General features: G+C 67.6%; 86 protein-coding genes, 1 pseudogene and 1 riboswitch. Of the genes and pseudogenes, 42 read left to right on the forward strand and 45 right to left on the reverse strand.

The features are described 5' to 3' along the window. The coding region (locus tag Q0C57_RS13790) for a hypothetical protein (protein ID WP_296577009.1) at positions 1-390 on the reverse strand (390 nt) is incomplete at its 3' end. 10 nt (positions 391-400) lie between these two features. Beyond that, entirely contained in the window at positions 401-1,189 is a 789-nt protein-coding gene (gene purC, locus Q0C57_RS13795) for a phosphoribosylaminoimidazolesuccinocarboxamide synthase (protein ID WP_296577010.1), read from the reverse strand. 329 nt (positions 1,190-1,518) lie between these two features. Between purC and Q0C57_RS13800 the strand changes: the two genes are divergently transcribed. After that, the gene (locus Q0C57_RS13800) at positions 1,519-1,839 is read left to right on the forward strand and encodes a DUF1476 domain-containing protein (protein ID WP_296577011.1); all 321 of its coding nucleotides are present in this window, start codon (positions 1,519-1,521) and stop codon (positions 1,837-1,839) included. 187 nt (positions 1,840-2,026) lie between these two features. Continuing rightward, positions 2,027-2,989, forward strand: coding sequence for a DMT family transporter (locus Q0C57_RS13805; protein WP_296577012.1), 963 nt, complete (start codon positions 2,027-2,029; stop codon positions 2,987-2,989). Between the two features lie 3 nt (positions 2,990-2,992). Here the strand turns inward: Q0C57_RS13805 and Q0C57_RS13810 are convergent, their stop codons facing one another. Then, positions 2,993-4,186 carry a TrmH family RNA methyltransferase gene (locus Q0C57_RS13810; protein WP_296577013.1) on the reverse strand — a complete coding sequence of 398 codons (1,194 nt, stop codon included), beginning with the start codon at positions 4,184-4,186 and terminating at the stop codon, positions 2,993-2,995. Positions 4,187-4,313: 127 nt separating this feature from the next. Here Q0C57_RS13810 and Q0C57_RS13815 point away from each other — a divergent pair, with 127 nt between their 5' ends. After that, on the forward strand, positions 4,314-5,594 hold the full coding sequence (locus Q0C57_RS13815) for an MFS transporter (RefSeq protein ID WP_296577014.1): 1,281 nt from the start codon (positions 4,314-4,316) through the stop codon (positions 5,592-5,594). 4 nt (positions 5,595-5,598) lie between these two features. Here Q0C57_RS13815 and Q0C57_RS13820 read toward each other — a convergent pair whose 3' ends face one another. Next, complete coding sequence (locus tag Q0C57_RS13820; RefSeq protein WP_296577015.1) at positions 5,599-6,786, reverse strand: nitrate/nitrite transporter; 1,188 nt, start codon at positions 6,784-6,786, stop codon at positions 5,599-5,601. A 301-nt stretch (positions 6,787-7,087) separates the two neighbouring features. On the opposite strand from Q0C57_RS13820, the gene Q0C57_RS13825 reads away from it, so the two are divergent. Next, positions 7,088-8,308, forward strand: coding sequence for an NADP-dependent isocitrate dehydrogenase (locus Q0C57_RS13825; protein ID WP_296577016.1), 1,221 nt, complete (start codon positions 7,088-7,090; stop codon positions 8,306-8,308). Between the two features lie 114 nt (positions 8,309-8,422). On the opposite strand, the gene Q0C57_RS13830 is transcribed toward Q0C57_RS13825, so the two are convergent. Further along, the gene (locus tag Q0C57_RS13830; RefSeq protein ID WP_296577017.1) at positions 8,423-8,761 is read right to left on the reverse strand and encodes a hypothetical protein; all 339 of its coding nucleotides are present in this window, start codon (positions 8,759-8,761) and stop codon (positions 8,423-8,425) included. Between the two features lie 158 nt (positions 8,762-8,919). On the opposite strand from Q0C57_RS13830, the gene Q0C57_RS13835 reads away from it, so the two are divergent. Continuing rightward, positions 8,920-9,363, forward strand: a complete 444-nt coding sequence (locus Q0C57_RS13835; RefSeq protein WP_296577018.1) for a GNAT family N-acetyltransferase — start codon at positions 8,920-8,922, stop codon at positions 9,361-9,363. Positions 9,364-9,375: 12 nt separating this feature from the next. On the opposite strand, the gene Q0C57_RS13840 is transcribed toward Q0C57_RS13835, so the two are convergent. From Q0C57_RS13840 to recA, 3 genes are all read right to left on the reverse strand, one after another. Beyond that, a complete protein-coding gene (locus Q0C57_RS13840) occupies positions 9,376-10,539 on the reverse strand; it encodes a cyclic nucleotide-gated ion channel (RefSeq protein ID WP_296577019.1) in 1,164 nt (387 codons plus the stop codon). Between the two features lie 83 nt (positions 10,540-10,622). Beyond that, positions 10,623-13,280 (reverse strand): alanine--tRNA ligase, encoded by a 2,658-nt coding sequence (alaS, locus tag Q0C57_RS13845; RefSeq protein ID WP_296577020.1) that lies wholly within the window; start codon positions 13,278-13,280, stop codon positions 10,623-10,625. 288 nt (positions 13,281-13,568) lie between these two features. Beyond that, on the reverse strand, positions 13,569-14,648 hold the full coding sequence (recA, locus tag Q0C57_RS13850; RefSeq protein WP_296577021.1) for a recombinase RecA: 1,080 nt from the start codon (positions 14,646-14,648) through the stop codon (positions 13,569-13,571). 277 nt (positions 14,649-14,925) lie between these two features. Here recA and Q0C57_RS13855 point away from each other — a divergent pair, with 277 nt between their 5' ends. Together Q0C57_RS13855 and Q0C57_RS13860 are read left to right on the forward strand one after the other, a co-directional pair. After that, entirely contained in the window at positions 14,926-16,554 is a 1,629-nt protein-coding gene (locus tag Q0C57_RS13855; protein WP_296577022.1) for a fumarate hydratase, read from the forward strand. A 119-nt stretch (positions 16,555-16,673) separates the two neighbouring features. After that, positions 16,674-17,138: a hypothetical protein gene (locus tag Q0C57_RS13860; RefSeq protein WP_296577023.1), complete on the forward strand. Its 465-nt coding sequence runs from the start codon at positions 16,674-16,676 to the stop codon at positions 17,136-17,138. Between the two features lie 6 nt (positions 17,139-17,144). On the opposite strand, the gene Q0C57_RS13865 is transcribed toward Q0C57_RS13860, so the two are convergent. The 8 genes from Q0C57_RS13865 to flgB form a co-directional block, all read right to left on the reverse strand. Further along, positions 17,145-19,271 (reverse strand): DUF294 nucleotidyltransferase-like domain-containing protein, encoded by a 2,127-nt coding sequence (locus tag Q0C57_RS13865; RefSeq protein ID WP_296577024.1) that lies wholly within the window; start codon positions 19,269-19,271, stop codon positions 17,145-17,147. 36 nt (positions 19,272-19,307) lie between these two features. After that, positions 19,308-22,016, reverse strand: a complete 2,709-nt coding sequence (gene cckA, locus Q0C57_RS13870) for a cell cycle histidine kinase CckA (protein WP_296577089.1) — start codon at positions 22,014-22,016, stop codon at positions 19,308-19,310. Positions 22,017-22,149: 133 nt separating this feature from the next. Continuing rightward, positions 22,150-23,217: a flagellar biosynthesis protein FlhB gene (gene flhB, locus Q0C57_RS13875; RefSeq protein WP_296577025.1), complete on the reverse strand. Its 1,068-nt coding sequence runs from the start codon at positions 23,215-23,217 to the stop codon at positions 22,150-22,152. 3 nt (positions 23,218-23,220) lie between these two features. Next, positions 23,221-23,961: a flagellar biosynthetic protein FliR gene (fliR, locus tag Q0C57_RS13880; RefSeq protein ID WP_296577090.1), complete on the reverse strand. Its 741-nt coding sequence runs from the start codon at positions 23,959-23,961 to the stop codon at positions 23,221-23,223. A gap of 93 nt (positions 23,962-24,054) precedes the next feature. Next, positions 24,055-24,321, reverse strand: coding sequence for a flagellar biosynthesis protein FliQ (fliQ, locus tag Q0C57_RS13885; protein WP_296577026.1), 267 nt, complete (start codon positions 24,319-24,321; stop codon positions 24,055-24,057). Positions 24,322-24,330: 9 nt separating this feature from the next. Beyond that, positions 24,331-24,639, reverse strand: a complete 309-nt coding sequence (gene fliE / locus Q0C57_RS13890; protein WP_296577027.1) for a flagellar hook-basal body complex protein FliE — start codon at positions 24,637-24,639, stop codon at positions 24,331-24,333. A 4-nt stretch (positions 24,640-24,643) separates the two neighbouring features. Next, complete coding sequence (gene flgC / locus Q0C57_RS13895; RefSeq protein WP_296577091.1) at positions 24,644-25,054, reverse strand: flagellar basal body rod protein FlgC; 411 nt, start codon at positions 25,052-25,054, stop codon at positions 24,644-24,646. A gap of 17 nt (positions 25,055-25,071) precedes the next feature. Beyond that, a complete protein-coding gene (flgB, locus tag Q0C57_RS13900) occupies positions 25,072-25,497 on the reverse strand; it encodes a flagellar basal body rod protein FlgB (protein WP_296577028.1) in 426 nt (141 codons plus the stop codon). Between the two features lie 211 nt (positions 25,498-25,708). Here flgB and Q0C57_RS13905 point away from each other — a divergent pair, with 211 nt between their 5' ends. Both Q0C57_RS13905 and fliP read left to right on the forward strand, forming a co-directional pair. Then, positions 25,709-26,635, forward strand: a complete 927-nt coding sequence (locus Q0C57_RS13905) for a flagellar biosynthetic protein FliO (RefSeq protein ID WP_296577029.1) — start codon at positions 25,709-25,711, stop codon at positions 26,633-26,635. Positions 26,636-26,974: 339 nt separating this feature from the next. After that, positions 26,975-27,724, forward strand: a complete 750-nt coding sequence (fliP, locus tag Q0C57_RS13910; protein WP_296577030.1) for a flagellar type III secretion system pore protein FliP — start codon at positions 26,975-26,977, stop codon at positions 27,722-27,724. Between the two features lie 22 nt (positions 27,725-27,746). Here the strand turns inward: fliP and Q0C57_RS13915 are convergent, their stop codons facing one another. The 5 genes from Q0C57_RS13915 to fliL form a co-directional block, all read right to left on the reverse strand. Next, positions 27,747-31,334, reverse strand: coding sequence for a hypothetical protein (locus Q0C57_RS13915; RefSeq protein ID WP_296577031.1), 3,588 nt, complete (start codon positions 31,332-31,334; stop codon positions 27,747-27,749). Between the two features lie 103 nt (positions 31,335-31,437). Further along, complete coding sequence (locus Q0C57_RS13920) at positions 31,438-32,172, reverse strand: flagellar protein FlbB (protein WP_296577032.1); 735 nt, start codon at positions 32,170-32,172, stop codon at positions 31,438-31,440. Positions 32,173-32,182: 10 nt separating this feature from the next. After that, entirely contained in the window at positions 32,183-32,668 is a 486-nt protein-coding gene (locus Q0C57_RS13925; protein WP_296577033.1) for a DUF6468 domain-containing protein, read from the reverse strand. Continuing rightward, on the reverse strand, positions 32,668-33,825 hold the full coding sequence (gene fliM / locus Q0C57_RS13930) for a flagellar motor switch protein FliM (RefSeq protein WP_296577034.1): 1,158 nt from the start codon (positions 33,823-33,825) through the stop codon (positions 32,668-32,670). Before fliM ends, Q0C57_RS13925 begins: the two co-directional genes overlap by 1 nt. A gap of 10 nt (positions 33,826-33,835) precedes the next feature. After that, positions 33,836-34,492, reverse strand: a complete 657-nt coding sequence (gene fliL / locus Q0C57_RS13935; protein WP_366937830.1) for a flagellar basal body-associated protein FliL — start codon at positions 34,490-34,492, stop codon at positions 33,836-33,838. Between the two features lie 174 nt (positions 34,493-34,666). On the opposite strand from fliL, the gene flgF reads away from it, so the two are divergent. The 5 genes from flgF to Q0C57_RS13960 all read left to right on the forward strand — a co-directional run bounded on the left by flgF (position 34,667) and on the right by Q0C57_RS13960 (position 38,767). Next, entirely contained in the window at positions 34,667-35,416 is a 750-nt protein-coding gene (flgF, locus tag Q0C57_RS13940; RefSeq protein WP_296577035.1) for a flagellar basal-body rod protein FlgF, read from the forward strand. A 12-nt stretch (positions 35,417-35,428) separates the two neighbouring features. Then, the gene (gene flgG / locus Q0C57_RS13945) at positions 35,429-36,217 is read left to right on the forward strand and encodes a flagellar basal-body rod protein FlgG (protein ID WP_296577036.1); all 789 of its coding nucleotides are present in this window, start codon (positions 35,429-35,431) and stop codon (positions 36,215-36,217) included. A gap of 8 nt (positions 36,218-36,225) precedes the next feature. Beyond that, the gene (flgA, locus tag Q0C57_RS13950) at positions 36,226-37,221 is read left to right on the forward strand and encodes a flagellar basal body P-ring formation chaperone FlgA (protein WP_296577037.1); all 996 of its coding nucleotides are present in this window, start codon (positions 36,226-36,228) and stop codon (positions 37,219-37,221) included. A 50-nt stretch (positions 37,222-37,271) separates the two neighbouring features. Continuing rightward, positions 37,272-38,006 carry a flagellar basal body L-ring protein FlgH gene (flgH, locus tag Q0C57_RS13955; RefSeq protein ID WP_296577038.1) on the forward strand — a complete coding sequence of 245 codons (735 nt, stop codon included), beginning with the start codon at positions 37,272-37,274 and terminating at the stop codon, positions 38,004-38,006. A gap of 296 nt (positions 38,007-38,302) precedes the next feature. Then, a complete protein-coding gene (locus Q0C57_RS13960; protein WP_296577039.1) occupies positions 38,303-38,767 on the forward strand; it encodes a hypothetical protein in 465 nt (154 codons plus the stop codon). Positions 38,768-38,780: 13 nt separating this feature from the next. Here Q0C57_RS13960 and Q0C57_RS13965 read toward each other — a convergent pair whose 3' ends face one another. From Q0C57_RS13965 to Q0C57_RS13975, 3 genes are all read right to left on the reverse strand, one after another. Then, positions 38,781-38,987 carry a hypothetical protein gene (locus Q0C57_RS13965; RefSeq protein WP_296577040.1) on the reverse strand — a complete coding sequence of 69 codons (207 nt, stop codon included), beginning with the start codon at positions 38,985-38,987 and terminating at the stop codon, positions 38,781-38,783. A 167-nt stretch (positions 38,988-39,154) separates the two neighbouring features. Next, positions 39,155-39,571, reverse strand: coding sequence for an RNA polymerase-binding protein DksA (gene dksA, locus Q0C57_RS13970; protein WP_296577041.1), 417 nt, complete (start codon positions 39,569-39,571; stop codon positions 39,155-39,157). Between the two features lie 198 nt (positions 39,572-39,769). After that, positions 39,770-40,204, reverse strand: coding sequence for a flagellar assembly protein FliX (locus Q0C57_RS13975; protein ID WP_296577042.1), 435 nt, complete (start codon positions 40,202-40,204; stop codon positions 39,770-39,772). 236 nt (positions 40,205-40,440) lie between these two features. On the opposite strand from Q0C57_RS13975, the gene Q0C57_RS13980 reads away from it, so the two are divergent. The 4 genes from Q0C57_RS13980 to Q0C57_RS13995 all read left to right on the forward strand — a co-directional run bounded on the left by Q0C57_RS13980 (position 40,441) and on the right by Q0C57_RS13995 (position 42,944). Then, complete coding sequence (locus tag Q0C57_RS13980; protein ID WP_296577043.1) at positions 40,441-41,541, forward strand: flagellar basal body P-ring protein FlgI; 1,101 nt, start codon at positions 40,441-40,443, stop codon at positions 41,539-41,541. Next, a complete protein-coding gene (locus tag Q0C57_RS13985; protein WP_296577044.1) occupies positions 41,541-41,870 on the forward strand; it encodes a rod-binding protein in 330 nt (109 codons plus the stop codon). Before Q0C57_RS13980 ends, Q0C57_RS13985 begins: the two co-directional genes overlap by 1 nt. A 3-nt stretch (positions 41,871-41,873) precedes the next feature. Then, positions 41,874-42,353, forward strand: a complete 480-nt coding sequence (locus Q0C57_RS13990; protein ID WP_296577045.1) for a hypothetical protein — start codon at positions 41,874-41,876, stop codon at positions 42,351-42,353. Between the two features lie 153 nt (positions 42,354-42,506). Further along, positions 42,507-42,944, forward strand: coding sequence for a flagellar protein FlaG (locus Q0C57_RS13995; RefSeq protein WP_296577046.1), 438 nt, complete (start codon positions 42,507-42,509; stop codon positions 42,942-42,944). Positions 42,945-43,010: 66 nt separating this feature from the next. Here the strand turns inward: Q0C57_RS13995 and Q0C57_RS14000 are convergent, their stop codons facing one another. Both Q0C57_RS14000 and fumC read right to left on the reverse strand, forming a co-directional pair. Next, positions 43,011-43,874 carry a DMT family transporter gene (locus Q0C57_RS14000; RefSeq protein WP_296577047.1) on the reverse strand — a complete coding sequence of 288 codons (864 nt, stop codon included), beginning with the start codon at positions 43,872-43,874 and terminating at the stop codon, positions 43,011-43,013. Positions 43,875-43,968: 94 nt separating this feature from the next. Then, entirely contained in the window at positions 43,969-45,360 is a 1,392-nt protein-coding gene (fumC, locus tag Q0C57_RS14005; protein ID WP_296577048.1) for a class II fumarate hydratase, read from the reverse strand. A gap of 323 nt (positions 45,361-45,683) precedes the next feature. Between fumC and Q0C57_RS14010 the strand changes: the two genes are divergently transcribed. The 3 genes from Q0C57_RS14010 (at position 45,684) to flaF (ending at position 47,781) form a co-directional block, all read left to right on the forward strand. Further along, positions 45,684-46,904: a flagellin gene (locus tag Q0C57_RS14010; protein ID WP_296577049.1), complete on the forward strand. Its 1,221-nt coding sequence runs from the start codon at positions 45,684-45,686 to the stop codon at positions 46,902-46,904. A 129-nt stretch (positions 46,905-47,033) separates the two neighbouring features. Beyond that, positions 47,034-47,447, forward strand: a complete 414-nt coding sequence (gene flbT / locus Q0C57_RS14015) for a flagellar biosynthesis repressor FlbT (protein WP_296577050.1) — start codon at positions 47,034-47,036, stop codon at positions 47,445-47,447. After that, positions 47,410-47,781: a flagellar biosynthesis regulator FlaF gene (gene flaF / locus Q0C57_RS14020; protein ID WP_296577051.1), complete on the forward strand. Its 372-nt coding sequence runs from the start codon at positions 47,410-47,412 to the stop codon at positions 47,779-47,781. The genes flbT and flaF overlap by 38 nt, the downstream gene beginning before the upstream one ends. A gap of 87 nt (positions 47,782-47,868) precedes the next feature. Here the strand turns inward: flaF and Q0C57_RS14025 are convergent, their stop codons facing one another. Genes Q0C57_RS14025 through Q0C57_RS14035 form a run of 3 tightly spaced genes read right to left on the reverse strand, consistent with a single transcriptional unit; the run spans position 47,869 to position 52,741 of the window. Next, positions 47,869-49,452, reverse strand: a complete 1,584-nt coding sequence (locus Q0C57_RS14025) for a hypothetical protein (RefSeq protein ID WP_296577052.1) — start codon at positions 49,450-49,452, stop codon at positions 47,869-47,871. A gap of 8 nt (positions 49,453-49,460) precedes the next feature. Next, positions 49,461-51,353: a flagellar hook-associated protein FlgK gene (gene flgK, locus Q0C57_RS14030; protein ID WP_296577053.1), complete on the reverse strand. Its 1,893-nt coding sequence runs from the start codon at positions 51,351-51,353 to the stop codon at positions 49,461-49,463. Between the two features lie 35 nt (positions 51,354-51,388). After that, a complete protein-coding gene (locus Q0C57_RS14035) occupies positions 51,389-52,741 on the reverse strand; it encodes a flagellar hook protein FlgE (RefSeq protein WP_296577054.1) in 1,353 nt (450 codons plus the stop codon). 285 nt (positions 52,742-53,026) lie between these two features. Between Q0C57_RS14035 and Q0C57_RS14040 the strand changes: the two genes are divergently transcribed. The 6 genes from Q0C57_RS14040 to Q0C57_RS14065 all read left to right on the forward strand — a co-directional run bounded on the left by Q0C57_RS14040 (position 53,027) and on the right by Q0C57_RS14065 (position 57,873). After that, positions 53,027-53,875, forward strand: coding sequence for a MoxR family ATPase (locus Q0C57_RS14040; RefSeq protein ID WP_296577055.1), 849 nt, complete (start codon positions 53,027-53,029; stop codon positions 53,873-53,875). Between the two features lie 50 nt (positions 53,876-53,925). Continuing rightward, positions 53,926-54,480: a hypothetical protein gene (locus tag Q0C57_RS14045; RefSeq protein ID WP_296577056.1), complete on the forward strand. Its 555-nt coding sequence runs from the start codon at positions 53,926-53,928 to the stop codon at positions 54,478-54,480. 9 nt (positions 54,481-54,489) lie between these two features. Further along, a complete protein-coding gene (locus Q0C57_RS14050) occupies positions 54,490-54,759 on the forward strand; it encodes a hypothetical protein (protein ID WP_296577057.1) in 270 nt (89 codons plus the stop codon). 53 nt (positions 54,760-54,812) lie between these two features. Continuing rightward, the gene (locus tag Q0C57_RS14055; protein ID WP_296577058.1) at positions 54,813-55,988 is read left to right on the forward strand and encodes a VWA domain-containing protein; all 1,176 of its coding nucleotides are present in this window, start codon (positions 54,813-54,815) and stop codon (positions 55,986-55,988) included. 117 nt (positions 55,989-56,105) lie between these two features. After that, positions 56,106-56,951 carry a fumarylacetoacetate hydrolase family protein gene (locus tag Q0C57_RS14060; protein ID WP_296577059.1) on the forward strand — a complete coding sequence of 282 codons (846 nt, stop codon included), beginning with the start codon at positions 56,106-56,108 and terminating at the stop codon, positions 56,949-56,951. A gap of 64 nt (positions 56,952-57,015) precedes the next feature. Beyond that, positions 57,016-57,873: a DMT family transporter gene (locus Q0C57_RS14065; RefSeq protein WP_296577060.1), complete on the forward strand. Its 858-nt coding sequence runs from the start codon at positions 57,016-57,018 to the stop codon at positions 57,871-57,873. A 114-nt stretch (positions 57,874-57,987) separates the two neighbouring features. Here Q0C57_RS14065 and Q0C57_RS14070 read toward each other — a convergent pair whose 3' ends face one another. From Q0C57_RS14070 to thiM, 4 genes are all read right to left on the reverse strand, one after another. Then, positions 57,988-58,602: an XRE family transcriptional regulator gene (locus Q0C57_RS14070; protein WP_296577093.1), complete on the reverse strand. Its 615-nt coding sequence runs from the start codon at positions 58,600-58,602 to the stop codon at positions 57,988-57,990. Positions 58,603-58,718: 116 nt separating this feature from the next. Then, positions 58,719-59,789 carry a TRAP transporter substrate-binding protein gene (locus tag Q0C57_RS14075; protein WP_296577061.1) on the reverse strand — a complete coding sequence of 357 codons (1,071 nt, stop codon included), beginning with the start codon at positions 59,787-59,789 and terminating at the stop codon, positions 58,719-58,721. A gap of 1 nt (position 59,790) precedes the next feature. After that, positions 59,791-60,588, reverse strand: a complete 798-nt coding sequence (gene thiD / locus Q0C57_RS14080) for a bifunctional hydroxymethylpyrimidine kinase/phosphomethylpyrimidine kinase (RefSeq protein ID WP_296577062.1) — start codon at positions 60,586-60,588, stop codon at positions 59,791-59,793. Continuing rightward, positions 60,585-61,391: a hydroxyethylthiazole kinase gene (gene thiM / locus Q0C57_RS14085; RefSeq protein ID WP_296577063.1), complete on the reverse strand. Its 807-nt coding sequence runs from the start codon at positions 61,389-61,391 to the stop codon at positions 60,585-60,587. The genes thiD and thiM overlap by 4 nt, the downstream gene beginning before the upstream one ends. Beyond that, a riboswitch (TPP riboswitch) is annotated at positions 61,380-61,482 on the reverse strand. It overlaps the preceding gene by 12 nt. A gap of 103 nt (positions 61,483-61,585) precedes the next feature. Between thiM and Q0C57_RS14090 the strand changes: the two genes are divergently transcribed. Beyond that, positions 61,586-61,822: an Lrp/AsnC ligand binding domain-containing protein gene (locus Q0C57_RS14090; RefSeq protein WP_296577064.1), complete on the forward strand. Its 237-nt coding sequence runs from the start codon at positions 61,586-61,588 to the stop codon at positions 61,820-61,822. Positions 61,823-61,831: 9 nt separating this feature from the next. Here the strand turns inward: Q0C57_RS14090 and Q0C57_RS14095 are convergent, their stop codons facing one another. Then, complete coding sequence (locus Q0C57_RS14095; protein WP_296577065.1) at positions 61,832-62,119, reverse strand: hypothetical protein; 288 nt, start codon at positions 62,117-62,119, stop codon at positions 61,832-61,834. 154 nt (positions 62,120-62,273) lie between these two features. Here Q0C57_RS14095 and Q0C57_RS14100 point away from each other — a divergent pair, with 154 nt between their 5' ends. The 3 genes from Q0C57_RS14100 to Q0C57_RS14110 all read left to right on the forward strand — a co-directional run bounded on the left by Q0C57_RS14100 (position 62,274) and on the right by Q0C57_RS14110 (position 66,236). Continuing rightward, a complete protein-coding gene (locus tag Q0C57_RS14100; RefSeq protein WP_296577066.1) occupies positions 62,274-64,583 on the forward strand; it encodes a xanthine dehydrogenase family protein molybdopterin-binding subunit in 2,310 nt (769 codons plus the stop codon). Between the two features lie 223 nt (positions 64,584-64,806). Next, on the forward strand, positions 64,807-65,247 hold the full coding sequence (locus Q0C57_RS14105) for a cytochrome c (protein ID WP_296577067.1): 441 nt from the start codon (positions 64,807-64,809) through the stop codon (positions 65,245-65,247). Between the two features lie 68 nt (positions 65,248-65,315). Further along, positions 65,316-66,236 (forward strand): cytochrome c, encoded by a 921-nt coding sequence (locus Q0C57_RS14110; RefSeq protein WP_296577068.1) that lies wholly within the window; start codon positions 65,316-65,318, stop codon positions 66,234-66,236. Positions 66,237-66,410: 174 nt separating this feature from the next. Here the strand turns inward: Q0C57_RS14110 and Q0C57_RS14115 are convergent, their stop codons facing one another. Beyond that, positions 66,411-66,812: a DoxX family protein gene (locus Q0C57_RS14115; RefSeq protein ID WP_296577069.1), complete on the reverse strand. Its 402-nt coding sequence runs from the start codon at positions 66,810-66,812 to the stop codon at positions 66,411-66,413. A gap of 252 nt (positions 66,813-67,064) precedes the next feature. Here Q0C57_RS14115 and Q0C57_RS14120 point away from each other — a divergent pair, with 252 nt between their 5' ends. After that, on the forward strand, positions 67,065-68,024 hold the full coding sequence (locus Q0C57_RS14120; protein ID WP_296577070.1) for a DMT family transporter: 960 nt from the start codon (positions 67,065-67,067) through the stop codon (positions 68,022-68,024). A gap of 17 nt (positions 68,025-68,041) precedes the next feature. On the opposite strand, the gene murJ is transcribed toward Q0C57_RS14120, so the two are convergent. Then, complete coding sequence (gene murJ / locus Q0C57_RS14125; protein ID WP_296577071.1) at positions 68,042-69,583, reverse strand: murein biosynthesis integral membrane protein MurJ; 1,542 nt, start codon at positions 69,581-69,583, stop codon at positions 68,042-68,044. Positions 69,584-69,733: 150 nt separating this feature from the next. Continuing rightward, positions 69,734-70,456, reverse strand: a complete 723-nt coding sequence (locus Q0C57_RS14130) for a transaldolase (RefSeq protein ID WP_296577072.1) — start codon at positions 70,454-70,456, stop codon at positions 69,734-69,736. Between the two features lie 136 nt (positions 70,457-70,592). On the opposite strand from Q0C57_RS14130, the gene Q0C57_RS14135 reads away from it, so the two are divergent. The 3 genes from Q0C57_RS14135 (at position 70,593) to Q0C57_RS14145 (ending at position 72,792) form a co-directional block, all read left to right on the forward strand. Beyond that, entirely contained in the window at positions 70,593-71,108 is a 516-nt protein-coding gene (locus Q0C57_RS14135; protein WP_296577073.1) for a hypothetical protein, read from the forward strand. Between the two features lie 113 nt (positions 71,109-71,221). Next, on the forward strand, positions 71,222-71,686 hold the full coding sequence (locus Q0C57_RS14140) for a YccF domain-containing protein (protein ID WP_296577074.1): 465 nt from the start codon (positions 71,222-71,224) through the stop codon (positions 71,684-71,686). Positions 71,687-71,802: 116 nt separating this feature from the next. After that, entirely contained in the window at positions 71,803-72,792 is a 990-nt protein-coding gene (locus Q0C57_RS14145) for a Gfo/Idh/MocA family oxidoreductase (protein WP_296577075.1), read from the forward strand. 65 nt (positions 72,793-72,857) lie between these two features. Here Q0C57_RS14145 and Q0C57_RS14150 read toward each other — a convergent pair whose 3' ends face one another. The 4 genes from Q0C57_RS14150 to Q0C57_RS14165 all read right to left on the reverse strand — a co-directional run bounded on the left by Q0C57_RS14150 (position 72,858) and on the right by Q0C57_RS14165 (position 75,653). Then, positions 72,858-73,388 (reverse strand): hypothetical protein, encoded by a 531-nt coding sequence (locus Q0C57_RS14150; protein WP_296577076.1) that lies wholly within the window; start codon positions 73,386-73,388, stop codon positions 72,858-72,860. 46 nt (positions 73,389-73,434) lie between these two features. Next, complete coding sequence (locus Q0C57_RS14155) at positions 73,435-73,878, reverse strand: STY0301 family protein (protein ID WP_296577077.1); 444 nt, start codon at positions 73,876-73,878, stop codon at positions 73,435-73,437. A 101-nt stretch (positions 73,879-73,979) separates the two neighbouring features. Continuing rightward, positions 73,980-74,315: a hypothetical protein gene (locus tag Q0C57_RS14160; protein WP_296577078.1), complete on the reverse strand. Its 336-nt coding sequence runs from the start codon at positions 74,313-74,315 to the stop codon at positions 73,980-73,982. A gap of 276 nt (positions 74,316-74,591) precedes the next feature. Continuing rightward, complete coding sequence (locus tag Q0C57_RS14165; RefSeq protein ID WP_296577079.1) at positions 74,592-75,653, reverse strand: helix-turn-helix domain-containing protein; 1,062 nt, start codon at positions 75,651-75,653, stop codon at positions 74,592-74,594. Positions 75,654-75,891: 238 nt separating this feature from the next. Here Q0C57_RS14165 and Q0C57_RS14170 point away from each other — a divergent pair, with 238 nt between their 5' ends. The 4 genes from Q0C57_RS14170 to Q0C57_RS14185 all read left to right on the forward strand — a co-directional run bounded on the left by Q0C57_RS14170 (position 75,892) and on the right by Q0C57_RS14185 (position 81,670). Continuing rightward, positions 75,892-76,917 (forward strand): aldo/keto reductase, encoded by a 1,026-nt coding sequence (locus Q0C57_RS14170; protein ID WP_296577080.1) that lies wholly within the window; start codon positions 75,892-75,894, stop codon positions 76,915-76,917. A gap of 105 nt (positions 76,918-77,022) precedes the next feature. Continuing rightward, the gene (locus Q0C57_RS14175) at positions 77,023-78,384 is read left to right on the forward strand and encodes a UDP-glucose/GDP-mannose dehydrogenase family protein (RefSeq protein WP_296577081.1); all 1,362 of its coding nucleotides are present in this window, start codon (positions 77,023-77,025) and stop codon (positions 78,382-78,384) included. Positions 78,385-78,481: 97 nt separating this feature from the next. Next, positions 78,482-79,477 carry a UDP-glucose 4-epimerase GalE gene (galE, locus tag Q0C57_RS14180; protein WP_296577082.1) on the forward strand — a complete coding sequence of 332 codons (996 nt, stop codon included), beginning with the start codon at positions 78,482-78,484 and terminating at the stop codon, positions 79,475-79,477. A 279-nt stretch (positions 79,478-79,756) separates the two neighbouring features. Then, on the forward strand, positions 79,757-81,670 hold the full coding sequence (locus tag Q0C57_RS14185; RefSeq protein ID WP_296577083.1) for an SDR family NAD(P)-dependent oxidoreductase: 1,914 nt from the start codon (positions 79,757-79,759) through the stop codon (positions 81,668-81,670). Here the strand turns inward: Q0C57_RS14185 and Q0C57_RS14190 are convergent. After that, positions 81,667-82,872 carry a glycosyltransferase gene (locus Q0C57_RS14190; RefSeq protein ID WP_296577084.1) on the reverse strand — a complete coding sequence of 402 codons (1,206 nt, stop codon included), beginning with the start codon at positions 82,870-82,872 and terminating at the stop codon, positions 81,667-81,669. The genes Q0C57_RS14185 and Q0C57_RS14190 overlap by 4 nt on opposite strands. Positions 82,873-82,977: 105 nt before the next feature. On the opposite strand from Q0C57_RS14190, the gene Q0C57_RS14195 reads away from it, so the two are divergent. The 3 genes and pseudogenes from Q0C57_RS14195 to Q0C57_RS14205 all read left to right on the forward strand — a co-directional run bounded on the left by Q0C57_RS14195 (position 82,978) and on the right by Q0C57_RS14205 (position 86,176). Next, positions 82,978-83,313, forward strand: coding sequence for a hypothetical protein (locus Q0C57_RS14195; RefSeq protein WP_296577085.1), 336 nt, complete (start codon positions 82,978-82,980; stop codon positions 83,311-83,313). A gap of 306 nt (positions 83,314-83,619) precedes the next feature. Beyond that, positions 83,620-84,962, forward strand: a pseudogene (locus Q0C57_RS14200) (IS1380 family transposase). A 381-nt stretch (positions 84,963-85,343) separates the two neighbouring features. Continuing rightward, positions 85,344-86,176 (forward strand): IS5 family transposase gene (locus Q0C57_RS14205; RefSeq protein ID WP_296577094.1). Its coding sequence is split into 2 segments (ribosomal slippage): positions 85,344-85,878 and positions 85,878-86,176, totalling 834 coding nucleotides; the frame shifts between segments, so codons are not numbered across the junction. Here the strand turns inward: Q0C57_RS14205 and Q0C57_RS14210 are convergent. From Q0C57_RS14210 to Q0C57_RS14220, 3 genes are all read right to left on the reverse strand, one after another. Next, a complete protein-coding gene (locus Q0C57_RS14210; RefSeq protein ID WP_296577086.1) occupies positions 86,139-87,125 on the reverse strand; it encodes an NAD-dependent epimerase/dehydratase family protein in 987 nt (328 codons plus the stop codon). The genes Q0C57_RS14205 and Q0C57_RS14210 overlap by 38 nt on opposite strands. Continuing rightward, complete coding sequence (locus Q0C57_RS14215) at positions 87,122-88,144, reverse strand: glycosyl transferase (RefSeq protein ID WP_296577087.1); 1,023 nt, start codon at positions 88,142-88,144, stop codon at positions 87,122-87,124. Before Q0C57_RS14215 ends, Q0C57_RS14210 begins: the two co-directional genes overlap by 4 nt. Positions 88,145-88,625: 481 nt before the next feature. After that, entirely contained in the window at positions 88,626-89,774 is a 1,149-nt protein-coding gene (locus Q0C57_RS14220; RefSeq protein ID WP_296577088.1) for a DegT/DnrJ/EryC1/StrS aminotransferase family protein, read from the reverse strand. Between the last annotated feature and the right edge of the window lie 283 nt (positions 89,775-90,057).

The raw sequence follows: 90,057 nt of genomic DNA on the forward strand, positions 1-90,057 counted from the left end.
GCGGTTGCCCTCGGCGAGTCGCGTCACCAGCCCGGCCGGCTGGCGCAGGTTGCGCATCAGCGTCCGCGCCTCGGCGCCGCGCGCCTCGATCACCGCCACGGCGATGCGTTCGGGACAGGCCGCCGCCGGGCAGGCGCCGACCGAGACGGGCGTCACGGTATCGCGGGTGATCCAGGCGCCGGTGGGCACGAAGACCCAGGGATTGTCGGCATCGCGCGCGGCGATGTCCGGGCGCGTCGTCACCCCCTCCACCGCCACGGGCACATAGGCGCAGGAGGCGAGGACGACGGTGGCGAAGACGGCGAGGAAGCCGGCGCGGAGCAGGACGAAGGTCTCACCGGCGGCAGCCGCCGGTGCATCGAGGGTCGGCCTGCGCGCAAGAAGGCGCATGGCGCAGCGGTCACTGCACCAGGACGGGACCGGTCGGGCGCTCGTTCTCGCCCATCACGCCCAGCCGGCGCGCCACTTCCGTATAGGCCTCGATCAGGCCGCCGAGATCCTTGCGGAAGCGGTCCTTGTCCATCTTGTCGTTCGACTTGATGTCCCAGAGCCGGCACGAATCGGGAGAGATCTCGTCAGCGACGACGATGCGCATGACATCGTTCTCCCACAGGCGGCCGCATTCCAGCTTGAAGTCGATCAGGCGGATGCCGGCGCCCAGGAACAGGCCCGAGAGGAAGTCGTTGACGCGGATCGCCAGGGCGATGATGTCGTCGATCTCCTGCGGAGTCGCCCAGCCGAAGGCTGTGATATGCTCCTCGGACACCAGCGGATCGTTCAACGCGTCGTTCTTGTAGTAGAATTCAATGATCGAGCGCGGCAGCTGCGTGCCCTCGTCGATGCCGAGGCGCGTCGACAGCGATCCCGCCGCGACGTTGCGCACCACCACCTCAAGCGGGATGATCTCGACCTCGCGGATGAGCTGCTCGCGCATGTTCAGCCGACGGATGAAATGCGTCGGCACGCCGATGTCGTTCAGCTTCGAGAAGATATACTCGGAGATGCGATTGTTAAGCACGCCCTTGCCGTCGATCACCTCATGCTTCTTGGCATTGAAGGCGGTCGCGTCGTCCTTGAAGTGCTGGATCAGGGTTCCCGGCTCGGGGCCTTCGTAGAGAACCTTGGCCTTGCCTTCGTAGATGCGGCGACGGCGGCTCATGGGGATATACCGTGTCTTGAGGAAGTCCATCTTTCACCAGGTGTCCGGTTTGCCGGTCTCCGGCGACGGGGCAGACGGACGATCGACGCGCACCAATCAGAATCGGGCGCGCTGAGCCCTTGCCCGCTGGGCCTTCCTATCCGATCGTTCGCGATTGCACAATGAAGTCGGTCGAAGCTGGCCAAGGTCGACCCGGCATCGGCGCGCGCTGCCCTGCGTGAAAACGCGTGGTGCGACGCCTTTGCTCTCGCCAAGGTGGGGAGGGCGCGCCTATATGCAAGCCTGAGCGGGGCCATGCCCCTTCCCGGCGGGTCCGACGATCCGCTAGAGATGACGGACCCGAGCCCGAGGATACGCCCATGAGCACCTTCGACAAACGTCAGGAAGGTTTCGAGAAGAAATTCGCCCATGACGAGGAACTGCGTTTCAAGGCCACGGCCCGGCGCAACAAGCTCCTCGGCCTGTGGGTCGCCGAGAAGATCGGCAAGACCGGCGAGGACGCCGAGGCCTATGCCAAGAGCGTCGTCATGGCCGATTTCGAGGAAGCCGGCGACGACGACGTGTTCCGGAAGGTGAAGGCCGACCTCGATGCCGCCGGCTCCGACCAGTCCGACCACCAGATCCGCCGCACCATGGACGAGCTGATGGCCACGGCCATTGCCCAGATCCAGGCGAGTTGAAGCGCCGGCAACCACCTGTTCGACCAGAGGCCCCTGGACGATGTTCAGGGGCCGTTGACGTTGTCGACGGCGCTGTCCGCGTCACGGCGGCGTGCTGGGCGGCGGCACCCCGCAGGCGCGCCGCAGCCCTGTGTGCGAAGCCCTTGCCGACGGCCGCGGGCCGGTCCATTGCAGCCTGACTCGCTGCATGCGCTTCGCCCCGGTTGGTGTCATGGCCCTCGATGAGCCGGCGGCAAGACCGCTCCCGTCCCCCTCCCCGTCCTCCTCCCCGGCCGCCGGCCGCGGCCGGCTGATCGGCTTTGCCTGCGGCGCCGGGGCGGCGCTGATCTGGGGTATCCAGGCCGTCGTTTCCCGGCAGTCGGTCGCTGACGGCCTCGGCCCGGTCGATGTCACGGTGCTGCGTTTCGTCACCGCCGCCGTGGCTCTCCTGCCTTTTGCCCTGATGCGGCTGAAGCCCTTTCCCGTCGGGCGTCTCGGCTGGCGGAAGGCCCTGATCCTGACCTTCTTCGCCGGCGCCCCCTTCTCCACCGTGCTGGTCGGCGGCTCGACCTTCGCCCCCGCCCTGCACACCGCGGTGATCGCGCCGAGCCTCATCCCCGTGGTCACCGCCCTCCTCGCCTATGCGGTGATGGGCGAGAAGAGCCCACTCGGCCGCATCGTCGGCCTGGCGCTCATCGTCACCGGCATCGGCCTGTTTGCCGGTCAGGGGCTGTTCCAAGGCGGCCAGGAGGGTGCCTGGCGCGGCGACCTGCTCTTCGTGCTGGCCTCCACCATGTGGGCCATCTTCGGCCTGCTGGCAAAGCGCTGGGGGGCCGACGCTTTCGACCTCACCATCTCGCTGTCCATCCTGTCGCTCGCCGTCCTGCCGCTGCTGGCTTTTGTCGTGCCGCTGAAACTCGCCGGCGCCAGCCTATCCGCCATTGCCCTGCAGGCCGGCTACCAGGGCCTGCTGGTCGGCGTCGCTTCCGTGTTTCTCTATGCCAGCGCCAACCAGACGCTCGGGGCGGCGCGCGCCTCGCTCTTCCTGCCTTTGGTGCCCGCCATTACGGCGGTGGCGAGCGCCATCCTGCTCGGCGAATGGCCCTCGGCGCTGGAACTGGTCGGCATGGTCATCGTCATGGCCGGCATGACCATCGCCATGCGCGCCTGACGGTCAGGCCGCGCCGCCCGCCAGTAGCACCTCGAGCCGGTCGAGCGCCGCAGGCGGATCAGCCTCCACGCCGCGTGCCTCCATGACGATGATGCGGTAGCCGCGCGCGGCGAGCCAGGCGCGCTTCTCGGTCCGCCGCTCGGCCGCCTCGTCCCCTTGCGTATGCGGATCGAAATCGATGACGACGCGCAGGTCGAAGGAGACGAGATCGGCCACGTGCGGGCCGATCGGCACGGCGCGCTTGAAGCCGCGGCCGGCGAAACGGCGGTCCTTGACCATCACCTCCCACAGCGCCTTCTCGGCCTCGGTCGGGTTGCGGCGGATGAGGCGGGAAATGCCGCGGATCGGCGCCGTGCCGCCGCTCAGGCCCTTGGTCGAATCGGCGAGGAAATTGCGCAGCGCCTCGGCGCCGTCCGGCGTCAGGGTGGCGCCGCGCGCCGGGCCCTTGGCACCCTCGCCGAGCGCCGTGACGACACCGTGCAGCGTCGCCACGTCCTGCTGGGTCGGCTGCATGCGCTGGAAGATGTTGCGCAGGTTGATGACCATGCCCTCGCGCTTTTCCGGCGGGCGGAAGAACTCGACCCGGTCCAGCGCCTTCTCCAGCGAGGCGAAAAAGGCCAGCATCTGCGACTTGGTGGCGGGCTCGGAGCGCTCCTCCCCCTGATGCGGCAGCACCGCGCCATGGGCCTGGGAGAACCATTCGTAGCCGAGCACCAGCACCGCCTGAGCAAGGTTCAGCGACGAGAAGGCCGGGTTCACCGGATAGGTCAGGATGGCATTGGCCAGCGCCACCTCGCCGGCGAGCAGGCCGTTCCGCTCGCGGCCGAAGACGACGCCCACCGCCTCCCCCGCCGCAACCCGCGTCACCAGCCCTGCCACGGCCTCCCGCGGTCCGACGACCGGCTTGACCTGGTCATGGCCCCGCGCCGTGGCGGCATAGGTATAGGTCAGTTCGGCGATCGCCTCCTCGAGGGTCGCATAGACCTCCGCCTCGTCGAGGACGCGGTTCGCCCCCGAGGCCGCCGGATAGGCCCGCGCCTGGGGCCAGCCGTCACGGGGCGCCACCAGCCTGAGCCGCGACAGCCCGAAATTCGCCATGGCGCGCGCCGTCGTGCCGATATTCTCGGCCATCTGTGGCTCGACCAGGATGACGACGGGGCTGCCCGTCAGGGGGGCGGTGGGAGAGGAAAGCGTCATGGGCTCTGCGGCTGGCCTGCGAAGCGGCGCCTATACCGGCAAATGACCTTGGAGGGAATTGGCCCCGACGTCGCGAGGGGCCATGATGGCGCCACGCCGCGGCGAGGCCGCGCGGGAGGATGAGAGCATGCGCCTGCCCCTCTACTATGGCTGGGTCATCGTCGCGGTGACCTTTGTCACCATGGGGATCGGGGTCAATGCCCGCACCGCATTCTCGCTGTTTTACGCCCCCATCATCGACGAGTTCGGCTGGGACCGCGGCCTCACCGCCGGCGCCTTCTCCTTCGGCTTCCTGGCTTCGGCGGCGCTCTCGCCCCTGATGGGCAAGCTGATGGACCGCACGGGTCCGCGCACCGTGATGGAGCTCGGCGTCGTGCTGATGGGCGCCGGCCTGCTCCTCGCCCCACTCACCACCCAACCCTGGCACCTCTATCTCACCATCGGCGTCCTCGTCGGCGCGGGTTCGGTCTGCCTTGGCTATTCCGGCCAGTCGCTGTTCCTGCCCAACTGGTTCGTCCGCAACCGGGGCCTCGCCGTCGGCATCGCCTTCGCCGGCGTCGGGATCGGCTCGGTGACGCTGCTGCCCTGGGTCCAGACCATGATCGACGGCGCCGGCTGGCGGCAGGCGAGCATGGCGATGGGCCTCTTGATCCTTGTCGTCCTCGCCCCGCTCAACCTGCTGCTGCGCAAGCGCCCGCAGGACATGGGCCTCGAACCCGACGGCGACGCGACGCCGCTGCCCAATGCGGAACCGCCGCGCTCCAACGTCGTCGACGCGGCCTGGGCCGCCACCGACTGGACGCTGCGCCGCGCCCTCGCGACGGCGCGGTTCTGGTGGCTGGCACTCGGCTATTTCGGCGCGCTCTATGCCTGGTACGCGGTGCAGGTGCACCAGACCAAATATCTGGTCGAGATCGGCTTCGGCTCCACCGCCGCCGCCTGGGCCCTCGGCTTCGTCAGCCTGCTCGGCATTCCCGGCGGCATCGCGCTCGGCGCCCTCTCCGACCGCATCGGCCGCGAATGGATCTGGTCGATGTCGGTCGGCGGCTTCGCCCTCTGCTTCATCGCCCTCATCGCGCTGGAGAAAAACCCCTCCTTCCTCCTTGTCTACGCCATGGTCGCCGTCCAGGGCTTCCTGGGCTATGGCCTTACCTCGATCCTCGGGGCGGTGGTCGCCGAGATTTTCCAGGGGCGGCATTTCGGCACGATCTTCGGCACCCTGATGTTCGTGGCCCTCTCCGGCGGCGCAGCCGGGCCCTATGTCACCGGCCTGATCCACGACCTCACCGACAGCTACCGCCTGGCCTTCATGATCGGCATCGCCATGAGCCTTGTCTCCGCCGCCGCTATCTGGCTCGCCGCCCCGCGCCGGGTGCGCGTGGTGGCGGGGCGGATGAAGCCTGCGTGAGGGATCAGCGCCGCGCGCTCGCCGGCGTTAGCGCATAGACGACCGTCGCGGCCAGCAGCACCGCCGCCAGCACCGCGTGCATGCGGGCGAAGGCGGCGGCCTCGCCCAGGCCCTCGGTGCGGCCGAGGTCGATGAGCCAGCCCGAGCCCGTCTGCACCAGCGCTGCGCCGCCGATGAAGAGGAAGTTCATCAGCGTCATGCCGCGCCCGACCAGGTGGTCGGGGAAGAAGGGACGCATATGCGCCATCAGGATCGTATAGCTGAAGCCGCAGAAGCCGATGGCGACGAAGGCGAGCGCGGCCCAGAACGCCGTCTGCACGCCCGAGATGGCGAGCGCGGCGAGAATGCCGACGAGGGCAAGATTGCCGAGGAGGGCGATCGCCTTGGCGAAGCCCCAGCGGCTCTCGATCCAGCCGAACAGGAAGGCGCTGGCCGTCATGGCCAGCGCCATGAACAGCGCCACGTCGCCCTGCGCCAGAGCATCGAGCCCGACGACCTTTTCGAGGTAGGGCGCCACCCACAGGCCGCGCAGCGTCACGGTGATGGCATAGCTGAAGATGACGATGGGCACGAAGGCCCAGATGACGCGGCTGGCGACGATCTGGCCGATGCCGGCAAAAATGCCGCCGTCCGCTTGACGGGCGAGCTGCGGCGGGTCCTTGAGGAACAGCACTGCCATGACGAAGGCGAGCACATAGAGCCCGCCGAGCCCCATCATCGCCTGGCGCCAGCCCCAGGCCTCGGCGGCATAGGCGAGCGGCGTCGTGCCGATGAGATTGCCGATGGAGCCGAAGCCGAGCAGGAGCGAGGCGAGGAAGCCGAAGCGGTGCGGCGCATTCACCCGGGCGAAGACATAGAGCGCCCCCATGAACACCGGCGAGCAGCCGACCCCGATCAGCCCCATGGCGAGGGCCCCGACCACGGCATTGGGCGCGAAGGGAAACAGGGCGACCCCGATGCCGCCCACCGCCATCAGCGGCAGCACAGTGCGCCGCGGCCCCAGCGCGTCGAGCGCCCATCCCACCGGAAACTGCATCAGCGCGAAGACGATGAACCAGGCTGAACTCATCGCCGCGAGTTCGGTCGCGCCGATCTGCATGTCGCCCATGATCTTCGTCGCCAGCACCGAGAGGAACGAGCGGAAGAAGATCGAGAGGATGTAGGCGAGGAGAAGGGCGGCGAAGGTCTGCATCGGCGTCCGCGTCGGAAGGCTCGGCAGCGGGAGCTGGTGCCGGGCGCGGCGATGCTCTTAGCCGATCCGGAAGCAGGCGGTCAGCAGCTTTTGCGGGGGGCTGTCATCTGCGCAGTGGTGCCGGAGGAGGCCATGGCCCGCCGGCTTTGCCCGCGCTTGTCCGACCTTCTTCTCCCTTACCCCCCGCCCACGCCTCTGCTATGAGGCGCGCGCCAGTCGCGGGGGCCCGGGCTCACAGAGCGCATGTCCGGTGCACCGAGACTGAGTCCCCTCTGCTCCAGCGCTCTCAAACAGGCCGACCATGTCGAAGATCAAGGTCGCGGGAACCGTCGTCGAACTCGACGGCGACGAGATGACCCGCATCATCTGGGACCTCATCAAGAAGAAGCTCATCCACCCCTATCTGGATGTGAATCTCGAATATTACGACCTCGGCGTGGAGCACCGCGACGCCACCAACGACCAGGTGACGATCGATTCGGCCAACGCCATCAAGAAGCACGGCGTCGGCGTCAAATGCGCCACCATCACCCCCGACGAGGGCCGCGTGAAGGAATTCGGCCTGAAGGAAATGTGGAAGAGCCCGAACGGCACCATCCGCAATATCCTCGGCGGCGTCATCTTCCGCGAGCCGATCATCTGCAAGAACGTGCCGCGCCTCGTCCCCGGCTGGACCCAGCCGATCGTCGTCGGCCGCCACGCCTTCGGCGACCAGTATCGCGCTACCGACTTCAAGTTCCCCACCGCCGGCACCCTGACCATCAAGTTCGTCGGCGACGACGGCAAGGTCATCGAGCGCGAGGTCTTCAAGGCCCCAGGCTCGGGCGTCGCCATGGCCATGTACAACCTCGACGAATCGATCAGGGATTTCGCCCGCGCCTCCTTCAACTATGGCCTGGCCCGCGGCTATCCGGTCTATCTGTCGACCAAGAACACCATCCTGAAGCAGTATGACGGCCGCTTCATGGAGATTTTCCAGGCCATCTTCGACGCCGAGTTCAAGGCCGAGTTCGACAAGAAGAAGATCCATTACGAGCACCGCCTGATCGACGACATGGTCGCCTCGGCGCTCAAGTGGTCCGGCGGCTATGTCTGGGCCTGCAAGAACTATGACGGCGACGTGCAGTCCGACATCGTCGCCCAGGGCTTCGGCTCGCTGGGACTGATGACCTCGGTGCTGCTGACGCCCGACGGCAAGACCGTCGAGGCCGAGGCCGCCCATGGCACCGTGACGCGCCACTACCGCGAACACCAGAAGGGCAAGGAGACCTCGACCAACTCGATCGCCTCCATCTTCGCCTGGTCGCGCGGTCTCGCCCATCGCGCCAAGCTGGACGACAACGCCCAGCTGAAGCGCTTCGCCGAGGAGCTGGAGAAGGTCTGCATCGACACTGTCGAGGCGGGCTACATGACCAAGGATCTCGCCCTGCTCATCGGCGCCGACCAGAAGTGGCTCTCCACCACCGGCTTCCTCGACAAGGTCTCGGAGAACCTCTCCACCGCCATGGGCAAGTGGAGCTGACGCACGGTTCATCCGCAGCAACGACAGAGCCGTCCGGAGCGATCCGGGCGGCTTTTTCCTGGCCGGAACGGAACAGGCCGATGCGGCCCTGCAGGCGCGACGCCGCTGATGGCCTCAGGCGAAGAAGTCGAAATTCCCGCCGAGCCCGCCGCCGTTGAGGGCCTTGGTCGTCGCCTCGTCGGCCTTCGAGGGCGTGTCCCTCGCCCAGGCGGCTCGCGCCATGGCGATGGTCATCGAGGCCTCGATCCCCTCATTGGTCGCCGCGAAGAGGCTGTCGGCATTGCCGGTATCGATGCCGAAGATGGAGAGCGCGGCATTGGTGGAGGGATCGACGCCGAAAATCTGGCTGGTCATGGCTGACGAGTTCGCCAGCCCCTGCGCCGCGCCGAAGCTGCGGCTGGTGCGGAACGACTGCATCGTGTCCCAGGCGCTCGGGCCCAGACTGGAGACCATGTCGGAAATCCTTTCCTCGACTCCATCATCGCCGCGGAGCCTTAACATTGCGTTGCCGCCCGCGGCCGGACCGATCACCGGCCGTGATGGCGGCGATGACGAAAGCGCTCTGGACTGGCGCCCGCGGCGCGCCACACTGGCGGGCCAAGGAGGAACCCATGAGTCTGACCACCCGCGAACTGACGCCCACCGACCGCGCCGCCTGGGAACCGCTCTGGCGCGGCTACCAGGCCTTCTACAAGGTCGACATTCCCGCCGGCGTGACCGATGTCACCTGGGCCCGTTTCCACGACCCGAAGGAGCCCATGTGGGCCTATGGCGCCTTCCAGGGCGAGCGCATGGTCGGCATCGTCCATGCCGTGCTGCACCGCTCCTGCTGGACCGCGGAGGACTATTGCTACCTGCAGGACCTCTTCGTCGATCCGGCAGTGCGGGGCAGCGGCGCCGGCCGCGCCCTCATCGAGAAGGTCTACGCCATCGCCAGGGAGAAGGGCGCCGGCCGTGTCCACTGGCTCACCCACGAGACCAACGACGCCGCCATGCTGCTCTACGACCGCATCGCCGACAGATCCGGCTTCATCCAGTACCGCAAGATCTTCTGACCCGGCAGCGCCTCAGGCTCCCCGGTCATCTCCCGCGATCCGGGTCTCGGCCACCGCCGCAATGACCAGACCGATGGCCGGTCGCGTCGTCATCAGATGGTGCAGTTCCTCGGCATCGAGGGCCAGCACCTTGACCCGGCTGGTCGCCCTGACCGTCACGTCCATCGGCGTGCCGTGAAGGACCGCCGCCTCGCCGAAGCAGCGGCCGGCGCCGAGGGTGTGGTGCATCTCGCCCGCCTGCACCTCCACCTCGCCCTCGGCGATGACGAACATGGCATGGGCCGGCTGGCCGGCCCGGCAGATCAGCGCGCCGGGCTCATAGGTGGCGCTGGTCACCGCCCGCATCACCTCGGCGACGGAGGCGGCATCCAGCCCGGCGAAGAGCGGCACGCTCGAAACCATGCTCCAGGTGACGACGAAATCGCGGCGCTGGATCTCGCGGGCGAAAGCCGTGGCGATGATGCCGACCGGCAGGGCCAGCATGACGATGCCGAGCACCGCTGTGACGCCGGCGATGAGCTTGCCGGCCGGCGTCACCGGAAAGACGTCGCCATAGCCGACCGTCGTCAGGGTGATGACCGCCCACCACAGGGCGTCCGGGATGGTGGCGAACTTGTCCGGCTGCGCCTCCTGCTCGGCAATCCGCATCGTGGCGGCCACGATTACCAGGGCGCCGAGAAAAATCAGCAGCGAGGCGCCGAGCGCCCGGCGCTCGCTCCACAAGGCATCAACGAGGCTGGCGAAACCCGGCGAATAGCGCGCGAGTTTGAAGAAGCGGACCAGCCTGAGAAGCAGCAGGAAGCGCAGGTCGAGATCGAAGATGAGGCCGAGATAGAATGGCACGATGGCCAGCATGTCGATGACCATGCCGGGCGAAAGCGCCGCGCGCAGACGCGCGCGCAACGGGGAAAGGCCCCGATAGGGCGGATGCTCGGGCGCCGCCCACAGGCGCGCCAGATATTCCGCCGTGAAGGCGGCGACCGACGCGACCTCGAGAACCCGGAACTGCCACCCATAGGCACTGGCCACCGCGGGCAGCGATTCCAGCACCACCGCCGCGACATTGACGATGACCAGCGCGATCAGCGACCCGTGGACGACGTCGGCGAAGGCCGAGCCGGCAAGACCCTTGTCGAGCAGTTCATAGACCCGTCGTCGCAGCCCCGCCGCCGCCATGATCCCCCCGTCGCCGGACCGACACCGCGACACCTTGCCGCGCCGGGGCCCGGCGCGTCAAACCGGGCCGGTGCGACAGCGTCTCAGGCCGCGGCGAGCGCGGCCTCGATGGCGGCGAGCGCCGCCTCGGCCTGGTGACCGTCCGGACCGCCGGCCTGGGCCATATCGGGACGGCCGCCGCCGCCCTTGCCGCCTAGCGCCTCGGAGCCGATCTTGACCAGATCGACGGCATTGACCTTGCCGGCGAGGTCCGCGGTGACCCCGACGACGATGCCGGCCTTGCCGTCCGCGGAGACACCGACAATGGCGACGACGCCCGAGCCGATCTGGGTCTTTCCGGCATCGGCGAGGCCCTTCAGGTCCTTCATCTCGATGCCGGAGACGCTTTTGGCCATGAGCCTGAGGCTGCCGACCGTCTTCACCGGATCGGCGCCGGCGGCGCCGCCGCCCATGGCCAGCTTCTTCTTCGCCTCGGCGAGTTCGCGCTCCAGCCGGCGACGGTCCTCGACCAGGGCCTCGACCCGGGCTTCGACATCGGCGACGGAGGTCTTGACGAGGCCGGCGACCGCTTCCAGCCGCCGCGCCTGTTCGGCGAGGTGGCGCCGCGCCGCATCGCCGGTCATCGCCTCGAGCCGGCGCACGCCGGCGGCGACGGCCCCCTCGCCCACCACGGTGACGAGGCCAATATCGCCGGTGCGCGCCACATGGGTGCCGCCGCAGAGCTCGACCGACCAGCCGGAGGCGGTCGACCCGGCCGGCGCCGGCCCGATGGAGACCACGCGCACCTCGTCGCCATATTTCTCGCCGAACAGCGCGCGAGCGCCGGAGGCGATGGCATCCTCCTGGCCCATCAGCCGGGTGACCACCGGCGCATTGGCGAGCAGCACGCGGTTGGCAATGTCCTCGACACGGGCGAGGTCCTCGTCCGCGATGGGCTTGGGATGGGAGAAGTCGAAGCGCAGCCGGTCGGGCGCGACCAGTGAGCCCTTCTGCGCCACATGGTCGCCGAGGACCTGGCGCAGCGCCTCGTGCAAGAGATGGGTGGCCGAATGATTGGCGCGGATGGCCGCGCGGCGCGCGTGGTCGACGTCGAGCTGAACCGCCTGGCCGACGGCGAGCCGCCCTTCCGTCACCGTCACGGCATGGACGAAGAGATCGCCGAGCTTCTTCTGCGTGTCGGTGACGGAGGCCTTCACCCCCTCGCCGCTCATCACCCCGCGATCGCCCTGCTGGCCGCCGGATTCGCCGTAGAACGGTGTCTGGTTGAGGACGACGAGACCGCTCTCGCCGGGGGCAAGGCCCGCCACCTCGGCACCATCGCGGAGGATGGCGAGGACCTGGCCTTCCGCCGTCTCGGTGTCATAGCCCAGGAACTCCGTGGCGCCGGTCTTCTCCTTGACCGCGAACCAGACCGTGTCGGTGGCCGCCTCGCCAGACCCGGCCCAGGCGGCGCGCGCCTTCTGCTTCTGCAGCTGCATCGCCGCCTCGAAGGCGGCGGTGTCGACGGCGATGCCGCGCGGCCGCAGCGCATCCTGGGTGAGATCCAGCGGGAAGCCGTAGGTGTCGTAAAGGGTGAAGGCGGTCTCGCCTGAGAAGGTGGCGCCGTCGCCGAGGCCGGCCGATTCGGTATCGAGGATCGACAGGCCCCGCTCCAGCGTCTTGCGGAAGCGGGTTTCCTCGAGGCGCAGCGTCTCGCCGATCAGGCTCTCGGCACGCACCAGTTCGGGATAGGCCTGGCCCATCTCGCGCACCAGGACCGGCACCAGCTTGTGCATCAGCGGCTCCTTGGCGCCGAGCAGCGAGGCGTGGCGCATGGCGCGGCGCATGATGCGGCGGACGACATAGCCACGGCCCTCGTTGGAGGGCAGCACGCCGTCGGCGACGAGGAAGGAGGCGGCGCGCAGATGGTCGGCGATGACGCGGTGCGAGACCTTGTGGGCACCGTCCGGCGCGACGCCGGTCTCCACGGCGCTGGCCCCGATCAGGGCGCGCATGAGGTCGATCTCGTAATTGTCATGGGTGCCCTGGAGCACGGCGGAGATGCGCTCGAGGCCCATGCCCGTGTCGATGGAGGGGCGCGGCAGATGGGTGCGGATGCCGCCGGCCTGTTCCTCATATTGCATGAACACGAGGTTCCAGATCTCGATGAACCGGTCGCCGTCCTGCTCGGCCGAGCCGGGCGGGCCGCCCCAGATCTGGTCGCCGTGGTCGTAGAAGATCTCCGAACAGGGGCCGCAGGGCCCGGTATCGCCCATGCGCCAGAAATTGTCCGAGGTCGGGATGCGGATGATCTTGGAATCCGGCAGGCCGGCGATCTTCTTCCACAGGTCATAGGCCTCCTGGTCCTCGGAAAAGACCGTGACGAGGAGGCGCGACACCGGCAGCTCGTATTCCCTGGTGATCAGCGTCCAGGCATGGGCGATGGCCTGTTCCTTGAAATAGTCGCCGAAGGAGAAATTGCCGAGCATCTCGAAGAAGGTGTGGTGGCGCGCCGTATAGCCGACATTGTCGAGGTCGTTGTGCTTGCCGCCGGCACGGACACATTTCTGCGCCGTCGTCGCCGTCGTGTAGGGCCGCTTCTCGACGCCGGTGAAGACGTTCTTGAACTGGACCATGCCGGAATTGGCGAACATCAGCGTCGGATCGTTGCGCGGCACGAGCGGCGAACTCTCCACCACGGCATGGCCGTTCTTGGCGAAGAAATCGAGGAAGGTCTTGCGGATCTGGTTGACGCCGGTCATGGCCCGAACTGAGAGGTTGCGGCCGGGCCCGGGACGAGCGCGGCCTGAAATGGGGTCGGCGCGTGTTCTAGACCATTTTTGGCCGGAGGAAACCGGTTTCGATGGCACTCCCCTGTCCGTGACGCCGGAAGGGCCTGGCGGCGGCGCCCGGCCCCGCTCCGGCGGTGCGGGAAAAGCTCCGGCCTCCCCGCAGCACGGGGGGCCCGGACCCCGCGCGAATCCACCCCTTGGACGCACGAAAGGCCGGGAGAACCCGGCCTTCGCGAGAGCGGGACAGGCGCGAAGGACTCAGTCCGGGCTGTCGACATCGCCGTCCGGATCGACCTCGCCGAGGATCTTCTCGGCGATCAGGCCGGCATTCTGACGGATCGCCGCCTCGATCTTGCCGGCCATGTCGGGGTTCTGCTTGAGGAAGGTCTTGGCATTCTCGCGGCCCTGGCCGAGGCGCTGGCTGTCATAGGAGAACCAGGCGCCCGACTTCTCCACCACCCCGGCCTTGACGCCGAGATCGATGAGCTCGCCCATCTTGGAGACGCCCTCGCCATACATGATGTCGAACTCGACCTGCTTGAAGGGCGGCGCCAGCTTGTTCTTCACCACCTTCACGCGGGTCTGGTTGCCGACCACCTCCTCGCGGTCCTTGATCGCGCCGATGCGGCGGATGTCGAGGCGCATCGAGGCGTAGAACTTGAGGGCATTGCCGCCCGTGGTCACTTCCGGCGAGCCGTACATGACGCCGATCTTCATGCGGATCTGGTTGATGAAGATCACCATGGTCTTCGACTTGGAGATCGAGGCGGTCAGCTTGCGCAGCGCCTGGCTCATCAGGCGGGCCTGCATGCCCGGCTGGTTGTCGCCCATCTCGCCCTCGAGTTCGGCGCGCGGCGTCAGCGCCGCAACCGAATCGACCACCACCACGTCGATGGCGCCCGACCGCACCAGCGTGTCACAGATCTCCAGCGCCTGCTCGCCGGCATCGGGCTGGGAGATCAGAAGGTCGTCCAGATTGACGCCGAGCTTGCGGGCATAGACCGGATCGAGCGCATGTTCGGCATCGATGAAGGCGCAGACCCCCCCCGTCTTCTGCGCCTCGGCGATCGTGTGCAGCGCCAGCGTGGTCTTGCCGGAGGATTCAGGGCCATAGATCTCGACCACGCGGCCGCGCGGCATGCCACCGATGCCGAGCGCGATATCGAGACCGAGCGAGCCGGTCGAGATCGCCTCGATCTCGATCAGCTTCTCGTTCTTGCCGAGCCGCATGATGGAGCCCTTGCCGAAAGCGCGCTCGATCTGGGAGAGAGCGGCGTCCAGCGCCTTGGTCTTGTCCATGGATGAACCTTCGACGAGTCGCAGTGCGGCCTGACTCATGGCGGTAGCTCCCCTGTGCTGGCAAGGCCTGATGGCCGAAACCTCACTTAAATCGACCGTACACGGTTTGTTCCAGCTCGCAAGTTCTTTTTTTGTTCTCACCACCCCTGCTGACACGATCCGGCACCGGGGCCCTGCCCTTCGCCCGGCGCGCTTCGCCCCACCCGGGGCCTGCCCTACGTTGGAACGCCTTCAAACTGGCGCGGCGATGGCTTAAGGGATTGGCCTCACCTCGGCCGGGACGCCCAATCCCGGCCTCATCGACGGGACCGCCCTGATGAACGCACCGCTGGCTGCCGGCGCCTATTCGCTCTTCCCCCTGGCCAAGGACGAGACGGTCTATCGCAAGCTGACCGGCGAGGGCGTCCGGGTCGAGACCGTTCTGGGCAAGGACGTGGTGGTGGTGGACCGCGAGGCGATCCGCCTGCTGTCCGAACAGGCCTTCATCGACATCAACCACCTCCTGCGTCCCGGCCACCTCGCCCAGTTGCGCCGCATCCTCGACGATCCGGAATCCACGGCCAATGACCGGTTCGTCGCCTATGACCTCCTGAAGAACGCCAATATCGCCGCCGGCGGCGTGCTGCCCATGTGCCAGGACACCGGCACCGCCATCATCATGGGCAAGAAGGGCCGGCTGGTCTGGACCGAGGGCGAGGACGAGGCAGCCCTCGGCCAGGGCGTGCTCGACGCCTATGCCAAGAAGAACCTGCGCTATTCGCAGGTCGCCCCGCTGTCGATGTTCGAGGAGACCAACACCCGCAACAACCTGCCGGCACAGATCGAGCTCTATGCCGAGGGTGAGGACGCCTACAAGTTCCTGTTCATGGCCAAGGGCGGCGGCTCGGCCAACAAGAGCTTCCTGTTCCAGGCGCCGCCCTCCATCCTCACCCATGACCGGATGATCAAGTTCCTGCACGAGAAGATCCTGACGCTGGGCACGGCCGCCTGCCCGCCCTACCACCTCGCCATCGTCATCGGCGGCCTCTCCGCCGAGCACACGATGAAGACCGCCAAGCTCGCCTCCGCCCGCTACCTCGACGGCCTGCCGCAGCAGGGCTCGGAATTCGCCCATGCCTTCCGCGATGTCGCCATGGAGGCCGAGATCCACAAGCTGACCCAGGCCATGGGGGTCGGCGCCCAGTTCGGCGGCAAGTATTTCTGCCACGACGTGCGCGTCATCCGCATGCCGCGCCACGGCGCCTCGCTGCCCATCGCCATTGCCGTGTCCTGCTCGGCCGACCGCCAGGCCCTCGGCAAGATCACCCGCGACGGCGTCTTCCTCGAGGAGCTGGAGCACCATCCGGCCCAGTACCTGCCGGAAATCGACGAGAGCGCCCTCGGCGGCGGCGTCGTCAAGATCGACCTGACCAGGCCGATGTCCGACATCCTGGAGACCCTGTCGAAGCACCCGATCAAGACCCGCGTCTCGCTCACCGGACCGATGATCGTCGCCCGCGACGCCGCCCATGCCAAGATCCGCGAGCGGCTCGACCGCGGCGAGCCCATGCCGGACTATTTCAAGAACCACCCGGTCTATTATGCCGGCCCGGCCAAGACCCCGGCAGGCTATGCCTCCGGCTCCTTCGGCCCGACCACGGCCGGCCGCATGGACGGCTTCGTCGACCAGTTCCAGGCCGCCGGAGGCTCCATGGTCATGCTCGCCAAGGGCAACCGCTCCCGCGAGGTCCGCGAGGCCTGCGCCAAGCATGGCGGCTTCTATCTCGGCTCCATCGGGGGACCTGCCGCCCGCCTCGCCCAGGACTGCATCAGGAAGGTCGAGGTGCTGGAATATCCCGAGCTCGGCATGGAGGCGATCTGGAAGATCGAGGTCGAAGACTTCCCCGCCTTCATCGTCGTCGACGACAAGGGCAACGACTTCTTCAAGGAGCTCAATCTCGGGTGAGGCATTGAGCAGGTCAGAGGGGCCCGGGCTGTTTCTGAGCGGAAACATGGCGTTCCCCGGCTGAAATCCCGGGGAAACGGGTGCGGCGCATCTGTGTCGCCAACACGGAGCCCCTCGCCATGCGCAGCCCGCACGTCACCGTCGCCTCCTCCCGCACCACCGGCGCCGATGCCCATACGCTCGCCCTGATCGCCTCCTCCCTGGTGGCGGCCACCGCCATCGCCTTCCTCGCCATGGTGATCACCGCCTGGCCGGCCAAGGCTGGCGGCATGGGCGAGGCGCCGGGCCGGCTGGCGCTTGCCGCGGCGGGCCCGGCGATGGCCGGCCAGGATACCGGGCGCTGCGAGGCGGACCTCGTCCTCACCGATATCCGCCTGCGCCAGGCCACCGAGCGGCTCGCCGCCACCCGCACGGCGCCGGTGCCGCAGCGCTGCACGGTCTTTCGCAGCCATGTCGGGGTGATGCAGGCGGCGGCCGACGTCTTCCGCCGCTGCACCCACGGTCGCCATCGCCAGGAGAATGTCGGGCAGATGCAGGGCTCGATCGCCGACTGGAACGAGATCATCGCCCGCAACTGCCGCTGACGCCCCTCACGCCGAGAACAGCAGGTCCTTCACCGTGTCGCCGACATGGGCAAGGTCGCCTAGCGCTGCCTTCAGGCGCGCTTGGCCGACCCGACCGAGAATGGCGGGATCGACGCGGTTGCCCGGCGGGCGGCCGGCGGCGAGATCGGCCACCTGCTGGCGCAGGATGGCGTCCACCAGCACGCCATGGGCTTCCATCCAGCGCGTCAGGTCCTCCGCCGCGCCGATCTGCCGGTCGCGCAGCGCCTCCAGCCGCTCGCGGGTCGAGCGCAACCGGATGTCGTGGCGCAGGGCGAGGCAGCGCGCCGCCGCCACCACCGGGAACAGGCCGCCCATCTTCAGGTCCACCCGCCCCTCGCTGAGCCTGATACCGCCGAACAGCGTCAGCGGAGGGCGGTGCTCGCCGATCTGTTCGGCCAGCAGCTTGGCCAGCAGCGGTGCCCGGTGCGCCGCCTCATAGGCTTCGTCGAAGAGCGTCGCGGCCAGCGCCATGTCGCCGTGGACGGCGCGGAAGTCGAAGACGATGTCGACCGCCAGCAGGTCCTCGGGCCGTGTCTTGGCGATCCAGCCGGCGATGCGCGCCCGCCAGTCGTCGATCGAGCCGCGGAAGCCGGGATTGCGGGCCATCACACCGCCCTTGCAATAGGCAACGCCGGCCGCGTCCAGCATATCGGCGAGATGCTCGCCGAACCGGGCGAACCAAGCATCGGCGGCTTCCGGGTCGTCGGGAACGGCGGTGACCACCGCATTGTCCTGGTCGGCGGCCAGCAGGCTCTCGCCGCGCCCCACCGAGCCCAGCACCAGCACCGCATAGGCAACCGGCGGCGGACCGGCGCCCTCGGCCAGCATCATCGCCTCGGCCTCGCGGGCGGCGGTCGCCGTCAGCGCCCCGATCTCGTGGCTGACCACGGCGGCGATGGCGGTGGCTGAGACCTCCTCCTTGATCAGCCGGCGGGCAACCTCCGGCATCCGGGCGAAGGCGGCGGCGAGCGCCGGTGCGCCCTTCGCGGCGGCGATCGCATCGCCCAGCATCAGGGCGTCGCTCGCCCGCATCCGCAACAGGTCGCGGGCCGACAGGGCGCCGACGATCCGGCCGCCCTCGTCGGTCACCGCCAGGTGGCGCACCTTCAGCCGGTCCATGCGGCCGATGGCGCGATAGACGAAATCCATCGCCGCGACGCTCTCCAGCGGCCGCGACGCAAAATCCGCGACCGGCCGTTCCAGCGCCGCAGCGCCGCCGCCTGTCACCGCCCGCATGACGTCGCGCTCGGTGACGATGCCGGCCTCCGCCGCCAAGGGCCGGTCGGCGCCGGCGACGAAGACCGAGGAGACGCGCCGGTCCATCATGGTGCGCGCCGCCTCCGCCACGGTCGTCTCCGGCGGCACCACCAGCGGCGGCTGGCCCATGACGTCACCGACGCGGTGGCGGAACGGATAGGAATCGATCCGCGCCAGCGCCCCCTCCTCGACGGAGCGCGGCGTCAGCGCCTGCGGCTCGACCCAGCCGGCGCGGGCGAAGCCGTCCAGCGCCCCGGTCAGTTGCCGGCAGGCGGCATGGGCCTCGCCGACGGTGCGGATGCCCTTCTCCTTGAGGACCGGAACCAGTCCAACGAAGATGGCGCCGGCGCTTTCCGCATCGCCCACCGCATCGTGCCGACCGGCGCTCTCCAGCGTCACGCCGAGCCGGCTGGCGAGGATTTCCAGTGAATAGCCGGCGAGCGAGGGAAAGCAGAGCTCACCGAGCAGGCGCGTGCAGAGCGCCGGAGGCGGTTCGAAGGACAGCCCGGCGCGCTGGCATTCCCCACGGAACAGGGCGAGATCGTAGCCGATCGTGTGGCCGATCACCGGCCGGCCCTGCCGGAAGGCCTCGAAGGCCGCGAAGGCGTCGGCGAAGGTGGCGGCGCCGGCCACGTCGGTATCGCCGATGCCGTGGATCGCGGTGGCGGAGGCCGGGATCGGTTCGCCGGGATCGACCAGGCGCTCGAAGCGCTCCTCACGGACGATCCGCCCCTCGCTGAGGGCGACGGCGCCGATCTGCACGATGCGCGCCTTGGCCGGGTCGAGCCCGGTCGTTTCCGTGTCGACGACGACGGCATCAAGGGCGATCAGCGGCTGGACGGAACGGGCCGACATGGGATCAGCCTAGTCCCGGCCGTCCAAACCCGCCAGTCAGCCTTTCGCCTGTTCCTTCACCGCCTCAATGAGCTGTTTCAGCGAGAAGGGCTTGGGCAGGAAGGCGAAGGCCTGGCCTTCCGGCAGGTCGTTCTTGAAGGCCTCCTCGGCATAGCCGGAGACGAAGATCACCTTGATGCCGGGATTGGTCTTGCGCAGCTCGCCAAGCAGGGTCGGGCCGTTCATCTCGGGCATGACGACGTCCGAAACGACGAGGTCCACCGTGCCGCCATGTTCCGCCATCACCTCCAGCGCCTCGACGCCGGAACCGGCTTCCAGAACCGTATAGCCGCGCGAGGCGAGGGCCCGGGAAGCGAAGGCGCGCACCGCCTCCTCGTCCTCGACCAGCAGGATGGTGCCGGCACCCGTGTCGTCCCGCGGCGGAATTGCAGTGGGGGTCGGCGGAGCGACCTCCACCGACGCGGGCGGAGCGGCAACCTGAGCGTCCGCGGGCTCCGCGCCGGCCTCGGACTCGCCGGCGACGAGCATCGCGGCCGGAGCGGAGGGCGTCTGCAGGGCAACGGGGGGAGCCTGCGGTACGGCCGGCTCGGCACTCTCGACATGGCGGGGCAGGAAGACCCGGAAGATGGTGCCGCGGCCGACCTCGCTGTCGACGAAGACATAGCCGCCCGACTGCTTGACGATGCCATAGACCGTCGACAGACCGAGGCCGGTGCCCTTGCCGACCTCCTTGGTCGAGAAGAAGGGGTCGAAGATCTTCTGCTTGATGTCGTCGGGAATACCGGTGCCGGTATCGGTCACCTCGATCATCACCGCATCGCTTTCCGGCATGTCCACCGGGTCGTCCTTGGAGCGGTGGCGGGCGATGTCGGCGGCCAGCACATTGGCGGTGCGGATGGTCAGCTTGCCGCCGTCCGGCATCGCGTCGCGGGCATTGACCGCGAGATTAAGGATCACCTGCTCGAGCTGGGTCACGTCGGCACGGATCGGCCAGAGGTCGCGGCCATGGATCATGTCGAGCCCGACGCGCTCGCCGAGGGAGCGGCGCAGCAGCATCGACAGGTCGGACAGGACGTCGCCGAGCTGGACGACCTGCGGACGCAGGGTCTGCTTGCGCGAGAAGGCGAGGAGCTGGCGCACCAGGCTCGCCGCCCGGTTGGCGTTCTGCTTGATCTGCATGACGTCGTTGAACGACGGGTCCGCCGGCTTGTGGTCCATCAGCAGGAGATCGGCATGGCCGATGATCGCCTGCAGCACGTTGTTGAAGTCGTGGGCGACGCCGCCGGCGAGCTGGCCGACGGCATTCATCTTCTGCGACTGTGCGAACTGCTCCTGCAGCTGGCGCAGCTCGGTCGTCTCCACCGCATAGACGATGGCGGCTTCGCCCGGTTGCTCGGGGTCATCCACCGGGGCGACAAAGAAATGACAGAAGCGGTTGGCATTGCCCTGCAGCGCGCCGTCGACGGCGGCAAGGTCGCCCTTGCCGGCCGCAGCCTCGCCGATCGCCTGTGTCAGCGCCGGACGCGAGCTGTCCTTTACCAGCGACAGGATGGAGCGCGGTCCGGCCTGCGTCGCCGGGGCGACCTCGGCGAGCATGCGGGCGAAGATCGGATTGGCTCGGCCGACATGGCCCTCGCGGTCGACGGTCGCGATGGCGAGCGGCGAGGAATTGAAGAAGCGGGCAAACCGGACCTCGGCGGCCCGCAGGCTGTCGCCGCTGTCGGCCGACCGTCCGCGGTTGATGACCAGCGTCCGCGAGGCTCCCGGCGTGCCGTCGGCGGAGAAGGCGACCTTGTGCAGGAGGCGCACCGGCAAGGCCTCGCCGGAGCGGCGCTTCAGGTCGAGGTCGAAGGTCGCCGTGGTCACTTCCGAGGGCTTAGCCGGGACGGTGCGCAGGAGGGCCGCGGCATCGGCGGCGAGGATGTCGGCGAGGGCCAATCCGCCGGGACCGACCTCGGTCAGATCATGGTCGAGCCAGCCGGCCAGCGTCGCGTTCATGTAGGCGATGTCGCCGCTCGGCTCCATGGAGAAGAAGCCGGCGGGCGCATGGTCGAGGAAGTCGATCGCCTTCTGCAGGGTCTCGAAGGCGCTCTCGGCGCTCTGGCGGTCGCGGGTGATGTCCTCGACGGTCCAGACGCTGGCGCGGCCGCCGCCCTTGATGCGGCCGGCCCCCTCCCCGGACATCGGGCGCACCTTCAGGCGCAGCCAGCGGGCATCCTCGGCCTCGGCGCGGCGCACCTCCTCCTGGTGGCGGCGCCCCTCGCGGGCGGCCTGCGACAGGCGGTAGATGGCCTCCGATACCTCGGGAGCGCCGGTAAAGGCCCGCTCGACGGCGCGCACATCCTCGTCGCCGGAGGCTCCCGTCATGGCGAGATAGGCGGGGTTGGCATAGAGGACGCGGCCCGAGGGATCGCTCACCACCACCGCCTCGCCGGCGCTGTCGACCATCGCCTTGGTGAAGTCGTTGCGGTTGTCCTCGCTGGCGAAGCGCAGGATGCCGGAGGCATAGGCGAAGAGCGAGAAGACCCCGCAGACCGCGAGGCTGGCGAGCAGCCCGATGACATAGGGATAGGCGTTGTCGCGGCCGATCATCAGGAAGAACAGGGCGGCCCCGACCAGCACCACAGCGACGACCAGCACCATGGCCGTCGAGCCCGACTGCTCTGAGCGGTCGACCGCACGGCGCGCCGCGGCGAGGGCCGGGGGCGCACGGTCGGCGCGGATGTTCTTGTCGGCGAAGGCCATGGCAGGGGAAGAGCCGTTGGTCAGGGTCAGCAAGAATCCAGGTCCGATTCTCACTCCCTAGTGGTGCCGCGTCGCCGTCCTCGAGGCAAGGGCGGCGGCGCCTCAGGGGCGCGCAATTTGCAGCACGCAGCACCTAGCTGAGCTGGCCCTTGAGCCGCATCACGTAGCCGATCACCTCCGCCACCGCCCGGAAATGCTCCTCCTGGATCGGCTGATCGATCTCGACGCTGGCGTGCAGGGCCCGGGCCAGCGGCACGTTCTCGACGATCGGCACGTCGTTGGCGGTCGCCAGTTCGCGGATCTTGAGGGCGATCTGGTCCATGCCCTTGGCGACGCAGACCGGGGCGACCATGCCGGCCTCGTATTTCAGCGCCACGGCATAATGGGTCGGGTTGGTCACCACAACGGTGGCGGTCGGCACATTGGCCATCATCCGCTTGCGCGAGCGCTCGCGGCGCAGCTGCTTGATCTTGCCCTTGATCTCGGGATTGCCGTCCGACTGCTTGAATTCCTCCTTGAGGTCCTGGATCGACATTTTCTGGCGGTTGTACCAACGCTGGTACTGGTAGACGTAGTCCGCCAGCGCCAGGATCGTCAGGATCGCCACCACTGCGATCAACACGGTCATTACGATCGAGAACGTGTGCGGCAGAAGCATCTCGACATCCATGCGCACCAGGCTGTCGATGGTCCCGCGCTGCGGCCACAGCACCGCGAAGATGACGACGCCGAGGATCAGGATCTTGGCGAGGCCCTTGACGAAATTGACGATGGCATCGAGGCCGAAGATCCGCTTGAAGCCGGCCAGCGGCGAGATCTTCGACAGTTTGGGCTTGAGGCTCTCGGCCGAGAAGACCAGCCGGTGCTGCACGAGATTGGCGCCGACACCGGTCAGGAAGAGGCCGAGCATCGGCAGGCCCACCGCCACAACGATGGCGAGGATCAGCGACATCAGCAGCTGCATGAGAGCGGAGCGGTCGATGGTGACGAGGTCGGCATTGGCGATGAGGTTCTTCAGCGGCACCGCCAGCCCGCTCGCCGATCCCGCCGCCATGGTCGCGACGATCAGCGTGGATGCAAACAGCAGAAACCAGGCGACCAGATCCTGGCTCTTGGCGACGTCGCCCTTCTGCAGGGCATCGTCGAGCTTCTTCTGCGTCGGATCGAGTGTTTTCTGGTCTTTGTCCTCTCCCTCGGCCACCGGCTACCTCCGGTTGACCGCCATCTCGCCCAGGATCGCTTCGAGACTGCCCATGTAATGGGACATCATGACCGACAGGACGAGAAGGAGGATGAAGAAGCCGACACCGATGGTCACCGGCATGGCGATGAAGAAGACCTGCATCTGCGGCATCAGCTTCGACAGGACGCCGAGGCCGATGTTGAAGACCAGGGCGAAGACCAGGAACGGCGCCGACAGCTGGATGGCGATGAGGAAGGAACGGGCCATCACCATGGTCAGGAACTGCGCCGCGTCCCCCGAGGCCGGCAACTGACCGGGCCGGATGATGGTGAAACTGTCAGAGATCGCCGCGATGATCAGGTGATGCAGGTCCGTGGCGAAGACCAGCGCCAGGCCGACCAGCGACAGGAAGGTGCCGATCACCGCGCCCTGTTGTCCCTGGGTCGGATCGACCTGCATGGCAAAGCCGATTCCCATCGCCTGGGCGATGACGACACCGGCGGTCAGCAGCGCCGAGACGGCGATGCGCGCCGCCATGCCGAGGGTGAAGCCGACCGCGATCTCCATGAGCAGCACCATGAGGACGCCGCCGGGACGGCCGATATCGATGTCGTAGAGCGGCCGGTGCAGCGGAAACAGCACGAGCGTCAGGAGCAGGGCGATGCCGAGCCTGACGCGCATCGGCAGCGAACGCTCGCCGAGCCCGGGCATCAGCGCCATCATGGTTCCGACCCGCGCGAAGACCAGCAGGAAGACGACCATGAGGTCCGGGGTGATCGGGACGGTCACAGGCGGGCGCCCCTCCTGGAGCTGGCCGGATCCCGGCGGGTCCTGGTCCCGCCGATCAAAGCTGATTCACCCGCCCGAGACCACCTTGGCCATGATCCGCGCCGTAACGCCGTTCATCATGTCGCCCATGAAGGGCAGCGCGATGATGAGGGTGGCGAAGATCGCCAGGATTTTCGGCACGAAGACCAGCGTCTGTTCCTGGATCTGCGTCAGCGCCTGCACCAGCGAGACGAGGACGCCGACCACCAGCCCGACCACCATCAGAGGAGCAGAAACGAGGATCACCGTGAGGATGCCGTCGCGGGCGACGTCGAGAATATCGGCGGGATTCATGGCCGTGTCCTAGATCTGCATCCGCATGATTTCATCGTAGGACTGCACGACCTTGTCGCGCACCGCCACGAGCGATTCGATGGCAACCTCGGTCTCCGCCACCGCCGTCACCACGTCGATGAGGTCGGCGCGGCCATTGGCCATGGCCCGACTGCGCTGGTCGGTGGTGCGGGCGGTCTGGTCGAGGCTTTGCACGGCGCTGCGCAGCATGTCGCCGAAGCCGTTGCCCTGGCCGGCCGATCCGGAGGCCCCTGCCGAGGGGGAGAACAGGCGGGCGGCTGTTGCATAGGCATTGGCGGCGATGGAAGAGGTCGACATGAGCTCAGCTTCTCAGCAGTTCGATGGTGCGCTGGATCATCCGCCGGGTGGAGGTGACCACGTTGAGATTGGCCTCGTAGCTGCGCTGCGCCTCGCGCAGATCCATGCTTTCCACCAGCGAATTGACGTTGGGGATCTTCACATAGCCGCGCGGATCGGCAGCCGGATGCTGCGGATCGAAGCGCGTGCGGAACTCGCCCTGCTGCTGGCGCACCGGGCCGAGCTGCACGGTGGTGGCCTGCAACTCGCGGTCGAAGGAGGTGCGGAACGTGGGCACCCTGCGGCGATAGGGGTCGCCGCCAGGCGTCTGCGCCGTCGAATTGGCATTGGCGATGTTCTCCGCCGAAATGCGCATCCGGCCGGCCTGGGCCCGCATGCCGCCGGAAGCGATGCGGATCGATTTGAGGAAGTCCATGGACATGCGCTGTCTCCTCAGCCTCTCTTGCCGATGGCGGTGCGGATGAGCCCCAGCGAGCGCTGGTAGAGTCCGGCGACCGCCTGGTAATCCATCTGGTTCTGCGCGACCTTCAGCATTTCATCCTCGAGATTGACGCGGTTGCCCTCGGGCGTCGCGACCTGACCGGCATCGCGGCGCACATCGAATCGCGTCTGCGCACTCGATGCGGTCTGGATGTGCCGCGGATCGGTGCGCATCGGCCCGGCCCCGATACTGGCGCCGGCTGTCGCGGTGGCGTAGCCGCGCGCCATCCGATCGAAATTGGGGGCCCGAAGGTCGCGCGCGCGAAATCCCGGCGTGTCCGCATTGGCGACATTTTCGGCCAGTATCTTCTGGCGATCCTGGTGCCAGCGCATGCGCTCGCGGAGCATGGAAAAGATCGGCACGTCGCTCGTCGCCATGGAATCCCCCGCGCCCCGTCGATAGGCAAAGGATGCCGGGTTCATGGTTAACGACCGGTTAATCGTTAAGGGACTTTCAACCTCTGCCCCGCCGGGTTAACCATCCGGCGAGGTCGAAGTCGGCAAGGCTTGCCGGGTCTGTTAACCTCAACATAGATTTAACGCGCGCTCTTCCGGGGTGGGCGTCCGGAATGCCATGGGATCGGTCTCGATGAACCTTCTCACCAATCTGCTCGGTCCCAACGCGCCCCTTGCCGCCACCTTCATCGTTGCCTTCGCGGCGGTGCTGGTGCTCATCGGCCTGACGGCGTGGATCTTTCGTCTCATCCGCGGCCGCGGGCTGGGCATCGGATCGGGCGGTCGCGGCCGCCAGCCGCGCCTCGCCGTCCTCGACTATGCCGACGTCGACCAGCGCCGCAAACTCGTGCTGATCCGGCGCGACAATGTGGAGCACCTCCTGCTCCTCGGCGGCCCGACCGATGTTGTCGTGGAGACCTCGATCGTCCGCGGCATGCCCGTCCAGGCCACCGCCCTGCGTGAAACCGCGCCCGCGCCGGCCTATGTCGAGCCGGATCCGCCGATGCCGCAGCCGCGCCCGTCACTGCGCGAGACCGCCCGCCAGGCCGCCGGCGAGCCGGTGACGGCACGGCCGGTCAATCTCGACATGCCACTGGCCCCGCCCCGTTCCGAGCCCATCCGTCCCGAGCCCGTCCGTCCCGAGCCCGTCCGTCCCGAGCCCGCCCGCGTCGCGCCGGCTCCCGCCGCGGTTCGCCCGGAACCGCCCCGCCCCGCCCCGGCAGCGCCTGCGGCCCGTGCGGAAGTGCCGCGCATCACGCCAGTCGTCACCCAGCCAGTCCGGGCGGGCACGCCGGTGCCACCGCCCCGTCCGGCGCCGCCCGCTGCTGCGGCCACCGGCGCCGATGATGTCGCGGCCCGCTTGGAAGCCGCCCTGCGCAAGCCGATCGGCACGGCATCGCCGCCGGCCGGAGCGAAACCCGCTGCACCGGCCGTACCGCCGCGACCGCAGCCGGCGCCCCCCGCCAAGGCCCTGTCGGCCGACGAGAAATCCGTCTTCGACAGCCTCGAGGAGGAGATGGCGGCTCTTCTTGGACGTGGACCGACACCGCCGAAGCCCTGACGCTCGGCCTCGCTGCCCGCACCAGGGGCAGCGCCATCGCCGCGTGCGATGGCGTGACCTAAGTAGCGCGGGACGAAATGTCCCACCATCCACCTCCCTGCCGCGCCGGAACAGCGGAATCGCCGGTTTCGGCCCGCGGCGGACATCCGGGCCGCAGCACGCGACGATGACAGGGGACTTTCACCGCCTTCCGGGCCCAATCCGCCGCCGCCTGGCGGCAGGCCCGCCGCCCAGGCCGGCGCGTCGCCCCCACAGGCCTGCCCCCCGACCTGCTAAGCTTGCCAGCAGCGATTCGGATGGCGCGGAACGGCAATGGCCCCGACGACCCCACATGGCAGGATGCCCAGGCGCCCGGCATTGCGCCGCGCGGCGGTGCTGTGTGCCCTCGTTGCCGCTGGCCTTGCCGCCGGTCCGGCCGCTGCCCAGGACATCTCGATCAATCTCGGCCAGGGTGCCGGCGTCAACGAGCGGGTCATCCAGCTCATCGGCCTCATCACCATTCTGTCGGTCGCCCCCTCCATCCTGATCATGGTGACCAGCTTCGTGCGCATCGCCGTGGTGCTCTCACTGCTGCGCACGGCCATCGGCACCCAGACCGCGCCGCCCAACGCGGTCATTGTCGGCCTGTCGCTTTTCCTGACCGGTTTCGTCATGGCGCCGACGCTGCAGCAGAGCTACGACCTCGGCGTCAGACCGCTGATCGAGAACCAGATCGAACTGCCGCAGGCCTTCGAGCGCGCCTCCGGACCGTTCCGGGACTTCATGCTGAAACATGTGCGGGAGAACGATTTGGCGCTGTTCCAGGAGCTCTCCCGGGAACCGGTGCCGGCGACGCCCCAGGAGGTCTCGTTCCGCGTGCTCGTCCCCGCCTTCATGATCTCCGAGCTGCGCCGCGCCTTCGAGATCGCCTTCCTGCTCTTCGTGCCCTTCCTCGTCATCGACCTGGTCGTGGCCTCGGTCCTCATGTCCATGGGCATGATGATGTTGCCACCGATCACGGTCTCGATGCCGTTCAAGCTGATCTTCTTCGTGCTGGTCGACGGCTGGAATCTCGTCGCCGGCAGCCTGGTGCGAAGTTTCGGCACCTAGGTAGAGCGCGCAACTCCTCGCCTCATCCCTGGCGCGGCGTCGCGCCGGTCGGCGTGTCGGATTGCTGCGCGGGCGGCTCGGCGGCGCCGGGTGTCTCGTTCGGATAGCGCTCGCGATAGTTCTTCAGGAAAGCGTCCAGCGTGTCACGGTCGGCGATGGACTTGGCAATCTCGCGATATTCGACGCCGCGCGCCTCGATGGGTGAGGTCACCACGTCGAAGGAACGCTCGTCCGGCGTGCCCTTCATGGCCTCGCGCCAGCGGTTGCGCAGGCGGTCGAGGCCGAGGGCGTCGTCCACCAGTGCATAGCCGATCGCCGCCCTGAGGAGATGGCGCCGCTCGTCGTTGCCGAGGGGGGCGTTGCCGGAGCGGGCCGAGACCCAGCGTTCGCTCTGCTCGGCCGACTCGCGGTGCCGTTGGGCGCCCCAGTGGATGTCAGCGCGAAGCATCTCGGCTTCCGGCGTCTGGATGCCGGAGAGCATTTCCAGCGCCTGGTCGGGCCGGCCGGCATCGGCATGGGCGCGGGCCTCGAGCAGGTAGCGCTGGACCCGCAATTCCTCCGGGAGATCGGCAAGGCGCGTCGTGCGCAGCGCCTGGAGGGCTGCCGCGGGCTTGCGGTTGCTCAAATGGATCAGGGCCAGCCGGGCTGCGACCTGCGACCGGGCCGCCCCCGTCAGGCGCCGGTCGATCTGGTGCTGTAGCAGCGCTGCCGCCTGGTCGAGAAGGTCCATGCCTGCGAGCCGGTCGGCCAGGCGGCGGATGATCTCGTCGCCGCGGCGTCCCTGCGGGGTCATGTCGCGGAAATCAAAATAGAGTGCCAGCGCATCGACCGGCTTCATCTGGTCGGCATTGCCGTCAAGGAACAGCCGCTCGAAATGGCGGGCGACGTCGTCCTGCATGCCGCGCACTGTTTCCGAGCGCGGATGGGCACGCATCGCCAGCCGCATGGTGGTGAAGGCCTCGCGGAACTGGCCCTGGTCGGCATAGAGCTTGGCGAGCAGGGCAAGCGTCCGGGCCTCGACCTCGTCACCGCGCCAGCTGTAGCTCTGCACCTCGAGTTCCTCGATCGCCGCCTTGCGGTCGATCTCGCCGAGGCGGTGGCGGGCAGCGAGCAAGCGTTGCTCGGCATCGGCACGGACCGGCAGGTCGGGCCCGTTGGCGGCGCGGCCATAGGCGACCACGGCGTCGCGGTCCATGCCCTTGGCCTCGATGACGCGCCCGCGCAGGAGGGCGAACTGCTGCTCGGCGGACGGCGGGATGCCGATCTCCTGCAACTCGGCGAGATGCTTGTCGGCGCGCTCGACCGCACCGCTGTCGAGCGCCGCCTCGATGGCACGCACCAGGATCGCCCGCGCCAGCGGATGCGGCAGGGTCGCCGGCGACACGTCGGAGCCCTCGAACGTGTCGTGCGCCTCGCGCGACCGGCCATCCATGGCGAGCGCCGTGGCGCGCCACAGCGCGATGTCCGGTGCGTTCGCCATGGCCGGATGGGCGAATTCCCGCAGTGCATCGGCCGGGCGGTGCATCATGATCGAGACCACACCGCGGAGGCCCTGAATCGCGCCGTCCTCGGCGATCCGCCGGTCCTGCCGCACGATGGCGTCGAGGACAGCCTTGGCCTCCGCCCAGCGCTGCTGCGCCATGTAGAACCGCACGAGGTCGAGGCGTCTGGCGGTTCGCTGCGTGTCGTGGACGGCGGCCGCGGTCGCAATCAGATCGCCCTCGCGCTCGCGGAACGGGGCGCGTTCATCCGCCGCCCAGAGTTCGAGATCGAAAGTGATCGTCCGGGGCCGCCGCACCATGCGCTGGACCGGCGTTGGCTTGGCGAGGCCGGCGCTGAGCAGCAGGCCGGAGGGGCGGCCGATATTGACCTGATCGCCCGAGATCGTCACCGACAGGTCGTCGGCAAGGGGCTGGAACACGAGACCGTGGCTTCCCGCCAGCGCGACGAACTCGACCATTTCCCGAGGCTGGACGAAGGACCGTGCAGGCCCCGCGCCGGTCACCACCAGCAGCGTGTCGCCGGCCAGCGGGTCGGCGAGGCGATGCACCGAGCCGGCATTGGGAAAATCGACGGTCGCGATCAGCCGGTCGCCCTGCTCGGTGGCGCGGGAGAGATGCATCGGGCGCGGCGGCTCCAGGATACTGTCAGCCAGCGTGACGATCCAGGCGAGGCCGTCGCGGCTGGCCGATGCCAGGCTCTGGCGCTCCAGACCGATGCGCACGGCGATGCCGTTGCGCGAGCGGGAGGCGTCGACGGAGGAGAAAATGCCGGCGGCTTCGGCCTGGAGCCCGGCGAGCGCCACCTCCTCCAGCGTGTCGAAGACGAGCCAGAGCGTGTCGCCGCGCTGGAAGACGGCACCGGGCGTCTCGCGGGTGAAGGGGACGAGAATGCGGACGGTTCCCCCGGCGCGACGCGCCTGCATGGCGACCGGTCCGGCGGCCGGCGGCGCCGGTGGGACGGCCGGGTCGGCGGTCTCGACATGCGCCGGCGCCGCGACTGGAGCAATGGGAGGGCCCGCTGCGACGGCGGGAGCGGCGGGTTCGGCAGCGGCAGCAGGTGAAGCAACGGGTGCGAGCGGTGGCCGCGCGGCTTCGACTGGCGGCGGCGAGGGAGGCAGGCGTGGCATCGGCGGCAGGGCCGGTCGGGCGGCGACGAGCGGCGGCGTCGGCACATTGCCCGGCAGCATGGTGACGGCCGGCGGCACCAGCCCCGGCTGGCGCAACTGCGCGGCGGCCGGATCCCGCGGATTGACTGCGGCGCCGCGCATGGTCAGGTCGAGCACATAGGTGCCCTCCTCCCGGAATGCCCGCACATCAGCCTGTGGCGATACCGCCATGCGGAACACCAGTTCATCCGTCCCGGTATCGGCCTCGATCTCGCCGACGAAGGGCGGCAGCGCATCGCGCACCTGCCGGAGGTCGGAGGTAAAGGGCTTGGCGACGCGCAGCATTAGGCGGTCACCGCTCCGGTCGATCGAGATGGCGGCCGGCTCGGGCAGCGAGAAAACGAAGCGAGAGAAGGTCGGATGATTGCCGACCCGCACGGTCACCGCGGGCATGGTCCGCGCCACGCGCTGCGACTCGGCGAGACGGGCCCGCCGCTCGGCCTCGCGGGCGCGCCGCGTCAGTTCCTCGACCACGTCCAGCGGCAGACCCGGCGGCAGACCGCGCCAGTTGTCCGGCATCATGTCGACGAAGAGCCGCTCGCCCGCCTCCATGGAATTGACCGTGACACGCTGCGCCAGGGCGAAGCGGAGCGACTTGCCGTCAGGGTCGCGCCGGACGGCGGTGACATAGTCGCGCAGCACGGTCGTCAACGGGGCGACCTGGACATCGACCGGCTGCGAGAAGGCGATGACGAGGACCCCGCCGGTGACCTTCACCTCGGTGGGCACCTGCTGGTCGAAATGGAAGACGAGGCGGGCGAAGCCACCCGTGGTCGAGGCGGTCAGTTCGGCCTTGCTGACCGCGGGGCGCGCATCGGCGGCGGCGGGTGCCGGAGGGCGCGGAGCCTGCGCCTGCGCGCTCGACAGCGGGACATGGCAAAGCAGGGCGGCAGCAAGGCCGACCCGCGTCACACGCCATACGCACCACGCGTTCCCGTCCATGGGACTCGAATCTTCTGCCGGCCCTGGGGACCCGGCATGCGGCGGCTCCATGCCCCCGATTGCGGGGCATCATGGACATTCGTGATTAACACGGCGTTTCGCCTCAGCGGCTCGGCCGGCCCTCGATCTTCGGCAGCGTGTCGGGCGACACGACCCGCGGATCGGCCGCAGCCTGCTGGTTCGGCCGGCGCGCCAGTTCGGTCGTCAGGCGCTTGGCCTGCTCGGCCTGCATCTGTGCGATGACATCGGCGAGTTTCGGCGGGCGCATAGCACGGGCGACCTCGATCAGCACGTTCATGTCGAGGCTGTCGAAGATCCGTGCCGCATCCTTCGGCCGCATCGACTCGTACATGCTGACGACACCGCGGAAACGGGCCTGCTCGGCCTCGTCGCGGCGCTGTTCGAGCCCGGTGATGCGCGTCTCCAGTTCGCGCAATTCATTGACGCGCTGTTCCATGCGCCGCTCGGTGGCGCGCAACAGGTTCTCGCGCATGTCGAGTTCGCGCTGCCGGGTATCCAGTTCCTGACGGCGTTCCTGCAGGCGCTCGAGAATGGCGCGTTCGGCGGCCGAAACGGTGGGGGCCTGGGGCGCGGCGGCCTGCGGCAGGGGTTGCGGTGGAGGCGGCGCTGCCGCCGGGGCCGCTGCCGGAGCGGCCGCCGGCGTCGCACCTGTGGTGAGATCGGCATCGGCCGGCGATTCGATGCCGGGGATCGTCGTGTCCTGCGCCATGACCTGGCGAGGGCCGGCGAGATCCCCGCTGAGCAGTCCCACGGCCTTCAGGAACAGAAGACCGCCGGCCGCGAAGATGACGATGGGAAGAAGCCGCAGGTCCCGCATGGTTTATCCTCTAGGCGGCGCGCGTCTGCGCGCGCGCGGCGAAGGCCTTGGCCGCTGCCAGCGTCGAGGCGGCGCCCGCGGGGTGATTGTCGCCGGGGTCGCGGACGATGACCGGGATGATCGGCTCGACCGCCGGGATGGGCGGTCTGCGCGGCCGACCGGCGTCGCGGGCTGCCTCGGTGATCCGGCTGATGCGCTCCACCACGACCTCACCGGCCTTCACCTCGCGCTCGATGTCGACGAGAAAGCGTTCGGCGGTCCGCAGCCGCTCGCCGAGCGTGCCGTCGCATTCGCGCACCGTGACCTTCAGGCCCTGGATCGCCCGCTCGGCGATTTCGGTCGCGGTGATCAGTTCGGCGATCGTCGCCTTCAGCGACTGTTCGTCGGAGCGCAGCCGCTGCAGGCGCCGGTTGAGGGTGATGCAATAGGCGATGGTCGCCGCCAGCAGCCCTGCAACGAGAAGTTCCACCACCATCGACACGGTGAAGCTGGTCATCATGCCTCCTGTCCGCCCGAAGAGATCTGTTCGAATTGCGACATCGAGGTGCGACCGCGTCGCAGCGGCTTCTGGATCCGGATGGCGACCCTGTCACCCACCCGGCCCATGCGCCCCTCGGTCAACGTCTCGCTGCCACAGCGCACCTTGACCAGGGCATCCGGCTTCATGTCGAGGACGAGCGTGTCGCCGACCTTCAAGTTCATCAGCTTGCGCAGCGGAAACGCATTCTCGTAGAGGACAGCTTCCACATCCGTGCAAGACTGGAAGATCTCGGTCGCCAGGTGCCCCTCCCAGACCGGGTCGCGGCCGAGCTTCTCGCCGACGAAGGTCTGCATCAGGCGATCGCGGATGGGCTCCAGCGTCGCATAGGGCAGCAGCATCTCGATCGAGCCGCCGCGCTCTTCCATATCGATGCGGAAGCGCACGAGGATGGCGGCATTGTTGGGCCGCGAGATGGCGGCGAAGCGCGGATTGGTCTCCAGCCGGTCGATCTTGAAGGTGACCGGCGAGATCGGCCGGAAAGCCGCCTCGGCATCGGCCAGGATGACCTCGATCATCCGCTTGACGAGGCCCATCTCGATGGTCGTGTAGGGACGCCCCTCGACGCGGATGGCGGTGACGCCGCGGCGGCCGCCCAGCAGCACGTCGATAATCGAGTAGATCAGGCTCGAATCGACCGTGGCGATGCCGAAATTGTCCCATTCCTCGGCCTTGAAGATGGAGAGGATGGCCGGCAGCGGGATCGAGTTCAGATAGTCGGCGAAGCGGACAGCATGGATCCGGTCGAGCGAGACCTCGACATTGTCGGAGGTGAAGTTGCGCAAGGAGGTCGTGAGCAGCCGCACCAGGCGGTCGAACACGATATCGAGCATCGGCAGACGCTCGTAGGCGACCATGGCGGAGTCGATGATGGCGCGGATGCCGCCATTGTCGGACAGCGCCAGGTCTTCGATCGAGAAGCCGAGGAGATTGTCGATCTCCTCCTGGTTGAGGATGCGCTCGGCGCCGCCCTTCGAGCCGGCGCTGACATGGGCCATGCCGTCTTCGCCGACGGATTCCCACGTCTGTTCTGCATCCGATCCCGAGGAGCCCTGCTCCTCCAGCGCCATGCCCCATTCGGCGGCAAGGGCATCCTGATCGATATCGCCAGCCATGGTCAGACCGTCACTGCACGACGATTTCGCGGAACAGCACGGCGTTGACCCGTGCCGGGTGGACGGCGGTATTGACCCGCCGGGTCAACTCGTCGCGCAGCCGGAAGATGCCGGCCGAGCCCTCGATGTCGGACGGGCGCATCTCACGCAGATAGAGCTGAAAGGCGTCGACCACCCGCGGCATGATCGGCTTGATCTGGTCAGCGACCTTGGAATCCGTCACCTCAAGGGCAACCTTGACCCTCAGATATTGCGGCCGGTCCTGTCCGACCGACAGGTTCACGGTCATGTCCGGCAGATCAACGAAGGCCACCGGCTTGACCGCCTGAACAGGGGGAGCGGCCGCGGTCTCCGGCTTCTTCTTGAGGAAGAAAAACCAGCCGCCACCGCCCAGCGCGATCACTGCGACCGCAGCGCCCGCGATCATGATCATCTTCTTCTTGCCGCCGCCGGCCTCCGCCGCGACGCCCTCTTCGGCGTCCTCGCCGTCCGCTTCAGGCTTCTTCGGTTTCTTCGCCATCAGTGAATGCCCCGGATTCTCTGAATGGGACAATGGCGCCCCAATGGTTAACGCCTCGTTTATTTTCGTTAAGCGCGCGGCAAGATTTGCCGGGACGAAACGGCCGGGCGGACCATTCGTGCCGCCCGCCGCCCCACCAGAGACCATGGTTAAGCAATTGATATTCCTTGCATCGAGCAGTTGGCACGAAGGCTGCGTGATGGTCTTCGGTCACCGGGCCCGTTTGGGAGAACGGATACGGGGGCCAACTGGGGAGCACCGCTTCGGACGACCGTCTTGGGAGAGACGGTCCGGCGAGGCGGACACGAAGGGACTGGTCCGATGGAGAATATTGGTCTCGTCGGCCTTTCGCGGCAGGTCGCCCTGCAGCGGGAGCTCGAGGTCATTGCGAACAACCTCGCCAACTTGAACACCACGGGGTTCAAGCAGGACGACGTCGTGTTCCAGGAGTACCTGATGCCTGTCGCGCGGGACGATACGTTCCAGCGCGGCGCCGATCGCCGCATGTCATTCGTCTGGGACCGCGCCACCACGACCAACCTCGCCCAGGGCGGCGTCACCCAGACCGGCAATTCGCTCGACGCGGCCATCAACGGCCGCGGCCTCTTCGTCGTCCAGACACCGGAAGGCGAGCGCTACACCCGCAACGGCTCCTTCGAGCTCAATGCCCAGAACCAGCTCGTCACCAAGCAGGGCCAGATCGTCCTCGGTGAGGGCGGCCCCATCGCCTTCGAGGCCAACGACGTCGGCATCACCATCGGTCGCGACGGTTCGGTCGCCTCCTCGGGCGGTGCCCGCGGTCGTCTGCGGGTGGTCGACGGCAACGTGCCGCGCGCCTTCGAGAAGGTCGGCGACAACCTCTTCCGCCTGCGCGACGGCGCCCAGGCGGTGGCCGTGCCCACCGCCGATGTGAGGCAGGGCGCTCTCGAATCCTCCAATGTCACGCCCGTTCTTGCTCTGTCGCGGATGATCGAGGTCACCCGCTCCTACCAGTCGCTGGCCTCGAGCCTCGAGCGCCACGACCAGATGCGGCGGGACGCCATCCGTTCCCTCGGCAACACGTCGACCTGAGGACGCTGAACCATGCGCGCGCTCCACACTGCCGCCAGCGGCATGAAGGCCCAGGAACTCACCGTCGAGGTGATCTCCAACAACATTGCCAACATGCGCACCACGGGATTCAAGCGCCAGCGCGCCGAGTTCCAGGACATGCTCTACGACCACCAGCGCCGAGCCGGCACCCAGAATTCGCAGCAGGGCAACCTTCTGCCGGTCGGCATTTCCGTGGGCTCCGGCGTCAAGGCCGCCGGCACCTCCCGGATCATGACGCAGGGCAACGTCCTGTCCACCGAGAAGGACTATGACGTCGCCATCCGCGGCGAGGGCTTCTTCCGCATCAGCCTTCCCGACGGCCGCACCGCCTTCACCCGCGACGGCTCCTTCGAGCGTAATGCCGACGGCCAGATCGTGACCGTCGACGGCTACCAGATCGAGCCGGGCATCACCGTGCCAAACAATGCCAGCGCCGTGACCATCAGCGCCGCCGGCGTGGTCCAGGCGACCCTGCCCGGCCAGACCGCGGCCCAGGTCATCGGCCAGATCCAGCTCTCCCGTTTCGTCAACAAGGCGGGTCTTGAATCGATGGGCGACAACCTCTTCATGGAGACCGCCGCCTCCGGTCAGGCGATCACCACCACGCCCGGCAACGAAGGCATGGGCTCGCTGCTGCAGAAGAACCTCGAGCAATCAAACGTCACCGCCGTCTCTGAAATCTCCGACCTGATCGCCGCCCAGCGCGCCTATGAGATGAATGCGCGCATCATCTCCGCGGCCGACCAGATGCTGCAGTCCACCTCGCAGCTGATGCGGTGAGGCTGATCATGGCCCGCGCCCGCAACCTCCTCGCCGCCACGCTGCTCGCCGGGCTGGTCCTGCCGGCCGGTGCGGATACGGGCCGCCCGGTACTCCGGCACGACGTCACCGTCGCCGGCGACATCGTGCGGCTCGGCGACCTCTTCGACAATGCCGGCCGTCATGCCGACGTCGCCGTCTTCCGCTCACCCGATCCCGGTCATACCGGCCAGGTCCCGGCCTGGCGGATCGTCGAGGCGGCGCGCCGCGCCGGGCTTGAACCCGAAACTGCCGACCGCGACCGCGATGTCAGCGTCACCCGGGACGCCCGCATCGTGCCGCTGGCGGAAATGGAGGAGAAGATCGCGGCGGCGCTCGCCAGCAGCCTCGGCCTCGGGGATTCCAGCCGCGTCCAGGTGGTCTTCGATCGCGGCACCCGTCCGCTGACGGTGGAGCGTCAGGCCAGCGGCCAGGTCGACATTCTGCGCCTCGACCATGATCCGCGCAGCGGCCGCTTCGATGCCGTCCTCGGCATCCGCGGCTCGGGACGTTCCGAGCGCGCCGGTGGATTCCGCGTTCATGGCACCGCCAACGAACTGGTCGAGTTTGCCGTGCCGGCCCGCACCATCGGTCGTGGCGAGGTCGTCCGCGCCTCCGACCTGGTCATCGACCGCAAGCCGCGCAACACCCTGCCGATGATGACCGCGGACACTGTTGTCTCCCTCGCTCAGGCCGTCGGCCTCGCCGCCCGCCGCCCGCTGTCGCCGGAGCGCCCGTTCCGGACCATCGACCTGATGAAACCGGAACTGGTCGAACGCAACGCCAACGTCATCATCATCGTCGAGCGTCCCGGCCTGTCGCTGACGATGCGTGGCAGGGCGCTCGAAGCCGGCGCCGAAGGCGACGTCATCCAGGTGGAGAACATCCAGTCGCGCAAGAGACTGCAGGCGGTGGTGACGGGCCTCAACCGGGTCTCGCTGGCGACACAGCCGACCACCCTCGCCGCCGCGACGAGGACCCCGTGATGACCGCCGCGCTCGCCACATCCCATCCTCGTTCCGCGTCAGGAACCGCCATGCGAACCGCCCGCCCGCTCCTCATCCTCCTGGCCGGCCTATCGACGGCCGCCTGCGGCGCGCCGGACCGGCTGCGCAATATCGGCCAGGCCCCGGCCCTCTCGGCGGTGGAGAACCCGCAGGCCCGCGCCGGCTACCGCCCGGTCTCCATGCCCATGCCGGAGCCGCAGCCGATCTCGCACAATCCGAACTCGCTCTGGCGCAACGGGTCGCGCGCCTTCTTCCGCGACCAGCGCGCCCAGCGCGTCGGCGACATCCTCACCGTCAAGGTCAGGTTCCAGGACCAGGCCAACATCCAGAACACCACGAACCAGTCGCGCACCGGCTCGCAGAGCATGGGCACCCCCAACCTCTTCGGCGCCGAACGGCTGATCGCGCGGACCGGGGCCGATCCCGCCAGCCTGGTGTCCACCACAGGCTCGAACTCCAACGAGGGCCGAGGCTCCGTGGCGCGGTCGGAGACCCTGACGACGAATGTCGCCGCCGTCGTCATGCAGGTCCTGCCCAACGGCAATCTCGTGCTCGAAGGCAAGCAGGAGATGCGGGTCAATTTCGAGGTGCGAGAACTGATCGTCGCTGGCGTCGTGCGGCCGGAGGATATCGAGAGCGACAACACCATCGACTCCAACAAGATCGCCCAGGCCCGCATCGGTTATGGCGGTCGCGGCCAGATCACCGATCAGCAGCAGCCGCGCTATGGCCAGCAGGTCCTCGACGTCCTCCTGCCCTTCTGACCAAACCCAGAGCTCCCAGCCGTCCCCGCTCCCCAGCGACTACGGCAAGTCCGGCGCCGCCCGCGTTCTCCCAACGCCGGCGGCGTCGGCATTTCGGGCCGCCGCGGCGATACAGGATATGCGCTCCCCGTGCGGCAGGGGCAAACACGATCCGCAACGCGAACCATGGCCTGGCGCGCTGTAACGGCGAAATCCGGTTGATGTCCGCACGGACGGCAAACGAGAATCCGCTTGCACGAGCAGGCATTCCATCGCGGTAGTCAGCGCTTGGCAGGACCTGGGCAGGGGCCGTGAACATGCGGGTAATCCGTTTCGTCGCAATCTTCGCCGCAGTGGCAGCCATCGTCACAGTGGCGGCGGTGACGGCGGCTTTCATGGTGTGGAGCATGATGTCGGTACAGCCGGGAACGGCGACGGCGCTATTTACGCTGTTCATCCTGGCACCGGGGGCCGGATTGGCCGCAGGGCTTTATTTTGCAGCACGGAGCGCGATGCGCACTGGCGGCGGGACGGGGCCGCGAGACGGGCAAGGGGCGCAGGGCCCGGCCATCCTGCTTGCCATTTTCGCCGGTCTCGCAGGATTTCTTGCCGGCTATGGCGGGACGCGGGCCTGGATCGACCTCAACTATACAGACCGATGGAGCAACCCGGCCGCGGCTCCTGTCTGGATTCCCCATGCGCCGGCTTTCGCCGGTGCCGCGCTTGCGCTCGTGCTCGCTGCGCTCGTCCTCGCCGGCCGGCGCGGCAGTGCGCGCCGCTGAGGCGCCCCTGTCCTTATCCCTGGCGACGACGCAGGCGGTCTACGATGACAAGCACAAGGCCGACGCCGGCGAACGTGCCGCAGAGCTGTCCGGCGAGGCGGAGCACCTCGGCCGGGTCGTTCGACTGCGGCGCGAGATAGGCCGCGCCGCCGAACAGAGCGACGGCGACCACGATCAGGAAAACACCGGCGCGGCCGAGCTTCAGCTTGGTCGACGACATTGATGGACTCCGGTGCGCAGGACATTGGCCCCGACCATCACTAGGCCGTCGAGGGCTTGACTGCTACAGCTCAACCGGCGGCAGAGGCCATGTCCCCGACCCGGCCCCATATCGAAACGGCCGCCCCGAGGGGCGGCCGCCTTGTCCCGATCGGGCGCGGTGGCGCCCTATTCGTCGCGGTAGACCCGCTCGCGACGCTCGTGGCGCTCCTGCGCCTCCAGCGACAGGGTGGCGATCGGCCGGGCCTCGAGGCGCTTCAGCGAAATCGGATCGCCGGTCTCCTCGCAGAACCCATAGGTGCCGTCCTCGATGCGGGCGAGTGCCGCGTCGATCTTGGCGATCAGCTTGCGCTGGCGGTCCCGGGCCCGCAATTCGATCGCACGGTCCGTCTCGGACGACGCGCGGTCGGCAATGTCCGGATGGTTCTGGTTCTCGTCCTGCAGGTTTTGCAGGGTTTCCTTGGCTTCGCGAAGGATGTCGTCCTTCCAAGCCAGCAGCTTCTTGCGGAAAAACTCTTTCTGCCGCTCGTTCATGAACGGCTCCGAGTCATTCGGGCGGTAATCCGCTTCCAACTCCAACGTCATGCGCCGAACCCCTCAAGATTCACGGTAAAAGTCTCCGTGTTTCGGCGCGCTCATAGCATTCGTCCCGAGGGCAGACAACCTGAAAGCAGGTCATGCAGCCGTCATGGAGCCGCGAGCGCAACCCCTGCAAAAGCAGAAACCGTGCCATAAGGCCTGATTTCCGGGATTCCCGTTGGTTCGACCGCCGATCGGCAGGATTCAGGCCTTTGCCGCGGCCTCGCGCTTGGCGATCTCCACCTGCGCCCTGAGGTCGATTTCCGCGAGGACAGAGTCGAGGCCGGGATCGCCCGAATCCTCGAGGCTCGCCGCGGTCAGGCTGCGCAGCTTGAGGAGCACCGCCGGCAGGGGCTCGCCGGCGAGGAGCGACAGCTTCAGGTCGTCGAGGAGGTCGAGGGACTGACGTCCGCGCTGCATGGCCCGTCGCCGTTTCTCGCGGCGGTCTTCCGGCTGCATGCCCTGCACCGCCAGCAGCGTCTCCAGACCGGCGGCCGCCATGGTCGGGCGGCTCGCGGCGGTCGCCGGCGATTCCGTCTTCTCGCCCGGCAGTTCGAAGGCCGTGCGGGGGCGATCGGCCTTCTGGGCCGGCTGGCCGGTTGTGACGGCGCCGATGGCAGGCGGCGTGATGATCCGCATGGGTCCCTCTCCGGAACGGCCACTTCAGCAAAGCGCAACAGGTGTTGAGCGACCGTTAAGAGAGCCCCGCCATGGTTAAGGGGCCGTTAATGCCCGGCAAGAGTTGCCGGGCAGTCGGCAGGATCCCCCCGAAATCCGCGCAACTGGAAAAAACTTTGTTAGCAAATCAAGGAGTTAAAAGCCAAATCCGGGTTGGCACGCCGCATGCTTGTCCATGACGACCCAAGGGGATCCCGATGTTCCGCCGCCTCGCCCTTCTTCTGAGCCTCCTGGCCCTTGCCGCTCCGGCCGGAGCCACGACCTCGCGCATCAAGGATCTGGTCGACGTCGAGGGCATCCGCGAGAACCAGCTCATCGGATACGGCCTCGTGGTTGGCCTCAACGGCACCGGCGACACGCTGAACAACTCGCCCTTCACCCGCCAGTCCATCCAGTCGATGATGGAGCGCCTCGGCGTCAATACGCGCGGCATGAACCTGCGCACCGCCAATGTCGCTGCCGTCATGGTCACCGCCAACCTGCCGCCCTTCGCCACCCAGGGCACGCGCATCGACCTCAAGGTCTCCGCCATGGGCGATTCCCGCTCGCTGCAGGGCGGCGAGCTCCTGGTCACCCCGCTCGTCGGCGCCGATGGCGAGGTCTATGCGGTCGGCCAGGGCGCCGTTGCCATCGCCGGCTTCCAGGCTCAGGGAGCGGCCGCCACCATCACCCGCGGCGTCCCGACCGTCGGGCGCGTCTCCAACGGCGGCATCGTCGAGCGGGAGGTCGCCTTCTCGATCAACCGCATGGCCTCGCTGAAGCTCGCCCTGCGCAATCCCGACCTGACCACGGCGCGCCGCATCGCCGCCGCCATCAACGACTTCATCGGGGCCCCGGCGGCCGAGCCAACCGACCCCGCCACTATCCACCTCAAGGTACCGCCGCGCTTCGAGGGCAACATCGTCGCCCTGCTCACCGAGATCGAGCAGTTGCGCGTCCAGCCCGACCAGGTGGCGAAGGTGGTCATCGACGAAGCCTCCGGCATCATCGTCATGGGCAAGGACGTCCGGGTCTCGACCGTGGCAATCGCCCAGGGCAACCTCACCGTGACGGTGTCCGAGCGACCACAGGTCGTCCAGCCCAACCCCCTCGCCCAGGGCGAAACCGTCGTCGTGCCCCGCACCCAGATCCAGGCGACCGAGGAGGGCAAGCGCCTCGCCCTGGTCCGCGAGGGGGTGTCGCTGCAGGAACTGGTCGACGGCCTCAACGCCCTCGGCATCGGCCCGCGTGACATGATCGCCATTCTGCAGGCCATCAAGGCCGCCGGCGCCCTTCAGGCCGAGATCGAGGTGCTGTGATGCGCAGCCTGACCCCCGAAGTCACCGCCGTCAACGCCGCCACACCCGCCGCCGCCCGGGTCACGGGATCGCGCGAGCAGCGTGCCTGGTCACAGGCGCAGAATTTCGAGCAGGTGTTCCTCAACACCATGTTCTCGCAGATGTTCACCGGCATCGGCACGGAATCGCCGCTCGGCGGCAAGCAGAGCGAAGCCTGGCGTGGAATGCTGGTCGACGAATATGCCAAGTCGGTCACCGGCCAGGGCGGCGTCGGCCTAGCCAACCATGTCTATCGTGAACTGATCGGCGCGCAGGAAGCCGCGCCCCGCCGTGTTCCGGCCAGGAGCTGACCCATGCAGCACCCCGCCACCCGTCCCGTTCCGCCACCCTTCGCCAGCGCCGCGGAGGCCATCGCCTTCGCCAACGGGCTGCGCGCCACCATGACGGAGCTCAGGGCCGTGCTGGCCGAGGAGACGGCTCTGGTTCGCGCCGCCCAGATCAAGGCCGCGCAGCCCTTCGAGGCGCGCAAGACCGAGCTGTCGCATCGCTACCTCGCCGATCTCGCCCGCCTCAAGCTGCACAGCGCTGCCCTGCGAACCCATGCCGGCGCCGCGCTTGCCGGACTGGAAGCTGAGCATGCCGCCCTGCAGGACGCACTGCAGGTGAATCTCGCCGTCCTCGCCACCGCCCATGCCGTCGCCGAGGGCATCATCCGCCATGTCTCGCAGGCGGTTCAGGCGCGCCGAGCCCCGGCCGGCTACGGTGCCAACGGCCGCGCCACGGCGCCCGCCCCCCGTGCGAGCGCGCCGGTCGCCGTGGTCCGGAGTCTTTGACGGCCGGCGACGAACATTCGCACATGATTTTCAAGAATAATGCATCGCAACATTTACCATATGTCCTAACGAGAGCTTAGGACATCGGGTTCATGATCCGGCACTTGGGAGAAGAGGGATCACGAGGTCCTTCCCCCGCAGGGAGTACCGGTCATGGACATCCCGTCCACACGACCGGCCGTCGGAACGAATTCTACCGGGCGGCCGGATCCCGTCCAGTACCGCGAAGCGGTGCGGACGGAATTGCCCCGCGCACAGCGGGTGACACAGCCTCCGTCGAACAGCGCCGGATCGGCGCTGGACGATCGACGCCCTGGCGACGTCGCCGCGCGCGACGAGCGCATCCTCGCCGACCGCCGCGCCCGCATGGAGCGCATCGCCGACACGATCCGGGAATCGCTCCAGCGCCGGATCGAGAAGGACGAAGCCGCGGGACTTCTCGTCTATCGCACGGTCGACAAGGAGACCGGCGAGGTGGTGCGGCAATATCCCGACGAGATGGTGCTGAAGCTCAGGGCCTATGCACGCGAGATGGCGCGCAAGGAGGAGAACGAGGCGGCCGACACCCGGCGGGTCGAACGGGTCGCCTGACCCTCGCCGCACCCCTGACCACCACGACCGCCCCGGAAGGGCGGCTTTTGGCGTTGCGGATCCAGGTTATCCACCGCCCCTGCGCGGGGCGAGCAGGATCAGGGTCACGCCGGCGAGGACCACCGCCGATCCCGCGATCATCCGCATGTCGAAACTGTCGCCGGTGATCAGCACGCCGAGACCGATGGCCATCAGCGGGCACATCAGCGTTAGCGTCGAGATGAGATTGGCCTCGTATTTCATGATCAGTTTGAAGAACAGGCTGTGCCCGAGAAGCGAGACGAACAGCGCCGTGTAGACGAGCGCCATGAGAAAGGGCCAGCCGGCATGCACCGCCCGCTCCAGTTGGTTCGTCTCCAGGGCCATCGAGCCGAAGGCGAGCGGGATCGACGAGGCGAACCCTACCCAGGCCTGGAACTGCAGCGGCTGCACATTGTGCATCTTCTTCATCAGCACGACGCCGAAGGCCGATGCGAAGGCGCTGCCGAGGACGAAGATCAGGCCGACCGAGAGCACGAAGCCCTGAGGATCGTACATGACGAGGACAGCGCCCGCGAAGGCGAGCGCGATACCGGTGCCGCGGCGCCAGTCGATCCGCTCGCCGAGCATGACCACCGACAGGAGGGCGGTGATCGGCACGCCGAGCTGTGTCACCACCGCCGCGCTCGACGGCGTCGCCGTCATCAGGCCGATGGAAACGAGGCCAAATCCCCCCGCCCCCATCATCAAGCCGACCAGCGCGATGCGCCAGCGCGGCCGCGGCCAGGGCAGCAGCCAGGGCAGCGCCACCAGCAGCACCAGGACGAAGCGGAGCGAGGAGAACAGGAGCGGCGGAATGTCGAGATGAACGAGCGCCAGCTTCGTCACGATGAAATTGGTTGCCCAGATCAGGCAGACCAGCATCAGAAGGGCGAAGTCGCGCAGGAGCATTCTCCCGCTTGCGACAGCACGGGCCCGGGCGCAACCGGCTGGGCCGCGCGGCAGTCATGCCGGGGCGCCGCCCCGCGGTCGGATCCAGCCCGGATCAGCCCGGCGCGATCATCTTGCGCGGGTCGACCAGACGGTCATAGTCCGCGGCGCTGACGAGGCCGGTCTTCAGCGCCTCCTCCCTCAGCGTCGTGCCGTTAGCGTGCGCGGTCTTGGCGATCTTCGCCGCCGCGTCGTAGCCGATCGTCGGGGCGAGCGCCGTCACCAGCATGAGCGAGCGCTCGACACCGGCGCGGATATTGTCCTCGCGCGGGACGATGCCGACGACGCAATGGTCGGTGAAGGAGACCGCGGCATCGGCCATCAGCCGCACCGATTGCAGGAAATTATAGGCCATGACCGGGTTGAAGACGTTCAGCTCGAAATGGCCCTGGCTGCCGGCGAAGGTCAGCGCGGCATGATTGCCGAAGATCTGGACGCAGACCTGCGTCAGCGCCTCGCACTGGGTCGGATTGACCTTGCCCGGCATGATCGAGGAGCCCGGCTCGTTCTCCGGCAGCGCCAGTTCGCCGAGGCCGGCGCGCGGGCCCGAGCCGAGAAAGCGGATGTCGTTGGCGATCTTGAAGAGCGAGGCCGCCACCGTGTTGATCGCCCCGTGCGAGAAGACCATCGCGTCATGGGCGGCGAGCGCCTCGAACTTGTTCGGCGCCGAGGTGAACGGCAGGCCGGTGATCGCGGCGATCCGCTCGGCAACCGCAGTGGCGAAACCGACGGGGGCATTGAGCCCGGTGCCGACGGCGGTGCCGCCCTGTGCCAGTTCCATCAGCGCCGGCAGCGTCAGTTCGATCCGGGCGATGCCGTTCGCCACCTGCTGCGCGTAGCCGGAAAATTCCTGGCCCAGCGTCAGCGGCGTCGCGTCCTGGGTATGGGTGCGGCCGATCTTGATGATCTCCGTCCAGGCGCGCGCCTTGGCATCGAGGGCCGCATGCAGATGGGTCAGGGCCGGCAGCAGGCGATGCACGATCTCCTCGGCACAGGCAACATGCATGGCGGTCGGAAAGGTGTCGTTCGACGACTGGCTCATATTGACGTGGTCGTTGGGATGGACCGGTGTCTTGGAGCCCAGCGTCCCGCCGGCCATCTCGATGGCGCGGTTGGAGATCACCTCGTTGGCGTTCATGTTCGACTGTGTGCCAGAGCCGGTCTGCCAAACCACCAGCGGGAAATGGTCGTCGAGCCGGCCGTCGATCACCTCCTGCGCCGCGGCGACGATCGTCGCGCCGATCGCCGGGTCGAGCCGGCCGAGTGCCATGTTGGTCTCGGCGGCCGCCCGCTTGACGATGCCGAGCGCCCGCACGATGGCCGCCGGCTGCTTTTCCAAGCCGATCCGGAAATTGCCGAGGGAGCGCTGCGCCTGGGCTCCCCAGTAGCGGTCGGACGCAACGGCGATGGGGCCGAACGTGTCGGTTTCGATGCGGGTTTTCGCCATGAATCGGTCTCCGGAGGCCGTCCGGCGGGGGGACGGGCCATCGACGTCGCGGGGAGCCCGCGCGGTCTCGATACGCCTCCGGGATAGACCCGAAGCACGCGGCGCGCAATCGGGCAGGACATGGCGCGGCAGGCCCCCGCCCCACCCGGCAATTCCTGCCGGTTAACTCTTGCCGTGTCGCACAGGCCACAGGGACCTGAGCCAACCCCTTTAAATCGCGCGCGATTTTGGTTTCGAGACGAAAATTAACTTTTGATTAGGGTTAACGCGGCAGGGTGCGTCAAAGGCCCGTGAGAATCGTCGGGCCCGGCCGAGGACCACCCATGAGCGACATCGTCCTTTCAAAAGGCATTCGCGGCAATCTTCTCTCGCTGATGAGCACCGCCGACCTGCGTGACCGCACCCAGTTTCGGCTCTCCACCGGCAAGAAGGTGAACTCCGCGCTGGACAATCCCGGCAACTTCTTCTCCGCCGCGATGCTCAATTCGCGCGCCACCGACATCACCAACCTGCTCGATGGCATCGGCACCGCGATCAAGACCCTGGAAGCGGCCGACAACGGCATCCGCTCCATCGTCCGCGTCGTCGAAAACGCCCAGGCCCTGGCCCGTCAGGCCCAGGGATCGGCCGCCACCACCGCCCGTCTCGGTGGCGTCCTGCCTGTGGTCAACGGCGCCCAGGGCGCCATGACCATGACCACACCGCTTACCAGCCTCGGATTCTCCAATACCGAGACCATCACCATCAACACCGGAACCAACCGCTCGACGACCCTGACGATCGGCGCCGGCATGACGGTTGGCGACCTCATCAACGCCGTCAACGACAACACGTCGGAAGCAACGGCCAGCGGCGTCGGCGTGACCGTCGGCACCGCGGCCGGCGCCGATGCGCGGGCCCTGCTCTCTCCCGATGGCCGCCTCGTTCTCGAATCCGTCGGCACCCAGCCGATCACCCTCTCCTCGTCCAATGCCGGCACCGCCCTCACGAATATGGGCTTCGGCCTGAACGACCGGACCAAACCCGCCGGCGAGCTCAATGTCACCCGCTCGAACATCGCCGCCCAGTTTTCCGAACTGCGCCGCCAGATCGATCAGTTGGCCAAGGATTCCGGCTTCAACGGCGTCAATCTTCTGAACGCCGACACTCTCCAGGCCATGTTCAACGAGCGGCAGACCTCGTCGCTGACGATCACCGGCGTGCGGTTCTCGGTCAACGAGGACCTGGCGATCGGCGACCAGATGAACAACTTCCAGACCGATCGCGACATTAACGTCGCCATGGCCGACCTGTCCCAGGCCATGGCGCGGCTGCGCTCGCAGTCGAGCGCCTTCGGCTCCAACCTGGCCCTGGTGCAGATCCGCCAGAAATTCACCCAGGAAATGGCCAACACGCTGAAGACCGGCGCCGACAACCTGGTGCTGGCCGACATGAACGAGGAAGGCGCCAACATGCTCGCCCTCCAGACCCGCCAGCAGCTCTCCACCCAGGCCCTGTCGCTCGCGAACCAGGCCGACCAGAGCGTCCTCAGCCTGTTCGGCTAAGGGGGTTGAAGGGCCGAGGCCGCGCCGCGTGATCAACAGGAACCGGAGGACGCCGCTGCTCGGGAAGGTCATGCCATCGCGGGCGCATGTGCTAGCATCTCGCGTTGACGAATCGTGCGGAGGCTCGGGATGGCGCTCAAGGTCGAATTGAAGCCCGGCGAGAAGTTCATTCTCGGCGACAGCGTCATTGTCAATGACGACCAGCGCACCCGGCTGACCATCGAGGGCGAGGCGCCGATCCTGCGCGAGAAGGACGTCATGACGGTGGAAGCCGCCGACACGCCCTGCAAGAAGATCTATCTCCTCGTCCAGCTGATGTACCTGTCCCGCGATCCCGGCCGTCATCACAAGATGTATTTCGACCTGGTCAACGACGTGGTGAAGGCGGCCCCCTCCACTCTCGGCTTCATCGACGACATCAACAATCACATATTAACCGGTTCGCTGTACAAAGCTCTAAAGGCCACGAAGGGCCTGATCGAGTACGAAGGGACTCTGTTGGGTCATGCATCACGGAGCAGCGGCGTACGCGTCGACCGCTAAGGTCACGGCAACAACGAACCCGCGCGATCTGGAGGCGAGCCTGCTCCTGAGGGCGGCGGCCAGACTGCAGTCGGTGAAGGACAATTGGGACACCGGAAAGGCCGAGCTCGGCCCGGCCCTTGCCTATAACCGCAAGCTCTGGACGATCCTGTCGACCTCGGCGACCCAGCCCGACAACCCGCTGCCGCTGCCGATCAAGAACAACATCGCCAATCTCGGCCTGTTCATCTTCCAGCGCACCATCGACATCGAGATCGCGCCGGCGCCCGAGAAGCTTGGAATTCTCGTCACCATCAATTCGAACATCGCCGCGGGCCTCGCCGGCCGCGGCTGAGGCAGGCCGCCTGGCCGCACGCAAAAAGGGGCGCAACCGCTGATGGCTGCGCCCTTTTGCGTGGGGGCGGGGATGCGGCGCCGTTTCTTACATATAGTTGACGATGGTGAGCTTGGAGAGCATCGAGCTCGTCTGGTAGCTCGCCTGCAGATTCGTCTGCAGCGCCAGGATCTGCACTGTGACGTCATTATCGTCGACGCCCTCGATGTCGGCGAGCAGCCCGCCGAGCATGGCGCGGCGGTCGCTGTGGCGGGTCTTGGCGGAATCGGCGGCAGTGTTGGCGGCGGCGATCTCGATCTGGATCGACTGTACCGTCTGGCTGGCCTTGTCCATGCTGAGGCCGGAAACGACCCGCGGCGTCAGCGCCTGAAAGCGCTCGAGCCCGTTCGGATCGCTTTCGCTGAAGCGCAGCGAACTCGCCACCGCCATGTATTGGACCGCGGTGCGCAGCGCTTCCTCGTCGGCGCGCACGCCGTAGAAGACCGCCTGCGAATTGTCGACTTCGGCGGAGGCGGTGGCGCGGGGGTTCGGCGAGACCCGGTCCCCCTGGTACCAGCGCACGGTGCGGGCCTCGGCATTCTGCGGCGTGTCATAGGCGATGGCATCGGCCATGGTCCCGGACACGCCCGCCACCAGCCGCTTCGGCACGCCCGGCTCAATCGCCGGCGGGCCGACCAGGGCCGCGGCCTGCGTCTCGCCATGGAAGAAATCGTCGCCGGCCTTCACGGCCGAGGCGGCGGCGAGCTTCGTGCCGACCATCCGGCTGACCTGCGTGCCGAGCGCGGCCCGCAGATTGTTCAGCGTGTCGGCCGAGGTGGCGCCGACCCGGAACTGGTCGGGCGCGACCAGTTGCGCATCCGCCGCGACCGCGGTCAGGGTCAGGTTCTCGATGCTGCCGTCCGGCAGGGTGAAGCCGATGGTGAGGGACTGGTTCGGCGCGGCATTGCCGGCGCCCGCAGCAATGGAAACCGAGGCGGGCGGACCCGCTGTCCGCGTCGCCGTCAGGCCGTCCACCGCGCCCGAGACGAGGCCGACCTTCAGCCCGAACGCATGGGTGCCGTCTTCGGCCAGCGTCACGGGCTGCGTCCCCGTCGCCGAGAGGGTCAGCCGGCCGGTGGCGGCCGGGTTGCTCTCCGGATTGGCGGAGGCGACACCAAGATCGGCCTGCATTCTCTGCAGCAGGACGGTCTTGAACCCGTCCTTGGAATTGTCACCGCTGAGGAAGATCGAGGGATCGAGCACTGGCGGCGTCGCCGACTTGCGGCCGCCGAAGACATAGCGGGTCCCGTCGTTGGCATTGAGCATGGAGACGACAGCATTCAGCCCGTCGCCGGCGGCGACCTGGCCGATGGTGCGACCCGAGGAGAGCTTGTACTCATTCGGCTGGAACGACGTCTTGGTCGAGGAGACCGTCTTGGCGATCCCGGTCAGCGAGGTGTCGATGATCGAGATGCGCGTGGTCACCAGGGAGATGCTTTGCTGCCAGGCATCGATCTGGCTCATCGATGCACGAAAGGCGAGCGAGAAACCGCGCTCGGGGCCGAGGCCTCCGTAAGTTTCCGACTTCTTGCCGGAGCCGAGCTGCCGCTGCAGATCGGACAACTGGGCCTTCATACGCATGAAGTCGCTGGCATTCAGGCCGGACAGGATCCCTGCGGTACGGATGGACATGATGCCCCTTACATTCTCTGGAGAGATTCCAGCATCTCGCGGACGGCGCTCATGACACGCGCATTGGCGCCGTAAGCCGTCTGGAGCTGGATCAGGAGCGTCATCTCATTGTCGATATTGACCGCCGCCACGCTGTCGAACCGCGCTTGCAGCTGCGTGACCACGGCCTCCTGGCCTTGCGAGACCTGCAAGGCGCTGGCGGCGTCGTTGGTCTGAGTGACGATGACGGAGCGCGCATAGGACAGCACCGAGCCCTGGAAGGGGTTCGACGTCGTGCCGAGGCCACCGGCCGGGGCGAAGTAGCGTTCGGTATTGGCCAAGGCGGCAACAAGGAAGGAGGGGCGCGTCTCGTCCGATTCCAGCGTCGTCGGACTGATCTTCACCAGCGCGCTGGGATCGGCCTTGAGGGCAGCGTTGACATCGATACGGGCGGCGAAGCCGACATACTGAGACCTGGAAGCTGTGACCTGATTGCTGTAGAGACCGCCGGCCCCTGCGGGGTCGGTGAAGAAGGGCATAGCGCTGCCACCGTCGGCCAACGTGCGCGCCGTGACATTGGCGGCGGCCCGACCAACCCTGGCGCCGCCGGCGACGGTCGGATCGGCGAGGACCCTCAGATTGCCGCCATTGACCGAGATGGCGAAGGCGCCGGCGGGAGCGCCGGCCCCCGCGGCCCAGGTGTCGATCGCCGCCTGAATCTGGGTTGCATGGGCTGCCGACGAAGTTCCGGTGAGGCGGAAAACGATGTCGTTGGGGTCGGCGGTCATGGGATCGGACATCGGCAAGGTCGTGTCATCGACCCGCTTGAAGGTGATCTTCTGCGTGACGCCGTTGGCCGTCAGTTCGAGGGATACCGTATCGCCGTCAACAAGGCCGCTGCGCAGCGCGGTGTCGAAGCCGGTCGTCGGCCCCGGCCCAGCCACGGTGACGGGCGTCGAGGTGGATGTGTTGCCGAGCGCCTCGGCCAGGGTGGCGGCGATCTGGTCAAGCTGCGCCTGGGTCGCCGGAAGGTCCTTGTCGCGCAGTTCGATCAGCGCGGCGATCCTTCCCGACGTGAACACGCCGGCAGCGATCAGGTCGATGGTGCCTGACGTGGTGCTGGCCGTGATGGTACCGACGGTGCGCTTGGCGGGATCCTTGTCATAGACGTTGGTCGGCCCGATGATGTCGCGGGCATCGAAGGACAGCTCCGAGCGGCTGGTCGACAGCAGCACGAAGCCCGCCCCGCCATAAAGCTGCACCGCGCCGCTGTCGTCATAGACGGTGCGGACCTGCACATAGTCGGCAATCTCCGCCACCATGGCGTCGCGCTGGTCGAGGAGGCCGACGCGGCTCTCGTCGGTGAAGGCCACGGACAGGCGGCTGTTGATCTTCGACAGGTCGGTCAGCAGCGTGTTGAGGCGAACGGTGGCATCGGCGAGGCCGCTCTCCGCATCGAGGCGCATGTCCTGCGTCGTGCTCGACAGGCTGCGCAGCGTCTGCGTGACGACGGTGGCGGAATTGATGACGCCGGCCCGGGCCGTGTCGCTCTCCGGCGAGGTCAGCAGCGTCTGGAACGAGGACGAGAAGGTGTTCAGCACCGTATCGAGGGCGCGTGCCGAGCCGGGCGCGCCCATCATCTGGTCGAGCCGCGACAGGAATTGCGAACGTGTCGACGCATAGCCGGCATTGGAGCGTTCGCCGACAAGCTGGCGCTGCACAAAGGCGTCATATTCGCGCCGGATCGAGCCGACCTTGACGCCGGCGATCTGGTCGCCGGCAAGCGCATCGACCGGATCGATCAGCTTGCGGGTATAGCTGGGGTTCCCTGCATTGGCGATGTTGGCGCTGGTCAGCGCCGTCGCTGTCGAGGTGAACCGCAGTCCCGAGAGCGAATTGCTCAGCGCGCTGGTCAAAGTCATGCCCGGTCACTCCTTGCCGTGCGTCACGATCCGCGTCAGCGGATCATGTTGATCGTTTCCTGCAGCATCGAGTTGGACGTCGTGACGATCCGCGTATTGGCCGCATAGGCCTGCTGGGTGATGATCAGCTTGGTGAACTCTTCGGAGATGTCGACGTTCGAGCTCTCAAGGCTCTGCGACATGATTCGGCCGGAAGCACCGAGGATCGGCGGCCCCGATCCCGACGTCTCGGCGAAGGCTCCGCCGTCGAGACGCTTCAGCATGTTGTCGCCATTGAAGCTGGCGAGCGGAATGGAGAAAAGGTCGACGGACTGGCCGTTGGAATAGTTGCCGCGAACCCGTCCCGAATCGGTGATCGCCACGTTCATCAGCTCGCCGACCGCATAGCCGTTCTGGCCGATATCGGTGACCTGCACAGTGCCGTCGGAGCGCGCATATTGCGACAGGCCATTGGTGCCGATATCGAGCGTCACATTGCCGATATTGGTACCGTTGACCGTCAGGTTTGGGAAGCTCGGGTTGGCGGTCGGCGCAGTCAATTGCCCGGTTGCAGAGAAGGTGAAGTCGCCACCGATCCGGGTCCAGGTCTCAGCCCCCGTCGCCGAAGCGGACTGGTAATAGGCGCTCCAGGTGTCGGACACGGCCGGCGGACCGGCGGCGGCATTCGCCGTCTTGGCCCAGCGGATCTGGACGTTCACCTCGTTGCCGAGTGTGTCATAGGCCGTCTGCGAACCGCCGGCGATGGAGGTCGCAACGAAGTCGGCCGCATTCGTCGGGCCGATCGTCGCTTGGCCGATCAGCGAGGCCTGCATCAGTTCCGTGCCGGCGACGCTGGTGGCATTGGCCGTGTTCGGCCGCGTCGGAAGGCTGGCGCGGTACTTCAGATTGTCGGTTGCGCGGGCGGGAATGACATCGTTGGTGATCTGGATCGGCACCGGCGAGGAACCAAGCGGGTTGCCGGTGTTGCGGTCAAGCGGCAGGCCGCGCAGGTAGTAGCCGGCACCGTTGACCATATAGCCATTGGCGTCGACCGCGAAGTCGCCGCGGCGGGTAAAGGCGTTGGAGGTGGAGAAGGTCGGCCTGCCGTCGACAAAGCCCGACGGTTGCTGGACGACGAAATAGCCGTCACCATTGATGGCGAGGTTAGTCGTGATCGAGGTCGCCGAAATCTGACCCTGGATCGTGTTGGTCGAGCGCGAAAAGCCGGTGACCGACCCGGACAATTCCCGTTTCGGGGCGGAATCGGGGATGAGATCGACGAAGCTCGTCTCGATCCGCTTGAAGGCCGTCGTCTGCGAATTGGCGATGTTGCCGGAAATGTTCTCGAGGGCATAGGCCTGCGCCGCCAGGCCACTGACCGCCGTCGTCATTGCACCGAAGATACCCATCGAACTTCCCTTCGCCGATGCCGGCAGAACGCGAACGCGACGGACCACCGCCGCACCATGCGATCTTCCCGTGCAGTCGCCATGCCAAAGGCCGGGGCAAACGAAAGCACGCGATTTCAGAGACTTGGATGGTTTACAAAGCGTTTATGGCGGTGCACCGGCACAATTGCCTGTGCCGATCGGCATATTCTGCCGGGTGTTGCAGGGGCCTGCTGCGGCCCCTACCTTGCCTCCCGACATGGAGGCAGCTGCTTCCGCCATCCATCATGACATGAGGCACATCACATGGCGTCCGGGCGTTTCGAGGGGACGAGCGGCTATGTCGCGACCGACGATCTGAAGGTGGCGGTCAATGCCGCGATCACCCTGCAGCGGCCCCTGCTGGTCAAGGGCGAGCCCGGCACCGGCAAGACGGTGCTGGCCATCGAGATCGCCAAGGCCATCGGCGCGCCGCTGATCGAGTGGCACGTGAAGTCGACCACCAAGGCGCAGCAGGGCCTCTACGAATACGACGCCGTCTCGCGCCTGCGCGACAGCCAGCTCGGCGACGAGCGGGTCAAGGACATCGGCAACTACATCAAGCGCGGCAAGCTCTGGGAAGGCTTCACCGCGCCGGTCCGCCCGGTCCTGCTCATCGACGAGATCGACAAGGCCGACATCGAGTTCCCGAACGACCTCCTTCAGGAGCTCGATCGTATGGAGTTCTTCGTCTACGAGACCGGCGAGACGGTGAAGGCGGCCCAGCGCCCCATCGTCATCATCACTTCGAACAACGAGAAGGAGCTGCCGGACGCCTTCCTGCGCCGCTGCTTCTTCCACTACATCAAGTTCCCCGACTCCGAGACCATGCAGGCCATCGTCGACGTCCACTTCCCCGGCATCAAGCAGAAGCTGGTCGCCGAGGCCCTGCGCATCTTCTATGACGTCCGCGACGTGCCGGGCCTGAAGAAGAAGCCCTCCACCTCCGAGCTTCTCGACTGGCTGAAACTGCTGATGGTCGAGGACATCTCGCTGGAGACGCTGCGCGAGAAGGACCCGCGCAAGGCCATTCCGCCGTTGCACGGCGCGCTGCTGAAGAACGAGCAGGACGTGCACCTGTTCGAGCGCCTGGCCTTCCTCGCCAAGCGCGGTTGAGGCATGGTGCGGTCGGTCGATTCCGCGACGAACCACCCGGATCGGGAGAGATGACCGCCGTGATGTCCCTGGGCGCCCGCGCAGTCGCCCTGCCATTCGTCGTTCTGCTCGCCGGCTGCTCGGCGGGGCTTGAGGCCAGCCCGCCGGGCCGGCCGGAGGCGGCGGTCTGGGCCATCGACCGCCAGGTCGCCCGCTGCCGGGCCACCCAGTCGGGTGGCACCCGGGCCGGCATGGCCGGGGGCGGCGGCTTCGTCGTCTTCGGTTCCGTCACAGCCGTCTCCCGCAGCGGATCGGCCGAGGATTGCCCCTCGATCCTCGCCCTCACCGACGAGGATGTCGGCGAGATCCAGACCCTCGTGCTCGCCACCGCCGCCAGCGCCCGCGGCATGGAGACCAACTGGCGCAGCCGCGCCGGCGCCCGTCGCGAGATCACGCTCTCGGTCTATCCCGTCGAGGCAAGCCGCGGCCGCCCCTGCCGCGTCGTCGCCGCGACCCTCACCGTCTATGGCCCGGCCCCCGAAGCCCTCCTCGGCGCTCCGCCGGCGGTCCCGCTCGACGAACAGCGCTTCTGCCGCGCGCCGGTCGGCGCCTGGGAACCGGCCTGATCCGTCGCCGTGGTCGGGTGGCGCGACGGCTGGAGATTCGGCGGCTTTTCGCCCAATATCTTCGCGAAGCGGCAAGGTTTTCGCGCTAGTGTTGCGTTCATGGAGCTGTTCGCCGGTCTCAATCTGATCACTCTTGGGGCGACGGCCGCGCTCCTTGCGCTGGTCGGCGCCCATCTCTGGTACGATCGCTGGTGTGACAACAACGGCGTCCCGCGCCCGTCCGGATCGACCTCCGCCGACGGCATCTCCTGCAGCGACGGGGACGGCGGCGGCGACTGATCCGCCCAAAGGCACGGGATGACGGACGGCTTGTTCCATCCTATCCTCCCGCCATGTTCATCAATTTCTTCCACGACCTGAAGAAGGCGGGCGTGCCGGTCACGGTGCGCGAATATCTGACGCTCATGGAGGCGCTGGACGCCGACATCATCGAACGGGCCCCGACCGACTTCTACTATCTGTCGCGCGCCACCCTGGTGAAGGACGAGCGCAACATCGACAAGTTCGACAAGGTCTTCGGCGCCACCTTCAAGGGGTTCGAGACCCTCGCCGAGGGCCTTGAGGTCAATGTCCCCGAGGAATGGCTGAGGAAACTCACCGAGAAGTTCCTCACCGAGGAGGAAAAGGCCCAGATCGAGGCGCTCGGCGGCTGGGACAAGCTGATGGAGACGCTGAAGAAGCGGCTCGAGGAGCAGAAGGGCCGCCACCAGGGCGGCAACAAGTGGATCGGCACGGGCGGCACCTCGCCCTTCGGCGCCTATGGCTACAATCCCGAAGGCGTGCGCATCGGCCAGGACGGCAACCGCAATTTCCGCGCCGTGAAGGTCTGGGACAAGCGCGAGTTCAAGGACTACGACGACACGGTCGAGTTCGGCACCCGCAACATCAAGATCGCGCTGCGCCGCCTGCGCAAATTCGCCCGCACCGGCTCGCCCGACGAGCTCGACCTCGACGGCACCATCCGCGAGACGGCGCGCCATGGGTTCCTCGACGTGCAGATGCGACCCGAGCGGCGCAACTCCATCAAGGTGCTGATCTTCTTCGACGTCGGCGGCTCGATGGATTGGCACATCCAGCTCTGCGAGGAGCTGTTCTCCGCCGCCAAGGCCGAGTTCAAGCACATGGAATATTTCTACTTCCACAACTGCCTCTACGAGAAAGTGTGGAAGAAGAACCAGCGCCGCTTCGACGAGACAATGCCGACGTGGGACGTGCTGAACAAATACGGGAACGACTACAAGGTCATCTTCGTCGGCGACGCCTCCATGTCCCCCTACGAGATCGCCCAGCCCGGCGGCTCGGTCGAGCATTTCAACGAGGAGGCCGGCGTCACCTGGATGAAGCGCGTCGCCTCCATCTACCCCTCCATGGTCTGGCTCAACCCGGTGAAGGAGAAGCACTGGGACTACACCCACTCCATCGGCATGATGCGCGACATCATGGAACAGCGCATGTTTCCGCTCACCCTCACTGGCCTCGACAAGGCGATGAAGGAACTGGTGCGGTAGGGGAGTCGCTCTCCCTCCACGCGCCGCCCTTCCATGCATGTCCCGCCCTTGCGAAAGGTTTGAAGAGGCCGGCATCATTCCGCCAACGACGCTTCGACAACAACGGGAGGGATAGTCGTGAAACTCGTTCGCTATGGCGCCAAGGGCAAGGAAAAGCCCGGCCTCATCGACCCTGACGGCAAGATCCGCGATCTGTCGGAGATCGTGCCCGACATTGCCGGCGCCGCGCTGACCAAGAAGGGCCTCGCCAAGATCGCCAAGGCCAAGTGGGACAAGCTTCCCCTGGTGAAGGGCCGCCCGCGGCTCGGCGCCTGTGTCGGCGATGTCGGCAACTTCATCGCCGTCGGCCTCAACTATGCCGACCATGCCGCCGAGACCGGCGCCGCCATCCCGACCGAGCCGATCCTCTTCAACAAGGCGCGCTCCTGCATCGTCGGCCCCAATGACGACGTCATGCTGCCGAAGAAGTCGGTGAAGACCGACTGGGAGATCGAGCTCGCCATCGTCATCGGCGAGCGTGCCCGCTACGTCTCCAAGAAGGATGCCCTCTCCGTCGTCGCCGGCTTCTGCGTCTGCAACGACGTCTCCGAGCGCGAGTACCAGATCGAGCGCGGCGGCCAGTGGATGAAGGGCAAGGGCTGCGAGACCTTCGGCCCGCTCGGCCCCTGGCTCGTCACCACCGACGAGATCAAGGACGTGCAGAAGCTCGGCATGTGGCTCGACGTCAACGGCGAGCGCATGCAGACCGGCTCGACCAAGACCATGATCTTCGACGTCAGGACCATCGTCTCCTACATCTCCGAATTCATGGTTCTCGAGCCCGGCGACGTCATCACCACCGGCACGCCGCCCGGCGTCGGCCTCGGCATGAAGCCGCCGAAATTCCTCCGCGCCGGCGACGTCATGACCCTCGGCATCGAGGGACTCGGCGAGCAGAAACAGAAGGTCATCGCCTGGCAGTGAGCCGGACTGGCGGGCGCCCAAGCGCCCGCCCGCCGCGCCCGCGCCGGACATGAAGCCACTCCCGATGCTGAGAACCATCGCCCTCACCGCGACGGCGATGGTCGCCTTCGCCGCCAATTCCATCCTGGCACGCCTCGCCCTCGCCGGCGGGGCCATCGACGACATGGGCTATACCGGCTGGCGCCTCGCCTCGGGGGCCATCGTGCTCTTCGCCCTGGCGCGCATCGTCGGGCGTCAGGACGGCGGGCCCGCCGTCGCCGGCAGCTGGCCGCAGGCAGCGGCGCTGTTCGGCTATGCCCTCGCCTTCTCCATCGCCTATCTCTGGCTCGGCGCGGCCATCGGCGCCATCGTCCTCTTCGGTGCTGTGCAATTCGGCATGATCGCCCGCGCCATCGCCGCAGGAGACCGGCCCGGCCCGCTGGAGGGCGCCGGCCTTGTCATCGCCTTCGCCGCCCTCGTCTGGCTTGTCGCACCGGGGACCGCCGCCCCCTCGCCCCTCGGCGTGCTGCTGATGGCCATCGCCGGGCTCTGCTGGGCGGTCTATTCGCTGCTGGGACGCGGCTCCGCCGATCCGCTTGCCGACACTGCCGGCAACTTCCTGCGCTGCCTGCCGGTGGCGCTGCTGCTCATCGGCTGGGGCTGGCGCGTCCATCCGCCGGACGCGGCGGGCCTCGCCTATGCGGTGGCCTCGGGGGCCCTCGCCTCCGGCCTTGGCTATGCCGTCTGGTATGCCGTGCTGCCGTCTCTGTCCCGCGTCACCGCGGCCTCGGTCCAGCTCACTGTGCCGGCCATCGCCGCGGCGGGCGCGGTGGTCTTCATCGGCGAGGCACTGACCCTGCGCATGGCCGCAGCTTCGCTGGCGATCCTCGCGGGGATCGCGCTGGTCATCCTGGCGGGCGAAAAGCGGCGCCGGAGTAGTTGAATCACCACGTAAAGAACCGGACTCTCCACCTGAGCACAAGGACGGATTGCGATTCACGTCCAGACACTTGCGGGGCGATACGGAATCGCGAGGAGAGACCGGCGGGCGCCGCCCTCACTCCATCACGGCCGCCTTGAGGATGCAGACCATCACCGCATGGGCGGGTTCATGGCCGACATTGCGGATGACGTGCCGCCCGTCGCAGCGGTAGCGGGCGCTCTCGCCGGTCCCCACCGTCTCGAACCGGTCTCCCACCTCGACCTGCAATTCGCCGGACAGCACGGAGAGGCTCTCGATGGAGCCGCGCTGGTGCCCCTCGCTCTCCAGGACGCCGCCGGGATCGCACTGGAAATCATACCATTGAAGCCATTCGACGGTCTTGATCCAGCCGATGATCGACAGCCGGCACTTGCCGTCGTCGGACACCAGCAGCGGGGTATCGGCCCGCGACAGCTTCTCGAGGAAGGGCTCCTCGGTCGCCGTTGCCAGCACCCGCTCGATCGAGACGTCGAGCGCCTGGCTGAGGCGCCAGATGGTGGCGAGCGTCGGATTGGTCTCGTTGCGCTCGATCTGGCTGATGATCGATTTGGCGACACCCGACTGTTCCGACAGTTCCGACAGCGACAGGTTGTAGGCCTTGCGCAGTCGCTGCACGGTCTTGCCGAGATTGCCGGACAGCACATGGGCGCCGGCATCCATCTCGATTTTTTTCGGGTCCCGGTCGGCCATCGGCGGCAAGGCGTCTCGTACGTTGTTTCGAACGATCGTTCGACTAAACGATCTTATGCCCTGCCGGCCCCGGGAGCAAGGATGGCGGCCCGCCATCGCCCGCCGCGGACGAGCCGTCACACCTCGCGCGCACCGAGAGCGGCATGGGTGGATACCCGCGTCCAAGGCCCAATCCGTCCCTGGAAGGCGGTGTAATGCGCGGCGATCTTGCCCGCCATGGCGCTGCGGGTGGCAAGTTCGCCGACCAGGTCGGCGGCATGACGGCGGGCGATCCGCACCAGCGGCGTCGGGAAGCCGCGCAGCCGGACGCCGTGGGTCGAGACCATTGTCGCCAGCGCGTCCATGTTCAGGATCTCGATCTCGGCGAGGGCGATGGCCTGCTCCGCGTCACTGGCCGCCTGGACGACACCCTTCAGGTCGGCCGGCAACCCGTCCCACAGCGCCTTGTTGACCACGAGCTCGCTCGATCCGTTCGGCTTGTTGAAGCCGGGTGCATAATAGAATGGCGCCACCCGCCACAGTCCCAGCTGGATGTCGGAACCGGGCGAGGTGAACTCCGCCCCGTCGATCGCCCCACGCTCCAGCGACGGGTAGATATCGCCCGGCGGGATGGCGATGGCGGTAGCGCCGAGGCGCTGGAAGAGCTCCGCCCCGAGGCCCACCATGCGGATGGTGAGACCCTTCACGTCGTCGGCCGATTGCAGCTCCCTGCGGAACCAGCCGCCCATCGACACGCCGGTATTGCCGCCGAGGAAGGGCTTCACCCCGAACCGCGCCGCCGCCTCGTCCCACAAAGCCTGCCCGCCGCCCTTCAGCACCCAGGCATTGTGCTCGGGCGGAGTCAGGCCAAAGGGGATGGTGGTGAAGAAGGCGAGAGCCGGCTCCCGCCCGATGGCGAAGAAGGAGGCGGTATGGCCGAGTTCGACGGTGCCATTGCCCACCGCCTCGTGGACGGCGAAGGCCGGCACCACCTCGCCAGCGGCGAGGACCTGGACCTCGATCCGCCCGCCGGACAGGAGCTTGATCCGGTCGGCGATGCGCTGGGCCGAGAAGGCCGGGCCGGGCAGGTTGCGCGGCCAGGATGTGACGAGGCGCCAGCGCAGGACGGGCTGGGCCCGGACGAGACCCGGCGCGGCGATCAGGCCGGTGGCACCAGCGACAAGCGCGGAGCGGCGATTGAAGGTCATGTCACCACCAGGCGTGGAAATGATGGGTGGGCCCATGGCCGCTGCCGACCTGCAGCCGTTCCGATGCGGCGATGGCGGCAGTCACATAATCCTTTGCCTCGCTGACCGCCTGTCCCAGTGGAAAGCCCTTGGCGAGGCCGGCGGCAATGGCCGAGGAGAGCGTGCAGCCGGTGCCGTGGGTGTTGCGGGTGGCGACGCGCGGCGCCTCCAGCCGTACCGTTCCGGCCGGCGTCACCAGAAGATCGACGCTGGTATCGCCGGTGCCGTGGCCGCCCTTCATCAGCACTGCCTTTGCCCCCTGCGCCATCAGCGCCTGTCCCTGGGCGAGCATGTCGTCCTCCCCCCGTGCCACCGGCTGATCGAGCAGGGCCGCCGCCTCCAGCAGGTTGGGCGTGACGAGAACGGCGCGCGGGAAGAGCAAGCGCCGCAGCGCCGAGACCGCGTCGGGATGGAGCAGCCGGTCGCCGGAGGTCGCAACCATGACTGGATCGAGCACGACCTGGCCGACCCGGTGCCGGTCGAGCCCCGCCGCCACGGCCGCGATCACCGGCACTTGCGACAGCATGCCGATCTTGGCAGCGCCGACCTTCAGGTCGGAGAAGACCGAATCCATCTGCGCGGCGATGAAATCCGCCGGCACGTCATGGATCGCCTGGACGCCGCGGGTGTTCTGCGCGGTGAGCGCCGTGACGACGCTGGCACCATAGACGCCGAGCGCCGAGAAGGTCTTGAGATCCGCCTGGATGCCGGCACCGCCGCCGGAATCCGAGCCCGCAATGGTCACCGCGATGGCCGTCATGGCGCCTCTCCCTGCTCTGGTGTCGTGATCCGCGCCCGCGCCGCGATATCGGCCGCTTCTAGACCGTAGAGGGCGTCGAGATAGGCGGATGCGAAACTGCCCGGCCCGCGCGCCGTCTCGGCGGCGCTCTCTCCGACGATTCCGAGCACGAGCATGGCGGCGGCGCTCGCCGCTCCGGCATCGTCGCCGACGGCGAGAAAGGCGGCGGTGATCGCCGCCCCGGCGCAGCCCATGGCGGTCACCCGCGCCATCAGCGGATGGCCGTTGGCGATGGCGACAAGGCGATCGCCGTCGGTCACCACATCCGTCTCCCCGGTCGCCGCCACGACGGTGGCGAGGCGGCGGGCGATCATGGCGAGGTCCTCGTCCGGACCGAGCACCGCGATCTCGGCGCCGTTGCCGCGGATCGCCGCCGGTGCGAGCGCGGCGAGGTCGCGCGCGAAGGCGGCGCGCCCGGCCGAGCGGTCGATGAAGACGGGGTCGAGGAGCCAGGGCCGGCCGGCCGCGCTGGCCACCTCGATCGCCGTGCGGATGACGGCGCGCCGCTCCGGCTCCAGCGTGCCGAGATTGACCAGGAGCGCATCGGCGCTGCCGGCGAAGGCGGCGATCTCGTCCGGCGCCGTCGTCATCGACGGCACCGCACCGAGGGCGAGCAGCGCATTGGCGGTATAGGCCTGCGCCACCGTGTTGGTGATGCAATGGACACGCGGCCTGCGTGCACGGATCGCGGCGAGGCCGTCACGGGCGGTGTGCAGGACGCGGTCGCTGAAGTCGGAATCCCCGCTTGGGGGCCATCTGTCCATCTCGGTTTCCTCCGCCGGCATGACCCGGTTCAGGTACGACGGGTTGGCCTTGCGACCTCTCAGCCCGATGAGGGCACCCCGACGAGACAATGAGTGACAGTTAGGCCAAGGAACCCGCCGGCGCAAGCACCGGGGGGATGACGCGCGCGCCCATTGATGGCATGGGTGAGGCCTTGCGCGCCGCGAGGGTCCCCATGATCGCCTTCTTCGTCCAGATCAAATGCCAGCTCGGCAAGGCCTATCAGGTCGCCGCCGCCCTCGCCGACCGCGAGATCGCCTCGGAGATCTATTCGACCGCCGGTAATTTCGACCTGCTGGTGAAGTTCTATGTCGAGCCCGGCACCGATATCGGCCATTTCGTCAACGAGAAGGTGCAGCTGATCCCGGGCATCCAGGACACCCATACGATCATCACCTTCAAGGCGTTCTGACCGCGCCGGTCAGGGCTGGCGCTGCCGCCAGATCTGGAAGACGCCGAAGGCCAGCGTCACCATGCCGGCATACCAGAGCACCGGCACGTAGCGCGGAATCGCCCCGCGGATATTGGCCTGGAAGAAGGCGCATTCGGGTGTCGCGAAGCCGATGCAGGCGAGCTTCAGGCCGAGGAGGCCGAAGGCGCCGCCATACTGGGCATAGTAGACGAACCACCAGACCACCGAGACTAGGCAGAAGGCGAGGCCGAGATAGATGGCCGGCGGGGTCGATGTCTTCGGATCGTCCGGCGCCATGAAGCCCGTCCTGCGCTGATCGTGATCCCTGCCATTTACGCGGGTTCTCCGTGGCAAGGCCAGTCTCCGCCGCATTGCGCCTTTGCGACGGCCAAGGCTTGCCTCGCAGCCGCGAAGCGTTCCATTCTGATTCCGAGTTCCCGGAGCACATGACATGACGCCGACGAAATTCGGAATGGGCCAGGCATTGAGCCGGGTCGAGGACGCGCCGCTGATCAAGGGCGAGGGACGCTTCGTCTCCGACCTGGTGCCGGACGGCGCGCTGATCGGCTATGTCGTGCGTTCGCCCTTCGCCTTCGCCGACTTCGTGATCACCGACACCAGCGCGGCCCGCGCCATGAAGGGCGTCAAGGCGATCTTCACCCATGCCGACCTCGAGGGCATCGGCAACCTGCCCTGCCTGTCGCAGATCCCCTCGGTGACCCCGATCCCCAATCCGCCCTGGGAGGTGCTCTGCTCTAAGACCGTCCGCCATGTCGGTGACGGCATCGCCTTCGTCGTGGCGGATACGCTCGACCGGGCCAAGGACGCCGCCGAGGCCATCGCCATCGAATGGACGTCGCGCGAGCCGATCATCGACGCCGTCGATGCCCTGCAGAAGGGCGCTCCCCAGGTCTGGCCCGACATTCCCGGCAATCTCTGCGGCGAGGTGCATCTCGGCGAGGCGGAGGCGACCGAGAAGGCCTTCGCCAAGGCCCACCGCACGGTGTCGCTGACCATCGTCAACAACCGCCTGGTCACCAACTACATGGAGACGCGCGGCTGCCTCGCCGAATATGATTCCAAGGCGAAGAGCTTCACCCTGACCCTCGGAAGCCAGGGCAGCCACAGCATCCAGGCGACGCTGGCGACCCGCATCTTCAACATGCCGAAGGAACAGATCCGCGTCATCACGCCTGATGTCGGTGGCGGCTTCGGCACCAAGACCTTCATGTTCCGCGAATATCCGCTCTGCATGCTCGCCGCCCGCAAGCTGAAGAAGCCGGTCGCCTGGGTGCAGGACCGCGGCGACCATTTCGTCAATTGCAGCCAGGGCCGCGACAATGTCTCCACCGCCACGGCGGCGCTCGACAAGCGCGGCAAGGTGCTGGCGGTAAAGGTCGACACTGTGGCCGACATGGGCGCCTATCTGTCCCAGTACGCGACCTTCATCCCCTATGTCGGCGCCCTCATGCTGGCCGGTGTCTATGCCTTCCCCGCCATGCATGTCCGGCTGAAATATGCCTATACCAACACCGTCCCCGTCGACGCCTATCGCGGCGCCGGGCGCCCGGAGGCGGCCTATCTCATCGAGCGCCTGATGGACCGCATCGCCATCGAGACCGGCATGAGCCCGGCCGAGGTGCGCCGCCGCAACTTCATCCAGCCCGACCAGTTCCCCTGGAAGACGCCCGTCGGCCGCACCTACGATTCCGGCGAGTTCGACGGCCACATGACCCGCGCCATGGCGGTCGCCGGCTGGGACGCCTTCAAGGACCGCCTGAAGGCGGCGAAGAAGGCCGGCAAGATCCGCGGCATCGGCATGGCCACCTATGTGGAGGCGTGCGGCGGCGGTGCCCCCGAGAACGCCTGGATGAGCCTGGAGAAGGACGGCACGGTGACCATCAAGATCGGCACCCAGTCCAACGGCCAGGGCCACAAGACGGCCTATGCCCAGCTCGCCTCCCAGCACCTCGACATCCCCATCGAGAAGATCAACGTCATCCAGGGCGACACCGCCCAGATTCCTACCGGCACTGGCACCGGCGGCTCGCGCTCGCTGCCCGTCGGCGGCGCCGCCGTCGATGTCGGCGCGCGGGCCCTGGCAGACGTGATCAAGGACATGGCGGCGACCGAGATGGAGGTCGGCGTCGGCGATGTCGAGATCGTCGGTGGCGCGGTGCGCGTCGTCGGCACCGACAAGGCGATCTCCTATGAGAAGATCGCGTCCCTCCCGGGCGCCGAGGACAAGCTGAAGAGCCACGGCACCTGGCGGCCGCCGGAGCCCACCTTTCCCAATGGGACCCATATCTGCGAGGTGGAGATCGACCCGGATACCGGCGTCACCGAGATCGTCGCCTATACCGTCGTCGACGATTTCGGCGTCACCATCAATCCGACCCTGCTGGCCGGCCAGGTCCATGGCGGGATCGTCCAGGGAATCGGTCAGGCGCTGCTGGAGCGCACCGTCTACGACAAGGAGAGCGGCCAGCTCCTGACCGCCTCGTTCATGGACTACGCCATGCCACGGGCCGACCACATCCCGAACTTCCATTTCGAGACGCGCAACGTGCCCTGCGTCACCAATCTCCTTGGCATCAAGGGGGCCGGCGAGGCCGGCACGATCGGCGCCTGCCCCTCGGTGATGAACGCCATCGTCGATGCGCTGTGGCGTGCCTATGGCATCAAGGAGATCGATATGCCGGCAACGCCTGCCCTCGTCTGGCAGACGATCCAGGATGCCAAGGCAGCAAAGGCCGCCTGACGTCGACCGGGCGGTCCTCCTCCCCCGCCCGGCCCCAGCCGGTTGCACGACGGCAAATGTGAATATGCGCGAATGCAAGGTCATGCGGCGAGATAACGCAGGCGTGATCACTCCTCTGCAATATGGGGATACCCGCGGGCGCCTTCTGTGGTGTGGAATGATTCCAGTCGGCACGAGGCCGACGGTCTCGTCCTCGAGCAGGACATCAAGGGGGAAAGTTCACATGAAGCGTTTGATCATTGCCGCGGCGACAATCGCCATCGGCACCCTGGCCGTATCGGCCCAGGGCGCCGACCCGATCGCCGCCCGCAAGGCATCCATGAAGACTGTCGGCGAACAGACCGGCGCCGGCGCCCGCATGGCGCGCGGCCAGGCGCCCTTCGATCTGGCACAGGCGCGGGCGATCTTCGCCGCCTACGAGCAATCGGCCGCCACCTATGCCAACCTCTTCCCCGATGGCAGCCAGACCGGTGGCGAAACCGCGGCTCTCCCGACGATCTGGGCGAACCGGGCCGCCTTCAACGCCGCCGTCGCCAAGTGGGGTGCCGATGCCCGCACCGAGGGCGCCAAGGTGACCGATCTCGCCACCTTCCAGGCGGCCTTCGGCGAGGTGACCAAGAACTGCGGCAGCTGCCACGAGACCTACCGCGCCCGTCGCAACTGAGCGGCGCCAGCCAACGCGGCGCGCCGGTCTTGCGGGCCGGCGCGTCACGCCAACGAACGAGGTAAGGCATGATCAGGCGGCTGGTGATGGGTCTGGCGATTCTCGGGGTCGCCGGAGGAGCCGTTTTCTGGTGGCTCACCATGCCCTCACGTCTGGCACCGGCCGCATTGGCCGGCCCCGCGCCGAATGCCGAGCACGGCCGGCTGGTCTTCGCCGCTGCCGGCTGCGCCTCCTGCCACGTCACCGAGGGCCAGACCGACCGCACACGGATGGGCGGCGGTCATGGGCTGAAATCGCCCTTTGGCACCTTCTATGCCCCCAACATTTCGCCTCATCCGGAGCGCGGCATCGGCCGCTGGTCGGAGGCCGACTTCGCCAATGCCATGCTGAAAGGCGTCTCGCCGTCCGGCGAGCACTATTATCCGGCTTTCCCCTACACCTCCTACCAGCGCATGACGGTCGGGGATGTCCGTGACCTCTTCGCCTATATGAAGACGCTGCCGGTCGATCCGACGGCCAACCGCCCGCATGACTTGCCCTTCCCCTTCACGGTGCGCCGTGGCCTCGGCCTGTGGAAACTCGCCTTCCTCGACGGCCAGCCCTTCCGGCCCGATCCGTCGAAATCCGCCGCCTGGAACCGCGGCGCCTATTTGGTCGAGGGTCCCGGCCATTGCGCCGAATGCCATTCGCCGCGCGCCTTCACCGGCGCCATCACCGCCGACCGCCGCTTCGCGGGTGGCCCTAATCCGGAAGGCGCGGGCTGGGTCCCCAACATCACGCCGCACCGCGACGGCATAGCCTCCTGGTCGGAGGACGATATCGCCAGCTACCTCGCCGACGGCTTCACGCCCTCCGGCGACTCGGCCGGCGGGGCCATGGCATCGGTCATCCGCAACACCGCCCAGCTCAGCAATGATGACCGCGCGGCCATGGCGGCCTACCTGAAGGCCCTGCCGGCGCGTGAGGGCCGGGCCCCTCCCCGCCGCTGAGATCGTTCAGCGACGATCACGCAGCCGTGACCCGGACCAGTGATCTTGTGTGCGAAAAAGCCGCGAAAAACACCGGTTACGCCTAGGTAACCACCTGAGTCTAAAGACGAAAAAGCCGCGAGCCGAACGGGACGACTCGCGGCCTGGACCGTCACGCGAAATGACGGAACAGCGTCAGGGATTGCTGGAGCGCTGGGCGTCGACGCTCCACGGGCCGGGTCCGGCGAAGACCAGATAGAGGAAGGTGAAGCAATACATGATCGCGAGGTTGCCGCCGTTCTGGATCGGGTAGAAGCCGCGGCCGGCATGGCCGATGAAATAGGCCGCAGCCATGGTGCCGGCGAGCACGAAAGCGGCCGGGCGGGTGAAAAAACCGACCAGAATCAACACGCCCGTAACGAGTTCGATGCAGGCGGCGATCCACGGCATCGAGCCGACCGGGGCGAAATTGACGCTCATCGGGAAGCCGAAGAGCTTGACGAAGGCATGCTGCAGCAAGACCAGCGCGGCCATGATGCGGAGCACCGAGAGCAGGCGCGGTGCCCAGGCGTTGAGGGTTGGATTGAGGCTGTCCATGAGAAGGTCCCGTGATGTGACGAAGTGAGTGGCACCGCCTCTTGCAGGGCGGTGCGGCGACCATATCGGCTGACCGGTGGGGTGCAACCGGCCGGCCGGGGGCACGGCGACCGCAAAAACGACCGCGCCAGGGTGGAAACGGCTCGGAGCCGGGTCATGGTCGCAGGGCATGCGTGCAGCTTTGGCCCTGCCCGAACCCGGCCCGGCATGGTTCAAGGGACAGGCGAATATCCCTCCTGACCCCTCGCCTTCATGCCCGTTCTCTCCCGCGCCGCCACGGGGATCCTCTTCAAGCTGATGTCGACGGTGGCCTTCACCTCCATGTCGACGCTGGCGCGCGTGGCGGGCCAGGAGATTCCGGTCGGCGAGATCGTCTTCTGCCGCTCCTTCTTCGCGCTGATCCCGCTCTTCATGATGCTCGCCTGGCGCCATGAGGTCATGGACGCGTTCCGCTTTGTCAGCTTCCGCTCCCACATGAAGCGCGGCGTCATCGGCGCCATCGGCATGTTTTCCGGCTTCGTCGGCCTGACCCTGCTGCCGCTCGCCGATTCCACCGCCATCGGCTATGCCGCCCCCCTGATGGTCGTGCCGCTCGCCTATTTCATCCTCGGCGAACAGGTGCGCATCTACCGCTGGTCGGCGGTGGCCATCGGCTTCGTCGGCGTCGTCGTCATCCTCTGGCCCCATCTTGATATCGGCACCCTCGGCGACCGCCCGGACAGCCAGCGCACCGGCGCCATTTTCGCCCTTGGCGGGGCGGTCTGCGCCGCCTTTGCCACCATCCAGGTCCGCAGGCTCGTCAACACCGAGACGACGGCCGCCATCGTCTTCTCCTTCATGGCGCTCTGCGCCACGCTGGCGCTCCTCACATGGCCCCTGGGGCATGTCCTGCCGGCCATCGGCCAATGGGTCGTGCCGAGCCCGTGGAAGGCGCTCATCCTGGTGATGGTCGGCGTCACCGGCGGGCTCGGCCAGATCTTCCTGACGTTGAGCTACCGCTATGCGGACACCTCGCTGATCGCGCCCTTCGACTATTTCTCGATGATCTGGGCGGTCATCTTCGGCTACATCGTCTTCGCCGACCTGCCGAGCGCCTATGTCGTCACCGGCGGCTCGATCGTCGTCGCCTCCGGCATCTTCGTCATCTGGCGCGAGCACCAGCTCGGCATCGAGCGCGCCGGCCAGCGCAAGGTCACGACACCGCAGGGCTGAGCGCCAGGGCAAGGGCCTCAGCCGGCGATGCCCCGCCGGAGCCGGCGCACATCCGCCATGAACTGCTTGCCGAAGAGCAGGACCAGGACGGCGCAATAGGACAGGCCGCCAAGCACCATCAGGATGAGCAGGGCGACCTTGTGGTTGAGGCCCGGACCGGGAAGGCTCGCCATGATCGTGCTGCCGACGACCAGCGCCAGGACCAGCACGGCGAAGGCCACCGCGATCTGCGGCAGCACGGAGCGGGCCCGCGAATCGAGGGTGAAGAGGTCCTTCCGCCGCGCAAAGACGATGAGCAGCGTGACGTTGATCCAGGCCCCGACGCTGGTGGCGGTGGCAAGCCCGACATGGCCGAGCGGTCCCATCAGCGCGAATTTCAGCGCCACGTTGACGGCGATGGCGACGGCGACGGCGATGACCGGCGTGGTTGTGTCGCCGCGCGCATGGAAGGTCACCGTCAGGGGCCGGATCAGCACCAGCGCGGCAAGGCCCACGCCATAGGCGGCGAGCGCCCGCGCCGACTGGATGGCGTCGTTCTCGGTGAAGGCGCCGCGCATGAACAGCGCCTTCATCAGGATGTCCGGCACGATGACGAAGGCGGCGACCGCCGGCAGCGTGAAGACGAGGGTGAGTTCGATGGCACGCAGCTGCGCCGTCCGCGCCCCCGGCTCGTCGCCGGCCGACACCCGGCGGCTCATCTCGGACAGCAGGACCGTGCCCACCGCAATGGAAATGACACCGATCGGCAGCTGGTTGAGACGGTCGGCATAATAGAGCCAGGAGACGGAGCCGGCGACGAGATAGCTCGCCACCACCGTATCGGCGAGCACGGCGATCTGCGTCCCCGCCGATCCCAGCGTCGCCGGCACGAAGGTCTTCCAGAACCGCTTCACCTCGGGCGTCACGCGGGGCATGCGCAGTTCCACCATGACGTCGGCCCTGAGAGCGTCGACGGAGACGAGGAGGAATTGCAGGATGCCCGCGACGATAATGCCCCAGGCGGCGGCATGGGCGGGGGTGGGAAAATGCTGCGCGAGCAGGAGCCCGCCGATGATCCCGAGGCTGAGGATGACCTGCGTTGCCGCCGCGGCGGCAAAGCGCCCCACCGCGTTCAGCACGCCGCTGACGAGGATCACCAGCGAGACCAGCGCCAGATAGGGGAAGGTGATCCGGGTGAGCTCCACCGCAGCGGGAAACCGCACGGGATCTTCGCTGAAGCCCGGCGCCATCAGTCCCACCACCGTCGGCATGAAGATGAAGGCGACGGCGAGCAGAACGAGCTGGGACAGGATCAGAAAGGCGAAGATCCGATCGGCGAAGATGAGGGCTGCGTTCTGTCCGCGCTCGGCCGCGACCTTGGCGAAGCCCGGCACGAAGGCGGCGGAGAAGGCGCCCTCGGCGAAGATGGCGCGGAACTGGTTGGGAATGCGGAAGGCAACGAAGAAGGCGTCCGCCAATGCTCCCGCGCCGAGGATGGCGGCGAACATCAGGTCGCGCACGAAGCCGAAAAGTCGGCTGAGCAGGGTGAGGGCCGAGACCGAGAAGATGTTCCTGATCACGACCGACGGGATCCTTCTGCATGCCGCGGCGAGGCGCACCCGCACTGCCGTTTCGCCGGAAGGCGCTAGCCGCCCATTCCGACGAAACAAAGGTCTAGCCGAGGAGAACCGATTCGGCGTGGGTTCAGACCGCCGCGACTAGCGGTCGCCTCAGGTGGCGAGCGTCAGCCCGGCCGCCTTGGCGTCGGCGACGAAGCCCTTCACCGTGTCGAGCGAGATGTCCTCCGGCGCACGGCCGAGGCCCTCCAGCTTCTTCAGGATGTCGGCCGGCGCGGTGATGATGTGGCAGCCGATGCGATCGGCCTCGATGACGTTCCACACCTCGCGGGTCGAGGCCCAGATGACCTCGATCGTGTCGGTGCCGCGGGCAAGACCCACCGCATAGGTCATCACCGGCATGTAGTCGTGGCCGGCATCACCCAGGCGGCCGGCGAAGACCGAGATGATGGAGGGCGCGCCGCCCTTCAGCGCCTCGACCGAGGCCTTGATCTGCGCCTGGGTGTAAAGCGCGGTGAAATTGATCTTCACACCCTCGCGGGACAGCTTGTGGATGAGGTCGTAGAGCGGTGCGCCCTGCGAGTTCGTCACCGGCAGCTTGACATAGACGTTCTTCCCCCAGGTGGCGATGACGCGCGCCTGCGCCTCCATCTCCTTCAGATCGTCGGAGAAGACCTCGAACGAGATGTGATGGTCGGGCACCGCCGCGACGAGGTCCTTCGCATAGGCGGCATAGTCGGAGACGCCGGCCTTTTTCAGCAGCGAGGGATTGGTGGTGAAGCCCTGGATCCACGGCCTCTTCGCCATCTCGACGATGGAGGCCTTCTCGGCCCCGTCCGTATAGAGCTTGACCTTCAGGTCGGCGATGGCGGGCATGTGCATCTCCCCGGGGTTTCAGGCTGCCGGTTTTAGGGCCGCGGGCCGCGGGTGTCCAACGGGGGATTCCGCTTGTATGCCCGGCCGCAGGCCAACATGATCAACGCCAGCACTGCCTCCCGATGCCGGAGACGCCATGCCGCCGGCCCCCGATGCCCCGCTCGTCGCGCGGTTCGCCCGCAAGCGCTCCGAACAAGGGGCTTATATCTTCGTTGTGTTCCTTGCCCTGATGGCCTTCCTCGCCTGGCGAGAGGCCGAGGTGAAGCAGATCGTCATCGGCATGATCGGCTGCGGTGTCTTGCTGGCCTTCATCCATTTCGGGCAGCGCCGGATCCAGAATGCCCACGGTCCCCAGCTTATCGTCGACGGCACCGGCATGTTGATGCCCGAATACTTCGTCCACAGAGTGCCGTGGGAGGCCATCGCCAGCGCCAGGATCCTCCGGCAGCACGAACGCGCGGACTTGCTGGTGGTCGATGTTCCCAAGGCAGCCATATATGGCCCGCGCGAACAGAAGTGGGACAGCAAGATGCGAGAATTCGCAGACAGCACCGAGTTCGTGATCGATATCCGCGACCTCGATGTCTCCAGCCTCGATATCGAGGCCGCCATCATCCGCTTCGCACCTGGCAAGGCGAGTCCTCCCGCCTGAGGCCGCTCTGCGCGATCCGCAATCTCGGCCTCGCCGACGGTGGCGCGCCGATGCGCTGGAGCAGTCGAGACCCCATATGCGCAGTGACTTTCCTCCGTCCGGATCGCATTGCCATGGGACCCATCCGCCTTCTGCTCAACATCCTCTGGTTCGTCCTCGGCGGGCTCCTCGCGGGCCTCGCCTGGTTCGTGGCCGGCGCGATCGCGGCGATCACCATCATCGGCCTGCCCTGGGCCTTCGCCTGTTTCCGCATCGGCGCCTATACGCTCTGGCCCTTCGGCCGCGATGTCGTCTGGGTCAGCGAACTGACCGGCCGGCCGGCCGGCGCCATGGGCGTTCTGCGCTTCCTCGGCAATATCATCTGGTTCGTGCCGCTCGGCTTCATCCTGCTGGTCATCCACGTCGTCGCGGCACTCGCCTGTTTCGTCACGATCATCGGCATTCCCTTCGGCTGGGCGCATCTGAAGCTCGCCGCGGCCTCGGTCTTCCCGCTGGGCCAGCGCGTCGTTGCCTCCGATGTCGCCGGTCTCGCCCGCAGCCACGGCGCCGCGACCGCCCTCGCCGGCTGGCGGCGCTGACACGCGCCGTCACCCTTCGTGAACCGCGCCGGTTTGCGCTGCCCCCGGGCAAAATCGTATAGGGGACGGGTCAGGTGGCAGAGCCGCCGCCACCGCGTGATTCCCGAGGCCCCTTCATGACCCAGTCCACCTCCGCGGCAAAACCCCTGCGTGTCGGCGTCGTCGGCCTCGGCGTCATGGGCAAGAACCACGCGCGGGTGCTGGCGGAACTGCCGGGCGTCACCCTAGCCGGGGTCGCCGATCCCGATGCGGCGCAAGTCGAATTCGTCACATCCCGCCTCGGCTGCGCGGGCTTTGCCACGCTCGATGCTCTCATGGATGCCGGCATCGACGCCCTCACCATCGCAGCACCGACCCAGCTCCACACGCCCATCGCGCTCGCCGCCATCGCCCGCGGCATCCACGTCCTCGTGGAAAAGCCCATCGCCCAGTCCGTCGAGGAAGGCCGGCGCATCATCGACGCTGCCGACCGTGCCGGCGTGACCTTGATGATCGGCCATGTCGAGCGCTTCAACCCGGCGGTTCAGTCGATCCGCCAGGCCATCGCCGATGACGACATACTGTCGATCCAGATCACCCGCGTCGGACCCTTCCCGCCGCGCATGTCGGATATCGGCGTCGTCATCGACCTCGCCGTCCATGACATCGACCTGATCCGCTGGTTCACCGGTTCGGAGATCACCGAGATCCAGCCGCAGACCAATTCGGTCCATGCGGAGCGCGAGGATATCGCGCTTCTACAGTTCCGCACCGCCTCCGGCGTGCTCGCCCACATCAACACGAACTGGCTGACGCCGTTCAAGGCGCGCACCGTCCATGTCGCCACCCGCAACAAATATATTTCCGGCGACCTGATCACCCGCCAGGTCACCGAATGCTTCGACTACAAGCCCGATGGCTCCTATTCGATGCGCCACCTCTCCGTCGCCTATGCCGAGCCGCTGCGCGCCGAACTCGTCGCCTTCATCGACAGTGTCCGCACCGGCAAGGCCCCGGTCACCGGCGGTGCCGACGGCCTCGCCTCCCTCGACATCGCCATGCGCTGCCTCGGCGAGCGTCCGGCGCCCCTGCTGCAGCCGAAGCTGGTGGCCGGCGGGCGCGCCTGACATCGCGCCCCGCCTGCCGCATCGGCGGCGCGGGTCGCAACCGGATGCCGGCACCTTGAGGGCGCTTACCGGCATGTGAACGCGGCTCGCGTGATGATGGAACGCGCTGTGGTGCCGGTCTGCGTCGGCTCCTGGCGGGTTTCCAGCAAAGCGCAGGAACGCATGTTCGCCGGCACGGGCTGCTGCATGGCGAAACCGCCCTCGTAACCGCACTTGATCGCCGCCGGATAAAGCGGCCTGCGCGCCCGCTCGTCCCAGAAGCGGTAGATCAACGGCTGGCCGGGCCGGACCGTTTCCCCGTTCTCCGGCTCGTCCGCATTGATGCCTTCACCGGGGCCGGAGCGCTGGCCAACGGCCGCGACGATGAGGCGGACGACCGTGTCGGGCGTGAAGGAGGCGGTGAAGCCGCTGAGATCGTCCTCGGGATCACCGGTGCCACGCTGTGCGATGGCGCTGTACGTCACCGTCAGGGTCGGCGGGCACGTCGCGGTGAAGGTCGCCGCCGGCGGGCGCGGCTGAGCCGCCGCATCGGACAGGGCGGCCGGCAGCAGGACCGGGATGCACAGGCAGAGACCCCGAAAACGCTTCCATGGCATCGCCTGGCTCCTTTCCATCAGACGCCGGTGAGACGGGCGAAGGAGGCTAGCGGCAGTTGAACTGGCCACTCTGCAACCCCCAGTGAGCCGCACCGGGCTCGGTCGACCGGATGAAGGCTGCAGAACAGGACCTCGCCTTGCCGACCCCCCGGGAGAGGACGATGCCCCCCTCGTAGAGACAGGCGACGAAGACTTCGCGCTGACCGTCGAGCGTCCAGTCGAGCTGGCGCCGCCCGCGCGGCGTTCCGGCGATGAGCCCCTCCGCGGTGACCGTACCGGCATAGACGGCGACACCGTTGAGCCAGGACTGGGAATCGCCTTCGTGACCGATCAGGCGATCGAAGCCGGCGACAGCGGCAGGATCGGCGACCCTCGCCGCCGTGGTCGTCATCCGCAGCGGGCAGGTGACCGTCTGTTGTGCCGCGGCGCTTTCGCCCGACAGGGCGATGGCCGCCAGCGTGGCGAAAGCGAGGGCACCACGTCTGGTCATGGCGATAGGTCCAGCGGAGGAAAGTGGACGCCCCGGAAGCAAGGGGCATGTTTCGGGAGCGATTCCATTCCCCCGCCGGGTCTGTGAAACCGGGGATCAGTTCAGTCGAAGGTGAGACCTTCGTTCTGCATGCGGATGTTTCGCGGGTTCTCGGTGCACCAGTTGAAGGTGTATTCCTGCGAACCCCAGTCCTGCCAAGTCACCCGGATATCGACGACGCAGGCGCCGCTCTGGCTCGACCAGACCATGTTGCGCGAACGGCCCGGCGAGAGGTTGGAGCTCAGCCAGTTGCGGCTCCACACGCCCCCCACATTGGTCTGGAAGCCGCTGATCACCCAACCGTCCGACTCGTTGTGCAGAGTGAAGTTGTAATTCTGTGCCGACGCCGTCCAGGTCAGCCCGATCAATGCGAAGAGAGCGATGGCGAAACGCGACATCATGGTCCTCATGACCGGCAGCGGGGGATGGGAGCCGGCATATCCCTGCTTTCTAGGCACGGCATCGAAGGCCGGACAATCGCCCCGGCCCGCAGATCCACCAGGATGAGACAGCACGCCAAAAATTTGAGATGGAATGGCCGCACGGGCGATGCCAATGGTCGCTTCTGCGGCGGCGGAGAGCCGGCGCGATCCTGCCGGCCTCACCGAATCGCCGGGGCCTTGCTGCGCGCCTCGGGAAGCCGGTGGTGGGCGATGCGCGAGGGCCTGTCCGGCCTAAAGCTTCATCAGTTCGACGATCCATTTGCTCAGATCGGCCTCGTTCGCCCCGGTCCCCTGGTCCCCGGCCATCACCCGGGCGAAGTGCCGATAGCCCTCTGCCCGAGCCTCGCTCGGCGACAGGCCGTAGGTCGACCGGAACGCGCGGCTGAATGTGGCTTCGTCGGTAAAGCCGTAGCGATATGCGATCTGCGAGATGCGCAGGGAATTCTCGCCCGGCGACACCAGATCCTTGAAGCAGCGGGCCAGCCTGCGCCGCCGGATATGAGCGTGAACCCCGCCGAGCGGTTCGCAAAGACGATAGAGCGTGGCCCGCGACATGCCGAAGTGCCGGCAGATCAGGTCGACATCGAGGGCGGGATTGCCGAGGTTTCCGTCGATATACCGGCGGATCGCGGTCAACGAGATCGTCGTGACGCCAGTCCGCACGACCTCGCTCGCATCGCGGCTGGGACCGGCACAGCCGGCGACGAGATGGATCGTCGATTCCGCGATGGAGGCGGCTTCCGCCTGGCTCATCTGCGCGGCCTGCCCGGCAAGATCGACCAGATAGCGCGACAACATCCCTCCCAGAGGCGTGGTCTCGGAAATCTTCAGCCCGTGCAATCCGTCCGGATCCTTGACGAAGGGCGCCAGGAGGTTGCGAGGAATCGCCAGGTTGATGCTGCGAAAATCGACCTCCCGGATGCTGGCCTCGCGAGCGAGATCGAGGATCCAGACGTCGCGCGGCGCGACTTCGACCGGGCTCCCTTCGACCTCACCGACGAGGCCGCCGGTCTGGTAGACCTGCACGAGATAGTGGTCGATCGAACTGCGCGCGATGGTCGAGGAACTGCGCTCGAACCGTATCCGGTCGCTCTGGCTGACGCCGAGCACCAGCGATCCCAGATGCCACGCCGAGAAACCGAACCGGAACTGGGCGATGCTGTCTGCCGTCGCGTCGAGGTCGAAGATGGTCGACACTGTATCGGACCATTCCTGGAACGCCGCCTCGCCGGTCGTTTTCCCCCAGGCCAGGCTGAAGCCCGGCAACTCGTTTTCACCACGCAACCCGGTCAAACGACACGCCCAGACTGTCTCGGCGAGGAAGGACGATCACGGGCCGGACGCCGGTAATCTGGGGTCTGCCAAAATAACATGCAACAGTCGTTCTATTCATGGGCAGCGCCACCCTGGCGGATGATTAGCACCGATAGGGCATGCCTGCCCGTCTGCCAGCACCCTATCGCGATCGCCGACGCCTCCCGACACTCCCTCCCCTGAAGGCGACGCCCGATCGCCCCGCGGAGGCAAGGCCATGGACTACCGCACGCTCGGAGGCTCCGGCCTCAAGATCCCCGCCCTGACCCTCGGCACCGCCACTTTCGGCGGTGGCAGCGAGTTCCTGCGCAAATGGGGCGCGACCGACATCGCCGAAGCCACCCGCCTCGTCGATATCTGCCTCGAACTCGGCTGCACCATGTTCGATACCGCCGACGGCTATTCCGCTGGCCTGTCGGAGGAGATCCTCGGCCAGGCGATCAAGGGACGCCGCGACGCCGTCATCCTCGCCACCAAGACCGGCATGCCGATGGGCCCCGGTCCCAACGAGATCGGCACCTCGCGGGCGAAGATCATCGCCTCCTGCGAGGCGAGCCTCAAACGCCTCGGCACGGACCATGTCGACCTCTACCAGCTGCACGCCTTCGACGCCCTCACTCCCATCGAGGAGATGCTGGCCGCCCTCGACGCCCTCATCCGCGCCGGCAAGATCCGCTATTATGGAGTCTCCAACTATTCCGGCTGGCACCTGATGAAGATGCTGGCACTGGCCGACCGCCACGGGTTGCCGCGGCCGGTCATCCATCAGGCCTATTACACCCTGGTGGCGCGCGATTTCGAATGGGAGCTGATGCCGCTCGGCCTCGACCAGAATGTCGGCACGCTGGTCTGGTCGCCGCTCTCGGGGGCCAAGCTCTCCGGCAAGATCGGGCGGACGAAGCGCCCGCCGCAGGACAGCCGCCTGGCGACAGACGCCAGTTGGCCCGTGCCAGAGGACAGGCTCTATGCCGTCACCGATGCCCTGGAAACGGTTTCCGCCGAGGTCGGCCGATCCATCCCCCAGGTGGCGCTCGCCTGGCTCCTCGCCCGCCCGACGATCTCCTCCGTCATCATCGGCGCCCGCAACGAGGCGCAGCTGCGCGACAACCTCGCCGCTTGTACGCTGAAGCTGACGCCCGAACAGACCGCGGCCCTCGACGCCGCCAGTGCCATCCCGCCGGCCTATCCCTACTGGCACCAGCGCCGCACCATGATGACGCGCAACCCGCCACCGGTGATGTGAGGGCGGGCGGGGGCCGCTGTCGTTCACCTGTCACCTTGCGGTGCTTTTCGGGGGGCGTTGCGGAGACGGACGGGAATCACCGCCTCCGCCGGCGAGGCACCCGCCATGCAGCACCGCTCCCAGCGCATCACCGTCGTCGGCGCCGGCTATGTCGGCCTTGTCACCGGAGCCTGTCTTGCCAGCATCGGCCATGAGGTCGTCGTGGTCGATCGCGACGCGGGCAGGATTGCGGGCCTCGAAGCCGGCGTCATGCCGATCTACGAGGCGGGTCTCGCGGCCCTCGTCTCCGGCGAGATCGCCGCCGGCAGGCTCGCCTTCACCACCGATCTCGCCGCGGCGGTGCCGGGCGCCGCAGCTGTCTTCATCTGCGTCGGCACACCACCCCGCCCATCCGACGGCCATGCCGACATGGCGCAGGTCATGGCGGCTGCCGGGGAGATCGCCGCCAGCCTCTCCGCCTTCACCGCCATCGTCGTGAAATCGACCGTGCCGGTCGGCACCGGCGACGAGGTCGAGGCGCTCGTCCATGCCCGCGCGCCCGCAGCGGATGTCGCCGTCGTGTCCAACCCGGAATTCCTGCGCGAGGGCGTCGCGATCGCCGACTTCATGCGGCCCGACCGCATCGTCGTCGGCACGGACGATGCCCGCGCCGCAGCCCTGATGGCGGCGATCTACCGACCGCTGAACGAGGCCGGCGCGCCGCTCGTCGTCACCAACCGGCGGGCGTCCGAGCTCATCAAATACGCCGCCAACGCCTTCCTGGCGCTAAAGATCACCTACATCAACGAGATCGCCAATCTCTGCGAGGAGATCGGCGCCGATGTCGAGGATGTCGCCCGCGGCATCGGGCTCGACCCGCGCATCGGCAGCCAATTCCTCAAGGCCGGCCCGGGCTTCGGCGGCTCCTGCTTCCCGAAGGACATGCTGGCGCTCATGAAGACCGGGCAGGACCACGGCGTACCGCTGCGCTCGGTCGAGACGGCGGTGGCCGTCAACGACGCCCGCAAGGGCGAGATGGTGCGCAAGATCGTCCGCGCCGCCGGCGGGTCGGTGGCCGGGAAGACCATCGCTGTGCTCGGCCTCACCTTCAAGGCGGGCACCGACGACATGCGCTCAGCCGCCTCTCTCGTCATCCTGCCGCAGCTCCAGAAGCAGGGGGCCCGCATCGTCGCCCATGATCCTGCCGGCATGGGCCAGGCGGGCCCGCTGCTGCCGGGCGTGCTCATGGCCAAGGGCAGCATGGCCGCCCTCGCCGGCGCCGACCTCGCGGTGATCCTGACGGAATGGCCGGAATTTGCCGCACTCGACCTCGATGCGGCGGCGCGCATCATGCGCCGGCCGATCCTGGTCGACCTGCGCAACCTCGTCGACCCCGATGAAGCCGCACGCGCCGGGTTCTGCTACCGCTCGATCGGACGGACGGGACGGGAGGCCGAGCTCCGCGTTCCGGCCGAGGCCGCCGAATAGGCCCGCACTCGCCGCCTTGGCATTTTCTTGACCTCTTTGCGCTAGGCCTCCCAATGGACATCAGGCGCGCCCGAAGGCACGCCCGCGGGGAAATGCCATGACCGTTCTCGTCACCGGCGGCGCCGGATATATCGGCAGCCACATGGTTCTCGAACTGCTCGATGCCGGCGAGAACGTCGTCGTGCTCGACAACCTGTCCACCGGCTTCGCCTGGGCCGTCGACCCGCGCGCCACCCTCGTCGTCGGCGACATGGGCGACCAGGGTCTGGTCGAGACGCTCATGCGGCTGCACGACATCGACGCCGTCATCCATTTCGCCGCCCGCATCGTCGTGCCGGATTCGGTCGCCGATCCGCTCGGCTACTATCTCGCCAACACCGTGAAGACACGGGCCGTCATGGCGGCGGCCGTCGCCACCGGCGTGCGCCGTTTCATCTTCTCCTCCACGGCGGCGGTCTACGGCTCGCCGGAGGTGATGCCGGTGAAGGAGGAGGCCCCGACCCTGCCGGAGAGCCCCTACGGGACCTCGAAGCTGATCACCGAATGGATGCTGCGCGACGCAGCGGCCGCCCATGACCTCACCTATGTCGTCCTGCGCTACTTCAACGTCGCCGGCGCCGATCCGCTGGGCCGGACCGGCCAGTCCACCCCGAACGCCACCCATCTTATCAAAGTCGCCGTGCAGACTGCCCTCGGCCTGCGGGCGAAGATGGACGTCTTCGGCACCGACTACCCGACGCCGGACGGCACCTGCCTGCGCGACTACATCCACGTCACCGATCTGGTACGGGCCCATCTGGCGGCCCTGGCCCATCTGCGCACCGGCGGCGAGAGCATGGTGGCCAATTGCGGCTATGGCCACGGCTACAGCGTGAAGGAGGTCGTCGACACGGTACGGGCCGTCACCAAGGTCGATTTCCGCGCCGACTATGCCCCGCGCCGGCCGGGCGATGCCGCGGCGGTGGTGGCGGATGCCACGCGCGCCCGCACCCGCCTCGGCTGGACGCCGGCCCATGACGACCTCACCGGCATCGTCGAGGCCGCCTATGCCTGGGAGCGGCGGCTGGCCAATGGTGACGTCGGACGTGGCTGAGGCGGTAGCGGCCGTCGAGCGCGAGATCGTACCGGAAGGTAGGCGACCCGAGAGGGTTGCCCATCGGCGCAGGACGCGGGATGGTAGCAGGGTTCGGCGGTCGCGGATCGCATGCAGCCGTTCAAACGTCGCAATCCGTGAAATGACATGATCGCGCGGTTGGTCTAGGCTTTCGCAAGGCGTTGAATATTGAAGGCAGTTCCGGTGCGGGCAGAATCCCGAAAACAGTCGATCATCGCGCGCTCAAAGCAAGCCAGCGTGATGGCACACGACTTCGCCATGACGTTTTTGGCGCTGGTTCTGGCTCTGGTCCTGCGTGGTGTGCCACCGCTCCCCGAGAACCTTGCGATCAATCCATGGATTATTGCCCTCGGCTTCGCAGCCTTTTCCCTTCTGATCTACGGGGCCTGCTCGCTCTATGCGGCGCGCTGGCGCTTCGCCTCGCTGTTCGACCTGTTCGGCATCTTCAAGGCCGTCTGTATCCTGACCGCTGTTCTCCTGCTGGCGGACTACATACTCTCGCCGCGCCTCGGCGAGGGGGCGAAACTGCTCGGCGGGCGCACGCTGGCGATCTACTGGTGCGTGCAGGTCATTCTGCTCGGCGGGCCGCGTATCGCCTACCGGGCCTATCGCGCCTGGCGGCGGCAGACCGCCCATAACCGCGACCCGCTCTCCGCCGTGGTGATCGGTCGCGCCGCCGATGCCGATTCCGTGATCCGCGCCGTCGAGGCGGGGGTCGCCGGCCCGATCCGCGTATTCGGCATCATTTCTCCCGTCATCCAGGAAACGGGGCAGGCCGTCCGCGGCATTCCGGTCTGGGGAACGACGGACCAGCTCGAGACGATCGTACGCAGCGCCGCCGAACGCGGCATCACCCTTCAGCGGGCGATCATCGCGCCGGAGGCCCTGCATACGGGGCCGCTGATGGAGGATGTGATCGGCGCCTTCCGACGGATGGGCATCGCGACCATCCGCCTCGACGTCGCCCATTCCATGGACACGGCCAAGCCGCTGCGCCTGCACGCCGTGATCGACGACGACCTGCTCATCCGCCCGCTGGTCGAGGTGGCGGAGGAACCGCTCAAGGTCTTCGTCAGCGGCAAGCGGGTCGTGGTGACCGGCGGCGGCGGCTCGATCGGGTCGGAGCTCGTGCTGCGCAGCGCCCAGTTCGGCGCCGCGGCAGTGCTTGTTCTCGAACATTCCGAGGCCGCCCTCCACGCCGTCCTCGACCGCGTGGAGCTCGAAAAGCGGCCCGGCGACGCGCCGGTGGAAGGCCGTCTCTGCGACATCCGCGATCGGGCCCGCATGATGACCCTGATGGCGGACTTCGCGCCCGACGTCGTCTTCCACGCGGCGGCGCTCAAGCATGTGCCGCATCTGGAGCGCGAGGTCTCCGACGCCGTGCGCACCAATGTGCTCGGCACGGTGAACACGGCCGACGCCGCCGTAGCGGCAGGTGCAACAGCCTTCGTGCTGATCTCGACGGACAAGGCGACCGAGCCGGTCTCCATCCTCGGCGCGACCAAGCGGCTGGCGGAGATGTATATCCAGGCCCTCGATGCCGCCCAGCTTCTGACTGCCGACATGGCCAGGGCGCGGACCCGTCTGGTGGCCGTCCGCTTCGGCAATGTGCTCGGCACGGCCGGCTCGGTGGTCCCGCGGTTCCGGGCGCAGATCGAGGCCGGCGGCCCGGTCACCGTCACCGACCCCGCCATGGTCCGCTATTTCATGACGCGGCGGGAATCGACCGACCTGTTGTGGACCGCGGCGCGGATCACCGCCGAGGCGACGTCCATCGGCCGCTCCGCCATCCTCGTCCTCAACATGGGACAGCCGGTCAGGATCGCCGACCTCGCCGAGCGGATGATTAAGCTGGCGGGCTTCGAACCCGGCAAGGGCGTCGACATCGTCTTTACCGGCAGCCGCCCCGGCGAGCGGATGTCCGAGATCCTCTTCGAGGAAACCGAGCCGCGCCTCGACATCGGCATTCGCGGGATTGTCGCTGCGGAGGCCCGCGCCCCAACGATGTCGCAGCTGCAGCCGGTCTTCAAGCGCCTTGAGACCGCCGCCATGGCGGGCGACGACGTCCGCTCGCGCGAGATCATCGCCGAACTTGTGGCGGACCTTCGCGTCCCGGCCAGGGTCATCCCGCTGAGGGAAGCGTCGGAAGGCGGCTCGGAGAAGCAGGCCTAGGTGATCGGCGCGCCCGCCCGTCCGGCGAGCCGGCAATAGACCTCGACCACCGCCGCCGAGACCTGGGCGACCGTCGCGCTGCGTTCCACCGCGGCGCGCGCCTTCGCCCCCATGGCAGCGAGATCGGAGCGGCCCGCCCGCTCGATCGCGACCGCGAGAGCCTCGGCATCCTCGGCGGGAACGACGAAGCCGCCTTCGCCGTCGACGACGAAATCACGGCACCCCGGCACATCCGTGACGATGGCGGGGCGCCCGGCTGCCGCCGCTTCCAGCAGCGCCTTCGGCAGCCCCTCGCCGCCGCGTGAAGGCAGGATGAAGGCGTGGTGCGTCCCCAGCAGCTGCTCGATGTCGGAGCGACGGCCGAGATGGCTGACGCCTTCGGTCCGCGCGAAGGCGGCGAGTTCCTCCGCCCCGAGCGCCCGCGGATTGGCCGGATCGGGCGATCCGACCAGGGTCAGGGTGACGTCGAGGCCCTGCTCGCGCGCCAGCGCCACGGCCGCCACGGCGAGATCGACGCCCTTGGAGCGCACCATGCGGGCGACCAGGATCAGCCTGAGCGGCGGGCGCTCCGGCAGCGGCGCCGGCACGAACCGGACGGGATCGACGCCGGCGCCGGTCAATATGGTGACGCGCCCCTCGCGATCCGCCCGGCCGAGCCTCAGGACCGCGGCATCGTCACGGTTTTCGCAGAGCCAGACGGGCTCGCCGGCATCGAGCAGCCGCGCCGTGACGGCAGCGAGCGCTCGGGCGGCGAGGCGCACCGGCCCGCGTATCGTCGCCAGGAAGCCCGTTCCCGTGACGCTGACCACCAGCGGCAGGCGCAGACCGGCGAGCCGCGCCAGGGCGGCAATGGCCATGCCGTGCAGCCCGAAGACATGGACGACCGACACGCCGAGCCTGTCCGCCTGGTCGCGCAACTCGCGCGCCGCCGCCCAAAGGCCCTGCGGCCGCCAGCCGGCCCGTCGGGCGCTGCTCGGCAGGAAGCTGACGCCACCGTCATCCGCGGCGCCGGCACCGGTCTCGGGCGCGCCGAGGACAGTGACGTCGAAGCCCGCCGCCCGGGCCGCCAGGGCCCAGGGCATGAAATGCGAGCGGAAGAACCAGGCCTCGTTGATCAGGCAGAGAACATGACCCGCAGACGGCTGTCCCGCACCCGCCAGGTGATCCGGCGTTACGGCCGCGTCGCCAGAATCTGTGACCATTCCCGTCCTTGCCTTTGCCGCGCGCCGGTGAGACAACACTGGCCAGCCGGGCTGCGGCGTCAAGCCCCGTCCTTCATTTGAGCCCGAGATCGAGTGCGGTTCAACATGCGATCGGTCCCCGACGAAGTCGAACGCTGCCTGCCCTTCTTCGTCCGTCTCTGCGTCAGCAGTGTCGTCGCCTCGGGCATGCGGCTCGACGAAGCGGCGGTCCAGATGGCGCGGGATCTCTATTTCAAGTTCCCGGCCGCCATGGACAGTAAACTCCGCCTCCATTTCGAGGCGACCCTCTCCGACCTTGTCGACCTGGTGACGAGCCTCGCGCCACGCCTGCCGCCGCAGACGCTCATCAGCTTCGCCGAGAAGGCGTCGCAGGCCCAGATCGCAGAGACGCTCCAGCGATCGTTGGAGCGTTCGTTCGCCGCCCGAAGGGCAGGAACTTAATGCCGATCGTAACGCAGCATTGAACCGGACTGTGTTTGACATGCTTCAGGCTTGCGCCCGCTGCGTGCGCGGGATCAACTGAGCCATGGCGGCATCCGGCAAGCGATTTCGCATCGGTCTCATCAGCGACTCGGTCATCCCCAATGATCCGCGCCTGCGCCGGCAGGGTGATGCGGTTCATTAGCCCATCTTATTCACGGCGGTGCATTTTTGGGGTTGGCGGATGTAGCGTAAGAGCATGATATCGCGTAGGATTTAGCTGCTTAGACCAATCCGGCGCGCGCCATCTCCAAAGCCACACCCGCCATGACCGACGATACGAGGCTTGCCTTTTCTTTTCCAGCCGTCCGGGGCCGGAAGATCACAGCTGCTTTTGATGGCGGCAGGCTGTCCTCGGACGGGGCGTGATGCTTCTTGCTGCGGCGGCGCGACGGATGGGCATTGCCGAGAGACTTGCCGCTGCGCTTCCCGATCGGCGCGATTCGACGCGGGTGACGCATCCGCTCTCGCGCATCCTTCAGGCCCGCATCCTCGCCATCGCCTGTGGCTACGCGGACGCCAACGATCTCGATGCCTTGCGCGCGGACCCCGCCTTCAAGCTCGCCTGTGGGCTCCTGCCCGACAGCGGTGCGGACCTGGCGAGCCAGCCGACCGTCTCGCGGCTGGAGAACCTGCCTGGCCTGCGCGATCTGATCCGGCTCGGCCGGGTCATGGTCGACCTCTATTGCGACAGCTATGCCGCGCCCCCTGAGGCCGTAGTGCTCGATATCGACGACACGGTCGATGTGGTTCACGGCCATCAGCAGCTGTCGCTGTTCAACGCCAGCTTTGACGAGCGTTGCTTCCTGCCGATCCACGTCTACGACACAGCGACCGGTCGCCCCGTTGCCATGATCCTGCGGCCGGGCAAGACGCCGTCGGGTCGTGAGGTGCGCGGCCATGTCCGCCGTCTTATCCGCGCGATCCGTCGCTATTGGCCCGCAACCCGCATTACCTTGCGTGGCGATGGCCATTATGGCCGCCCCGAGGTCATGGCCTGATGCGAAGCCCACAACGTCGATTACGTCTTCGGCCTCACCGGCACCAGGGCGCTTGCCGCCAAGGTCGAGGCGGTCGCCGATGATATCCGCGTCATGCGCGCCATCGCGGACAAGGACGCCGTGCGCGGCTTCGCCGAGACGACACATGCGGCGGGATCCTGGAAGCGTGAACGGCGCGTCATCGCCCGCATCGAGGCGACACGGCTTGTCCTCGACACCCGCTATATCGTTACCAGCATCGCCCATGGCACGCCCCAATGGCTCTATGCCGATCTCTATTGCGCAAGGGGTCAGGCCGAGAACCTGATCAAGCTCCACAAGAGCCAACTCGCCTCCGACCGCACCTCGTGCCGGGCAGCCACCGCCAACCAGATGCGGCTCATCCTTCACACCGCCGCCTACTGGCTGATCCTCACCCTGCGTGACGCCATCCCGAAGGCGCACGCCCTCGCGAAGGCCGAGTTTGCCACCATCCGAACCAGGCTTCTCAAGGTCGCCGCACGCGTCACCGAAACGGCAAGCCGCGTGCGCATCGCCTTCGCCAGCGCATGCCCGGACGCCCACCTCTTCCGTCATCTGGCTCAAGCACTCAGGCCCGCGCCCTCCTGACCGGTGGGGCGTGACGCCCCCGGTGATGCACAAAACCAACACTCCAGCGCGTAGCCCAAAGTTCCAGTCCAAGCCGCGTCGAAAAACACGCAGCGAAGCGCCATGCGCCCTGTCTTGCAACCCGCATGGCTTCGACGAAAAGAAGACCTCGTGAATAAGACGGGTTAGATGTTTGATCCCACGGTTTGATGGTGCATTGTTGTCGCAGGACGAAAGGGATGCGCTATGGGCCAGGTTCTTCACGAGAGTGCCACCACGACTGAGGCAGTCCGTCGAGAGATACAGCATAGTCAAGCGAGTCTGAGAGCCCGATTGAAAAGTAGTTGAGCGATATCAGCAGGTTGTGATTCCCGTTTGGTGCTGATTCAAATGGGTTTTCCAATGACCTGGACCAATATCGCTCGTGCTGAGCATAACCGTGACCGCCTGCGGTTTCCAAGTGATCTGACCGACCGCGAATGGGCTTTGGTCGCGCCGATGATCCCTGCGTCCCGGCCCGGCGGGCGGCCGCGCACAACGGCGATGCGCGATGTCGTGGAAGCGATCCTGGTCATCGCCTCGAGCGGCTGCCCAAGGCGCATGCTGCCGGGCGATTTTCCGCCGGTTTCGACGGTGCGCGGCTATTTCTACGCTTGGCGCGACAGCGGCCTTCTGGCGACGATCAACCAGCTTCTGGTGATGACGGCGCGCGAGCTGGTAGGCAAGCAGGCCCAGCCCACCGCCGGCATCATCGACAGCCAGCGCGTCAAGACCACCGAAAGCGGCGGGGTTTGCGGCTATGACGCGGGCAAGAAGATCAAAGGACGCAAACGCCACATCGTCACCGACACGCTCGGCCTCCTGATCTTCGTGCTGGTCCACCGGGCCGACGTCCAGGACCGCGACGGCGCTCCCGACCTGCTCAGAGCGATCCGGTTCCCCATCCATGGCTGCGCCACGTCTTCGCCGATGGCGTGTCCCGCGACAATCTGAAGAACACCATGCGCGGCCACGGAAGCTGGACCATCGAGATCGTGAAGCGCTCCGACACAGACATGGGCTTCGTCATCCTGCCACGCCGCTGGGTCGCCGAGCGCACATTCTCATGGCTCGGACGCTGCCGCCGCCTCGCAAAGGACTGGGAGAAATCCATCGAAAGCGCCACAGCTTTCGCGCACGTCGCCAGCATCCGCATGCTCACACGATGCATCGCAAGACACTGCCAAAAAACATGAACTTCTGAATCGGGCTCTGAGCACCGGCCGCCCGCATCAGCCGGCCGAGACCCGGACCCGAAGGCTCTACCGGCTGCCAGCCGCGCGCGCGCAGCGCACCGTCATCCACCACCAGATCGCCTAGGACCTGATCGGCCATGCCGGGGGCAAGGCGTGCAATCATGCGCTGGGCGAGGGCGAAGGGCAGGGCGACGATGCCCGGAGCACGGCCCATGGCCTGCCGCATGGATGCGGCCATCTCCGGCAAGGTCAGAGGCTCACCGTCGCCGAGGTGGAACACTCTCCCTTGCGTCTCCGGATGATCCAGGATGAAGGCGACGGCGCTGGCGAGATTGGCGTCGGACACGATCGACCGCCGACCTGCCAGCCCACCGAACGGCAGCGGCATGGGCAGGCGGGCGAAGCGGGCGAGGCGCGCCATATTGCCCTTGGCTCCTGCGCCATGGATGATTGGGGGCCGCAGCACCGTCGCCGCCGGCTGGGCTGCTTGGACAGCCTGTTCCGCCGCGCGCTTCGATCGGCCGTAGGCGTCGGTTGGACTGGCTTCCGCCGTCTCCGCCAGGGTCTCCGCGGCGGATGGCCCGCTTACCGCCCTTATCGATGAGATTAGCACGAAGCGCCCGATTCCCTGCCGGCATGCGGCGCGAGCGAGGCGCGCCGCAGCGTCGGCGTTGACAGCTTGCATTGCGGCTTCGTCGGTCCCTGCCGCCTGGTGGGCGAGCCCGGCGGCATGGACGACGGCATCGATGCCGTCGAGGAGTTGCGCGAAGGCCTCATCGAGGACCTGGCCGGAAGCGAGGTCAGGCAGTGCGGCGGGCGTCACCCGGCCCGCCAGACGGGTGGGCAGGGGTCCTCGCGCCGCCGCAAGGACAGCATGACCGCGGTCGGCGAGGTCGGCGGCGAGCGCAGAGCCGACAAAGCCGCTCGCGCCAGTGACGAGGACCCTCATGTTCTGCGCCTCGGTCGCTTGAGCCAGGCGATGATTGGCAGGAGCACCACGGCCATCCCGCCAGCGAGCGCCGCCGCCGTCCCCCCGGCAATGTCCGAGCGAAGAGAGACGAGGGCGAGCGCGCCGCAGACGATGGAGACGAGGGCGACGGTGAAAGCGACCCGTGGCGCCCTCAGGCCGCTGTCGACGGCGCGCTGGTAGGCGTGGTCACGATGGGGCTCGGTGAGCCTGCGGCCGGCCAGGACGCGGCGCAGCAGGGTCTGGCCGCCATCGGCGAGCGGGTAGAGCAGCACGAGGAGCGCTGCCGCCGGCTGGCCCTGGAGGGCGAGGTGCAGCGCCAGCCAACCCAGCAACAGGCCGAGCGGCAAGCTGCCGGAATCGCCGAGAAAGATCGATGCCGGATGCCGATTCCAGGGCCAGAACCCGGCCATCGCGCCGAGGCCGGCAGCGGCGATGACGCCTGTCGCCCCGCCGACCGGCATCAGCAAAGCCGCCACCCAGATCACGGCGAGGGCCGGCGCGCCATGGGCGAGCGTGATCTCGTCGATGCCGTCGATGAAGTTGACGATGTTGATCACCGTCAGCAGCACGAGGGCTGCGACGGCGCGTTCGGCCCAGTACAACGCCGGCGGCACCAGCGTCGCCTCGGCGGGCAGGCTCAAGGCCGTCACCGCCGCCGCCGCCGCCTGCGCCGCCAGTTTGGGGGCCCAGGCGATGGGGCGGACATCATCGATGAAGCCGAGGAGCGTAAGGCTGGCGATGGCCGCCAGCAAGGCGAGGAGGCGGACCTCGGCCACTCCCGCCAGAACCGCAACCGTACCGGCGACGAGGATAAGGCTCGCCACCACGCCAAGGCCGGCGCCTTGGGGCGTCACGGTCTTGTGGGAAGAGCGAGCGTCGGGCCGGGCGCCTGCGACGCGCACCAGCCAAGGCCGCAGGGTCGCGATGACCAGCCATGAGACAAGCGCGGCTGCGACACAGGCGAGGCCGGTTGTCAGGAGAGTTGAGGAGGTTGGCATCGTCGAGAAGGACCGCTCTGGTGACGACCACCCGCCTGCGGGAGGCAACGCGCCACGCTAGCCGATTCTATCCGGCTTCCGATGCGGACGCATTGCCAGGTTCTTGGTGCCCCGCCCGTTATCCCAGTTGTGCGGGGGGGGACCCGGGATTGCGTTATCCGATCAGGAGGCGCGGAGACGGTCGCGAACGACCAGCCAGGCAGAGGCTAGACCCAGGACAAGCGCAGCGAACTCAAAGGCGATCTCTACGTTCACGCCACTACCCCTCGATACATACGACTATGACGCGTGCTGCACTGCATTTGCACGACCATAACATCGGCCGTGACCATCGTCGCAGTCAACCGTCCCGCCGGCATTCCCGCAGGATATGCCCAGGGTATGTGGCCGGAAGAGCACAGTCCGGAGAGCCATGCGCCGGCCGATGCCATGTCGGGCTCGTTGGGCAGGGCGGGGCCGCGCCCCGCGCCCTTCGCCGCGCTTATGCCACAGCGGCGCGAACGCTCTCGATCACGCGGTTCTGCAGCGCCTCGTCAAGATAGGGGTGCATCGGCAGGCTGATCACCTCGCCGGCGAGCCGATCGGAGACGGGCAGGCCGTTGCCAGCGACGGGATAGCGTCGGTAGGCGGTCTGCTGATGCAGGGGGCGTGGGTAATAGATGGCGGTGGGGATCCCCTGGGCCTTCAGCCCTGCGGCGAACTGGGTGCGGTCGCGGCCACGCAGCAGGATCGTGTACTGCGCCCAGACCGAGACGAGATCGTCAGGCACGCGCGGCACGTCGACGAGGGCGGCAAGTGCGTCGTTGTAGCGCGCCGCGGCGGCGTTCCGCGCCACGATCTCGTCGGCGAAGATCTTCAGCTTCTCGATCAGCACGGCGGCCTGAATCGTATCCATGCGACCGGTCATGCCGATGCGCTGGTTGTCGTATTTGTCCTCGTTGTTCTGCCCGTGGATTCGCAGCGAGCGGATCACGTCGGCCAGGGCATCGTCGTCGGTGAAGACCGCGCCGCCATCGCCGTAGCAGCCGAGCGGCTTGGCCGGGAAGAAGGATGTCGCCGTCGCCATGCCGATCGTGCCGATCTTGCGGCCCTTGTAGCTGCCGCCGAAGGACTGGGCAGCGTCGTCGAGCAGCCAGAGGCCATGGGCGGCGCAGAAGGGCTCTATGGCATCGTAATCGGCAGACTGGCCGAACAGGTCGACGGCGATGACGCCGACGGGCCTCAGGCCGGCCGCCTTCGCCGTCACGAGGCCCTGCTCGAGCGAGGCGTGGTCTAGGTTGAAGGTCTCGGCATGGACGTCGACGAAGACGGGGCTCGCACCGAGCCAGGCAACAACTTCTGCCGTGGCGGCAAAGGTGAAGGAGGGGCAGAGGACCGCGTCACCGGGCTTCACGCCCTTCGCCATCAGGATGAGGGCGAGTGCATCCGTGCCAGACGAGCAGGATATCGCATGCCTGGCTCCGCAGAAGTCCAACAGGGCCTTCTCCAGTGCGAAGACCTCCGGGCCCATGATGTAGGCGCCGTGGTTCACCACCTTCAGGATCGCCTCGTCCACTGCCGCGCCGAGGCGTCGGCGCTGGGTGCCGAGATCGATGAAGGGGATGGGGGCGAGGCGAGCTGCCTGGGTCACGTCTGTTCACTCTCGGATCGGGCCCGGAGGGCCGCGGCGGCGCGAATCACATGCTGGGAACGGCCGACGATGTCGGGCTCAGCCATAGGCATGGTGGCGGCCTGACCGAAATCACTTTGTCTTCCAAACTATGACGGTTATGCAACAAAGGGGGCGCGATATCAGTGACGTTGCCCCCAGTTTCTATCCAGCCTTGAGTTCGTCCCGGCGGTTGGTTTGGCCCTGTCGGGCGGGTTGAGCGGCGTGGGCAGACGCGTAGCTATTCACGTTGCGTAGCGTCTGA

Source organism: Phreatobacter sp. (assembly GCF_022843985.1).
GTDB lineage: Bacteria > Pseudomonadota > Alphaproteobacteria > Rhizobiales > Phreatobacteraceae > Phreatobacter.

Coding starts and splice junctions, on each gene's coding strand:
- purC (WP_296577010.1), bottom strand. CDS start 1,189: ATGGACTTCCTCAAGACACGGTATATCCCCATGAGCCGCCGTCGCCGC.
- Q0C57_RS13800 (WP_296577011.1), top strand. CDS start 1,519: ATGAGCACCTTCGACAAACGTCAGGAAGGTTTCGAGAAGAAATTCGCC.
- Q0C57_RS13805 (WP_296577012.1), top strand. CDS start 2,027: ATGCGCTTCGCCCCGGTTGGTGTCATGGCCCTCGATGAGCCGGCGGCA.
- Q0C57_RS13810 (WP_296577013.1), bottom strand. CDS start 4,186: ATGACGCTTTCCTCTCCCACCGCCCCCCTGACGGGCAGCCCCGTCGTC.
- Q0C57_RS13815 (WP_296577014.1), top strand. CDS start 4,314: ATGCGCCTGCCCCTCTACTATGGCTGGGTCATCGTCGCGGTGACCTTT.
- Q0C57_RS13820 (WP_296577015.1), bottom strand. CDS start 6,786: ATGCAGACCTTCGCCGCCCTTCTCCTCGCCTACATCCTCTCGATCTTC.
- Q0C57_RS13825 (WP_296577016.1), top strand. CDS start 7,088: ATGTCGAAGATCAAGGTCGCGGGAACCGTCGTCGAACTCGACGGCGAC.
- Q0C57_RS13830 (WP_296577017.1), bottom strand. CDS start 8,761: ATGGTCTCCAGTCTGGGCCCGAGCGCCTGGGACACGATGCAGTCGTTC.
- Q0C57_RS13835 (WP_296577018.1), top strand. CDS start 8,920: ATGAGTCTGACCACCCGCGAACTGACGCCCACCGACCGCGCCGCCTGG.
- Q0C57_RS13840 (WP_296577019.1), bottom strand. CDS start 10,539: ATGGCGGCGGCGGGGCTGCGACGACGGGTCTATGAACTGCTCGACAAG.
- alaS (WP_296577020.1), bottom strand. CDS start 13,280: ATGACCGGCGTCAACCAGATCCGCAAGACCTTCCTCGATTTCTTCGCC.
- recA (WP_296577021.1), bottom strand. CDS start 14,648: ATGAGTCAGGCCGCACTGCGACTCGTCGAAGGTTCATCCATGGACAAG.
- Q0C57_RS13855 (WP_296577022.1), top strand. CDS start 14,926: ATGAACGCACCGCTGGCTGCCGGCGCCTATTCGCTCTTCCCCCTGGCC.
- Q0C57_RS13860 (WP_296577023.1), top strand. CDS start 16,674: ATGCGCAGCCCGCACGTCACCGTCGCCTCCTCCCGCACCACCGGCGCC.
- Q0C57_RS13865 (WP_296577024.1), bottom strand. CDS start 19,271: ATGTCGGCCCGTTCCGTCCAGCCGCTGATCGCCCTTGATGCCGTCGTC.
- cckA (WP_296577089.1), bottom strand. CDS start 22,016: ATGGCCTTCGCCGACAAGAACATCCGCGCCGACCGTGCGCCCCCGGCC.
- fliR (WP_296577090.1), bottom strand. CDS start 23,961: ATGGTCGTCTTCCTGCTGGTCTTCGCGCGGGTCGGAACCATGATGGCG.
- fliQ (WP_296577026.1), bottom strand. CDS start 24,321: ATGAATCCCGCCGATATTCTCGACGTCGCCCGCGACGGCATCCTCACG.
- fliE (WP_296577027.1), bottom strand. CDS start 24,639: ATGTCGACCTCTTCCATCGCCGCCAATGCCTATGCAACAGCCGCCCGC.
- flgC (WP_296577091.1), bottom strand. CDS start 25,054: ATGGACTTCCTCAAATCGATCCGCATCGCTTCCGGCGGCATGCGGGCC.
- flgB (WP_296577028.1), bottom strand. CDS start 25,497: ATGGCGACGAGCGACGTGCCGATCTTTTCCATGCTCCGCGAGCGCATG.
- Q0C57_RS13905 (WP_296577029.1), top strand. CDS start 25,709: ATGAACCTTCTCACCAATCTGCTCGGTCCCAACGCGCCCCTTGCCGCC.
- fliP (WP_296577030.1), top strand. CDS start 26,975: ATGCCCAGGCGCCCGGCATTGCGCCGCGCGGCGGTGCTGTGTGCCCTC.
- Q0C57_RS13915 (WP_296577031.1), bottom strand. CDS start 31,334: ATGGACGGGAACGCGTGGTGCGTATGGCGTGTGACGCGGGTCGGCCTT.
- Q0C57_RS13920 (WP_296577032.1), bottom strand. CDS start 32,172: ATGCGGGACCTGCGGCTTCTTCCCATCGTCATCTTCGCGGCCGGCGGT.
- Q0C57_RS13925 (WP_296577033.1), bottom strand. CDS start 32,668: ATGACCAGCTTCACCGTGTCGATGGTGGTGGAACTTCTCGTTGCAGGG.
- fliM (WP_296577034.1), bottom strand. CDS start 33,825: ATGGCTGGCGATATCGATCAGGATGCCCTTGCCGCCGAATGGGGCATG.
- fliL (WP_366937830.1), bottom strand. CDS start 34,492: ATGGTCTCTGGTGGGGCGGCGGGCGGCACGAATGGTCCGCCCGGCCGT.
- flgF (WP_296577035.1), top strand. CDS start 34,667: ATGGAGAATATTGGTCTCGTCGGCCTTTCGCGGCAGGTCGCCCTGCAG.
- flgG (WP_296577036.1), top strand. CDS start 35,429: ATGCGCGCGCTCCACACTGCCGCCAGCGGCATGAAGGCCCAGGAACTC.
- flgA (WP_296577037.1), top strand. CDS start 36,226: ATGGCCCGCGCCCGCAACCTCCTCGCCGCCACGCTGCTCGCCGGGCTG.
- flgH (WP_296577038.1), top strand. CDS start 37,272: ATGCGAACCGCCCGCCCGCTCCTCATCCTCCTGGCCGGCCTATCGACG.
- Q0C57_RS13960 (WP_296577039.1), top strand. CDS start 38,303: ATGCGGGTAATCCGTTTCGTCGCAATCTTCGCCGCAGTGGCAGCCATC.
- Q0C57_RS13965 (WP_296577040.1), bottom strand. CDS start 38,987: ATGTCGTCGACCAAGCTGAAGCTCGGCCGCGCCGGTGTTTTCCTGATC.
- dksA (WP_296577041.1), bottom strand. CDS start 39,571: ATGACGTTGGAGTTGGAAGCGGATTACCGCCCGAATGACTCGGAGCCG.
- Q0C57_RS13975 (WP_296577042.1), bottom strand. CDS start 40,204: ATGCGGATCATCACGCCGCCTGCCATCGGCGCCGTCACAACCGGCCAG.
- Q0C57_RS13980 (WP_296577043.1), top strand. CDS start 40,441: ATGTTCCGCCGCCTCGCCCTTCTTCTGAGCCTCCTGGCCCTTGCCGCT.
- Q0C57_RS13985 (WP_296577044.1), top strand. CDS start 41,541: ATGCGCAGCCTGACCCCCGAAGTCACCGCCGTCAACGCCGCCACACCC.
- Q0C57_RS13990 (WP_296577045.1), top strand. CDS start 41,874: ATGCAGCACCCCGCCACCCGTCCCGTTCCGCCACCCTTCGCCAGCGCC.
- Q0C57_RS13995 (WP_296577046.1), top strand. CDS start 42,507: ATGGACATCCCGTCCACACGACCGGCCGTCGGAACGAATTCTACCGGG.
- Q0C57_RS14000 (WP_296577047.1), bottom strand. CDS start 43,874: ATGCTCCTGCGCGACTTCGCCCTTCTGATGCTGGTCTGCCTGATCTGG.
- fumC (WP_296577048.1), bottom strand. CDS start 45,360: ATGGCGAAAACCCGCATCGAAACCGACACGTTCGGCCCCATCGCCGTT.
- Q0C57_RS14010 (WP_296577049.1), top strand. CDS start 45,684: ATGAGCGACATCGTCCTTTCAAAAGGCATTCGCGGCAATCTTCTCTCG.
- flbT (WP_296577050.1), top strand. CDS start 47,034: ATGGCGCTCAAGGTCGAATTGAAGCCCGGCGAGAAGTTCATTCTCGGC.
- flaF (WP_296577051.1), top strand. CDS start 47,410: ATGCATCACGGAGCAGCGGCGTACGCGTCGACCGCTAAGGTCACGGCA.
- Q0C57_RS14025 (WP_296577052.1), bottom strand. CDS start 49,452: ATGTCCATCCGTACCGCAGGGATCCTGTCCGGCCTGAATGCCAGCGAC.
- flgK (WP_296577053.1), bottom strand. CDS start 51,353: ATGACTTTGACCAGCGCGCTGAGCAATTCGCTCTCGGGACTGCGGTTC.
- Q0C57_RS14035 (WP_296577054.1), bottom strand. CDS start 52,741: ATGGGTATCTTCGGTGCAATGACGACGGCGGTCAGTGGCCTGGCGGCG.
- Q0C57_RS14040 (WP_296577055.1), top strand. CDS start 53,027: ATGGCGTCCGGGCGTTTCGAGGGGACGAGCGGCTATGTCGCGACCGAC.
- Q0C57_RS14045 (WP_296577056.1), top strand. CDS start 53,926: ATGACCGCCGTGATGTCCCTGGGCGCCCGCGCAGTCGCCCTGCCATTC.
- Q0C57_RS14055 (WP_296577058.1), top strand. CDS start 54,813: ATGTTCATCAATTTCTTCCACGACCTGAAGAAGGCGGGCGTGCCGGTC.
- Q0C57_RS14065 (WP_296577060.1), top strand. CDS start 57,016: ATGCTGAGAACCATCGCCCTCACCGCGACGGCGATGGTCGCCTTCGCC.
- Q0C57_RS14070 (WP_296577093.1), bottom strand. CDS start 58,602: ATGGCCGACCGGGACCCGAAAAAAATCGAGATGGATGCCGGCGCCCAT.
- Q0C57_RS14075 (WP_296577061.1), bottom strand. CDS start 59,789: ATGACCTTCAATCGCCGCTCCGCGCTTGTCGCTGGTGCCACCGGCCTG.
- thiD (WP_296577062.1), bottom strand. CDS start 60,588: ATGACGGCCATCGCGGTGACCATTGCGGGCTCGGATTCCGGCGGCGGT.
- thiM (WP_296577063.1), bottom strand. CDS start 61,391: ATGGACAGATGGCCCCCAAGCGGGGATTCCGACTTCAGCGACCGCGTC.
- Q0C57_RS14090 (WP_296577064.1), top strand. CDS start 61,586: ATGATCGCCTTCTTCGTCCAGATCAAATGCCAGCTCGGCAAGGCCTAT.
- Q0C57_RS14095 (WP_296577065.1), bottom strand. CDS start 62,119: ATGGCGCCGGACGATCCGAAGACATCGACCCCGCCGGCCATCTATCTC.
- Q0C57_RS14100 (WP_296577066.1), top strand. CDS start 62,274: ATGACGCCGACGAAATTCGGAATGGGCCAGGCATTGAGCCGGGTCGAG.
- Q0C57_RS14105 (WP_296577067.1), top strand. CDS start 64,807: ATGAAGCGTTTGATCATTGCCGCGGCGACAATCGCCATCGGCACCCTG.
- Q0C57_RS14110 (WP_296577068.1), top strand. CDS start 65,316: ATGATCAGGCGGCTGGTGATGGGTCTGGCGATTCTCGGGGTCGCCGGA.
- Q0C57_RS14115 (WP_296577069.1), bottom strand. CDS start 66,812: ATGGACAGCCTCAATCCAACCCTCAACGCCTGGGCACCGCGCCTGCTC.
- Q0C57_RS14120 (WP_296577070.1), top strand. CDS start 67,065: ATGCCCGTTCTCTCCCGCGCCGCCACGGGGATCCTCTTCAAGCTGATG.
- Q0C57_RS14130 (WP_296577072.1), bottom strand. CDS start 70,456: ATGCCCGCCATCGCCGACCTGAAGGTCAAGCTCTATACGGACGGGGCC.
- Q0C57_RS14135 (WP_296577073.1), top strand. CDS start 70,593: ATGCCGCCGGCCCCCGATGCCCCGCTCGTCGCGCGGTTCGCCCGCAAG.
- Q0C57_RS14140 (WP_296577074.1), top strand. CDS start 71,222: ATGGGACCCATCCGCCTTCTGCTCAACATCCTCTGGTTCGTCCTCGGC.
- Q0C57_RS14145 (WP_296577075.1), top strand. CDS start 71,803: ATGACCCAGTCCACCTCCGCGGCAAAACCCCTGCGTGTCGGCGTCGTC.
- Q0C57_RS14150 (WP_296577076.1), bottom strand. CDS start 73,388: ATGCCATGGAAGCGTTTTCGGGGTCTCTGCCTGTGCATCCCGGTCCTG.
- Q0C57_RS14155 (WP_296577077.1), bottom strand. CDS start 73,878: ATGACCAGACGTGGTGCCCTCGCTTTCGCCACGCTGGCGGCCATCGCC.
- Q0C57_RS14160 (WP_296577078.1), bottom strand. CDS start 74,315: ATGTCGCGTTTCGCCATCGCTCTCTTCGCATTGATCGGGCTGACCTGG.
- Q0C57_RS14170 (WP_296577080.1), top strand. CDS start 75,892: ATGGACTACCGCACGCTCGGAGGCTCCGGCCTCAAGATCCCCGCCCTG.
- Q0C57_RS14175 (WP_296577081.1), top strand. CDS start 77,023: ATGCAGCACCGCTCCCAGCGCATCACCGTCGTCGGCGCCGGCTATGTC.
- galE (WP_296577082.1), top strand. CDS start 78,482: ATGACCGTTCTCGTCACCGGCGGCGCCGGATATATCGGCAGCCACATG.
- Q0C57_RS14185 (WP_296577083.1), top strand. CDS start 79,757: ATGACGTTTTTGGCGCTGGTTCTGGCTCTGGTCCTGCGTGGTGTGCCA.
- Q0C57_RS14190 (WP_296577084.1), bottom strand. CDS start 82,872: ATGGTCACAGATTCTGGCGACGCGGCCGTAACGCCGGATCACCTGGCG.
- Q0C57_RS14195 (WP_296577085.1), top strand. CDS start 82,978: ATGCGATCGGTCCCCGACGAAGTCGAACGCTGCCTGCCCTTCTTCGTC.
- Q0C57_RS14210 (WP_296577086.1), bottom strand. CDS start 87,125: ATGAGGGTCCTCGTCACTGGCGCGAGCGGCTTTGTCGGCTCTGCGCTC.
- Q0C57_RS14215 (WP_296577087.1), bottom strand. CDS start 88,144: ATGCCAACCTCCTCAACTCTCCTGACAACCGGCCTCGCCTGTGTCGCA.